Source organism: Bacillus sp. ISL-46, assembly GCF_018613205.1.
Genome location: NZ_JAGGQR010000011.1, coordinates 1 through 115343 on the forward strand (window position 1 = coordinate 1; position 115343 = coordinate 115343).

Genomic DNA, 115343 nt, shown 5'->3' on the forward strand with positions numbered 1-115343 from the left:
ATTTGTCGACAGTCTGAAACAGACCTTTAAGGTCTGTTTGCTTTTGGTTCCCATGAGAAACCCATCCTTTATTCATAATCTTCGATACGCCATTCGTCTTTCCAATCAAGATAAGCCAGTTTCCCATCAAAACGAAACGGCAGCCATACATAATCCGCTTTTGTCGTATCTACAACAAACTCAGGTCCCCTCTCTATTTCCTGATTTTGAAAGTCCGGATTAAATATTCTTTCAAAAATTTCCGCTGACTTCTCATATGGCAGTGATTGCGATAGGTATGATATCCATCGGTCTGCTATGGCAATGTACAAATCCTTCTTACCTGGATGCTTAAAGACAGAACAAATCTGCGAACGGAAAGAAGTATTTGATTCGTCTACTACATGTGGATTTCCCAATACCTCAAATGGTCCATGATATGGCTCTGAGCAAGCAACCTCAGAAGGATTTGGAAAATATCCAGTGGTTCCAGAGGTAACTTCACATGCTGTGCACCTGATTCATTAATCATTAACCCGATCACGTAAATCGGAATAAAAATGTTAGAACTAGCTTTGGATAGATCTTAAGTGATTGAAATATATTTATAATTTCCATTAAGTCACCTCTAGTTCAATGAAAGTTTTATATAAAACAAGCCAAACTCTTGGATTTAAGTTTGGCTTTTTGTGTGTTAATTTATTTTCTTGCCATTTACTTGCAATCTTGTATTTTTAGATGTTGTTATTTGTGTTTCAACTTCTTCCGGAAGAGTAATTTGCAAATCAATATACTCCCCTGCATCTTTACAATAAATATCAATCTTACCTTGTGGAATGGGTACGGATCCTTTTATCCACTTCAATCCGTTTAAATTCGGAGAAATGGCTACTTTTGTAAATCCGGGCTCTAATGGTTTTACACCCAAAAACAGATTTCCAAACACATAGGTTGGGGCTGCGGACCAAGCATGGCAATGACTGCGGCTAAAGTCTCCCTCAATTAATTCCCATCCTTCCCAACATGTTGTTGCGTCGTTTTCAAGCATATAACCATAAACATCCCTGATATTATTGAGCACCATATCAGTTTTCCCTAATCCCATTAAAGCTTGATAATAGAAAAAGAGGACAAAGGGACTCTTAATTTGGACGAAACTCTCAGGGGGGGTTACTAAATATTCTTCTATAACATCTTTACGCTGTCCATCAGCATTATTCGTTAAATAGACCATTAGGTTTGTTGGCATACTACGAATTTTAGACGGTGTTCCATCCTCATGAATACTATCAACAAAAACTTTTTCTTCTCCATCCCATAGATGTTTGTTAATCGCTAGTTTCAATTTATCTGCCAAAGATAAAAACTTCATTTCATCTTCATTTTTCCCTAGGATGGATGCTAAGTAAGCAGTTTGTCTTAATGCATCGACAAAGAGAGCATTTTGATGGGTTACAATTTTATGCTCTGTATCCATCGGTGCCCAATCTAACATATTCCAAGCAGAAATTTCTAATAGCCCATCTTTATTTATAAATTCTTGGAACCGTTGAACTGTCAGCTTTAATTCGGGATAAACTTCTTTAATAAATTCTAAGTCACCGGAATATCGATAATATTCTCTGCAGGCCATCATCCATAGAATGGACCAAGCGGTTAAAACATTCTGCCATCCACTTGGAACATGTGATTCTGGCAGCGGCGACCGGTAAACTGATTTAGAAATTAACTTTAAACATCGTTTGACTAAATCATAGTTTCCAAATGTATAGTAATTCATTAGGGAAATGTTATAAGAATCACCAGTCCAAAGTGCCTGCTCATAGGCAGGACAGTCGATGATTGTATCTTGAGCACACATTCGAACGGTATGTTTTGAGATATCCCAAATTTGGTTTAATAGATAATCCGAACTGCGAAATGATCCTACATTTCCTGTAGGGAATGTCGTTACATCTACTTTAATCTTGAATATTTTACATGGTGTTTTTAAATTTCGAATCGTAAGCAGCATATAGCGGAACCCTCTTGGAATAAACGACCGATAAACTTGCCGGCCGTCCCTTGAAACATATCTTAATGAATTGTTCAATGAAAAAGTGTGCTCGATCCTTCCATCTTGATGGATACTTTCAAATAAAAAGAAATCAAAAATTGTCCCCTTTGAAGCTTCCACTTCGAAATCGATGTGTCCCAAGTATTCCTTGCCAAAGTCAATGAGATATTCTGTATCCCCTTTTTCCTTAGGTGAGACATACGTAAAACTCTGATTTGGCAATACCATATTCTGATGTTGAAAATCGATAGGATATGTTTTCAGGTCATTTTTAAAGATAGAAAGAAGGCTTACATTATCAGTACAAATATGATCATTCGGAATAGCCTTCGCCCAATTTTTAAAGGTTTCTAACTCGCCAATAGATGATAGATGCTTCATTTTTGAATATTCATTATCTAATGGAATCTCTAATTCAACTAGGTTACCAACTTGTAATTGGGTGGTTGAATAAAAAGGTCCAAACCCTAAAAATATAGTATTATCCTGATTAAATGGTGCTTTAAGGTTTACTCTTTCAGGGAAATCTAAAGTAAGATGCATCGTTGGTTCGTGAAAAAATCCGCCCACATCAACGATTAATAAATTGGCACCTTTTCTAAGTCTTACTTTTTCATATTTTCCATTCTGCGTTTTATACTCTTCTCCATTTAGGTTAAATTCCCATTTGGCCTCTGAATGGGCATCAAAAGTAAGCGTGATTACCCCTTCAGTATTTTCATTTGAATGGAGTTCAGTAACTAAATAACCCTGCATAATTTTTCCGGAATTACAATCCATTTCACCGGGGAAAAAAGTCGGTTTTAAATCAATCGAAAAGTGTTGTGCTACAGGTTTCACTGCTTTTAACGATTTTACACTTTTCGGATAGATGGGTTCATTGGTTAAATGAGGAATATCTCTAGGATTAAGGTCCTTCCATGGACTTATCCCATAAGGACCAATGATCTCTGCGTTACCCCATTCGGAATCGTCAAAAGAAAGCTGTTCCCAATCACGATCAAATCGATTGGCATTATAAATTTCTGCCCAAGATAAACAATTGGACATTTTGACAGATTCTTTAATAAAGCCATCATGGTTGGCAGTCTTCCACCTCTCATTGGTAAGTAGCCGGCTCATCACCTGGCCATTATTATAGAAATCAATTTGCGCTAATAATCCTCCGCGCCCTTCGATATAATGCATCGTTCCCATTCCATAATGATTAACCAATACTGCAATGACATTTACCCCTTTTTTTAGCCCAATTAATTCATATTGGTCATAATACCATTCCGAGGTCCAGCCTCGGACAGGACCTGATCCAATTTGTTCCCCATTCAGGTAAATAACATATTTCGTATCTGCAGAGATTGATAATCTAGCTGATTCATATTCCGAATTAACAGTAAAAGTTCTTCTAAAACAAGTCCATTGATTCCTCGGATGTTCCCCGCTCCGATCCCAAATCCAATTTGCTTTCCATTCCATCGTTCTACCTCCCATGCGTAAGACCCGGTTCATTCAGAACTGAAATCCCCGGGCCCATACTTATATTCCCCTACTTAACCGATCCAGCTGTCATTCCGGCAACAATTTTCTTGTTAAAGATGATAAATAGGATGAGCGGAGGAATAGAGATGACTAAAATATTTGTAAATAGTAAATTCCATTTTGTAATGTACATACTCATAAAATTATAGAGTGTTAACTGTAATGTGGCGTTTTCCGCACCCGGAAAGAAGTATAATGGATTAACAAAATCATTGTATACACTTACTGCTGTTAATACGATGACTGTCGCTGAAACTGGTTTTAGCAATGGCAAAATAATATGAAAGAATAAGCGAAACCGTCCACATCCATCTATTAATGCAGCCTCATCAAGAGACTTAGGAATCGTGACCATAAACCCGCGATACAATATAATCGTAAACGGTAAGTTCAGTGCCACCTCAACAAGGACAATTCCCGGCATTGTTTTAAACAGCCCAATTTCTTGGAGCACCCATATGGTTGGGACTACTGCCGGAGGAATAATTAGCCCCGCAAGAATTAAAAAATTAATAAAAGGAGTTACTTTCGATACTTTACGCTGTAATACATAACCTGCAGCAGCTCCAAGTAAGATTAGGAGGATAATAGATAATCCTGTGATCATTACACTGTTATAAAACGCACGAAGTATCATTCCATCTCTCGCATATATAACCTCTTGCAAATTCTCTATGATATGGTAGGAACTTGGCCAATCCATATTCAACAACGATGATTCCTGTACATCTTTAAACGCATTAATAATAACAAAATAAAAAGGTATTCCAAAAATCCCTAGTGTCGCTACAACTGCGAAGCATTCGAAAAGAAGTTTCCATAGCTTTTTATATCTCTTCCCATTACTATGCTTTGTAACTATTGGTTTTGCTTCCAAATCATTTATAACAACCTTGCTCATTACAAATCCACCTCTTTACTATTCAGATAAGCATATAGAGGGAAGGCTAACGCAGAAACCAGGACGAATAAAATGACATTTCCGGCTGTGGAAAGACCGAAAAAACCTGCCTGGTATTGCTTATATATAATTGAGGCAATCAGGTCGGTACTAAAACCTGGTCCTCCTTTTGTCATTGTCCAGATCAAATCAAACGAACGTAAACCGCCGATAAAGGAAAGAATAATAACCGTGTTCATTGCGGGCCGGCTTAGAGGTAAAATGATACTCTTAAATTTATGCCATGCGTTTCCTCCATCTATCATTAGTGCCTCATAGTAATCTTCTGGGATCGACATAATTCCGGCAATAAAAATGACGGTTGCCATTCCGACGCCTTTCCAAACATCAACCAATGCAACAGATAAAAGAGCAATCTTTGTATCCCCTAACCAGTCCGGCCCAACAATCCCCATCCCATTAAGGACAATATTGATAAGTCCTTGTGAAGGATGCATCAACATGGTAAACGCAATACCAACCGCGATTGTACTTAACAATGTTGGGAAGAAGACCATTGAACGAATAAATCCGACTGTTTTCAGTTTTGAACTTAGGAAAACACCAAGTAAAAGACCAAGAATCACTTTCAATCCACATGTTACAACCGCGTAGATTAGGGTGTTTTTAAAACCAATATTTAAAGACGGTTCTGTTAAGAATGTTTTAAAGTTTTCAAAACCAATAAATTTCCAATCCGTTAACGTCCACCATGTCATACTGAAAAACAGGGACATAATTGTTGGCAACAAGAAAAAGGCGAAATATACAATACCTGCTGGTAATAGGAAGTAGTAGGTATAAGTTTTATTTGTTAGCTTATTCATCTGCTTCTCCTCCCTTCAATTCTTTATAAGTTATTGGCCCTGCTAGAAACTAGTCAGGGCCAATAACTGAATGGATTAAATAAATTTTACCAACCTTCAAGACCTAGTTGTTTTGCTTGTTTTTCAACATCTTTGTCGTATAGCTTAGCTCTCCACGGCCGAACTAATTCCACTGCCCACTTGGGTTGTAATTTGCTCTAGGCTAGGCCCCTTTACTGGGCTTAAAAATTCAAGAGCAGGAGCTGTATTTCCTGATTCAAAATATGGAAGCATATCCTTTACTGCCGGGTAAACATCGTCAGAAAGCTGAATACCCTTTATGGCAACCGGGCCAGTTGGTTTGATTTTGGATGTGTATAAATCTGTTCCTTCTTGAGATACATAAAATTCCAAAAATTCCTTAGCTGCATCAATATGCTCACTATTCTTATTGATAAAGATTCCGGCAGGCATCCACACGGTTAAACCATTCTTATCAGCACTATCGTTTGGTTGTGGGAAGAATCCAATATCCTGCATCTTGTCTGGTGAAGTTGCTGCAAGATTAGCCAATGCAAAAGTAATCATCGGGTAGTGTACACCGGTACCATCAGCTAACATTTTTAAACCTGCATCGTAACCAGTTGCAAGGAAATCTTTGTTTAAATAACCTTTTTTATGCACTTCTGCTAATTTTTCAAAACTGCGAAGAGCAGCTTTAGTAGTAGCAATCTTTGCTTTGTTTGCCGTAAAGTCTGCTGCGAAATTCGGGCTATCTGCAAGGACATTATAGTTATCTGCAAGAACGATGACTTGGGATGTCCAAGTATCTTTATACGTTCCAATAACCGCCGTTTTACCGGCTTGTTTAATTTTTTCATTATTAGCCATTAATTCATCCCATGTTTTTGGAACGGAAAGACCCAGCTCTGCATAAACCTTTTTGTTATATAACCAGCCGCCTGCATTCGTCGGTGTACCTGGAATTCCAAACACCTTTCCATTGACGGAAACTGCTTCTTTGAAACCATCCATGATATTTTCCATGAAAGGTTCTTTACTAAGGTCAACAAAATTTTGGTCCGGATTAATTGCCTGTAACTGTGAACCTGAGTTATTCCATACCAAATCCGTCATGTCACCGGTAGCTAATCGAGTTTTAATGATATTATCACCCTCTGAGCCACCAGGACGAGTCTCAATTTCTACTTTAATATTACTCTTCTTTTCAAATTCATCGATAATCGCATTAATTCCATCTAATTGTGTTTGATTGTCAATTAAAAATGTTACTTTTTCTGTTTCTTTATCATTACTCTTAGCACCGCCTGAAGTGGCTTCCTCTTTGCTGCTGCAACCACCCAAAATCCCGGCCATTAGCGCACTGCTAAGCAATAATGAGAAAAACTTCTTTCTTTTATTTTGGATCATCTTTTCTCCCCCTCTTAAAGTCACTAATTATAACCACTAAGATCTCTGTCAAACCTTAGTAATTAACTTAATTTTAAGCGCTTTCATACGAATATTTAAGTGATGCTTTTTTTGGAAATACGTCCGTTTTTTTTGGAATAGTATAATAATTAGAATTTATTTCGGAATACCATATAATTTTCGTGATAAAAAAATAGTCTTTCTCTCATTGAATGAAAGAAAGACTATTTTTTTTGAAGTTTACCAGCCTTTAAGACCCAGTTGCTTTGCTTGCTTTTCAACATCTTTATCATATAACTCCGCACCGGTTTTTGCGGAAATTTGTCCGCTGCCTACCTGGATAGTAATTTGCGGTAAGCGAGGTCCTTTTAATGGGCTGAGATATTCAAGTGCAGGCGTTGCTTTTCCCTCATCAAAATAAGGAAGCATATCCTTTATAGCGGGTATAGTATTAGTAGGAAATTTAATACCTTTTATCGCAAGCGGGCCAATGGGACTCCGGTCCGCAAGAAATGTTTCCACACCTTCGGAAGAAACAAAATAGTCTAGCCACTTTTTAACAGCATCTAAATGCTCGATATTCTTATTCACATAAACGGCAGCCGGCATAAAAACTGTCATTCCGTTTTTGCCCGGAGTATCACCAGGCTGAGGGAAGAATCCGATATCTTTAATTTTATCGGGGTAATTTGTTGCGATCGCCATTAGAACCCATGAAAGCGAAGGATAGTGCACACCAGTGCCATCTACTAGCATTTTCATTCCGTCCTCATATGTAGCTGTTTGAAAGTCCTGATTTAAAAAGCCCTTTTGGTACACTTCCGCTAATTTTTCAAAACTCTTTAAAGCCGCAGGTGTCGTAGCAAATTTGGATTTATGTACTGTAAAATCGACAGCAAATGTTGGATCCTCAGAAATTACATTGTGGTTATCCGCAACGACGATTAGCTGTGAAGTCCAATCATCCTTATACGTACCAATAACAGCTGTTTTACCGGCAGCTTTAATTTTTTCATTATTTGCTATTAATTCATCCCAAGTTCGTGGGATAGTTAGGCCCAGCTCTCTATAAACCTTTTTGTTATACAACCAGCCGCCGGCAATAGCGCCACCCATTGGGACCCCGAATACTTTGCCATTAATAGAAACCGATTCCTTAAAGGAGTCTAATATATTATCCATAAACGGCTCATTTGTTAAATCCACAAAGTATTCCTCCGGGTTAAGTGCATACAACAGAGAACCTGAATTGTACATGACTAAATCAGCCATATCACCTGTTGCTAATCGGGTTTTCATCACCTGATGACCTTCCACTCCGCTCGGACGTGTTTCAATTTCCGTTTTTATATGATATTTTTTTTCAATATTAGCTGCAACGGCCCTAATACCATCCTGGTCCGCCTGATTATCAATTAGAAGAGTTAAGGTAACCTCTTTTGAATGAGTTGATCTACTTCCATTGTTACTGCTGCATCCTGCTAAAATATAAAATAATAATAGTACACTTGATATGAATAACAATATTTTTCTATTGGTTAACATACTCATTTCCGCTCTTTCTATCATCTGTTTTGTTTATTAAATTAATGAGTATTAAAAAGAATCTCGATATTGACCAGGATTTACCCCTGCATGTTTCTTAAATAACTCAGAGAAGTGTCGATATGTATGATAACCCACCTTTTCACTTACATCCGCTACTTTATTCCCCTCCCGTAGAAGTTCCTTAGCCTGCTCCATACGCAACTTAGTCAAGTATTTAATATAAGTTAACTTCATTTCTTCTTTAAAAAGAAGGCTAAAATAGGTAGGATTCATCCCAACATACTCCGCAACATCTTGTAAAGTCAAATCCTTTGCAAAGTTTATGTCTAAATATTTACAAGCTTTTTCTACTGCATCATGCTTTTTATCCTTTCTTATCCGAAGGAACCAATCCATAATCATTTCCATTTGGTCTTTAAGCCAACTGAACATTTTTTCTTTCGTATTCAGCAATCTTATTTCTACGTGCGGCAGGTAATTTTCTTGACTTATTTGTGATACATCTTCCCCTGTTTCTTTTGCTACTTCCAACCCCAGATAAATCAGTTTTAATATTTCACGTTCGATTACATCCGGGTTTAAGCGTTGTGATTGAATTTTGCTTATAAATCCATCAAGTTGTTGGAAAAGCCCTGCTTTATCACCCGTTCGCAAATAGAAAATAATAGCTTCTTCCTGTTCTGATAAATCACCGGGTATATTCGGATTTTCTCCAATTTCCTCAAAACGTGTCCATTCTCCTTGTTCCATAAACTGTCCATATCGTAATGCTTGTAATGCTTCTTTGTAGCTTTTGGATGCATCGGTAAGATGGGTATAGGTCCGTCCGGATCCTAATGTTATGCCATATTTGCTCGGCCAAAATAAAAACTGATTCATCCATTCTGTTGAATCCTCTTCAAGATGAAAAATGACCAGCAAGTGCTCTGCTCCATTTCGAATATAGACGGGAAAGTAAGCAGAGTGACTTGATAAGTCAGGACTTTTTTCTGAAAGGGCTAATACGGTAACCGCCTCGATCTCCTTCGCTTCTTCCTCGAAACTTTTCCTCCACTTTGGCAAGGCCTCATCCCCTTGAAGAAGTAAATCCAAGGTTGCTTTTTCGATCAGATCAATTCGACTATCCTCCCATTTCTCCTCTAAAGAAAGAACTGTTTTCTGATGATGTAACTTTTCTAAAATTTTTCGAATGGTATCCTCCATGATTGGTATGGTGATGGGTTTTTCGAGATAGTCTGATACCCCTAGCTTTAAAGCTTTCTTTACATACTCAAATTCATTGAATCCGCTAAAAACCACGCAAATAATCTCGGGTGCAGCACCTAGAATTTTTTCAACAACTTCTAAGCCGTCCATTCCCGGCATGCGGATATCCGTAAAAATAATATCAGGAGAATGTGTTTCAACTAAGTCTATTGCAGCATAGCCATTATTAGCAGTACCTACCAGTTCAATCCCGTACTTTGACCAGTCAATCATCTTTTGCAACCCTTGAAGAACAATGTATTCATCATCAAATATCACTGCTTTTAACATCCATTACTCCTCCTTTGGCAACATCACGAAAACTAATCTCAATACAGGTTCCTTCATTTATTTTACTAGAGATGAAAAGTGTACTGTCTTGCCCGTAAAACAATTTAATTCTCTCGTAAACATTCTTTATACCATAACCTCTCTCTGTTCTCTCTAAGTCTTCGATTCCTACTCCATTATCGCTGATGGTAAAGGTAATCCAGCCTTTGGAGATTCTTCCAATTAACTTAATGGTACCTTCCCCAACCTTCGGCTCTAGACCGTGATAAATAGCATTTTCGATAAACGGCTGAAGCAATAGTTTAAGAATTGGTTTATCCAATAGAGCGGAATCCACATCCTCAATATATTGAAAACGGTTCTGATAACGGAAATTTTGGATGGTCATATAATGGTGAATATGCTCCAATTCCTTTGATATAGGTATCAAATCTTCTCCATTATTTAAACTTAATTTAAAAGTTTGTGATAGGGCAACGGTAATTTCAGCGATATCCTTATTGTTTTGCAAGATGGCCATCCAATAAATAGAGTCAAGCGTATTGTATAAAAAATGAGGTTTGATTTGTGCTTGCAAGGCACGAAGTTCGGCTTCTCGCTCTTTTAACTGTGAATGAACAAGCCGTTCATTTAGTTCTTTATTTTCAACTGTTATTCGTTGAAATGTTTCTCCGATTACACCAATTGTATCCGTTTCATTGTCTTCTCCTGAACCCCACAGCCCTTTAGCCCAATCCACCGTCATTTTCTTTAATTGCACCCAAGGTCGTGCAACTTTGCCTGATAGAATATATGAAATTAATAAAGCTATTAATGCGATAATAGTAGAAATAGTAATGGTTATGATTCCAATTTTATTAGATTGCTTTAGTAGTTCCTTTTCTTTTGTAATATTCGCGAATGTCCATCCGGTCGTATTATTCGTGTAACTACTAATTAGGTAACCTTTTTGTTCCAAGTTTCGAAACGTAGATAAACTATTCTTCCCTAGAGACAATTCCTTATCCAATGTAGAAGTATTACTAAAAACAGTATTTACTCCATTCTTGGAGGAATCGATGACAGCCATCACACTGTTACTATCATCATTTAAAACTCTAGAAAACATTGATTTTTTAATATTGACCACTAATAAGCCAATTTGCTTGGGGTTAAACACATTTTGTGGGTCACGTAATAGTTTAACGGAAGAAAAAGTAGTTTCATCCTCTTTCTTTACCAAGACATTATAACTAAAGAAAATGGGCCTCCCTTGTGCCTTAACACTCTTTTTATACCAATCCGAATGATAAATCTCCTTGTACATATTGTTCGTGTCATAGCTGCCAAGGCTATTATGATTCCCATAACAAACAGGTCGAAAATGAACATCAAATAAACAGACGGAATCGATATCTTCTGTATCAATAAAATAACTGGATATTAAATCCTGCATTCGTTTGGTTGTATTCTCGTCTAATACATTCTTTCCCACTTCTGAAAAAGCAGCACTGTCCACCAATTCTTGGCGAACACTATTACTCCATGAAATGACACGTTCCATATTAATGATATTTCGAAATAAAAGATCAGTAGTTTCACTTGAGGTTCGCAAATTATTTCCGGTAGTTTCTACTTGGTTTTGAACTAGTGTATTTTTTGCGATATTGAAAGAAATAAACCCTAATAATAAAAGGGGCAATATGGATAGGCAGAGCATTATAAAAAAGTATTTATATCTAATTTTGTCACTACGGATATAATTTCTGACTCTTCTGAACACTCTTTTCATAATTGTCCACCTTTTATAAGTATTACTTATCCGCTTTCTCAAAAAACTTGTCCTTTTATAAGTTGTTATTGTCATCATAAACCCAAATGATGAGTATTTCTATATCAAACAGAAAAAAAAATTTTGTTTTTATTTGTTTAATCTCTATTAAACGTGAATTTACTTCCGTTTTTTAAAAAACTTATCAAAATACCACAGCCCATGCCTACAGACAAGGGCTGTGATCCAATATTTCAAATGGGGTTCTTACGAGGATAAAGAGGTAGATTCTCCTTAACCTGTATTACTTTACCTCGAATGCCAAACTGTCAATACGAAGGTCAGGTGCTTCAAATACAACATAGATTGTATGCTGCCCTTTCGGTGCATTTTTGCCCAAGTTAACAGTTACATTGCTATAACCTAACTCGTTTACGGTCACACCAGCATTTTCAATTGTGTACGTATTTTTTTCCGTCTTTGGAACATTGATTTCAGCAAAAGGTTCGCTATTTACAGAATCAGCATGTAAAGTGATTTTACCGCCAGTACCATTCGAAGCAACCGTTGCTGATAATTCGTTAGATCCAGTCAATACCACTTTTGGAAGTGCAACCCATGAACCATTTTGTTTGGAGCTGACAGCATAATACCCGCCAACAACCTTCTTCGCTTTTAAGTTTTCAGCCGTTCTAGCTTTAGATACCTCATGATAAACAACCTTATCTGAGGCGAAAGCATGGTCGAAGACATTAAACGGCTTATTTGTAGGAAGTGCGGCAAGCGATTCGCCAGTTATCTCAATCTGTTCCTTGCCTCGGATGTCTAGTGAAGAAGCACCCACCATAAGTTCATAGTTTCCTTCCTCAACAATGAAATCACCGGCATTTACGTCCCAAATAGCGAAATCCTCTGGATTTACGGAAAGAGTCACTGTTTTTGTTTCACCGGCCGCTAAGGATACTTTATCGAAAGCTGCTAATTGCTTTTGCGGTGCATGTGTACCGTATGCAGATTTTTTGTTTTTTACATACAGTTGAACGACTTCGGAAGTGTTTACCTTTCCATCATTTTTGACTTTTACTGTTACGTTGAAAGGAGCTTTTCCGTTAGCACTTTTCGGCGCAGCGAAGTCGCTATATTTGAATTTGCTGTATGATAGGCCGTAACCAAATGGATAGGTTACCTTTGCATTTGTGTACATATATGTTAGCTTTGATTCCTCTGGATCAGCGTTTGTCATATCCACAGTATAACGCGGGTCTACCCCATCCAATGGTACAGTCGTATTTCCTTCTGGAATGGAGTACTTATTGATAGCAGGAAATGCAGACATATCTGCATACCATGTAGATGATAAACGGCCTGTTGGGGCATAGTCACCATATAGTACTTGAGTTAATGCCAAGCTATCATACTGGCCGCCATATGGCTGGTATACAATTGCAGATACATTCGGATTGTTTTGAATCTTTTCCATACCAACAGGGAAGCTGGATTTTACCACGACAACCGTCTTTTTCCCCTTTGCAGCAAAAGCGGCCGATACTCTATCAACCAATTGGTAATCTGTCTCGCCCATATTTAAGTCAGAGCGATCAGTACCTTCTCCTGCACTGTGTCGCGGAATAGCGCCTACAAACACAACAGCATAATCGTCTGTTTCTGCACGTTTGACTGCTTCAGAGCCTACTCCCTTTACTATTGTTTGTTCAAATTTCACCTCATCATTTCGGTTAGCTGCATTTACTTTGTTACCGAGGGTTGTCTCAGAAGTTTTCAATTTTCCATCTGAACCGGTTGTAATAAAGCGGCCATTGGAGTAATACCAATTTGTGAAATCCCCGGAGAAACCTGTTCTGAATCCGCTTGAGATAAGTGAAACCGATTTATCTTCATTTTCCTCTACTCGAATGGTTGGCGGGATTGCACTTGTTTGGCCAACCATCTGTGCAAGATCCCAATCGTTATTGGTCAAATTTAATGCCGTATTATTTGTATTTTCAACAGCTGCATTTGCCGTCGTAGGAGATGTCACCCAGCGCCCGTTCTTTAATGAACGTAAGCTGTAACCTTCTTGCCCCCAATTGTACACTTCGAACAAATGGGCAGGGTTATTAACATCTAAAGCTTCAGAAGTTGTCACGAGCTGGGAACCTTTTGCAACGTCTTGAGCATTACCGTCAGCTGTGACAGTCCGGCCGTTCAGTTTAGATTTTAATGCCACAACTTTAACGGCTGGGTCGTAGGAAACGTTGTTAGCACCATTGGCTTTAATAATTGCCGATAATGGAGAGATACCGGAGTTTTCAATACTTGGCGTTGTTCCTACAGAGTAGGTAGTTTTAAACCTTGAATCGGCATATACCCCGGAAACAGCAGCCTTCTTGTTCTTTGCAAGTGGCAGCACTCCATCATTCTTGAGCAATACGATGCTCTCCTCGGCGGCACGCAGTGCTACTTGTTGATGTTCAGGTGTACTGAATGTAGCTGGTTGCGACCTCACATCCTTAGCTTCTTGAGCGAATGGGTAATTTTTTGGAATTCCGTTGTCGTCTACTTCGTTAAAGATACCGACACGTACCATTTGGTTTATATGTGGACGTGCAGCCTCGATTAGGTCTGCTTTGGTAAGGCCATATTTACCTTGTTCAACTGCATTCACAATAGCGGCCACATCATCTTTTGCATTCTGAACATTCGGACCAGGACGGCCGGCGTTCGCCTTGGCCAAAATCATCAAAATAGTCGCGTTAGTACGGTCTGTTGCATACTTCGTATCGTATCCATTCCCTTGCGAGCCTTCAGTGAATACAAGTTGGTCCGCATTAAAGTCCGGAGAGCTGTATACTCCGTATTTCGAGTAATTATTGGCATGTCGTTGATATGGAGAGAGAATGTTTGGAATGCCGTTGGTACGCCCAAATGAGGTCATTACTCCTCCGACCGAGCCAGAACTAAGCGCTTTCAAAGGGCTCTTTGTCTGATATTCGAATATGGACCGAGCGCTTGCACTGTTACTGGCTGTTTGACGGAACCACTGTGCGTTATAGACGGAAAAATGCTTCGTGCCTACCACTGCTCGCGTCCAGAATCCGTCATTACTCTTTTCTTGATCAGTACCGCTCAGACCGGCTGCCATGTTATCAACCATTGAAGCAGCCATATTGGGATCTTCCGAAAAACCTTCATCAAATCTTCCACTAAGTGGATTAATGCGCATGTCGCTGACAACCGTGAAGGCAACAGTGGCAGAAGCATTGGCACCGCCATGTATGTTTGACTCCCCTTGCTTCACTTTTAACGTACTGATTTTCTCGCTCCCCATTACTTTTCCAATATCAGAAAGAAGCTCTTTATTCCAGGTTTGCCCCATACCGACTAACGCCGGGAAATCGGTAGATATACCCTGAACGTTGTCAGCCGCAGAAAGAGCACCTGGGATTACTTTTCCTGCATTTGCTCCTTGCTGTAAGGTATAATGATTTCTTGAACCGGTTGCATATACAGCCGGTCCTTCTAAACTGGTATAATCAAAATAAGCATCGACAAATGCATCAAGATGCTTAGGTACGCCATCAAACAATGGCATCCCGTCAAACACCCCACCGACTTGCTTTTTAAATACGGGAATTTCTTCAGCTTTTTTCGCAGGCGCACTGAAACCAACTAAACCTGCTACAAGAGTAGTAACAAGCATTAAGGATATTGTTCTTTTTCCCATCTTTAAGAGTTGGGATTTTTTCATCTAATTCACTACCTCCCCCAGAATTATAAAGCGCTTCCATTTTTTAAAAAATAGGGACCGGTCTCCTATATAAATATCATAGCCTGCACCATAGTAGTTCGATAGTGTCAGATTTTTCTGATTCGTGTATGCATTTTTTGGAATGAGAAAGATAAACATAAACATGTAACATGAGATTTGTCCTTCATAAGCGCTCTTAGGAAGCGTATTAGCAAACGATCTAAGTAAGAAAAAGTCTAACCTAAGTTATTACCAAGTATAAGATGTAGTGTTGGATTTTCCACAGAAGATAGTTTTTCAAAAAAACAAAGTTTACTAAACAGCAAAAACAAAAAGAACAACCAATAATAATAAATGGTTGTCCTTTCAATATAATCCTCTTATAAGCCATATTTTCTTATTAAATAAGTTGGAGTACAGCTCCACGCATGACAATAACTGTTAATTAAATGGCTTCCATAAGGAGAAAAATCTTTATTTTTCGGATCATATAATTCCCAGAACGTATCCGCTCCATCTTGAATCATGCCGCCCCAATAGTTCTTCATTTCTGCGATTGCCAGCTCTTTTTCTCCTGAAACCAGCAAGGCTTCAATCAAATGATGATACATGTATGGCGTTGCAATTCCAACAGCTGGATTTTCAGTTAAAAGACGCTTCATTAGTTTATTACTTTCTTCCTTAGTCAAAACACCCGCAAGGACCATCCAAATCTGGCTTGCCCAAGAAACTTGACAGTTCGAACCGCTGATAAAAAATTGCTGCTCATCATCCCACAAATGTGTTTTCGTAGCTTCTACAATTTCTGATAATCGGTCTTTCAAACTAACTATTTCTTCTATATTTAATTCTTCAGCCAGAAGTATGGCTTGCTTCATAGTATAGATTAACACTGCTTGTGACGGAGCTTGTTTGTTTAACCCTTCCTGCCAATCAATGAAGGACCACCAGTCGGACGAATCTCTCAAAATATTATTTTCATCCAGTCTTTCAAGGGCAAGTTCAACCTGGTGATAAGCAGTTGGCCAAAGAATTTTCAAAGTCTCTAAATCACTTGTGGCAAAGTAATAATCATGTAAAGTAGAAGCAAAGAACAATGAATAGTCAAATAGATAGGTATCATCTGCAATCAGTTGTGGAGCAACAAAAACATTTGCCGGAACCTTACCTTTATCATCTGAAACACCTGCAAAAAGGTATAGGCAACGCTTAACAAGGTCATTGTTTCCGAAAGTTTCATAGTTTGCGAGTGCTTGCAATCGTAAGTCGCCGAGCCAAAGTCGACGATCACGTTTCGGTCCGTCTTCAAATACATCTTGCATGCAATCCGCAAGTGTTTTAATACTAATTTCATCTATTTTTTGAAGTTCCACATCCTGATGTAAACTCTTTTTAACTGCACTTATATTGGCCGATGTAACAGCTCTACATTCCACATTTTCAAAGACAACCTGGTATTTAGGTGATGTATCGATAATATCAAACTTTACATACCTAAAGCTGTAACGACGAGGCAATGATATTACAGCGGGCAATACATCCACAAATATAGTTTCTTCCTGCAGCCATGAACTGCTGAGCCATCCATTATAATTTTCAAACGGTTCAGCCATTTCAACAGGCATTTCTCCAATGGTCAATTTTAGTTTGAGAGGGGCATCAGGGGGACTGCCAGCTGGATGAATCTTCATTGATAGATACCCAACCTGATGGTCTCCAAAATCTAGAATACACGAATCATTTTTTTTATTTTCGTAGTCTGCTAGAGCGGAAGCCGGGGCAATAACCTGCGACCTCCAGCCATGAATCGCCTTTGTATCCGCTTTTATTTCTACAATTGAAGTAGGCTTCACTATTGTTTCATTTAGTTCTGGCTTAAATTGTTCTGCTGTTTTGATAAATTTCTCGTTTCTTATAATTATTTGATTTTCTAGTTTCTGAATGGTCATATCCCTTTCCCCTTTTCTTTCAGGTTTCGAATTCGTAATTTAAGAATTCTCGTTATTGTTCGCCAATACAATCATGATATCCCAGCAGTAATTAGAGCGATAGTGCTCCATTTTTTTGATTTGTGTACGGACTTTTTTGGGATGTTTGGGGATTGTTGAGCAGACCAGTTTCAATGTAGAGTAAGAAACTGATTCAATGGGATAGCCTCACGGCTATCTCTTTTACTTTCAGTTCCTCCTCATCAAACCGTACGTGAGGTTTTCCCTCATACGGCTTTCCGACGTTCTTCTTTCTTTGGCTTTACGGTAACTAACTAGCTAATTTCACTAAAATATGTTCAATTTCTTTTCTTACATCCTTCATATTCCCATATTTCTTTCGATTATTCTTTTTCTTGTTGTAGAACAAGGTAAGTCGCTCTAACACATACCAATCGATGCGATTTAGCCATTTCTTTGCGTGAGTTGAGAGAAGGTAATAATTCTTGAAACCTTGTAGCTTCCTATTTAGCCCTTTAACCAAGTCACTGATGTCTAAATATAATTTATTCCTTGGTTCTGTGTATGCTTTAATCTTTGCACGCATTTTCTTCATTGCGTTTCTTTTCGGGATATGGGACATGACATATAACGTGTTTCCACCTTTTCGTCTAATTAGGAATTTCCGATTATGAAATCCTAAGAAATCAAAGCCATCTATGTCATTCCACAAATTGACTAATCTCGATTTATTTCGATTAATAGAAAGGTCTAATTTCCCCATTATTGACTGAATAACTTGTTTACTTTCCAATGCTTGTTGTTTGGTTTTACACATGATGACGTAGTCATCTGCATATCTTACCAGTTCACCGAGATGAGCAAATTTCTTCTGCCATAGCCTATCCATTGTATTCAGATAGATATTTGCAAGAAGTGGTGAAATAGCAATTAACGGCTTGCTGGGCACGCAAAAAAAATAGAGATGGACTCCTCCCATCTCTATTTTATTCAATATTAAATTTAAACACTCGATTCCTATAAAGATATTATCAAATAGTGGGGTAAGAAATGGAGATATAAGCCATATTTTTCTCTTTTCACTATCAATTCCTAATCCATAGTAGTATAATAAGTATACAGAACAAATGTTCTGTTTAGAGGTGGAAAATAAATGAAACCCCATAAAAAGAACATGAAAAAGCAGAAGAAAAAAGAATCGAAAGGTGATATTGTCATTCGGAAATTTCCGCTCCGTTTAACCGGCGAGGAGAGAAACTTAGTCGATACTCTACGTAAGGAAGCAGCAAATTTGTGGAATGACTGCTTAGATCTCCATTGGTGGCTATATGATGCCTATCAGGTTTGGACAAATGCATCTGAAAAAAAGAAATGGTACAATGCCACCACACATAAATTACATTCGCAAACGATTCAAGCGACCATCGAGTTACATGAAGAAACTTGCAAAAGAACAAGGGAGCTACGGGCAAAAGGTGAGAAACAGTGGCGGTACCCTTGGAAATACAAAAAGTTCTTTTCCGTTAAATATAAAAAAAGTGCGATTACATTGAACGGTAAAAAGCTCAAGTTTAGCAATGGAAAACAACAATCCCCCTTAGTAATCCCTCAACCGAAGCACATTGATTTCCATACGATAAAAAGTGCCGAAATCGTTTGGCACAAAAATCAATACTGGATGCATCTAGCAGTGGAAGTACAAAAACAAAAACAGGTTCAAGGTAAAAAGGAAGCCGGCTGCGATTTAGGAATCATCCATGCGGCCGTTTTAAGTAATGGGAAATTCACCTCATTGTAACAGGAAGAGAACTTCGCTCGTTACAGCGCTACAGAAACAAAAGGTTGAAAGAGTTTCAGAAGCTGATTAGCCGGAAGAAGCCAGGTTCGAATAAAAGGCATAAACTCATTTTGCGTAAACCCGTTTTTTAGAAAAACTGGAACGGAGAATGGAGTATCTATTGCATGCTATTTCGAAAATGGTCACGGATTGGTGTGTGGAAAACCAAATTAAAACACTCTATATAGGAACACCGGATGGCGTTCAAAAGAATACGAAAAAGGAAAGGAAAACCCGTAAAGAAATTCATCAACAATTGTCCAATTGGAGTTTTGGGCAATTAATCGGAAAAATAAAATACAAACTAAAACTTCGAGGAGTCAAAGTCCAACTTGTGGAAGAGTCCTATACTTCCGGCACGTGCCCGTCATGTGGAGAATTCCGCAAACAAAGGAATCGAAACTTCGACTGTCGTTGTGGCGCGGAAGGACATCGGGATGTAATAGGCGCCATGAATATTTTGGACAAGTCTATCAATAAACAGCTAACGAAAAATCGGGAACTACCGAAAAGAGAAGATACAAAGTATCGCCGAGTCCTTTTAGCTCCCATTGTCTCGCACAATGAGGCTCAAAGGGCAGTGGCGTAGTGCCTATGATTGGGCTGCGGTATTGAGTTTTTACTACATGTCGTAATGACTGGAGAAGTAGTAAGACCTGGAAGCCCCGGCCGAAAGGCGGCTTTGATGAAGGTTTAAAAAAGAATCCCCTGGATTTATCCAGGGGCGAAGTCAACCTTCTAATAATAAAGATGTAGGATCTTCCAACAATTCTTTCACTGCAACAAGGAAGCTAACAGCCTCTTTTCCGTCGACAATTCGATGGTCGTAAGAAAGGGCAATATACATCATCGGGCGGTTTTCCATTCGTTCACGATCAATCGCTACTGGTCTTATTTGGATTTTATGCATACCGAGAATCCCCACTTGCGGGCTATTCAAGATCGGCGTTGACATTAATGAACCGAAAACTCCGCCGTTTGTAATCGTGAATGTTCCACCTTGTAAATCATTTAAAGTAAGGGCATTATCACGAGCTTTTTTACCGAGATTACTGATTTCTTGTTCGATTTCGGCAAAGTTTTTCTGGTTCGCATTGCGTACAACCGGTACGACCAACCCCTCTGGTGCTGCCACGGCAATTCCGATATCATAGAACTTCTTCAAAATCAATTCATCGCCTTGAATTTCAGCATTTAAAAGCGGGAATTGCTTCAAAGCCGAAACCACGGCTTTTGTAAAGAACGACATGAACCCAAGACGAACACCATGTTTTTCGAAAAAGGCATCTTTTCGCTTCGTGCGTAAATCCATAACAGCAGACATATCCACTTCGTTAAATGTGGTTAACATCGCCGCTGTATGCTGGACTTCTACTAAGCGTTTAGCGATGGTTTGACGCCGGCGGGACATTTTCACACGTTCTACTGGTTTGTCAAACTCTTCATCTATTTGTTGTACGACAGGTTTTGGGCTGGTCTTTTCCAACTTTGGTTCTTCTTTAACCGCAGGTGTATGTGTATATGCTTTTACATCCTCTGTTCTAATTCTGCCAAGTGGATCACGGCTGCTTACTTGGTGTAAATCGATTCCCCGTTCTCTTGCCAATTTTCTTGCTGCTGGTGAAGCAATTGGACGTGCGGCTTTCGAAAGTTCTGGCTCAGGTTGGTTGCTTTGTTGATTAAAAGTTTCTTCTGCCGGTCTTTCCGAAGCTGCAGCTGGAACAGTTGGAGTGCCTGGAGTGGCTCCTGCAGCCGTATTCTCTTCGATAATCGCAATTACATCGCCTACTTCGACGATATCGCCCGTCTCTTTTAATAATTTTGAAACTATACCTGAGTATTCGGTATTTAATTCGATATTCACTTTGTCTGTTTCCAGCTCAACAACACTATCTCCTTTGGTCACTTTATCACCAATGTTAATGAGCCATTGTGAAATGGTTCCTTCTGTAATGGATTCTGCCAGTTCTGGTACTTTTATTTCTATCATGTGGTGTATCCTCCTAGGTATGATGGTAAGTCTCCTATTATGCTAGTATTTCAACTATCGTAATTTGTGAGTGATGATGGATAGTTAGAACTAAACTCTCTTTCTTGTTTCTGAGTACCTACTAGACTCTATATAGTTCAAAGCCTGTTGGATAATGCGTTCTTGTTCCTTTTTATGAACGATTGGATCGCCGCCTGCCGTACTTGAACGCTCCTGACGTCCAATGTAACCAACTGTCAGGCTCCCGGAAGCAAGATCAAAAAGAATTGGGGCGATATAGTGCCACGCGCCCATATTTTTCGGTTCTTCCTGTACCCAAATGATTTCCTTCAAGTTTGGGTAACGCTTCATGATCGCTTCTACTTTTTCCTGAGGAAATGGATACAATTGTTCGATTCGAACGATGTGTATCTCTTCTAAGTTTCGATTTTCTTTCGTTGAATCGATTTCTACAGCCAGATCGATGGCCATCTTACCAGTTGTTAATACTAAACGCTTTACCTTGTCTGTCTCTTTTCCGAGCTGAGGCTGTTCCACTACTGTTTGGAAATGGCCTTCGCTTAGCGCAGTACCTGGAGAAGCGACTAACGGGTGACGAAGCAGACTCTTTGGCGTCATAATCACCAATGGCCGAACAAACTCTGTTCCTAAGATGGTTGCTTGACGGCGTAAAATATGAAAATATTGGGCTGCACTAGTCAGGTTGGCAACTGTCCAGTTGTTTTCAGCTGCTAACTGTAAAAAGCGTTCCGGACGGGCACTTGAATGCTCCGGACCTTGGCCTTCATACCCGTGAGGCAACAGGAGAATAAGCCCTGATTTTTGCCCCCATTTCGCTCTTGCGGATGAAACAAATTGATCATAGAGGGGTTGTGCTGTGTTGGCAAAGTCGCCATATTGTGCTTCCCACATGACAAGTGTTTCAGGAGCAAATACATTATATCCATATTCAAAACCTACAACCGCTGCTTCAGACAGCGGACTATTATGAACCGCAAACGAAGCCTGTGCTTGCGGAAGCTGGTGCAGTGGTGAATAGGTATCGTTTGTTTCGGAGTCGTGGAGCACAATGTGCCGCTGCGCAAACGTTCCACGCTCAGAATCTTGGCCGGTTAGACGAATCGGCGTCCCATCTTTTAACATCGACGCAAATGCCAGCACTTCTGCTACCGCCCATTCTACTTTCCCGTTCTCTTCTAGTGCCGAATTACGGCGCTCCAGAATCCGTTTTAACTTTGGATATACATGAAAACCTTCCGGCCATTTCAGCAAATCTTGGTTTAATTCACGAAGGGTACCAAGTGGCACGCTTGTTTCTACTGGCGGAATTCCTTTAGCGATCACCCTCGGAACCTCTACTTCTGCAGGAGGTTCACTCTGCTTCTTTTCAGACACTTTTTCAAACTCAGCTTTCAACATTTCTTGTACGCTGCGATTAATTTCATCCACTTCTTCTAGTTTGAGAATGCCACTATTTTGCAACTGTTTGGAATACACCGCTCTTACCGTTGGATGGTTCGCGATTTTTTTGTAAACCTGTGGCTGGGTGACTGCTGCATCGTCCATTTCATTGTGGCCAAATCGCCGGTACCCAACTAAATCAATCAAAAAGTCCTTTTGGAACCGAGTTCGGTATTGATAAGCCAGACGAACGGCAGCCAGACATGCTTCTGGATCGTCCGCATTTACATGTACAATCGGAATCTCAAATCCTTTTGCTAAGTCACTCGAATATCTCGTTGAACGAGAATCGTGGCTATCTGTCGTAAAGCCGACCATGTTGTTGGCAATGATGTGGATGGTTCCACCTGTTCGATATCCTTTTAACCCGCTTAAATTCAAGGTCTCCGCTACAATCCCCTGGCCCGGAAAGGCTGCATCACCATGGACCAAAATCGCAAACGCCCTCTTAACATCCTGCTTAGGGTAACCAGCATGCTTTCGTTCTTCTTGGGCAGCTCTTGCAAAACCTTCGACTACCGGATCAACAAATTCAAGATGACTCGGATTATTGGCTAAAGTAATACGTGCGCGAACGTTTCCGGGGCCTTCCATGAATCGATTTCGGCCTAAATGGTATTTCACATCTCCAGTCCAGCCCTCACTTATGTCGACCAAATCTTCTGACGGACCCTGTTGTTTGGCAGACGAGTGCTGAAATTCAGAGAACATTTTTCTGTATGGTTTGTTTAACACATGCGCAAGGACACTTAGGCGGCCGCGATGCGCCATTCCAATCACGACATTACGTGCTCCATCCCCGACACCTTCGTGCACGGCTTCATTCAGCATGGGGACAAGCATGTCAACGCCTTCAATGGAAAATCTCTTTTGACCGACAAAGGTTTTATGCAAAAATTGTTCAAATCCTTCAACCTCTGTCAAACTCTGTAACAAGTTCGTTTGTTCTTCTTTAGATAAGGAGCGATGCAAGGAACCTTGCTCCACCATTTGAGTTAACCATGCTCGTTCATCCATATGTTGCACATGGTTAAATTCATAGGCTAGTGTGGAGGTATAAATACGCTTTAAATGGTTGATAGCATCCCATGCGGTTTGAATACCTGCTGGTGCCTCCTCCCAAACAAGGTTGGATGGAATCGCTTTCAGATCTTGCTCACTTACCCCATGTTTTTCTAGATTACATATCTCTGGATTTTGTGAATTCCCTTGTAATGGGTTCATGTTTGCCGCTAAATGACCGTTTGAACGAATATCTTCAAGTAGTTTTACTATTTTAAGTACTTTCTGTGTATTTATGGAATTTATGGAATTGACAGATTCATTATTGAGGGGTTCTTCAGTATGACTTGATTCAAAAGACAAAGGGGAGCCCCATTTAATAAAAAGCTCTTTTAATTTTGGATCAATGGTGTCTTCCCCGTTCGTGTACCGCTCATATTGTTCGATTACATAGCCCAGGTTTGGACCATTAAATTTCCTCCATGGATTATGTTCGTTATTTTGTACTCCCATTCCCAATTCCCCCATTGTTGTGTTACTTTATATGCTTTGTTTCGGATTATTTAGTGAAGTAATTATCAATTGCTTTAGAATAAGGATAATGTAATAATTGAAATAAATAAAATGCTAAAAAATTATATTAATCTATAAAAAATATTTATATCAGATAGATGGGTGGAAAAATGGATTATCGTGACTGGGAAATACTAAAGGTGCTTTATCATCAAAAGAATCTAACAAAAACAGCTCGCCTCTTATTTCTTACTCAACCCGCGTTAACGACTCGATTAAAGCATATGCAGGAAGAACTAGGCGTTAAAATCGTAACTCGTGAAAGCAGAGGAGTGCATTTTACCCCACAAGGAGAATATCTTGTTCATTGTGCTGAGGAAGCCCTTGCTCATTATGAAAAGATTAAAGAAAATGTCCAAAATATGAGTCATACCGAAAGTGATAAAGTGGTAGGTACGTTGAAATTGGGGGTATCCAACTTTTTTGCCAATTATGCACTTCCTTATGTTTTGAAACTATTTAAAATGCAATATCCTCATGTGGAATTCAAGGTAACTACAGGATGGAGCAGAGACGTAACGCAGCTTATACACAATAAGGATGTTCATATCAGCTTTGTTCGGGGAGATTATGGATGGCGAGGGTTATCGAAACAACAATTATTTGAGGAAAAGATTTGCATTGCTTCTATGAATGAAATTGATATTATGGATCTCCCTAGTCTTCCGAGAATTGAATATAGAGGGGATTATTTATTAAAATCAATCATTGATCATTGGTGGGGTGAAAATTATTCGCAAGCGCCCTTTATTAGTATTGAAGTTGACCAAGTTGATACTTGTAAGGAAATGGTTATAAATGGTTTAGGCTATGGCATCCTGTCCAGCAGGGTACTTACCGGTATAGAAGATTTACATAAAATCCACCTACTTGATCAAGAAGGAAATCCTATATTGCGAAGAACGTGGATGTATTATCATAAGGAATCTCTGGAATGGAATGTTGTTAAGGCATTTGTACGCTTTATTGAAAACTTTGATTGGAAGGACAATTGAATTTAACAAGCTCTGTGGAGAATTTATTGAGCAAACAGGTTCCTAAATGTCAATATCGCTGACAATGCAAAAAAGAATATATCGAACAAAAAAACCAGCCGGAGACGCTTCCTGGCTGATTTTTGTTTCGTAACTATATTAAAATATATAATATTTTCAAACTTTCAAGGGAAGATACCTGTTTAGATTAGATCCTTGACATCCTGACTGCCATGTATTGTCTGCCAAGGAGCTCGATTCGGAATTTTCCTTCATAGATTTCTTCCAATTCGTTAATTGTCATATTCCACGTATCAATTACTTCTACTTTATACTTCGTCCCTGGCTTCATCCGATATTCTCTGAAGCGAGGCTGGTTAAAGCCGTAATAGAAAAGATAATATTCGTCCGGTATTCCTGCCGCAGGTGCATCCCATGACATTTGCAAAGGATTCAATCCATCTTTTGGACCTTCTTCCATGATGCCCCTTAAGAATGCAATACGATCGGGACTGCTTCCATGTAGTTTGCCGCCTTTAGACCACCATAAAACCTCATCTGGACGCAGGTATGTTTCACCATGCCCAACATATCCTCCTCTTAAGGCACCTTCCCAGAATCGGCGTGTCATTTCTTCACCAGGAATGTTGCCCCAGCCTTGATCAATGTCTCCTTCATATGCACATTCGTCTATAACAATTGGCTTATTCCATTGTTTCCGCCACTCATCAGTGCTTTCTGCCGTCTTGTATACATCAATGCGTTGAACGCTGCAATGAGTAATCCATGGTCGGTTGTAATCATAAAATTGTAAACAGTTGTGGATAGAGATCAAATGATTATAAGGGTCATTTTCCGTAATAATTTTTGCAAAACGTTCCCAATCATCTATTTCCTTAGACCACATTAAATCGTACTCATTGGCCAAAGACCACCAAACATGTCGATAGGCGGAAAGACGGGCAACGATGTATCGCAAATACCGATCGTCAGCGCCCTTTATCATATCCGCAAATCCCCATCGATCATATGGGTGGAACAAAATCAAATCTGCTTCGATACCAAGTTTTCCGAGATCGATAATTCTTTGTTCCAAATGTTGAAAGAACAATGGATTGAATCGAGTATTATCCCAACCTTCCTCAATCGATCCCTCATACGGGTAAAAGGGAGGTTCGTTGGTATTGAAAGAATACGATTTAGGAAAAACACACATACGCATTTTGTTGAAAGGAGATGTTTCAAGCGTTTCCAGTGTTTGCTTAATCAAACTTTCCTCCTGATGGACCCATGCATAACAAGTCGTACCGACCGGAATATACCTTGTTCCGTCCTCATGAGCAAAATGAAATGTATTTTGTACACGAACCGGACCATGATTCCCTTCCAATGCTTCCTTACAGACAAATTGACCTTCAATGCTATCAAGTGATCTGGCGGAGCTTTTCGTCCGGAATGCCCAGCTTCCTTCAGTGTCAGGCATAAATCTAATCCGGTAAACGCCTTCTCCGTCATAGAAACCTAGTGTTTCCAGTGTTCTATCTTCAAAACTAAATTCAGCACTCAGAGCTACGTCGACAAACGGATTTCCGTGATCAGGGCCCTGCAATTTCAACTCGAATACGCCCCACTTGTCGACATGATCAGGCAGTGTAATCGCCGCCAATCCTCTAACCACCGATTCATCTTCATAATCAGTAGCCGGTGTAATCTCACCGCTGTCCTCCGACTCCTCCGAGACCTTTGCCAAATCCTGCTGCAGTGCTGTTACAATTTCCGACGTCAGTGTTAATTCTGGAATATACGAAGCAAGCTGTGGTAAATCAGCTAACCTAATAAATGTACCTAGACTTGGATCAAGCATTAAATCAAAAAGTTGCGGTATATGTTTTTCCAATATGCCCCTAGCTTCTTTATTAGACAAAACATTACCTAGTTTCGTTTTTTCTGTAAATTCCAAATTGATAACCTCCAGCCGGTAGAATTATTTAATATATTAAAACACCATTTACTGACTGCTTCCACCCTTGATAATACTTATCCCTTACATCACTTGTCATCAAAGGGTGATACATTTCATGTTCTTGATTAAGTTTATTTATTTCTTCTGTGGATTTCCAAATTCCGACTCCTAAACCCGCTAAATAAACAGAGCCCATTGAAGATAATTCAGCTATTTCTGAAGCAATAACATCGCTATCCAACATATCTGCTTGATATTGCATTAAGAAGCGGTTGCTTGTTGCGCCTCCATCCACTTTTACACTTTTTATTTGAATATTGGATTCTGATTGCATCAGTTCAATAATATCCTTAACCTGATAAGCGATACTTTCTAATGCTGCACGCACGATATGTTGTTTTCCGGTATTGCGGCTCATTCCCATAATTGCGGCACGAGTGTACGGTTTCCAGTAAGGAGCTCCTAAGCCTACAAAAGCTGGTACAAGATAGACACCCTGATTATCTGATATAGAACTTGCCAACTGCTCAGCCTCATCAATTTCATCAATCAATTCGAGCTGCTCCTTCAGCCATTTAATCGTATCACCGGTACTATTAATAATCCCTTCCAGTGCATAACTTACTTTCCCATTCATTCCCCATGCAATGGAAGTGACTAAACCATTGGTACCATCCACCATTCCATCAGTTTGCATCAGTACGGAAGTGCCTGTACCATATGTCGCTTTGGCCATTCCCGGCTCAAAACATTTCTGCCCAAATAAAGCACCTTGTGAATCTCCAATTACACCTGAGATTGGAAGTTGTGTGAACGGAAGAGTTGCATCCTCGGTAACACCAAATAGTTCATTGGAATCTTTTACTTCAGGAAGCATTTCTCTAGGGATACAAAAAAGTTCCAACAACTCTTCATCCCACTGAAGGGTATGAATATTAAATAAAAGAGTTCTGCTTGCATTCGTATAATCGGTTGCATGGACCTTCCCACCTGTTAATTTCCAGATGAGCCAGCTATCAATCGTTCCAAGTAGGAGCTCGCCTTCTCTTGCTCTGTCTTTGACGCCATCTACATGATCCATAATCCATTTTACCTTAGATGCAGAAAAATATGGATCTGCCTTTAACCCGGTTTTTGATTGTATAAGATGTTCATATCCCTGCTCTTTAAGCTCTTGGCAATTGTCAGAAGTTCTTCGACATTGCCAAACGATAGCATTATAAACTGGGATTCCTGTTTCTTTATCCCAAACGACTATCGTTTCTCGTTGATTTGTAATCGCTAAAACAGCTAAATTATCTTGTGAGACGGCAGATGTTTGAACCATCTCTTCCAACAGTGTTTTAACATTTTCATAGATTTCAACCGGATCATGCTCTACCCATCCTGGGTGTGGATAGTATTGTGTATGACTTACAGAACATTTATGAATTATTTGTCCTCTCGTATTAACGAGCAATACTTTTGTTCCCGATGTACTTTGATCAATCGAAAGAATATATTTCTCGTTTGTCATAGGAACACCTCATCCATTATTCACCATCTGCATGGCAATCTTGGTAACATTGCTTACACTTAATCCATAGTGTTCAAACACTTCAGCTGTTTTTCCTGCAACCGCCGGTTCGTCTGGCAGACCAAGAATCTTGAGCGGTATCGGGTGGCTTTGTGAAACAACCTCAGCTACCGCTGAACCTAAACCGCCATAAATGCTATGCTCTTCGATGGTGATAATTCTTCCTGTTTCCTGAGCAGCCCTTAGAATCGCTTCCTTATCTAATGGTTTAATCGTATGCATATTGATAACCCGGCAATCGATTCCTTCCTGTTGAAGGGCTTCTGCGGAATCTAATGCAATTCTGACCGTCTCGCCAGTTGCAATAATGGTTATATCTGTTCCTTCTTTCATCGTCACTGCTTTACCAATTTGAAACTCATAGTCTTCAGATACATATGAATCTTCAACTGGATTGCGACCAATTCGAAGATATACCGGTCTATCATATTCAACTAATGCTTTAATCATTTTTTTCGCCTCATGACGATCCGCTGGCATCATTACATCTAGACCTGGAATGGCACGGGTCACAGCGAGATCCTGCAGAGAATGGTGAGACATGCCTAGTGCACCGTAACTAACGCCGCCGCTAATGCCGATTAGTTTCACATTTGTATTGGAATACGCAACATCTACTTTGATTTGTTCAATACTTCTCATGCTTAAAAAACAAGCAGGTGATGCAACAAATGGTTTTTTACCAGAAGCCGCCAAGCCCGATGCAATCCCAACGAGATTTTGTTCTGCAATTCCGACCTCTACAATTTGATCCGGTAATTCTTTCCCAAAATTCAGAAGAGAAGCTGATCCTCTGGAATCACTGGTTAAGACTAAAATATCTCTATTTTCTTTCGCTAATTCTTCTAAAACATCACTGATAGCTTGACGATTAGCGATCTTATTTCCTTTTACACTTTTTAAAGCCGCTTTAGTCATTGTAGCACCTCCAGTTGCTTTGAAAGTTCTTGCATTGCTAATTCATATTCTTCTTTATTAGGTACGTAATGATGCCATTTTGCTACATTTTCAGCAAATGAAATTCCCTTGCCTTTGACTGTATTGGCAACAATCATCGTTGGTTTTCCGCTCACTCTAGGCGTATTGCTCAAAACTTCTACTAACTGTTCGATATCATTTCCATCAACTTGTACGACTTCCCAGCCAAACGATCTCCATTTATCCCCTAACGGTTCAAGGGACATAACATCCTCGGTACTTCCTGTTATTTGCAATCTATTGCGATCAATAATAGCGACTAAATTATCCAGCTTGTACTGAGAAGCGGCCATAGCCCCTTCCCAAACTGACCCTTCTGCCTGCTCGCCGTCCCCCATTAAGGTATAGACTCGATACGATTTTTCATCCATTTTGGCAGCCAAGGCCATACCAACTGAGATTGGCAACCCATGTCCCAACGCACCTGTATTCATTTCTACACCAGGCACTTTATTGTTTGGGTGACCTATTAATCTTGTATTAAATTGGGAGAATGTTTTTAATTCCTCTTTCGGAAAAAATCCCTTATCTGCTAATATCGCCCAGTACGATTCAACGGCATGCCCTTTACTCTGTATATATCGATCACGATCTTCCCATTTAGAATTCTTTGGATCCACATTCATAATATGATAGTAAAGAACCGTTAAGATATCGGTATTGGAAAGCGAACCACCTGTATGACCGGTACCCGACTCATAAATCATTTTTAGCAGTTCCATTCGAATTTCTGTTGCTTTACGTTTTAGAAACTCAATTTTAGTCATCCTTTTTACCCCCCAGCTTTATTTATTAAGGTCGCTCCCACGAAGCCATGCTCTAATTTCACTTTCAGTTGGATCTACCGGATCAGGAGTCAACCCAGGAATATATTCACATGCCTCAAACAGGACCGGGATTACGTTCGCATGAACACCTACTGAGTGGTGAATATATGGACCTTTCACTAACTTTTCTTCCCATAATGGCCAATCATTTACTTCCACCCAAACGTATGAACCTCTGGTGAATGGCCCTTCAATGCCCTTTGCTCTTCCAAGGAATATAGAATATTCACCATGATCTCCGTCAAAACGTGCAAGTGTCATTTCTCCACCCTTTATTTCTCCTTCATGAGTTCCAGGAGAATGATCATCAAATAAGAAATGTTTGTTTAGCTTTGGCTTTTCTTCTACACTTAACGATACAGGGAAATTTCCGCAGTGGAATAATAACTCGCCATTTGGATTTTCAGGATGACGTACGGTAATATCTGCGAAAAACGTTGGTTTCGTATTTAATGTAGCTGCTTGAACCATAATGGAAGTTATCGCACCATGTATATCTGTTTCACAGGTTACTGGAATTTGTTCGTCTGTCAAAATCGCATTTGCCAAACATGGCATAATGCCAATAATATCTTGTAAGGTTGACCAGCATTGAATCGCAATCGCTGTACTTCCTGTATCTGCAGCCATTTGTTTCATCGCTACTTTTAATGAAGCGATTCGCCGGACATCCTGTTCTGTTACTCCACTCCAATCAAGCTTTTCCTTGATATAGCCAATTGCTTCATCTAATTCTGGGCTATCAGACTTTTCTATCTTCAATGTTCCTTTTTTCAACTCTTCGAGAGTGATCGGATGAATTTGTATTCCAAACGTCTCTAACAATTCACCCTCATTGCAGATAACAGACCAAAAGTCAGAGGGCCTAGTGGATATCTGCAAGATTCGTAGATTAGTAAATTGCTTTACAACATTGGCTGCACCAATAAAATTCTTAAACCCGCGTTCAAAAACAGGGCTATCCACACTGCAATTCGTAATATATGTAAACTTAACATTAAATCTTCTTAGCACTTTACCTGTTGCAAAAATTCCGCATTGTGAATCACGAAGACGCATCCCATCTTCCAGTGGAGCCTCATCCCTTGGACCCCAAAGTAAAACAGGTTTGCCAATTGCTTTTGCTACTCGTGCAACAATATCCTCTGTTCCAAAGTTACAGTGTGGGAAGAATACAGCATCCACCTCTGCATCTCTAAATCGTTTAATAATGGCCGGTTCATCTAAACGTTCATGCAACAACCCTTCTTCATTAATCCCTTCCAAATCAACAATTTCCATTTCCAATCCAAAGCTCTCAATTTTCTCTCTAATTAATTGTTTAAACTTTAATGCATCCTCTTTACTAAATACAAATCTTCGAGTGGGTGCGAATCCAAGCTTAATCTTTTCCATTTCCTATGCCTCCTATGTAATTCCAACAACTAAATTTATTTAGTTACATATCATCTTCTTGAACCTATAATATCAACTATTAAATTATCAGTCAATTAATTTAATAAATTTATTTAGTAATTTATAGAATATAATAAACATTTTTATTTTGATGTTCTTATTTAGTTTCCTTTCTAAAGATTGATAAATAAGGATTTATATCATAAGTATTTGTTTTTTCTCCGATTTGAATGAACTAAACAATAACTAAACTAACTATTTTATGCTATAATTTAATAAAATAAGTTTATATAAATATCGAGTACTATTTATCACGTGGGTAGGTGTTATATTTTATGAAAATAGATGATATTGCTAAATTAGCCAATGTCTCAAAATCTGCTGTCTCTCTGGCGTTAAATGGGAAAAATGGGGTAAGTCAAAAAACACGCGAGAAAGTCCTAAGAATCGCTCAAGAACATGGATACATTCCGCGCCCCATTATTAAAGCTGATCAATATTTTCAGCCAAACACAAAATTATTGAGGTTTATTGCTTGCACAAATGTAGGTATAGTAACAGAGCAATATGAATCGCTCCCTTTTTTTATGGAGTTAATTCATAATCTTGACAAACATATCGGCTCAAGTGGTTATTCTCTTACGGTTTCATCTATCAGCATAGAAAGCCTTCAAGAGGAAGTATCGAGGCTCGAACAAGAACAAAAATCGGCAGGTATATTATTGTTAGGTACCAACTTAACGCCAGAGCAAATTAATATAGTCGCAAACATACAACCGAATATAGTTGTCCTGGATACTTGTTTTGAAACGTTAAACGTAAACTTTGTCGTGATGAACAACGTATATGGTGCATACCAGGCAGGACAATATTTAAATGAGTTAGGACACGAACAAATTGGTTATGTAGGATCAAATACTAGAATGTATAATTTTGACATGAGAAAAAAAGGATTTTTACAGGCACTCACTGAACACGGATTAAAAATTGCCGAAAATAATTACTTTTCATTATCCCCAACAGTGATTTCATCCCAGGATGCTTTTAAAGAAAAAATCAAAAAACGGATGGATCAATTACCGACGGCCTTATTTTGTGAAGCGGATTATATGGCCATTAGCGTAATAAAATCGCTGACTGAATTAGGAATAAAAGTTCCAGAAGACATTTCTGTTATCGGCTTTGATAACATCTTTGAATCACAAGTAATTACTCCTGAATTAACGACAATACATGTGAAAAAGGACAAGATTGCATTATTATCAGTTGAAAAACTAATTAGACAAATTGAAAATAATGACTCTGATAAAATAAAATTGTTTGTTGATACAGAACTCATTGAAAGGAATTCATGTACAGTAAACAAAGAGACAACCTAGGAAGGAATAAATCAAAATTTGGTTTTAATACATCCGCTATTCGGAACTTTACAGACTACGATTGGTGAATTTTGAACCCCGGTTGGTTACCATAGCAAAATAAAACCCACGGTAAGTCATATTCCGTGGGTTTTTTATTTTTAAATAAGCTTGTGAGACAGCTTTAATTTGTTTTTATAAATTCGGTTATTGTAATCTTTTCCCTTATGATCGATTTCTTTGGGTTAAGAAACAATTTTCCCTGCTACTAAACACGCTAAACAAATTTTAGTTTATATAATGATTTCTTTTCCTTACAGAAACCTTAACCAGAGTAATTTGAACTAAAATATATCTTACTTATTTGCCCCCACACTCTATGAGAAGGGGGGCAAAAAAGGTGTAATCTACTTATTTCTTAACAAGATTAGTTTCATTACTACCCGAGAATCGATTTAATTCGTCCATCAGATTTGTTAACATTTCTTCTGTAAACGCACCCATGCTGAAGTTCACTAATGCACGGAGCGGCATATATTTCATCATGGCTTCCATCATTTCTGCAGCATCCCCTTCATTTGCACCTAAATCCGGGAATGGATTGTGTTTATTTATTAATTCTGTTGCCAACGGCCCTAAAACCGGGTCAGCAAGCAAATCACCAACAAGGGTATTGCGATGAACCTGCTTTCTTATCGAAACTGTTGATTGAACAACGATGCTTTCTTTAAGGTAAATCTCTTGCGACGATTCTCCTACTTGAATTTCAAACTCTCCTGTTTCCACATGCCAGTCTTTCAATTCCACATTATAGTAAGCAAATGAACGCTTATTTAACAAGAACGTAACCGTTTTTTCCTCACCTGGCTGCAAGTCGACTTTTTCAAAGCCTTTCAGCTCTTTTTCAGGTCTGTTGACACTGCTTTTTACATCTTTTACGTAAAGCTGCACAATCTCTTTTCCAGCTCGAACACCTGTGTTTTTAACAGTTACACTGACTGCGACCGTTTCGGTATCTTGAATCTCTTTTTGACTGATTGAAAGATTGCTATATTCAAAAGTAGTGTAGCTTAATCCAAATCCGAACGGGAATAGCGGTTCAACTTTTTTCGTATCATAGTAACGATAACCAACAAAAATACCTTCCTTGTATTCCACTTTGTCGCCTTCTCCCGGGAAGTTCAGGAAAGAAGGGTTATCGCTTAGTTGTTTAGGAAAGGATTCCGCCAATTTTCCACTCGGATTTGCATCGCCAAATAATAAATCTGCGATGGCACCTCCAAGTGCTTGACCACCTAAATATGCTTCGAGTAACCCTTTTACATTGCCAATCCATGGCATTTCAATCGGTGAGCCGTTGCTTAACACGACAACGATATTGCGGTTCACTTCCGCTACAGCTTCGACTAATTGACGGTGGTTTTCCGGCATGCGCAAATGTTCGCGGTCATAGCCTTCAGATTCATAACGGTCAGGAAGCCCGGCAAAAAGAATAACCGTATCAGCTTGAGCCGCCACGTCTTTTGCTTCTGCAATAAGCGTTCCATCGATCTCGTCAGAGTCAAGACTGTAACCTTGAGCATATAACACATTCGTGTGCTTCCCAGCTGTTTTCTCGATTTCTTCCACAATGTTTTCAAGCTTTGTCGGTTTTACATGAGAACTTCCCCCACCTTGATACCTTGGCTTCTTGGCAAATTCTCCAATAACCGCAATCGTTCCTTCTTTTTTCAGCGGCAGAATAGCTTCTTCATTTTTTAAAAGCACCATGCTTTCCCTTGCCATGTTTCTGGCCAGCTGGTGATGGGCATCTGCGTCATAAACTGCATTTTCCTTTTTATGGTCAACTGCCATAAAAATAATGCGCAATAATCGTTCTACTGCTTTATCTAATTTTTCTTCAGATAGTTCACCGCTTTTTACTGCATTGACAATTTTTTGGTCGCCGATACCGTTACTAGACGGCATTTCTAGTTCCAATCCAGCTGCAAGCCCGTCTGCACGTTCATTTACCGCACCCCAGTCGGAAACAACGAAACCTTCAAAGCCCCACTCTTCTTTTAAAATATCAGTTAACAGATATTCATTCTCAGAAGCGTATTCTCCGTTTACTTTATTGTAGGAACACATAACGGTCCATGGCTGGGACTGTTTGACCACACCTTCAAAGCTGGCCAAATAAATTTCGCGCAATGTTCTTTCATCTACAACAGCATCGGTTGACATTCTGCGGTGCTCCTGATTATTTGCCGCAAAGTGTTTCAAAGACGTTCCGACTCCTTGGCTTTGAACACCTTTAACATGGTTGGCCGCCATTTCAGAAGCCAAATAAGGGTCTTCAGAGAAATACTCAAAGTTTCTTCCACAAAGCGGTGAACGCTTAATATTCACTCCAGGTCCAAGCAAAACTGCTACATCCTCTGCCTGGCATTCTTCTCCTAGAGCTATCCCCACTTTTTCAATGAGTTCGCGATTCCAGGAGCTAGCCATTCCGGCCGCTGACGGAAAACAAGTGGCAGGAACACTGTTATAAATTCCTAAATGATCTGCACCCTCTGCCTGCTTACGCAAACCGTGGGGTCCGTCTGTTACCATTAGAGATGGAATTCCTAATCGTTCAATTCCTTTTAAATGCCAGAAATCTAATCCTGAGCATAGGCTCGCTTTTTCTTCTAATGTCATTTGTGAAATTAATTGTTTGATATCTCGCATTGTGAACCTCCTAGTATGGTTAATAGAAAACGCTTTCTATTTTTATATTGTATTAATTTCTCGCTGTTAGTTATGGTAATATTTATCGAAAAATAGTATTATCTTATTAACTAAATTAAATAATATTGAATTCGTTTACTTTAAAAGGGGAACTAACTAAGCATGCCATATCTTAATAGAGACCACTTAGAGTATATTTGCAGGCATATGAATGAGACTTTGAAAATTCCTTTTTACCTATTTGATTCAAAAGGTGAATTACTTTTTGAATCATCATCAGGTTACAGACAAAACCCACTATACCTTGCAAAATTAGACTATTTAAGACAGCTAATGAGAAACGATGATTCATCAGAATACCCGATAATCAAATCGACTAAATTACTTGAAAATTACTTGACTGTTAATTTACAGGGTGGAGATACATTCCAAGGGAGTATTATTGGCGGTCCATCCGTTTTTACTAATTACTCTAAAGATATGATAAGAAGGATGAATCATGACCTTGGATTTTTTATCGATCAAGAATTCATTATTCTTTACTATCAATCACTTCCAGTTATGAAGCTTCATGACTTGACACGTGCCGGTATCCTTGTCCACTATATGATCTATCATCAATTACTTGATACAGACTATGTTATCAAACAGAATCAAATAATGGAGGATCAGGAGGTTCTTACTGAAAGTCCCGATTTGGAAATATCTTTAAGACGTCAAAATACTAAATTCCATCATGATTATTTAATTGAAAAGAAACTTTTTGGAGCAATAACAAAAGGAAAAAAAGAGGAACTGTTAAACTATTTGAACATCGCAAATGAGGAATTTGAATATGGAGTCCTATCAAAGAATAGCCAATTAAGAAGTGAAAAGAATTTAACCATTTCAGGCATTACCTTAGCCACTAGAGCTGCAATGGAAGGCGGTTTATATCCAGAAATCGCCTATTCCTTAAGTGATTTATATATTCAAAGACTCGAAGAATTACAGGATATTCATGAGGTAAAGAAATTAATGGAAAAAGCATTTGGTGACTTTGCTGAAAGAGTTCACATCAGCCAAATTGAACAGTATTCTAAACCTATCTCACTCTGTCAGAATTTTATTTTTAACCATGTATATGAAAACATTACATTGTCTCAATTATCAGAGCTGGTACAATTGACTCCAAATTATTTATCCTCGCTTTTTAAAAAAGAAACAGGAATTTCTTTGAGCGAATATATTCAAAAAGTGAAAATAGAAGAAGCAAAAAATTTATTAGCTTTATCATCCTATTCCTTATCTGAAATTTGTACTCTATTAAATTTTACGGATCAAAGCTATTTTATAAAAGTATTTAAGAAATTTACAGGTGTTACACCAAAGCATTTTAAAGATCATCCTATAAAATGAAGAGACCGGGTATGTATACCCCGGTCTCTTTTCATAGGTTTATAAATTAATATATCTATTGATTAACGTTGTGCTCTTCTTGCTTCTAGTTCAGCAATAATTTCATGATGGGGCTTTTCCCATTTATAGACAAAAGCCATAATAAGGATGGATACTATACTAAAGAAAATTGGCAGCCACAAGTAGCTAAGAGAAATCATTCGCAGTGCAGTCTCTGTTTGTTGTTGATTTGCAACGTACCCGCCGGCAGCTAGTAACCAAGCCGGGATTGCACCACCAAGACCCGAACCTAATTTAATTCCAATACCAGCAGCAGATACAAGGATTCCCTGTGCACGAACTCCTGATTTCCACTCACCATAGTCAACCGTATCAGCCATTAAGGTAAACAATAATCCCCCTGGCAATCCCATACCGATTGAACCTATAATTGTACCGGTAATAATCATTGGTACATTATCTCCACCCATAAAGATGATTAATTGACCAATGATATTGATAGCAATACCTGTATTAATTAATAGTACTTTACTAAATTTCTTTGTTAAGAATGGTGTTGCCAAAATGCCTACAAGTGAAAACATTGCAAGGGTATTGACGGTTGAAATGAGTTCAGGCTTACCGATGTTATAAGAAATGTAATAAATACCTGCAGACAATTTCATGATATACAACATGAAGAATACGATTCCTAATAAGGAAACAGCTATCCATGGGCGATTCCCTTTAATCGCTTTTAGACTTTCTTTTACAGGAATAGATTCGTTACCAGAGATATTTTGAACACGTTCTCTTGTGTTAAGGAAGGTAACAAAGAACAAGATTAATCCAACAACAGAAAATAGTGTCATCGCATAGAAGAAACCTTTTTGCTGATTGCCAGCGCCAAAATAAGCAACAAGTGGTAATAAAGTTAAGTTAACAATTAATCCGCCCACTTGTCCGCCAAACATACGAAACACATTGGCAACGGTTCTTTCCTGAACATCGCTTGACATACTTGGAAGCATTGTTGTTAATGGGTTATTAACGGCTGCATATAACACATTGGCTGTAATATAAAATATGTAAGCGTAGGCCAATTTACCGGAAGCGCTTAATTCCGGTCCCATAAAGAGGAGAATGGAAACAATCGTAAATGGAATACTTGACCATAAAATCCAAGGTCTTGATTTCCCCCATTTAGTATTTGTCCTATCGATCAAGACCCCAAAAATCGGACTATCAATCATATCTACAAATCTTGCAACCAACATTAAGGTACCCACTGCAGCGGCCCCAAGTCCATATACGTCCGTAAAGTAAAACGTTAAATAAGTGGTTATAACCGTATAAATTAAGTTTGAACCCGTATCTCCCAAACCGTAACTAACTTTTTCTAATAAGGACAGCTTCTGATTTGTACTTGGAGCATGGTTCACTTTTATTAAATCTTGTTCTCTTAATGCCATGGTTTTCCCTCCCTAGATAGTTAAAACGTTTTCATTTTTGTTAATTTTTAATTAGTCATACTCTTTTCAACATGAGGTAAAATAATAAATTAATTTATTTTGTTTTTTTAAAGCGCTTTATTTATTTATAGTATAGATTGATAGTGAGCTAGTTTATGGTATTATTTTATGATAAATTGTATTTTTTTATCTTTTATGAAAAATAAATAAAAATTCTGTGATTAACCTAAGAAGTAGTGAAATCCCTTATAAATTGGTATTTAACATAACAAAAAAGGCCAGGATATCACCTGGACCTTAGAAGAAATAATTATAACTCGATTCTTAAAATGACTACACCATAAGCAGGGATATCATACAAATTACTATCCAACTGCAATGCAGTTTCAAAAGGAATTACCTTGTTAGGTTCTTCCATAGTATTTGTATTGTTTGGATCGTCTGAGGTTAAAATGATCTGCTTACCCACAAGTTTCTCTTTCCCCTCAATATCAATCGATGTTCGTAGATTAAATTCAGAAGCATTAACCAATTTGACTATTACCTGATTATTCTTTTCATCAAGCGTGGTTACTGTAGTGAGATATGGAATGGTTGCTATTTTATACTCATGTACCAACTGACCATCAAGATAGCAATAAATAGAATCCTTTGTAGCCTTGGCACATAAATGATGACCACCATCTGAATTTACATTCACAGCTTGATTAGGGGTCAGCTTCACACGAGACCAACCATTGATATGCAGTAACCGGCTCTCACCGTTTGCGTCTAGCTCCCAAAGAATATAGTTTTGCTGCCATTCTTTCGTACTGTCTAGGAACCGAACCTTTAACCCCTGTTCCCCCAGTGTCGCATTCATAGTCATGGTATATTCTTTCCAAGTAGGCTCGCCAATCCTTAGCACATTCCATTCAAGGTGAGTTAATGGGTTATCTTCTGTTAAGTTTTCACTCTTAAATAGCAGTTGGTCACCACTCGTAATGCTTATATCATTAATATTCTGAAGGTCATTTTGTCGGATTGCTACTTCACCTTTAAAAGACGGATAGCGACTTTCTGTTTCTACTTTACTTTCTAAGACGATATCTCCCCTGTTTTCCGCAAACAGTTTTTGAACATGGTAAGATGGTGAAACATAAGAATTCGTTCCATTAAAATAAATAAGGTTAGGTGTCCAGTTGATATGATTCAAATTAGCAAATAAAGGAGCGTAGGAAGACATCACGACAATATCCTGATTTCGTTCCATTCCCGTCATAAAAGCAGCTTCACTAATGGCGCCTTTAAGCGCGCCCGCTCCTTGCCCAAGGATCATGGCATATTCCCCTACGTAGATCTTTGGACCATTCCGATCATAAGTATCATACATATCGTGATACATGACATAATAATCAAAATCAGCATAAAAATGCTCATCCACGATTTCCACCGGCAATCCTTTAGTTTCTGTTCCTACCTCCCAATGCGTATTCCAAATAGTGATAATTTCAGGGTATTTTGCTTTTACTGCATCATAAAACAATTTGTACCGGATATTGTATTCAGGTCCAAAATTTTCATTCCCTATTTCGATATACTTCAAATGAAATGGAGCCGGATGGCCATTTTCAGCACGAAGTGAACCCCACTTGCTTGTAACTGGTCCGTTCGCATACTCTATCGCATCGAGCATGTCCTGGATCCAATCATCGAGGTCTTCTAATGGGATATGCTCTCCTGGTCTTCCTTGACAAGTGAGGCCGCAGTTTACTACGTACATCAGCTCTAAGCCCAGATCCTCTGCCATTTGTAAATACTCATGGTAACCTAATCCATTGGTTGTCATGTAATTCCACAGCGTCCAGTGAGAACTTCTTTCGGTTACATCCCCTATCGTTTTCTTCCAGCGATAGGCTGTTTCCACTGAAAATCCTTCTACAAAGCACCCGCCGGGAAATCTCAAAAATTTGGGCTTTAGGTCTGCAACCCTGGCCACTAAATCTGGTCGTAACCCGTTTTTCCTTTCCAAAAACGTTTTTTGGGGGAATAAGGATACAAACTCAAGCCAAAATGTTCCTCTTTCATTCGTTGAAAATGCTAAGATGCCCTCAGGCTCCTCGCCCCCACTTTCTAATACCAGCTCATATTTCTGCCAATTTTCAGATGTTATTTCACAGGGGCTTGAGGACAATTTTTCACCTATTTTATTTTCAAGTGTTATTTCCAGATTTCCAGAAAACGTCCCTTCCTTTTTTGCATAGAAAGATAGATTGTATCTTTCATTTTTTTTCAAAGGGATTCCCCAAAATCCTTCATTGTATACTGAAATCCGTTTATCAAATGAATCTTCAATCTCTACCCTGAGAGAAAGGGGATTTTCCTTATTAATAGGGACATTTCCATCTAGGTAAATGCCTGCTTTACTATTCGAATTATCCTTGCGCAGCTGCCAGCCTGGGATTGATCCCGGTGCTTCTTCAAAAGGAGAAACCCACCCTGCAGGTGAATGCAATTCACATCCCTCTACTTGGCAGCGGTCAGGAATGATGGTATCCTCGAAAGACCTATTTCGAATTAACTCCCCATAGATTCCTCCATCACCCGCACGGTTGATTTCCTCGAAAAAAAGACCATACAATGAAGGACTAACAGGAAATTTTTTAGCTTTAGTATCAATGATTACTTTTGCTGACTTATTCAACAAAAATCCCTCCCAACTGAAGAATTTCTTCATAATTTTTTAACGATATTTACTATTATTGTTGATAGAAAAAGGTGACTCCGGCATTTATACCGGAGTCATTGGTTTACTTCAAAACAACCGTGTTAAAGGATTCAGGTTTTAAATCAAATTGATAGGATTTGCCTTGATATTCAAATACTAATTCCCGTTGTTTTTTTAGTGGATTGTTGACAATTAATACAATAGAATCGTCAGGATTTTGGAAAGCTAGCGCATGAGCGGTTAGATGACCTTTTGTTTCAAGTCTTACTGCTCCATTTTTCACAAAATGAGAATGGTGTTTTACCACGTAGAATTCAGGATTATATTGGAAGCTTTTTGTTTCTGGATCGACGGTAATCATAGAATTTTGTTCCCAGCCCCATGTACTGCGGCCTTTAGGCTCTAGAACGGCATTCCAGTAAACATATCCATTTGCCCCATTGACAAAATAATGGCGGTACAGGTTGCTTACATATTGAGCATATTCCCAAGTATTTTTACCGTTTCCGCATTCATTTTCCGTTTGTAGAAAACGCATCTCAGGGTAACTCTCAGCTGTTCGCTGGATTGCATGTTTTCCAGCCCATTGATAGCCAACACCACTGATATACTTATATGCTTCAGGATCACTGAGAACAAGGCCTGCGTATACATCGAAATCAGATGTGGTATCCGTCATTAATTCTTGCCAAGGTTCTGGTGCATTGATGGTCCCCAGCCAGATTTCTGTAGCTAGATTGTGCTTTTCAAAAGCTGGTCCAAGATAGTCTCGGATAAATTCCTGCAATTGTTCACCTGTCCACTTACAAGAAGGGAATTTTTGGTCAGCTATTACTTCATTTTGCACATGAATTTGGTTGATTTTTATTCCTTCTTTTTCATACGCTTGGACAAACTTAACGAAATAAAGCGCGTAAGCCTCAAGTACTTTTTTCTCCCAGCGTAGTGTTCCATAATTATAAGCCTTCGGAAATTTCAGCCAAGTAGGAGGACTCCAAGGTGAAGCGAAAAATTTCATATCCGGGTTTCTTTTCTGGGCCTCACGAATGTATGGGATAAGATACTTTTGATCCCTTTCAATCGAGAAATGCTCCATTTCATAGTCGTCATCGGTTTCATTATGACTATACCATTCCAGGGCATAATCACTTGCACCAATTGGCAGGCGGCAAAGTGTAAACTGGCAGTCTCCATCCGTTGCAAATAAAGAATCTAGTACTTTTTGACGGTCCTCTTCAGATAAAGATTTAAGCGCATACATTCCAAGTTCATTAAAACAGCTGCCAAAACCCTCAACGACACGGCCTTTATTGTCTGTAATGATTAAATTACGTTGTGTATCAGCTGTTTCAACAGGTTCCTTCGTTTGCCAATAATTACCTTGTGTGGATTCAATCCATAAAACACTGTTTTCGGTCATAAATTCCATTCCTTTCAATTGTTAGTTTCAATTATGTAAACGGTTTATTACTTGTCAGTTTATATCGTTTTTTTAAAGATTTATGGTATATTTTACGGAAAAATAGTAATTATCTTAAATAGTTTATTCTAATTTTCCTCTATGAAAAAAATCCCCTCATAATAGACAGTACAACCCTTTCTTTTTACTGCCTACTATAAGGGAATAAGTTCCATGGACCACTACATTTTTAAACTTATTACTAGAATTTCAAAGTCCTTCTCTTTAAAGATTTAATAGTCTATTGTCGAACAAGAACTAGTTTTTTATTTAACTCATCTAATTTTTCTGATGAAGCCAACGAAGTGAATAAGGGGAAATTTATTAATTCTTGCAATGATTTTTCAACAAATTGATCGTTTTTTACAATCGGGTTATTTACGATTTCTGGTAGATCATTTTTAATAATTTCTTTTGTTTCTTCATTGTTTAGAAGCTCTTTTAAACTACTGTTTGTGCTATAAGTTAAGATATAAGATTTTGTCGGTAGATATTGAAATACATATGTGCCTGCAGTAAGCTCACATAGAACTTCCTTACTTTCCTGCTTAGCTTCCAAACCTCGATTAACGAGCAAGTCGCCATTTACCTTAATAGTTTCCAAAGCAGCATCAGGCAGGATAACTTTAGCTGAAGTATTGAATGGTACAACAAAGCTAAAAGTTAACAACCCATCCTCTTTTAATTCCCAGCCGCTCTCAATATATCCGGACGGAGAAGAAAATTTTGCCTTGGCGTAGGATAATTTTCCATATGGTTTAGGACATAGTTTAATCTTTCTAAACCCTGGTGCATCTTCAACCGGATTGATTCCGCACATATAACGATACATCCACTCAGCAATCGAACCATAAGCGTAGTGATTTAATGAGTTCATTCCTGTTCCGCTTATGCTTCCGTCCGAAAGCACTGAGTTCCATCGCTCCCAAATCGTTGTAGCACCAAGTTTGACCGCATATAACCAACTTGGAAAATCATCATTTAACAATAAAGTATACGCATAATCATTAGCTTCATTTTCAGATAATACGTTACAGAAATAAGGCGTACCGACAAAACCTGTTTGTAAGTGCATTTTATCCTCACGAAGCTTTGCTTTTAAATCTTCTATTAATCTTGGCCGAAAACTTTCTGGTACCAGATCCATATATAAGGCAACAATCATGGCGGTTTGTGTATTAATCGCACTTCTGCCATTTGGTGTAAAATATTCCTTCATCATTGCTTCTTTAATTTCATTTGCCAGAATGTCATATTGTTCCGCCATGCCAGTGTTACCCAGGACCTTTGCTGCTTTTGCCACTAGCTGTGCCGAATAACAATAATAAGCGGAAGCAATATAATAAGAATCGGTTCCACCCATTGGGCTTTGAGGATCCTTTCCATCTAATGCCAGCCAATCACCAAAATGGAAACCAACCTGCCACAGTCTCTTTGCACCTGATTCATCATCTACTTTTTTAATATATTCGACCCAGTCCTTCATTGCATCGAACTGCTGACGAAGAAGCTCTTTATCTCCATAGTACGTATATAATGTCCACGGAATAACAGTAGCAGCGTCACCCCATGCAGCTGACCCACTACCTGAAATAAAACCGTTTCCATCTTTTGGTTTTACGACAGGTACTGTGAATGGTACGGAACCGTTTAACCTTTTCTGTTCTTCATGTAAATCAAACATGTATTTTTGGTAAAATGCAGGCGAATACATATTGTAGCAGGCTGTAGGGGCAAACACCTGTGCATCACCTGTCCAGCCCATCCGTTCATCGCGCTGCGGACAATCTGTAGGTACATCGAGAAAATTCCCTTTTTGTCCCCATAAGGCATTAAGGAATAATCGGTTCACCAAAGGATTGGAGGTTTCAATTGTTCCAGTTTGTTCAATTTCGCTGTAGATGACACAGCCAGTAAAATCATCCAGATTAATGTCCCCGTCAAAACCAGTCAGCTTTACATACCGAAAGCCATAGAAGGTGAAGTGAGGCTGTACTTCTCTTCCACTTCCGTCAGAAATATAAACAAATTCAGCTTTTGCCTCTCGCAAATTTTCGCGATAAAAGTTTCCATTTTGAAGAACTTCACCGTATTGAAGCTGTACTGTTGCTCCTTTTGGTGCGTTGATTTTAAACCGCACCCAACCGGTCATTACTTGACCAAAATCAAGGACCGTTTCTCCAGCAGGTGTATGAATAATCTCAATTGGTTTTCTTTCTTCCATGATTTTGACAGGCAAATTTCGTCTGGCTGTAAAACTGTCTGTTTTGATTTCCGTTTTCCTAACGCTTGTCCATTCGCTATCATCAAAATTAGGCAGTGTCCAGTCTTTATTCTCTAGATTTGCATCATAAACCTCACCATCATAAATGCCGCTAAAAGTAATCGGTGCTGGCGCACTCTTCCAGTCTTCATCCGTAGTGATTCTTAAGGTGGATCCATCCTTAAGCGTTACAACGATTTCACCAATGCAAGCAAATTCACTTCCATATAATTCATGATAACCGCCTTCAAACCCAAAACGGCCTTTGTACCAACCGTTGCCAAGCATAAAACCAATCGTATTTTCTCCGCGCCTCAATACGTCCGTCACATCATAGGTTTGATACTGCAGCCAGAAATCATAAGCATTATAACCCGGAGCAAAATATTCCTGTCCAATTCTCTCTCCGTTTATTTCCACATCATATAGACCCACCCCGCAGAGATATGCTCTAGCTGACACAATTTCAGCTGGCAGGTTAAAGTTTGTTCTAATTAATGGATGGATTTCCTTACCCAAGTCAGGAGTAATCCACTTTCCTTGCCATGGCTCATTCATTTTTGCTGTCTCAAACCAGGCAGTTTCACTTGTTACCTCGTCACGAGCATCCCCCCATATAGTTACCCGCCAATAATAACGAGAACGTGGTTTCAGCTGTAGGTCCGGAGTGTACCCTAAACTATCAATCTCTTGACTTTTCCCGCAATCAAATAGAATCATTTCGAAGTCAGGATCAGCCGCTATTTCCACTCTGGTGGCCGTTTGATAAATAGATGGGCCCCCCCCTGACTCGGTCACCCATGAAAGACTTAAGCGATCGAATTCAAATCCGAGCGGATTCACAACGTGATTTGTTCTTAAATTACTAATCTCCATTTTTTACCTCCTATTAAATCGTTTTAATTTCTTCGCATTGACTTCTGCCTCTAATATTAATTTACTTTAGTACTGCTTCTCGCGACGGAAAAATTAGTAGCTTTATTCATTTTTATAAATACATAGTTACTAATCCACATAAGTAAAAAAGCAATAATACTCCCGCTGAAAAATGGAAGAAGTCCTGGTAATTTTATAAATATAAAACAAAGGAATCCAGTCAGAATTCCCATACAAAACGTCGCCATAGGGTTAACAGTCATTAAAATAAACGCATTTTTAATTCCTTCTGCCAGGCGGACATCAAAATGGACAAACACTGGAAAAATATATAAAAGAGTGAGTAAAAATATGAAAATAACAATGACATTTGGTATATAAAGTAGTTTAAGTGCATGTACCGTAGTTGCTTCCACGATTCTAATGTTAGAATACATAAAAAAACCAACTAGAATGATGACAAGTCCTAATAGATTACTTTTTACAAATTCTTTTTTATAGGTGAACCAAAAGGTTTTCAAGACCGGACTATCAGACTGCTTCAATACCCATTTACGAACTACTGTAAACATTGCTGTAGTGGCAGGAAAAAAGCCAAAAACTATAAATCCAAGCATGGAAAATGCAATCCAAAGAATATTCACATAAGCAAACTTCATGATCCACTCCGAGATACTATAAAATCCCCGCATAAAACCTTCCATCAGTCGTTCCCCCTTTGCTTTTACTGTTATCCTGAAATATATCATAGGAGGGCCATTGCTTTGCAATCAGCCCTCCATGGTAATTAATTTAAATCAATCAACCTTTAACTGAACCTAAAGCAATCCCTTTTACCAAGTATTTTTGGAAGAATGGATAAGCAATCAGTATCGGCAGGACACCGATAACAGCAATCGCCATCCGTACACCTGTGGTAGGAACTTGCGAAGCAGCCTGGCTCGCATTTGTGCCTAGATTGCTGCTTGCTAAAAACTGAATGTCTGACAGCATCCTGTTTAAGATGTTTTGGATACTAAATAATGACGGTTCAGTGATATAGATCAGTCCATTAAACCAATCATTCCAATAAATGATGGTTTGAAGCAATCCAATCGTAGCCAGAATTGGCAATGAGAGCGGTAGAATGATAGAGAAGAAGGTTCTAAATTCACCTGCACCATCCATGCGTGCTGATTCAATAACTGGCTCTGGAATAGAAGTCATAAAGAATGTCCTCATCAGCAATACGTTAAATCCGTTCATGAGTAATCCTGGGACTATTAGTGCCCAAATCGTGTTTTTAATATCAAATACTTGCGTATAAACGAGATAGGTCGGAACAAGTCCACCATTGAACAATAGAGTAAAGAATACTAGAAAAGCAAAAACGTTTTTATAAGGTAAATCGCGGCGAGAGAGCGCATATGCCAAAAACGAAGTCATCGCCAAGCTTACAAAGGTTCCAAATACAGTAACAAGGATGGTAATTCCGTAAGCCCTTAGTATGCTAGATGAATTATTTAGCAGGTAATTATAAGCATCAAAGCTCATCTCCTTTGGAATAAAGGAATATCCCTCTTTCATGATGGCTGCTTCATCGGTCAGGGAAGAAGATAAAAGAATGATAAACGGTATGATGCTTCCTGCCGCAAGTATGATTAAAAAGATATGAGAAACCCATTGTGTTATTCGATCAGATTTATACATCGCTTTCGACCTCCAGCTTAAAATAATGCATTATCTTTACTTTTTTTACGTACGAGATAATTTGATAATAATACAAGGACAAATCCGACGATCGATTGATATAAACCTGCTGCAGCTGACATCCCGATATCCCCAAGCTGCATTAATCCACGGTAAACATAGGTATCAATAACATTCGTTGTGTCATAAATAGCACCCGAATTCATTGGCACTTGATAGAACAAGCCGAAATCGGAGTAGAAAATGCGTCCTATTCCCAATAAAGTCATCATGATAATTACAGGCATAATCGAAGGAAGCGTTATGTGAATGATTTGCTGCCATTTATTTGCCCCATCTAAAGTGGCTGCTTCATAGTACTCTTGGTCAATCCCGATAATTGCGGCTAAGTAAATAACACACAAGAAACCGACACCCTTCCACATATTAATGAAGGTTAAAATATATGGCCAAAATTTTGCTTCGTTATACCATGAAATACCATCAAGCCCAAGTAACGGTAAAATCGTTTTGTTCAGGTAACCAACATCTTCGCTAAGGAAGGCAAAGCCCAAATAACTGACAATAACCATCGAGATTAAGAATGGCAAAAGAATCACACTTTGGTAAAAGCTTTTCGCCAGCTTATTTTTAATTTCATTTAGCATTATCGCTACACCGATAGCTAATATGGTATTTAAGATAATAAATCCTCCATTGTAGAGAATGGTATTCCGGGTAATAACAAAGGCATCTCTTGTACTAAACAAGTATTCAAAGTTTTTAAATCCAATCCAATCACTTCCCAATATTCCTTTAGCATAGTTAATATCTTTAAAAGCAATCATAAGGCCAAACATAGGTAAGTAATTATTGATCAGTAAGTAAATTAAACCAGGCATCATCATAATAAATAATGGCAGATACCTTTTAAATCTCATCATCCTAACATTCGCTTTTTTCCCAATTGCAGCATGGACGTCCTTACTTAACGGTTTTACTGTAACTTCTGACATCACTATTCCCCCTTGTCCAATAAAATGGTTCCGCTTACAAAAACTATCATTTCTACTTATATTTATTTTATTAGACTAGTAAATTTGTTACTATCCATAATACGACTTCTTATTTTTGTTTATCCGACTTTTCAGAATACATTAAATTTAAATTATAAGCCATTTCAAACTTGTGGAATTTATGAAAAAAGAGAACTAGACGCACTAGCTCTCTTCTCTTGGTCCTTATTTCTTTTCTTTCCACTTATCATACTGTTTTTGTTTTTCTGCAATAATTTTAGCAATGCCGGATGCTTTAAGTTTCTTATTAAATTCCTTTAAACTTTTCTCCGGATCTAAAGTACCAGATTCAATACCTAATTTATACTGATTTAATACGTTCGTCGATGCCGCAATTTCTGTTTTCACAGGATCTGGATTAAATGTAAAACCAAATGCCGGAGAAAATATCGCTGAATCATTATGTTTTTTCATAACTTCCCAATAATTCGCTGGATTTCCTTCCCAAGGGTATGTCAGGAAATTATTACCGATTTGCCATTGGCCAAATACATATTTGGACTCTTTTACACCTTCTGGCAATGTAATGACACCATCAGATTTAACTGCATAATGTTTCCCTTCAATACCGTTATCCAGTAAATTCATAATCTCTTTATCTGTGTAAAGTAAATTGATAAATTCCATTGCTTTTTCTGGATTCTGACTGTTTCTGGCAATTGACATATTAAAGCCTGTTGCCGCATCGGTATACGAATATACATCCGTCAATTTTACAGATACCATTTCATGTCCAGTAATTCCTTTTTCTTGTACATCAAAACCTGGCTTCATATGAGAAAAATAGCCAAACCCTTTATTGGCTTTCACAATATTAGCAGCAGCTTCTTGTGACGTTGCTGAATCCTTCATGATATAGCCGGCTTTGAACCATTTTCTGGCTAATTTAACCGCTTCTACATATTCAGGTTCTTCAAACATATTGACCATTTTCTTATCTTTAAAAGATATTGCCCCAAGGCTGTCCCCAAGTATATCAAATTTTCCACCTGCAAGAACAGAAGCAACGGATGTGATTTGTGTGTTAACCACTGGGGTTAAAGTCGGCTCTTTTTCTTTGACAATTTTAAACACACTCTCTAAATCAGCAAATGTTTTGACTTGAGAAAGGTCAATCTTATATTTATCAACAATATCTTTTCTCATGATATACCCATAATAGGAACCCCAGTCCCGCATACTTGGAATGCCATATATTTTGCCGTTCACCTTATTGCCTTCTAAAAGACGTTCAGGCACGACTTTTAAAATCCCTTGACCATTTGATTTAAGCAAATCATCTAAAGGAACATACTGTCCTTTAGCGGCTTGGGTATTGTAGCCAAAAAATGATGAAGAAACGATAAGATCCAGTTTTTCATTGCCTGTCAACATTAAATTAGTTTGCTGTGACCAAGCTGCACCACTAATCGGTACTAATTTTACGGTAGCATTAATCTTCTTTCTAGCAATTTTATTAATTTCTTCCTGAACTAAAGGAAGATCATCTATTTTTGTAAAGTTTAGATACGCCAGATTAAGCTCATATGGCTGACCCTTTGAGTTCGTATCGTCCTTTTTACTTGAACTGCTTTCCTTTGAACTACAGCCAGCCAAAACTAAAACAGCTGACATTACTATCAGTAAAAACCTTGTAAATGCCTTAAAACATTTCATCTTTTCTTTCCCCCTTATTATCTAGTTGATTCCATGATAACTCTCATGAAAGCGTTACCACTGATCTAGTTTTAGTATAGAGGTTGGCTGAAAAAACACTTACTAAAAATACGACCTTTTATTTTTGTTATTCCGACTTTTCTGAAAAAAACGACTTTTTTCGATATTCCATCGGATTTAATTGGGTTGATTTCTTGAATATAGTAGAAAAATAGGAAAAATTAGAATAACCTGCAGATAATGCCACTTCACTTACAGGCAGATTGGTTTCTATTAACAGTTTTTTGGCGTATTCAATACGCTTCTGCTGCAAATAGTCCGATATGGATAAACCTGTTTGTTTTTTAAATAATCTTGTTAAATAATCTGGATTTAAATAGACATAATTGGCAATTTCATCACGAGTTAACCGCTGTTCTCCTAGATGATGATTAATATAATTTTTTACTATGTCCACCACTGATCCTTTTTCTTGAGGTTGATGGAGCTGGTTCATGGCAACATCGGCAATATATATGACCCATTCTTGGAGCGAGTTCAATGATTTCAATACTCTTTTTGGTTTTTCAGTCAGCAGATTTTGTGAATAAACCTGATTGGCTTGAATTCCTTTTACCTGAAGAACATAAAAGATTAATTGCAAAAAATCTTGATAAAACAAATGAAGGGATTGAGCTGTTATATTTCCATCCGATTTTTTCCAATCAGTAAAATACTGATTGACTGCATCTAAAAACTTATCTTTTGGACCATTTTTCATTTGACTCGTCCATTCCGCGGAAGGAAGCAGCGGGGAAGTGCATAAACATTTTTTCTTATTGTTACATTTAATCGTCTGGTTACTTACAGTTACATTATTGCGATCAAATTCCTGCAAAGTATGGACCATCCCTACTAATTCTTCAATCGGAACTTGATTTCCAATGTAGCCACAAAGTTCACAAGAAAAAAACTGAGCGAATTGTGAAATAAAGTGATTACAATTTTCATTAAACTCCTTCAAGTTGATTGGCTCTACTAGTGCAATAATCACTAAGACATAGCCAATTTCTATATTAAGCACATAACCATCCATGCTATTCTTTTCGATTACTTCACCCAATGCTTTTTGAAGAGCATATTCGCTCACCTTTTCTTCATGGACCGATAGTTCCTCTTTCCAATGCTGAACATGAAATAAAATGGGTAGAAAAGTAGTTAATTCTGAATAGGATAAATGATAATTCTTCATTTGTTTTTCAATTTGATCTTTGGTTGTTGGGATAACTTGATTAATAAGATCTAACCAGAAACGTTCTTGCATGACTGAATGGTGGGATTTTTTCAATTGAAGGTAAGATTCCTCTACCATTCTTGTTTCTTGATCCTTTTTGATTTTCCCCAATGCGCTATGAATAACATCTTCAAGTTCTTGATAATCGACGGGTTTTAATAAATAATTAAAGCTTTTCAATTGCAGGGCTTGCTTTGCATAGGAGAAGTCTGAATGACAGGTTAAAAAAATCGCTTCAGTCATCGGGAAGTGTTCACGCACCCACTTTAGCAAATCAATTCCAGAGCCTCTAGGCATTTCAATGTCACATAATAACAAATCAACTTTGTTATTTAAAAACACTTCTTGAGCTTGTCTTAAGTTATTAGCTGTAAAAACAGATGAGATATCATGCTTTTCCCAATTCACACCAGCTTGGACACCCCTAATGGAATGAATTTCATCATCAACTATTAGAACCTGAAATTGATTCATAAACCATACCCACCCTCTTGACTTAGATTATATCGTTCGGAATTCGTATCCAAACAGACGCCCCTTTGCCTGGTTCATTCGAAAATTGTATGTTTGATTTTTCTCCATATAACAAACTTAGTCGTTGTTTAACGTTCCATATTCCAATACGCTCTCCTTCCTCATTAGTTAAAGATTCGTCTTCTTTCAAACTGCGTAAAACATCCTCAGGGAATCCATCACCTGTATCCTGAATTTTTATACTTATAAACCCAGGGTCCTCAAATTTCTTTACAACTATCAGAATATCAAGAGCGTCATCTAAATTAAGCGCATGTTTAATTGAATTTTCGACAATTGTTTGAATGACGAGCGGAGGAATATTACTTTTTAATAGCTCAGGTGGTGATTCAACAGAATAGTTAAATGTATCGGGAAAGCGGAGCTGTTGAATTTTCAAGTAATTTTCCGTATGCTTTAGTTCATCTTCTAAGCTAACAAAATATGAATTACTGCGAAACATAAACCGAAAGTAATTGGCCAGACATTTAGCCATCTCTTGGATGACAGCAAAGTCCTTAACCGTAGCTAGATTATAGATAATATTTAATGAATTAAGGAAAAAGTGCGGGTTGATTTGCAGCTGTAAATGTTTTAATTCCGCTCTTTGAAGATTTAGCTTTTCCTCATATACATTTATTTTTAGATCCTTAATCTCAGAAATCATATGATTGAAGGTTCCATTCATCATTTCAAACTCAGTAGAATTTCGATGGATGGGAAGGCGAATATCCAAATCACCTTTTCGCAGTTTTTTCATAGCGGCGACAATTCGATTAATTGGCTGAAGAAAAACCTTTCTCATGATAAAGATAAAAAATAATAAGAACAACACGGCTAACAAAGTAATTAACGACGATATTCTTTGTAGAAATGGAAGTTTCTCCAGGATTTCTCTCTCAGGTATCAATGCAGCAAGATAGAAATCACCTTGTGATGATTTTTTTTTCATTACAACAAAACGGTTATCTTTCCCAGTAATGACATACTTTTTCTTCTTAATCGTTAAATCTATTTTTTCCTTTTCAATAAATTTCTTATTTGTAATCGGTTTTAGGTCGGAAGTTGCCAACAAGGCTCTTCCTGTATCTCCAAAATCAATATATTTAAACGGCGTAATGAGTTTGTCCATATTCACCCAGGCGCCTACATATACTCCATCTACTTTATAGTATTGCAGCAAGTAATAATTTTTTGCTCCCTTCCATATATTCCATTTCCCCTCTCTAAGCTGCTCCGGGTTTTTCTCGAACATCTGGTAAATTTCGTCTCTTGCTTCATACCGTTCAAAATAATTGTCAGCGGATTTTTGTGTAAAAAGGAAATCCTTATACGCATCCGAATAAATAAAAATGGAATCGATGGCAGTGTAGAAATAAGACTGATTGGTAATAGAATTAAATAAACGTATTTTTGCTTCTTCATAATCATTGGGATCAATCGTTTCATTATATTGAAGAAAATATAAATCTGTATTGTTTTGTGTAATTTGGAAAATATAGTTTCCAACACCTTCCAAATTCCGGTCGATTTGGTCCATATAAATATTCAGCATATTTTTGTTTGACTGGGCCACCTGGCTCCTGATAACTTCGACCGCATAGTAGTTATTTACAATGTGAACGACAATTAATGGTCCAATAATTAAAAACACACTCAAAAAGAGTTTAAACAGTAACGAATTGAAAACTAGTTTCATTTTTCCCATAGTGATCCTCCAGTTGTAAACTCTCTAAAATGTAATTCCCATTATACAATATAAATTAAAAATATTCTGAAGAGTTCATTTAAAAAAAAGGCTTACTAAGGGAATCCTTCTAAAATAAGAGATAGTCAATAATAAAAGGCCGAGAGCTATTTTTTACTCACGGCTATTAGTTACGATCTAATTAATAGAAAGCGTTTTCAGTTTTACAATCTAATTATATTAATTTCTAACTAGATGTATGGTAATATTCATCGAAAAATAGAAATATTCTATTATATAAATAAAAAAAGAAAAAGAATTTCATAAAAGAATCATACTCTTATTATTATAGGAATTTAATGAAAAACAAAAAGCCTTGAGCAATTTTCACCCAAGACTTATTTTTTAGGCTCATAGTGCTCCATAAATAACAGATCGTAGTCTTGGCTGCTGATAATCCTCAAAGTTTGGGAGCATTTGCTGCATATAAACGGCCGAAAGCCTTTCTTTTGGACAGATTGTTACCCAAGCTCCCGACATTCCGTTCCAGCCAAATTCACCAACAGGGCTGTTACTGCCTGATAATGGTGGATTCATCATTACCTGTACTCCAAGTCCATAGCCATATCCGGCCAGACGATCCCAATTAAAATCCAAGGAATTCTGGGAGTTTAGATGGTTCGTTGACATCAGCTCGATGGTTTTTCTTCCTATAATTCGATTGCCATTCATTTCTCCTCCACTGGCTAACATATGGGCAAATTGACTATAATCATTTAGAGTAGAGAAAAGCCCTCCACCTCCACTTTCAAAGTGAGTATTTACTTTAGGAAACATATCTGAGCTTTTAATTAGATTGCCTTCTTCATTCCGGATGTAAAAGCTAGAGAGAGACTCTTTTTTCTCATCGGGTAGATTGAAGAATGTGTTATGCATTGATAAAGGTTGAAAAATTTCCTCATTCAAGAATTGGCCAAGTGTCTTTCCAGAAACCACTTCTATTAGTGCCCCTAAAACATCATGGCTGTATCCATACTTCCAGCCAGTTCCGGGATCAAAGGCTAGCGGAATCGTACTTAGTGCTTTAGAAAGTGCGCGAATATAGGTTTCTTCGGTAAAATCATCTTGACTATTTAAACGTTCCTCTACTCTCCTTACCTCGCTTTCCTGTTCTGTTGTTCCCCAGCTATAACTTAAACCGGATGTCATACTGAACAGATCTTTGACTCTGATAGACCTTGAAGCTGGCGATATTACCTGTCCACCTTCTTTACCAGTTCGATAGACTTGTGGATTTTTAAATTCAGGCAAATATTCTTCCAGTGGATCATTTAGCAAAAACTTCCCTCGTTCATATAAGATTAGGGCTGCTGTACATGTAACAATTTTCGTCATAGAGTGGATCCGGAAAATCGTATCAGAGGAAACTGATTTTTGCGTTTCTACATCCGCATAGCCAATGTACTCTTCAAATACCTTTTCCCCATCGTGCATTACAGAACATGCACAGCCAACAGGACCCCTTTCCACAAAACTTTTTAATAATGGGCTTACGTTATGAAACGACTTCATGTGGCTTTCATCTCCTCTATATTCATTTTTTATTTTGATTCGAACGTAAAGACATATTGGAAAAAGAGAAGTTGAAAACATTCCAGCTCTCTTTTCGTCCTTATTACTTATTTTTTTTCCACTTGTCATATTGCTTCTGTTTTTCAGCCATGATTTTATCCAGGCCTGCTTGTTTTAACTTCTTATTAAATACCGGTAAACTCTTCACCGGGTCTAACGTACCTGATTCAATCCCCACTTTATATTGGTTCAACACGTTCGTAGAGGCTGCAATCTCTGTCTTAACCGGATCCGGATTAAATGTAAAACCAAATGCCGGAGAAAATATAGCTGAATCATTATGCTTCTTAAAAATCTCCCAATAATTCGACGGGTTTCCTTCCCATGGATAAGTTAAGAAGTTGTTACCAATTTCCCACTGGCCAAACACATATTTTGATTCTGTTACTCCTTGAGGTAAACTAATCGTTCCATCTGATTTAACTTCATAATGCTTGCCTTCAATACCATTAGCAATTAAATTCATAATATCTTTATCTGTGTACAATAAGTTCATGAACTCCATTGCTTTTTCTGGATTTTGACTATTTCTGGCGATTGACATCCCAAAGGATGTAGCTGAATCTGTATAAGAATAAACATCTGTAAACCTCACAGCTACCATTTCATGCCCTGTAATTCCTTTTTCCTGTACTTCAAAGCCTGGCTTCATATGAGAAAAATAACCAAATCCTTTTCCAGCCTTTACAATATTAGCAGCTGCCTCTTGAGATGTAGCTGCATCCTTCATGATATAACCATCTTTGAACCACTTTCTTGTTAATTTAACTGAATCAATATATTCCGGGTCTTCAAACAAATTGATGAATTTTTTATCCCTAAAGGACATAACCCCCAAACTATCCCCAAGTACATCATATTTCCCGCCATTAAGGACGCTTGCCGTTGTTAATAACCCAGCATTAACAATTGGAGCTAAAGTTGGTTCTTTTTCTTTAACAACCTTAAACACCTTTTCTAAATCAGCAAATGATTTTACTTGAGACAGATCAATGTTGTATTTATCAACAATATCCTTTCTCATAATAAAACCATAATTTACTCCCCAGTCTCTCGCACTAGGTACTGCATATATTTTTCCGTTAACTCTGTCTCCTTCCAGAAGAGTTTTAGGAACTGCTTGCAAAATTCCATTACCATATTTTTCAAGTAGATCATCTAAAGGAATATACTGTCCCTTGACTGCAGATGTATTATAGCCATAGAATGATGAAGATACGATTAGGTCAAGTTTTTCATTGCCTGTCAGCAGGAGATTGGATTGCTGTGACCAAGCTGAACCATTAATTGGCATAAGTTTAACTTTCGCATTAATCTTTTTCTTCACAATTTTATTGATTTCATCTTGGACCAATGGCAAATCGTCGATCTTCGTAAAAGTCATGAACGCCATTGTCAGCTCATATGGTTGATCCTTTGAATCAGATTTACTATTGTTACTTGTCCCACTTTGCTTCGTAGAACAACCAGCCAAAATTAATACAGCTGATAGAATGACCACTAGAAATCTGGCAAAAAATTTACCCTTGTTCATCGTTTTCCCCCTTATTTTTGGTTGTGATAGCACACCAATGGAAACGCTATCAAAATACATTTTAAGAACTTAATAAAAATCTTGTTCTTAGTTTCATTTTAATATAGGGTATAAAGGCACACTTACCAATAAAACGACATATTATTTTAAATCTTCCGACTTTTCCGCCTCCCCTTCTATTTTCTTTTTTTAATAAGTACACTCAAATCTAATCCAGGATCTCCAATTCCAGCAGCGCCGAGCTTAAACTTTTTCCGTGCATATCCATAGCCAGTGATCTTGTAACCCCACCGCCCAAAGCATTTTCCAACACGAAATTCAGTGCTCCTAAACTTGGAATCTCGTATCTTTTCACTTCGCCCTGAACAATCTCCTGGAACCAATCCTTCACTCTTTGCGAGGTTACCTGCTCTTTTATCTTTTCATATTTATCCATGTCATAAGCAATTACGGATATCACTGAAATATTCCCCTTATCTCCGGTCCTTGAATGAGCAATTTCCCTTAATTTCATGCTTCCACCTCTTCATAGACTACTTCAAGGTTGATATCATCTTCCGAAATCAAAATGGAACCAATCGCAATTATTTCTCTACAAAACTTTCTGGCTCCTCCGCCTCCTGAAGGGCCATTCGTATAGAGTGCTTCCACTTCGTTTCCAATTTGATCCGCAGCCTCTTTTGTTTGCGTCTTAGCTGCAACTCTCAACCGTACCTCTTTAAAATCTTTTTTGTTTTCATTCAAAATTTCACTTAACGTATCTTGATAAAGTGAATTGACCCCGATAAAATCAATTCTTAATTCATCAATTGGCAGGCGGCTATTTTCCAAACGTTTTTTAATAATCTCTCCAGCCAATTTTGCTCTATCCAAAGCACGAGGACCACCATAGCTTATTTCCCCTTCGCCAATATAACCGTCCTTATACCCGATACTGGTTTTTAGAAGACCTGTCTTTTCCTTACCATTGGCAGATTGGATTAGTACTCTATCTTTTTCAAGCTGCTGTACTACCACCTTTGAAAAATCTGCGACTACATCAGGTGTAAAATAATTTTCAGGATCTTGAATTTCATATAGAATTTGTTCCTTACAGGTTTCCGAGGTAACCAATCCTCCAGCATCAGCCAGCTTGGTAATGAGAATGCCGCCCTTCTCATCCATTTCTCCGATTGGGAAACCAATGTTCCATAAATCAGGTACATCCTTATAACCGGGATCAGCAAAGTATCCTCCCATCACCTGTGAACCACATTCTAGTAGATGGCCAGCCAACGTACCTTTCCCCAATAGACTATAATCTTGAAAATCCCAACCAAATTCATATATTAATAGACCAAGTACAAGAGATGGATCCGCAACCCTGCCCGTAATGACGATGTCAGCCCCCTCTATTAGAGCTTGTACGATGCCTTTGGCTCCTATATAGGAATTAGCCGAAATTATTTGTGAATGAATGGACCGAAGCTTTTCACCCGTTTCCATAATTTTATAATCCATATATTTCTCAATCTTTTGAAACACATCATCACCGAGAACAGCTGCTATCTTGAGCTGTTTTATTCCTAGTCTTTCTGCCAGATGTTTGGTTGCATTTACGGCTGCGAGCGGGTTGGCTGCACCCATGTTGGTAATAATCTTTACTTTCCTTTCTACGCATTCAGTTAGAATCTTTTCCATTCGATATTCTAATAGTTCATTATAGCCTTTATTTGGATTGATCTGCTTTTGCTGCTGAGCAAGAGCTATCGTCCTTTCTGCCATACATTCGAAAATAATATAGTCCAAGTTTCCATTTTTAATAATGTTTATGGCTGGTTCAATCCGATCTCCTGCATATCCAGCTCCCGATCCTATCCTTATCTTTTTCAATTTTGTTGCCTCCCAAAAACAGGATAACCCGAAAAATCACACATATTCCTAGTGTCCATCTTTCGGGTTTTATTCATTATATAGTTCTTTGTTGAGTACGCAGATCGCGCCATTGAATTAACTTTATATCTTCTGAATGCAGCAATTCCTGAATTTCCTTATCCCGAAATACATCAAATTCAAACCGCCTCATTGGCCAAGTATCCGTAATCGATTTTAATTCGCTAGTATCTAAGGAAGGATGGAAAACTAATTCCGTTACTCCAGGTTTTAATGAGCGGATACAGTTTATGGCCGCCTCTTTGGTTATCTGATAAGCCTGTTCCTCTCCTTGTGGAGCAAAGAAAGGTAACATTTCTATATAGTCGGGTAATTGAATCCCCTTTTTTTCTGCAAGAGCGACAATTTCTTCATGATTCGCCTGCGTTCTGAGCGAGTGACCTTGTTTAGCATATCTTAATGGCAATTGATATCGTTCGCAAAGGTCTAACAGTATGTCCATGACATGATGCATACTTCCCATATGGTTATCAATATTGGTGGGGTCCAGACCTAATTTAATTGCGAATTCCATCTGGGCTATCGCTTCTTCACGAAGCTGTTCAGGATTTGCATAATTTACAACAGTATGGGTATCTGCAGGAAAATACCCATTTTCATCCACCAGCGTATTCATATTTGAATTAAGCGGCCCCCATTTATAAACATTCCATTCGGATGTATGGGTAAAATGTATTCCCACGTCCATCGAAGGATTTTGTTTAACCAACCGGACGGCTTCCAATGTCCAAGGACATGTCATCATTAGGCTTGCGGACGTAATCGACCGTTCCTTTAGTAGTGTGGAGATTGCTTCATTTGTTGAATGGCACATTCCAAAATCATCAGCATTAAGAATTAAAAAACGTTCATTTGACATGTTCTCCCTCCTATTCTTAATGATTACGATTCGTTTTTTATTTGGCTTTTTGATATTTTTTTGTTCTATCATCCTGAATCCTGCCAGTCCAATTAAGACCAAATGCGAAGTCATAAACATGACCTTCAGCGTCTATATGACATTCCATGTCGTGAGCAACATCTTCCAATTGCTCTTCGATTGTTTTCATATTTGCTGGCATTTGCATTGGCAGAAGACCTGAAGGCTCAGTTTTCCCTGTTAAAATATCAAAAATTGCTTGATCCTGTACTCCAAAATTCACAATGATAGAATCTACATTTCTTTCAAATTCTTCCACGACCGTTGGGTTTGATAGCAGGAGCGAAACAATAACCGGTTTTCCTTTCATAATTTCAACTGTTTCTACTACCATATCCAAATCTGTGGTATTACTTGGTGTTACCGTTTTTCCTTTGTACGATCGGTTTAAAACATCACCCACTCGGGCATCACCGGCAAGACTTTTTTCACGAGCGGAAATCGCCGTATAAGGTTTGTATTGAAGGCTGATTGGTACATATCCATTTCCACCTTCCTTTACATCTTCATGACTATAACCTGTTCCGGCCTTAGGAGTGCTAATAAAGACTAATCCAAAATCGGCTTCTGCAGGGTTCTCCGTCACCTTAAAATATTTCCTTGCTACATCAATATTAATTGGATATTCGAATTTTTCAGGTGTTGGTTTACCAAACCAATCTTTGCCGGCAGGTGTATATTTTTTAGGGATATACACGATTCCTTCCTTACTTAGTGGTAAGATGTTATTCCTGTTTTTCAACATAACGATAGACTTGAGCTGCGCTTCATATCCTTCCTGCATATAATCTGGTTTCCCAACCTCATGAACAGTTTCTTCCACTTTTAGATAAGGATTTTCAAAGAGACCTAGTCGAAAGACATTTTTTAATAAACGTACGGCTGATTCCTCAAAGCGCTTTCGCATCAGTGCCTCACCATGTTCAGCAACACCCATTTGGAACGCTTCTAGAATCGGACCAACTTCATTATTTCCTCCAAATTGATCGACTCCCGCCATGATTAGTTTATAATGTCGTTCAGCAACCGACAGATTTTCGACACCCCAAGGCTTCCCGCCGACAAATGTATCAATATTCTCTGGTTCATCGGCAGTAATGATCCAATCCGTGCAAACAACACCATCATATCCATATCTTTTTCGAAGTAAATCATTGATTAAATAAGAGTTGTAAGAATTACCGACATTTTCTCCATTTACAGGATCTTGATCAACTGAAATGGTGTAATATGGCATTACGGCTGATGCCATCTTTGTTTTACCAGGCAAGTTAAAGGCACCTTTTATGAAAGGAATTAAATGTTCTTCAAAGTTTCCACCTGGATAGACTGCAAACTTACCATATCCATAGTGTGCATCCCTTCCACCTTCGCCAGAGCCTCCTCCCGGCCAATGTTTTACCATTGCGTTTACGCTGTCATAACCCCAGCCTTCGGCAATTTCTTTAACACCTGCTGAATTCTGAAATCCTTCCACATAAGCTTGAGCCATATCAGTGGAAAGCTGTGAATCTTCCCCAAACGTTCCATTAAAACGGAACCAACGCGGATCTGTTGCAATATCGATTTGCGGGGATAGTGCAGTTGTAATGCCTAATGCCCGGTACTCCTTTGAGGCAATTTCTCCAAATTTTGCTGCCATTTCTGGTTTAAATGTTGCTGCAAGACCAAGCGGCTCAGGCCACATAGAAATATTACCTCCCGCTCCTGCATTAAATTCGGTACTAGAATCTGAACCATGACGTGGATCCGAGCTGTTGTTTGCTGGGATACCCAGCCCTGTTCCTTCGGCAAAAGCCTGAATATTGTTATTCCAGTGCACAGCAGTTTCAGGACTTTCGATCGTGGTAACGAGGATATGCCTTAAGTTATCTTTAGAAAGAAACTCGATTTGTTCATCGGTTAAGTCCCATGGATTTGCACCGCTTTCTTCGTAGGACTTCCCCCCGTACGTACCAGCAAACCAACCCTTACTCCCTGCAGGAACCGCTTGATGCCTACTATATAACATGAGTCCCGCGATTTGCTCAATTGTCATCTTTGAAGCCAAGTCCTTTGCTCTCTCCTCTGGAGTTAGCCTCCAGTCTTCATACTTATCTATTTTTCCATCTTTGTTTAAATCCTTAAAAAAGTGGCCATCTTTTTGGATGATGGTAACTCCGGAAGTTTCGGAATAACCCAACGTTGGGCCACCGCTATTTTCTACAAATTTGATTTGGTCTTCAGTATCGATTTTTGTTTTAATATCTTTCATTTAAAATCCTCCAATGAAAACAGTGTAGTAGTGACGATCTTCATTTCTAAAGTGGCTCACTATATTCAATTTGCTCTTTTCTGAATTCTCACCATGTTTTGTTTGTTTAAAAATAATACGGAACAATAGACAAGGAGAAAAAATACCATTACGAAGGCTGAAAACAAATAAATAGAACCATAATTTGTTTTTGCCGCAATCAAACCAAGAACGGCAGACCCTCCTCCAATTCCTAAGTCAAATGAATTTAAAACATGGCGGTTACTTTCGTATACCGTTCAGGCTTCGTATTATTCAGTGCCCAGGCTTGGAGAGAAGGGAATAATGATCCTGTACCCATCCCATATAGGATTGCAGCAATGATTAAATCACTTAAAGTAGTAGTTTGATATATTAATACAAAACCAATGATGACTGAGATCGAACTTGGAACTAACACCCAAGCATGTCCTTTACGGTCAAATACTTTTCCTGAAATGAAACGGATTAAGAATCCACTAACCGTATTTACAAAATAAAACCATTCCACTCCTTCTATCTCTAACTCTTTTGCATAAAGTGCCATAAAACTAATGACTCCACCCATGCATATGCCAAATAAAAGCATCAAGAAGCTAGGAAAAATAGCAGAAGGTTCAATCAATGATTTTAGGAATGATGTTTCTTTTTGATTGGAATTGATCACACTTTCGGGGAAAGAAATGAAACTAATACAAAACAGGAAGATTAGTAAACTAACTCCTGCGGTACCGAATAATATGATTGGATTATAGGAATTAAACAGCCATATCCCAACAAATGGCGATAATGCTAAAGCAATCGTTGTACCATTCCCAAGCATACCCATCCCTTCGCCCCTTCTTTGTTTTGGAATAATCTCCGCTGCTAAAGTGGAAAGAATCGTGACAGCAAGACCAAACCCGAAACCATGCAGAATACGAATGGAAAGTGCAAGGATGAAGTTTGTCCCAAAGTAATAACCTAGAGAGGCGATTAAACAAATAAGGATAGAGACTACTAATGTTTTCTTTTTTCCAAATTTATTGGTAAAAAATTCAGTAAAAGGACGAATGATAATGGCCGAAAAAGTAAAACTGCCAATGATTAATCCTATTTGAGATATATCGAGTCCCCCATGTTTTGCCAAAAAGAGCGGGAGAGTTGGCAGCAATAGATCAAATGCGAAAAAAGCAAATGCATTTGCAAACATAATAATAAAAAAGGTTTTGGTCCATAAAGATGGTGTATTCGACACGAATTTTTTACTCCTTTAATTAGAGGATCACCTTTTTGCTCAGAAACAGGTAGGAAAAAGGAGGATCTAAAATCCCCCTTTTTCTTATTCTTGTTTGCCTGTTTGTTAAAAGTCTATTGTTTTTCCTGTCTTTGCTGAGGTATATATCGCCTCTAAAATTTGTGTGACAACTAATGCTTGTTCCGGTTTAACAAGTGGTTCTGTATCATTAATAATGCATTCCAGCCACTGTCTCGCCTCTTTTACTCCAGGCTCCTCTGCTCCTGCATCAAAATAAGCAATTCCTCCGCCTGTGGCAGGTTTCGTTTCAACCAACTTCCCGTATTTTGTGCCATTGAAAACTAACTCACTTGTAGGTGAATTTGGTAATGCTTTCATTTCAGCACCACCTTCTGTGCCACATAAGGTTGCCATTGCTTCTCGAACATCCGTTGTATTTAATGCCCAAGAACATTCTAAAATGATCGTGGCCCCATTTTCCATTTTAATAAATCCAAACGCTGAATCTTCTACCCTATATGTTTCTGGGTCCCATGGTCCGAACAAATTTCCTTCATGTTTATCTGCAAGCTTATGGAAAACGGAACCTGTTACAGATTGAGGTTTGTAATTGTCCATACACCAAAGCGTCAAATCCAATGCATGTGTACCGATGTCGATTAATGGTCCGCCACCTTGTTGTTCTACATCAAGAAACACCCCCCATGTAGGAACCGCTCTTCTTCTAATGGCATGCGCCTTAGCAAAATAAATATCGCCGAATTCACCTTCTCTTGAAGCTTTGTACAATACTTCCGAGTCATCACGAAAACGGTTTTGGTAACCTATTGTAAGCTTCTTTCCTGTTCGATTGGCTACATCAATCATTTCTTCGGCTTCTTTAGAATTGATGGCCATTGGCTTTTCGCACATGACATGCTTTCCTGCTTCTAGTGCATCAACAGTGATAAAGGAGTGTTGCAGATTAGGAGTAAGTACATGAACAACATCAATCGAGTCATCCTGTAATAACTCCTTATAATTGGTATAAACTTTTGCCTCTTCTGTGCCAAATTGCTGTGCTGCTTTAACGGCTCTATCCTCTACCACATCGCAAAATGCAGTCATTTCTCCTAAATGACCAAGCTTTGCCAATGAAGGCATGTGCTTTTGATTGGCAATTCCGCCACAGCCGATGATTCCAATATTTAACTTTTTAGACATTAGGAACACTCCTCTTAATTAATATTTGATAAGACCTTTTACAGATTTCTCCATTACTGTTAAATCCCCCGAAATGCTTGTAAATTTATCGCCTAGCTGTCCTTCGTTTTCCACAATTGCATAACGGATGTATCCCAATTCATTAAGTTTTTGATAGGTTTCTTGAAAATTAACGATACCAGTTCCGAGATTGACAAAATCATTTGGCTTCACATACTCTGTATATATTTTCATCAGGTCATTGCTTTCTTCTTGGCTCGATGCGGTAAATATACTAACTGGATTTACATGTTTGCCTAAGTCCTTCTGATGGATCATGTCGCAGCGATTCCCCAATTTCTCAAGCAATGCAAGAGGATCATATCCTCCTCTCATAACCCAAACGAGGTCCAGCTCAAATTTCACGTTCGCTGGATCGGTATTTTCAACTAAAAGTTCAAATAAGGATGTTTCTCCTATTCTCTTAAACTCATGCGCATGGTTATGATAGTAAAAGTTCATCCCCGCTTCTTTGCACTTTTTTCCTATTTGATTTAGATGTTCGGCTGTTTGAAGGGTATCCTCACGGCCTGATATAAAAGCCATCGGGAAAACAATAGACTGACATCCAAGTGTTGCATTTTCTTGAATAATCTTATCCCAATCAACATCTAGTAACGCTTTACCAGGGGCAACACCTTCATGTGCTGCAAACGCTTTTAATCCTAGCTCGTCAAACTTCTGTTTGATGACTGGTAGGGAAAAGGTATCCGTAAAGCGCTCGCCTGTAGAAAAATTAGCAGAAATCAACTCTATATTTTTGTACCCTATTTGAGCTACCTTTTCTAACGTACGGAAATAATCCTCGTTTAACTCTCTAAATACTGAAAATAAATTTAATCCAATTTCCATTGTCATTTTTACTTCCCCTTTTTTTTTAGATTCGTCGTTTAAAACATTCATTGGCTGATAACTTTATTAGTTATTAATCTACTGATGCACCTATTAATGCTGTTAGTAAATCAGTTTTTGAATCTTCACCTCGTACATAGTTAAAATAATCAAAATGGGCAGGTGCAGTAGAAATCTTGCCATTTCCAGTCGCATACATTCCAAAAAATAAGCCCGTAAAACCCCCAGCAACTTCAGTCGCAAGTATAGAACTTTCCCCTTTACCCAAAGTGATTTTTTCTCCACTCGAGGATGTAAAAGAAAAGGTAAAACTAAAGTCATCTGCTTGAATTCCAAAGACAACGGTCGGCTCGTCATACTCTACTTCTGCTTCTACCTTCCACAGGCTGCCAATTCGGCGGCGGAATAATATAATAGACTTTCCTTCCTTAAGTGCTCTAGCAATTTCATAATGATAATTCTCGTTCATAAATACGGTAAGGCCTGCTTCCTCTCCATCTTCATTTGGGATAAATTCCATAAGGGCCGAAATCTCACAGTTAAAATGCTGCTGCCTGCGGCCAACAAATGTGGGAGATCCTGAATCATTCAATGTGGAAGATTGACCATGTAGTGTTAACCAACCAGATCGTTCCGTTACTGACCAAGAGCCTGCAATCGGATTACGGTAAAAATTCCAAACTGGCGAAAGGAAAGCGTTATCAAAATTTTCTTTTTCCTGCCATGGATGAGATTGATCTAATGGAAGTAATCTGGCTTCATTCACCAATTCTGCTCGTCCTGCTGCTCCAATAATGGGCCACCCTTCCTCTGTCCAATGGACTGAAGCAAGATTGGTTTCACGCCCAAGGTGATGACGTTTTGGATAGCCCACAGGTCTGATCCCTAAAAACACAGACCACCAAGTACCGTCCCCTGCTTGGACAAAATCTGCATGACCGGTGGCTTGAATTGGTTCATCAGTACTCCGATTCGACAGGATTGGGTTATTGGGATTGCTCTCAAAAGGCCCGTAAGAACTTCTGCTTCTTGCAATCGTTACCATATGGCCATATTCTGTACCGCCCTCCGAAATCATTAAATAATACCATCCATTTATTTTAAATAGATGCGGCCCTTCCGGAGAGCTGCCCCCTGTTCCTTTCCAAATTAACTGACGCTCTGTTAACAGCTGTCCAGAATCAATATCAAGCTCAGCCTGATAGATTCCTACAGGTTCACTGGAACCAAAAGAGCTTGTTCCACTCAAATAAACTTTCCCATCTTCATCGAAATATAAGGACGGATCAATTCCACCCCAGCCCTCAACGACTATTGGCTCGGACCAAGGACCTTCTGGCTGTTCGGCATGAACATAAAAATTCTTATTTGTTGTGATATTGGTTGTAATCACATAAAAGTGTCCATTATGATAACGGATTGTTGGAGCGAATATTCCTTGTGAAGGTCCCATTCTATGAATGCGGGTGAGCGGAAGCTGACTTTCGCGCGTCAATACATGGCCAATCTGTTTCCAATTGACTAAATCGGTACTATGAAAAATCGGAATGCCTGGAAAAAATTCAAACGAACTGGTAACCAAATAATAATCTTCGCCAACTCTGCAAACACTTGGATCAGGGTGAAATCCGCTAATAACTGGATTTGAATATTTCATTTCATTGTCACATCCTCTTTTCATTACGAATCTTATTTTGTAATGATTTATTTGCAGGAGAAATTTTAGATATTCTGTTCTATATTAAAGATAAAACAAATGAAAACCCTTTCCTACTGTAAATCCGACTAATTCCTTTCAAAATTCCGACTTTTTAAAAAAATCAAAATAACTCACAGAGACAAATCAAACAAGCCATACACGTTTTAATGTTTGGCTTGTTCTAGCCCTGTTTCAGCTTACATTTCATGCTCTTTCACGTAGGAAGTGATTCTAAGTAACCGTTCGATATGTTTCTGACTGGAGAGTTTATTTTCCTTTTCTGTCTCTTCTTTAAAATTTTTGAAATAAGTGTATAAAAAAACAGACCTGACTTGGCCTGCTAGTTTATAATTACTAACTTTATCTTTTTTTCTTCCAACTCGATTCTAGTTTCTTCATTTATATTTGAATCGGTAATAATGCAATCGATGTTAGAAACTGGTGAAATATGCGAAAAAGCACGAGTCCCAAATTTGCTGGAATCAACCATTAGAATGGTTTCATCGGCTATTTCCATCATCTGCTTTTTTAATAACGCTTGCAATTCATTAAAGTCACTTAGCCCTTTATCAAGATGTACCCCTTTACAGGAAAGGAAGGCTTTGTTAACGTGATACATCGCAAGGGAGCGCTCAGCAAGTGGCCCAACATATGAAAGGGATTGTGACAATAACGTTCCTCCAGTGGAAATCACTTTTATTTGTTCCTTTTTACTAAGCTCGATGGCCACCTTTATTGAATTTGTAAGGACGGTTAAAGGCATATCTGGCAGTTCCTTTGCGACATACCATGCGGTAGTACTTGCATCCAGAACAATTTGGTCCCCAGACTCAATAGATTGAACGGCTGCTCTTGCTATCGCTTTCTTTTCAGCAGCATTCGTAATCTCTCTTTCCAAATAGGAGGTCTCCGATTGATCTTTCTCAATACTAACCGCACCGCCATGGGAGCGCATTAATAAATTTTCCTTTTCAAGCTTTTCAAGATCACGACGAATCGTTTCCTCTGTAACAGAGAAAATCTTGCTAAGCTCAGTCACCCGAATACTTAATCGTTCATTAACCAATTCGACAATCTTTTTTTGTCTTTCTGCAACAAGCACTTATTCTGCCCCTTCCTGCCCCGAAATTTTTATTTATGTTGTTTTGTATTTGTTTTTTATTCATTCTCACTATAACTATAACATATATTTTTGAAAAACAAACATATAAAAGTTGGAATGAAAGATTCAACAAGGAGAAATTTTTGTTTTTGCAAAAAACAAGCCAATCGTCAAGAAGATTGGCTTGTTAGATTTATTATGAATTTACTAAAACTGCTTCCAATTCAAGTTATTTAACTCGTCAATAATGTCTTTTACTTTATCAACAGTCAGATTTACCTCTGTAATTCTACCAATTCTTTCAAACTTCTTGCTCTCGTTGCAAAAATACCAGGTGGTTTTGTGATACCAGTCGCAGCTTTCTCTAAAATAGCAACTTAAACCTCCTATTTGAGTCCTCCCCTAATAAATCCACTTATCTTTTTAATAAAACCTCTTGCTCATACGCTTTTACTTCTTCTAACCAAGATTCTTTTACTGGAACGCCCATTTTTTCACAGTAAAAGTCCCAAACTGCACCAAATGGATAGGTCTTGAATTCTTCCATTAACGCTAATCTTTCTGTGAAGTTTCCTTCTTCTTGAAGTTGTTTTAAGTGTTCATTTGGTACTAACATTGCAGAGAGTAATGCCTTGATCATGTTGCGTGTACCAATTGTCCAAGCAGCAACACGGTTAATGCTTGCATCAAAGAAGTCAAGACCGATGATGACACGGTCTAACGCGTCATTACGTACAATTTCTAATGCGATTTCTTTTAATTCATCATCAAGGATAACAACATGGTCACTGTCCCAACGTACGGGTCTTGAAACGTGAAGGGCAAGCTTTTCGCTAAACAAAAGCATTGATGAAATTTTATTGGATACTGTTTCGGTTGGATGATAGTGTCCTGTATCCAGTAAGCATAATTTATCATTTTTCATTGCATAATTTAGATAAAATTCATGAGAACCCACTACGTAAGATTCTGAGCCAAGTCCAAATACTTTACTCTCTACTGCATCCAGATTATATCTTTCATCAACTTCAACTGCAAAAATCTTATCTAATGATTCTTTTAGTCTTTTTCTTGGAGTCAGGCGGTCACTAGGAATATCCTTATAGCCATCCGGAATCCAAATATTTGTTAAGGCAGGTGTACCAAGTTCTTTACCGAAGTACTCACCAATTTTACGGCTGCCAATGCAGTGATTGATCCAGAATTCACGGATTTCTTCGTTTGGATGAGAAAGCGTCAAGCCATCATTTGCATTGGGATGTGAAAACAGCGTTGGGTTGTAGTCCAAACCTAAACCATTTTCCTTTGCCCATTTCACCCAGTTTTCGAAGTGCTTTGGCTTTAATTGATCTCTTTCCACAACTTCTCCATTAGTTTCCGCATAAATGGCATGTAAATTGACGCGATGTTTACCTGGAATCAAGGAAAGTGCTTTTTCTAAGTCTGCTCTTAATTCTTCAGGTGTCGATGCCTTACCTGGATAATTTCCCGTAACGGAAATTCCACCAGATAATTCGTTAGGATTTACTTCAAATCCACCGATATCGTCACCTTGCCAGCAATGAATCGAAATCGGAACATTTTTTAAAGTTTCGATTACTTCATCAACATTAATTCCCCATTTTTCATAAGCCTTCTTAGCAAGTTCAAAGTTTTCTTGAATAGACATGTATTTTCTTCCTCTCCATGGTTAGTTTGTAATCGGTGCAGTTGGCAAATATTTCTTTACCTCAAATGATTTTTTAACAATCGTGCGTGCTTCTTTAATATCTTGAATTTCATCGAGGGCCATTAACTGAGCTACGATATTACCGATCGCAGTCGCTTCAATAGGTCCTGCATATACTTCTTTCTTCGTTACATCAGCGACAAGTTGATTTAACATTTCATTTTGACAGCCGCCGCCGATGACATTGATTTTTTCAAATCTCTTTTCAAAAATTTCTTCAATTTCGTGAACGGCATCCTGATAGCTAACTGCTAAACTATCATATACGCACTTTGCGACTTCTCCAGGTGTGCTAGGAATCGACTGACCTGTTTCCACACAATAATTCATGATTTCCTGGACCATGTTCTCTGGTTTTAAGAAACGGTCATCATTGACGTTAACTACTGCCTTAAAATCCTTTGCTTCTCTAGCCATATCAACAAGCTCAGCAAAAGAATATTCATTATTGTAGTTGCGTTTTACCTCTTGAATCATCCAAAGACCCATGATATTTTTTAAAAACCGGTATTGATAATCAATTCCGCCCTCGTTTGTGAAATTATAATCCAGAGCTTTAGTTACACAGATCGGGAAGTAGTTTTCTACCCCAATTAAAGACCATGTACCAGAGCTGATGTAAATCGATGCATCCTCTTCTGGGACAGCAATAACGGCGGAGCCTGTATCGTGTGTTGCCGGAAGTATCACTTGGAGATCAAAGCCTAACTCTGAAACTAGTTCTTCTTTTAATGTTCCAAGGACGGTCTTAGGTGTCTTAATTTCATGGAACATTTCTTTATTAATTCCCAATATATCTAATAAATCATGATCCCATTTTTTCGTAAAAGCATTGACCAGTTGCGTAGATGTAGCGTTTGTATATTCGTTTGCTTTTTTTCCTGTCAGTAAATAATTGAAGTAATCTGGAATCATTAAGAATGATTTTGCTTTATCTAGGATTTCTGGAGAACTTTGTTTAATCGAATACAATTGATAGATTGTATTAAACTTTTGGAACTGGATGCCTGTTTCTAGATAAAGGCGTTCCTTTATGATTTTTTCAAAAACTTGCTCCATCATTCCGTCTGTTCTTGGGTCACGATAAGATACTGCTTCAGTTAATGGTTGATTCTTTTCATCCAATAACACAAAATCGACGGCCCACGTATCAATTCCGATACTGTCGGGTTTTATGCCAAGCTCATTGCACTTTTTTAAGCCATTTTTGATTTCTTGAAAAAGCTTATCGGCTTCCCAGCAATAGGAGCCACCTTTTTTGACAATTTGGTTTTCAAAACGATGAATTTCATCTAGTCTTAATAACCCATTTTCTAAATATCCTAGTATAAGCCGGCCGCTTGATGCACCAATATCTACAGCAATACTGTATTTTGTCATTAACATCACCTCTCGGTTGGAAACGCTTTCTGATATCTCTATCTTACTAGAAAAATACGATTTTCCTATAACGTAATTCGACCAATTTATTGTCCTTATTTGCACTTTATGATAAAAAAAGCCTACAGACGGTTGACCATCTGCAAGCTTTCCTGCTAATTATTCTTTCTATTCTGGTTTAGAACCTGCAATAATTGAACGGAATTCATAACTTCCGGATTTAAGTTCATAAACTGCCTTGCCATTTTTAAACTCGATAAACTTAACCCCGTTTGCCTTAGCCATTGGCTGTCCGCTTTCCTTAATGGTATTAACATTGTTTGTCGGAATATAGACAGTAGCTGTAGTATTTGCAGGGACAGTCGCTTTATATGTTAAAGTACCATTTTTAACTTCCCAGCCACTTTCGATCTTACCGTACAATGACTCAAATGAACCTTTTGAAGTTGTGATCCGCTTATCATTGTCAATAGTAGGCTTAAGAATGATATGCTTGAAACCAGGACTTGCTGGATCATTGGAAATACCAAGCATGTCACTATACATCCATTCACCAATGGCACCGTATGAAAAGTGATTAAAGGAATTCATACTAGCTGGACCAAAACCATCTTCTTTGGAGTACGAGTTCCACCGTTCCCAAATTGTTGTAGCACCATTTTTAACTGAATAGAGCCAAGACGGCATTTTATCTTGTAAAAGCAGTGTATAAGCAAGATCGGATTGTCCGACGTCACTTAACACAGGTGCTAACACATTGATTCCTAAAAACCCAACGGATAATGTATTTTCTGCATAGTTTACCCTTGCACTTGTAGGGTTTGCTGCCTTGTACTCAGCATCATTTCGAATATTTTTCACCAACAAATCGATCATTTGTTGTTTCTGATTGTCATTATCATACAGACCAAGCTTTAAAGCCCATAACAATGAAGTTTGTGCATTATTCTCCCCATCTGTCGGCGTTCTACTACCGGATAACAATGTAAGACTTCCATCGTTGCTATCCATTACAATATAGTTTTTGATAAAGGCTTTCTTAATATTGGTAAACAGTGTTTCATATTTTTCCGCATCTACTGAATTGCCTAAGGCCCGTGCCATTTGTGCCATTAGCTTGGCGTCATAGGCGTAATATGCATCGCTTATTAGGATTTGATTTGCTCCTGAAATACCATTGACATTAGCCCTTTGGAACGATAACCAATCCCCGTAAAAACTGCCCGGGCCGCGATAAGTGTCGCCTGTCTTTTGGTATATCAAATTCATGTATTTCTCCATGCTTGGATATACCTTTTTTATTACCGTGGTATCTCCGGTCATTTGCCAATGAGTCCAAGGGATAATTACCCCAGCGTCTGACCACCCTGAGTCTGGATTTTGAGATCTGCTATACCGTGTACGTGGTATGGTTACCGGAACTGAACCGTTATCATATTGATTAGCAACAATATTATCCGCAAAGTTTTCCATGAAGTTATAAGTATCCATATTGAAGAAGCCTGTTTTCGCAAATAATTGGGCATCTCCCAGCCAGCCAGAACGCTCATCTCTTTGAGGGCAGTCTGTAGGTATCCATAAATAGTTACCGCGTTGCCCCCATTGAATGTTACTTATCAGCTGGTTAACATCTTTATCGGATGTCTCAATTTTACCTGTTACATCAACTGCGGATGTTGCTACCTTACCAGTTACTTTTTGAACTTCCACAGAAGCGCTAGGCGTCACTACGCTTACCTCCACATATCTAAAGCCAAAGAATGTCAAGGAAGGCTGATAGGTTTCACCTTCTTCATTTCCTTTCAACGTATAGAAGGCAGAGGCCTTTGCTGAACGGAGATTCGCCTGATAGATTGAACCTTTCGGGCCGTCTGCTCCTTTGCTGTCATCATTCAACATCTCAGCAAAACGCAATTTTATTTGTGTACCTGCTTTTCCCTTTATCGTAATACGGGGAACACCCACCATGTTTTGACCAAGATCATAGAGTGCCGTATCACCGGAGGAAATATTCAGCTTAGAATTCTTTGCCGTATCACTATCATTAATGGTTCTGGAAAGATCTACTTGAACTTCTCCTTTACCATTTTTGCTCGATTCTTGATTAATTACTCCTGTTGTTGTTGTAATGGAAATCGGTTTTTGATCCAGGCTGTCTACAATTTGCGCAGTCTTACCGTTATAAGAGGTTACTGTTGCAGTTGGGTATTTTTGTTTATAAATGTGTTCTTTTACGCCACTCCAATTTGAGTCATCGAAACCATTTTTATTCCAGTTGGAAATTTCTTTTGTTGCATCATAGTTTTCACCGTCATAGATGTCGTTAGCTACATAAGGGCTATTATTAGAAGCTTTCCAGCCTGAAGTAGTATCTGTGACAATTGTCTGGGTGGAACCATCTTTGTAAGTAATAAGCATTTTGGCTAGCAGTGCCAAATCATTCCCTGTTGAACTATAATATTCTGCACTACTTGATATGCGGCTGTTGTACCATCCGTTACCGAGCACAGCTGCTAAAGTGACATGGTCCTTGCCTTGTAGATAACTTGATACATCATAAGTCATGTAATTAATATTTTTATGATAAGCAGTCCAACCGGGTGCCAGTAACTCGTAACTTTTGCTGCCGTCCGGATTAACAATCCCTAATTTTTCCCCGTTAAGATAGGCATCAAACACACCTAATGACGAGATATATAAACGAGCGCTCTTAACCTCACCTTTTAATGGCGTTTCTTTACGTAACATTGGAGCGCCCTTCTTTTCCGAGCTATCTATGGAAATCCATTTAGCTTCGTCCCATCCTGCGACACCGTTCGTACTTAAAAGGCCGGTTTCAAAATAGGTGGAATTCGTCTCGATTTGCTTGCCATCTTTGTCCCAGACAACAACTGTCCAGTAATAACGAGTGGAAGCTTTAAAAGGGCTGCCTCCATATTCTACCGCAACAGATTTATCAGATACGACTTTGCCGCTATTCCATACATCTGCTGCATTTGGTGTAAGCTTTTCCGGGCTGGTCGCAACTATCAATTGATAGGCCGTTTGTTTTTGACCACGAAGACTTGAAACCATCTCCCAGCTGAAGCGAGGTTTTTCAGAATCAATTCCAAGTGGATTACTTCTATATTCTACTTTTAAATCTGCTAACCTTGTTTCGATTTCTTGCGATGCTGATACACCAGACTCTTTTGCTCGAACCGGAAGACCTGTACTAATGACACTAGGAATTAATAGAGTCATAGCCATGGTAATATTAATAGCAATTCGCTTTGAAACTGTAACTTTACTTTTTTTCATAGTCTCCTCCTTATTTTACGATTCCCTTTTGGCATACCCTTTTCCCTATACAATAATGAATTTGCTTTTTAGCCCCCTTCTTTTAAGGTTATATACAAAACAGTTTTTGTAACTGAGCTGCATCATTTTATAAAAAACTAGAAAAGAATATGTTAAATTAATTCCAAATTTTATAACTCAAAGGAAAAGCCTGCAGTATTCAATCAATCTCCAGGCTTTTCTTAAGTTCATAGTTTATTGAAATTTTAGTAAACTTCCTTCCACTCAGCGATGTTGCTTGAATCAAATTTGAATGGATCGCCAAGCATGATTTGTGTGCCGTCTCCATCTTGAACTACTTCTTTGTCACCAATATCTCCTGCAGAGAATTTATCTCCGACCTTACCTGTGATTTTGCCGCTTACAAGTGCATCCGCCGTGTAGCCTGCAAGATACCCTACATCAATTGGATTCCATAGGTACATCCAATCACAGACACCGCTTTCAATATACTCAGCCATTTCACTTGGCAACCCAAGTCCTGTTAGTTTTACTTTGCCTTTCAATCCCTTATCTGTTAATACTTTACCTGCGGCAGCAATTCCAACCGTAGTAGGGGCAATAATGCCTTTAAGGTTTGGATAAGATTTTAATAGTGCCTCTGTTTCAGACACACTCTTGTCTCTTAAATCATCACCATAAGCTACTTTGACAAGTTCAATGTCTTTGTATTTAGGGTCTTCTAATTCTTTTTTCATCCATTCAATCCATGTATTTTGATTTGTAGCCTGTGAAGTAGCACTTAATACAGCAATTTGTCCTTTGCCGCCAATCATTTCAGAGATTGCCTGAATTTGTACGCGGCCGATTCTTTCTGGATCAGCCTGGTTTACGTGCACCATTCGGCTCTTTGCATTAACAGCGGAATCTAGTGACAGCACCTTAATCCCTTGGTCCATTGCCTTTTTCAATGCAGGCTGGAGTGCATCCGGATCATTACCCACAATGGCAATACTGTCTACTTTTTGTGAAATAAGTTCCTCAATCATTTGAATTTGTGCTTCAGCGGTAGGCTGGTCTGGTGCTTTTAAGATGGCTTCATGGCCAAGCTCTTCAATCGCATTTTTAAACCCTTCCATCTGCTTTTCACCATATGGATTCCCCGTGTTTTTAAAAACAATTGCAAATCTCTTCTTACCATCTTTAGAACCTTCCGCTTTTCCCCCGCTGCTGCTTGGAGCAGATTGGCTACAGGCTGCTAATACTGAAAATACAATGAAAATCGAAAGAAATATCATAGCGTACTTTTTCATAGAGTTGATCCCCTTTTTCGTTTATTTTTTTACATAAACAGTCAAAGACTGATTTGTAACAATGAAAGATTATCCAGCTATTTGTTTTGATTGACTCTTAACTGCTTTGGTTTTTAGCTTGACTTTGGGCTTAAGGTTAGGAACCATAACAGCAATAATTAGGAGAAGGCCAATAATAATCATCAGTACCTGTGCAGGCATATTGATTAGTCCAAGACCATTACGAAGGAAACCTATTAAGAATACTGCGATAACCGCACCAATCATTCTTCCTTTACCACCCGCCGTACTGATTCCGCCTAAAACTACCATAGCAATCACATCAAGTTCATACCCTGTAGCGATATTAGGTCTAGTGCTCCCCATTCTTGAAGTTAAAAACAGTGCTGTAATTGCAGCCATTAATCCTGCTAGTGTAAACACAATAATTTTAATTTTATCAACCTGTACTCCAGAAAATCGGGCAGCAGTCGGGTTGTTCCCGATCGCGTAAACCCTCCTACCAAAGGTTGTTTTGTGTAACAAAAGGCCAAATATTACGGCTAGGACAAGGAAAGCAATCAGGATAAATGGAATTCCAAAAACATATCCCCATCCAAGAAAACCAAACCATTCTGGGAATGATCCCGCCGATTGATCCTCAAGGATGATATAAGCAATCCCCCGGTAAATAATCATGGTAGACAGGGTAACAATAACCGCAGATAATTCCTTAAATTTCACAATAAGCAGACCATTGATTAAGCCGCAGATGGCACCTACGGCAAGACAAATGACTACAGCAAGTTCCATAGGAACCCCTAATGTATACAGGTGCGCCATAATGACGGAGGCAAGGGCTACAATGGAAGCAACAGAAATATCAATATCGCGAAGAATGATAATTAATACCATTGGAAATACCATGAATGCCTTATCAAGGAATGTCATCGTTGCATCTCGTAAACTATTAAAGTCAAGATAGTATGGTGATAAACTGGTATTTATTATGTTCACTAGTATGAATAGCAAGACGAGCAGCCATTCCCATTGAAGGAAAAATGACTTCAACGAGAAACTCTTTTTGTTTAGATTTTTCATAGTTAGATTTTCCTCCTCATGAGGGCATTTAAATCTACTCCTCTTTTTACAAGAGCATTTAATACCACCGCAATCAGGATAATGGAACCTTGAATCCCCATTTGCCAGAATGGTGAAACATTTATGAGTGGAAGAGCATTGTTCAAGATACCAATGAGTACGGATCCTAAAATAAGTCCAGAGATCTTTCCAGAGCCTCCCGCAATATTCACGCCTCCAAGTACACATGCTGCAATAACGGTTAATTCATAGCCTGAGGCGGTATCGCCTTGAGCGGAAGCGAATTTCGAAACCCATAAAACACCAGCAAGACCTGATAATCCACCCATCAACGTGTATACAAGCCAAATGATCCGATCATGATTAATACCGCTAATCTTTGCGGAATCAGGATTACTTCCGACTGCGTAAATTTGTCTTCCTGTTCTCGTATGATTAATAAAATAAAAGAAGATCAGATACGTAATGACTGCGATTAAGATTAAATTATTAATCCCTAGGAAAGATCCTGTTGCAATTCCTTTGAAGCTTGCTGGCATTTGATGGGCACTCACCCATTTACCACCGCTCACCATAAAGGTTAAGCCTCTAAAAATGTACATCATCCCTAAGGTTGCAATTATAGGTAATACTCCCCCTTTGGAAATAATCACTCCGAGAATCCCCCCGCTTACAACACCTACGAGAATTCCTAATAGAATGGCCAAAAAGGGGTTTAGGTTTGGATACGCGCCTACTGTCAGCGCTGCGATCATTCCTGACAATGCCAGCGTGGCCCCAATCGAGAGGTCAATTCCCCCTGTAATGATAACAAGCATCATACCAATCGCAAGAATACTTAAGATTGCCGTATTGGTAATCATATCGTTAAGATTTTCAAGTGTTAAAAAACTTGAATTCCTTAATTGAACAACGATTGACAAAAGGATAATAAATCCTAGTAATCCAACTTCCCGAAAACGAGCAATACTCGCACTAAGTGACACCTTTTCTGTTACTTTTTCCGCCATTTCTCATCTCCCCCCTCCTTTATAGACCTGATGCTTCTCGCGAGTCACTGATAACGTTGTTCTCTTTATTCATCATCGCGGCTTCTAAAATTGCTTCTTGTGTTGCTTTCTTCCCTTCGATTTCAGCTGTAATTCTTCCCTCTCGCATCACAAGTATTCTGTCACTCATACTAAGTACTTCCGGCATTTCGGAGGAAACCATAATCACTCCATATCCCTGACATGCAAGGTCACTGATAATTTCATAGATAGCTGATTTTGCCCCAACATCAACCCCTTTGGTTGGTTCATCAAGGATGATAATATCCAAATCAGAAGTTAATAGTTTTGCTACAGCTACCTTTTGTTGATTTCCACCCGATAGCGAACTGACAAGGTTATAGATACTTGGTGTCTTTACACTTACTTTTTTAGAAAGACTGCTGGCAATCGCTTCTTCTTTCTTCTTATTTAACCAGCCTTTACTTGATAAACGGTCTAATGAAGGCAGTGTAATATTCTTATCGATGCCCCAAGAAAGAATGAGTCCCTGTTGTTGCCGGTCTTCCGGCAAATAGCCAATTCCTTGTTTCATTGCCTGCAATGGATTCGTAATCTTTGTTTCTTTTCCTTTTATCAGGATCTTTCCTTTATCTGCGGGTTCTATTCCAAATAAAGCCTGACATACCTCACTTCTACCGGCACCTACTAGACCGGTAAGACCTAAAATTTCCCCTTTTTGAAGTTTAAAAGAAACCCCTGCAAAAAATCCTGTTTTCCCCAGATTCTCTACACTTAAAACTTCTTCCCCAATTACGGCTTCGGTTTTAGGAAATAGCTGCTTGATCTCCCGCCCAACCATAGCCACAATAAGATCTTCATTAGATATATCATGGACTCCCCAAGACCCAATGTATTTCGAATCTCGGAAAACCGTCACTTTGCTAGCTAACCGGTACATATCTTCAAATCGGTGTGAGATAAAAATCACGGAAGTCCCACTATCTCTAAGCTTTTCTGTAATCCGATACAGTTCTTCACTTTCATTCCTGGTTAAGGCGGCAGTGGGTTCATCCATGATGATGATTTTTGCGTTTGTTGAAAGTGCCTTGGCAATCTCTACAATTTGCTGTTCGGCCACACTAAGAGTCCCCATTAGCGCTTTTGCATCAAAGTTTGCTCCAAGTTCCTTTAATAGCTTATTTGCCTCCGCATGCATTTCTTTCCACAGGATTCTTCTAGTTTCTTTTTGGAGTTTCTCATGTCCCATAAAAATATTCTCCGTAACATTTAAATCTGGAAAACAAGTAACATGCTGATAGATGGCAGCAATCCCCATGCTTTTGGATTCCTTTGGATTTCGAAACTCTACCTTTTGACCGTTTAGGTACATTTCCCCTTCATCCGGTTGATGAACACCAGTGATTACCTTAATAAAGGTAGATTTTCCCGCCCCGTTTTCTCCCATAAGAGCATGGATTTCTCCTGGTTTAAGTTGAAAATGAACATTGTCGAGAGCCTTGACCCCTGGAAAGGTTTTGGTAATCCCTCTTAATTCGAGTACAAATTCGGACATTTTTTCACCCCTAACAATTGCTTTTATCCATTAAGATTATTCATCCTAATACTTTTGATCTTTTAGCATTTGATATTATTATTTGAATCCGCTTACATATAGATTACTCATTCTCCTTTCCTTCGAAAAGGAGATAACTTTCGGGTTAGGGGGTCAATCCTCGGTAATATACTGAAAATTAAAAAAACCTCCAGATAGGAGGTTAGAAGTTATATTTTGCTTTTTCCTTAAATTTTGAAGGTACATCTCCAAAATACTTTTTAAATAGTTTACTAAAATATTTGGTATCGGAATAACCTACTAACTGTGATATGTCATAAATTTTTAGTTCGGTTGAGATAAGCAGTTCTTTAGCTTTTTCGATTCTGGTTTTTGTAACATAATCCAGAATTGTTTCCCCTGTTTGATTTTTGAAGTACTCACAAAAATAGGTGGGATTCATATGGATCGCTTTAGCAATTTTATCGATGGTAATACTCTCACCTAAATTGTCTAGTATCCATTTCTTTGCTGTTGCAACAGGGTCAGGTACATCACGTTGGTTCACTTTTTCCAGTATTTTAAAAACTTTTTGCATCCAGTCTTTAATATTAACCTTTAATTCTTGAAAACTCGGTGATTTTTTTGTTAGTTGGAGTCCATCTTGGATTAAGGGAATATCATCCTTTGCCTGTGCATTCTTCAGTAGAAAATTTACTGTCTGGATAGACATCGATTGGATATTCCTTTCAATTTCTTGCGGCGAAGCTAGCTTTTCTAACTCCTTTAGAAACTGATGTAAAAGCCCAAATGCCTCCTCCTTTTGAAAACGTTCAAGAGCTTGTAATAGCCTGTTGATCGTAATATCTAACTCTTTTGACTCCTTTATCATATCCTTATTAGGTAAGTTCTTCTCCATGAATGAAAAGGTATAGATTTGATTTCCTCCAAAAACTAAACGGAATTGAAGTAAGGATAAAAGTTCATCCCGCATATTGGGAAGTAATGCCACATCATGAAACACTCTGCTAATGGCAATGGTTGCGGATTGCTGATAGTCGTATTTTATTTTTGACCTCAGCTTCTCAGCAATTAAGTTTTCGTGCAATTCTTCGGCCCGGTCATTCTGAATTAACACCCAAGAAGATAATTCTTCACCCTTCCAGTTCCAAAAACGAGTTGTAGTTCCTTTATAATATTTTGATAAAATGGAGTTTATCTCAGTTTCAACAATTTTAGTCCAATTTTCAAGTAAAGCATCTTGTTTTACAGTTACTACATGATCTTTTGAGATACATAAAAGATAGTAGGAACCAAACGGAAATTCCTTCGTCCACTCCATTTCTGAGAGGTCAATATCTTGTCCTCTAGTTAATTCACTCAACCTTTGAACTTGCTTTACAAAGTTGAGTTGGGTATCCATCTCTTCCAACTTCTCTTCGTCTTCCCACTTTAGATTAATTTTCTCTTTAATCTTGTTTAACTGCACCCGGAATTCATCTCGCATTAGTGGTTTTACCATATAATCAATTGCACCTTCACGAATTGCCGTTTGCAAGTACTTGAAATCATTAAATCCACTAATCACAACTGCTTCGAATGAAGACCAATTTCTTAATTCTTTTATTAATTCTAGCCCATCCATGCCTGGCATTTTTATATCGGTAAACAGTAAATCAAAACCTATGCTTTCTTTTTGAAAACTTTTGATTAATTCGATGGCGCTTTTAAAACTACCCACAACTTCATATTCCTCACCACATGATAATATTAATCTCTCAATTCCTCGCCTAATTCGATTTTCATCATCGACCACGATCGTCTTTATTTTCCTAGTTTCCAATCTCCCCATCTCCGTCCATATCTACTGCAAGCATTTCGTTTTTCAATAAAGGAATTGAAATAGTAACCTCTGTTCCCTTATGTATCTCACTTTTTACCTGTAGCCCATATTGATCCCCAAACATCATAATTAATCTTCCATGAACATTGATTAAACCAAATTTGGAATCCCTTTTCCCCATTGGATCTGACTGAAGATATTGATTGAGTTCGGATAAGATGTCTTCAGGAATCCCAGGACCATTATCCCTAATTTTAAAGAGTGCTTTTTGTTTTGCTTTTAGCGAGTCACCACTACCAGTAATAAAAATTTCAATCTTAAATTCTCCTTGATGATCTAAGCCATGCTTAATAGCATTTTCTACAATAGGCTGCAGAATAAATTTAGGGGTTATATATTCTTTGATATCGATCTCTTCGTGAATGGAAAATTCGATACGATCTTCAAATCTAATTTTTTGAATCGTTAAGTAATCCCGTGTGTGCTGAATCTCTTGTTCAATTGTTACCATTTTTTCTTTATTACTAATCGAGTATCTTAACATTCGACCAAGCAGTGAGACCATTTCCACAACTGTGTCGTCTTCATCTTCTTCTACTGCCATTCCGATTGTTTCCAGAGTGTTGTACATAAAATGCGGATTGATCTGCGACTGAAGAGCATATAATTCTGCTTCTTTTTGCTGTAATTTTATTTGATAATTCTGCTTGATTAAATCTTTGATTTCCAGAACCATTGAATTAAAGCTTTTTGCAAGGATGCCAACTTCATCCGAACTCTCAATAGGAAAATCTACATCAAAGTTTCCTTTTTCCACCTTTTTCATTAATTTCGATAACCGATGGATGGGTCTGGATACACTCCATGCTAGAAATAATGAAAATAATAGACTTAATAACACAACCACGATAAACACTGCAATTGTTGCATTTCGTACTAAATCAGTTCTTCCGGTAAGATTTTTCAACAGCACACTGTGGACTAGGATCCATTGGTCAGGGCCCGACCTGCTAATACTGAAAAGTTTACTCTCTTTTTCCGAAGTAGTACGAAAACTGCCATTGATTTGGGGATACTTTAACAAATCTTTATTAACCTTGCCTATGTATTGTGGCTTTGAATGGTAAATAATTTGCCCATTCTTATCCATTAACCAAATATCTGATTTGTTAACGGTTTCAAGATTTTCGACAATATTTTTTATAAACTTTAAATCAACAGCAATAAACATGGTGCCTAAATTCATCCGGTTTTCTGTATCTGTAATTTGACTCATCAACAAAATAAAAGGTCGATTGTTTTTAAACTTCAATGTTGTTTGACTTGGAAAAATAATTTCCTGTTTACCTTTTAAATCTAAATCCTGTCCTAACGGTAATGTCTTTTTTTCGAAGCCCGTATAGGAATCTTTTGAACTCTCAAAAAATCTGTTTTTCGATAAAATAAAAACTCCAAGGATATCTGAATTTCCCCCATTTATATAGGTGTTCGTTAAATAGCTGTTAACATAAAATTTATCATGTAAAAGGGAGGAATTGTTTTGGTAAGAGTCTTTACGAAGCACCTCAATAACCTGGCTAGAATTATAAAGAAGGTCTGGGAGCTGTTTTATTTCATTTAATTGATCTGCAATCCGCTCATTTGCTTGGTCTAATACCTTAGGGATATATTCACCGACCTGCTCTTCGATGGATCTCGTATATTGCGTATAGGCAAAGTAACCTAGGAGTGATACAGGAATCACGGTAATTAATGTATAGGTTATAATGAGCTTTGTCATTAAACGGGAATTTTTGAACCTTTTCCATTTAAAAATCATACTGATCCACATTTTCCTTAGTAAAGTCAATCGGTTCTCCCATAATTACCATGTCATCAATTACTTTTATTTTCCCTACTTGTGGAATCTGCTGCCGGTCATATGGGCGGGTTCCTTCTAGAAGGTTGTCAGCTAGTACAACAGTAAGATATCCTAACTTCTTTGGACTCCATAATGTCACAACTTGTGCATAATCCTCTTTCAAATATTTATTCATTGGATTAGGAGGTGATAAACCTACAACTGCTACCTTTCCTATTTTCCCTAAGTCTTTAACAGCCTGTGATGCTGCTGGAGGGCCAACCGAGGAGTTTCCAATAATGCCTTTTAAATTTGGGTAGGTGGATAATAATTTTTTAGCTAATAGGTAGGCTTTATGAGGATCGTCATCTGATGCAACGACTTCTACAAGTTTCATTTTTGGATAATATTCGCTTTGTTGGATTTTGATCCAATTTAACCACATATTTAAATTTGCAGCTGAATTCGCACCTGTGATAATTGCAAAGTCACCTTCTTCGTTAACATTCCATGCAAGTGTATCCATTAGATGTCTTCCAAGTGTTTCAGGGTTCACCATATTAATGAAAAATTCCCTTGAACTTGAGTGAGTATCTGCATCCCATGAAATCACTTTTATATTATGACTTCTCGCCTTTTTTAACACGGGCACTAGTTTGACTGGGTCATTTGCAGAGACAGCAATGACATCTACTTTTTGGCTAATTAAATCGTTAATAATATTGATTTGCTGCGTGGCATCTGCCATAGTGGGACCTTTATAGATTACATGAACTCCAAGCTCTTCTCCGGCTTCAACGGCTCCTTCTTCCACTGCGTTAAAATAAGGAATATTAATTAACTTGGGGACAAGGGCAATGGTTACCTGGCGTTTTTCACTCTTTTCCTGAGGACTTTTTACGTCACCCTTTGAATAAACAATTTCATATTCCGTCCGTTGATTGCAACCGCTTGCAATAATAAAAAAAATTAGAGGAAATATAATATAGCCCCGTTTAATCATTTTTTCCCCCCTAGTGCTATAAAATTAGTAGTTTAGTATTAATTATATCAAAAAACAGGCTTTAGATGTGAGATCTATTGTAATATTTCGAATTATTAATTATCACTATTCACTTAGTGTATAGAGGGATTTGTAGGTTTACAATAGCAAAATCAAACAATAATTCGATCCATATAACACAAATTAAAAGGATGACTCCGAACATTATAGAGTCATCCCTTACCCAAAATTTTATAGTGTAACAAACTTACAGCTTAATAGTTCTCCTACTTTATTAAATAGTGAAGCATTATTGCCGATGGACATGGCACAATGATGTGTCGGTGCTTCATTGAACCATCTTTCCATATAAATATCAGGATGATCCTTAAACTTCACAGGAGTTTGAGTGTTGCCAATTCGCATGATTGGTCTATTAGTTGAAATACCTTCGCTTACGATAAACTTAAGCTTTCCATCTCCTGTCTGGGTAACATTCAGGGTTGTTACAGGTCCAGTTTTGACCTTTGCTTCAACCGAAACACCAGTCCCCTGCTTGCCATGATATAAGCCCATCCCCCTAAGGATTGGTTTTCCATCAGAATTAGCTAAATGAAACGGCCCATCGTGTCCGAGGAGAATCGTTTCATCAATATAATCCACAACCACTATTTCTGAAAAACTACCACCAGTTCCAAGGATATCGCAGATTTTCATTGCAATTGCTGTCTTTAGATCGCCTTCCCCTGAGCAAGGAATCCCTCTAGCAGTTAGTAAGGAATGGCCAACAATGAAGCCTGATTGCAGCTTCTCAAATTCACTATTTGGTGCCCCATGATAATAGTAGGAAAGGGCGTCAAGATCAAATTCCCTCACCAACTTTTCTTGAGCAACTGCGACTTTGCAAGCCCACTCCAATTGATCAGGAGTCGGTATCTTTGCAATTGGATCAGATGGAGAGTCACCGCTTATTTCAAAAAATTGGTAGACTTCCTCCATTTTACTTTGAACCTCACTAGATGTTACTCCCTTTAACAACCTGTCTAGGTCACACATTTCCAGTACCTCAACATGAACCCCCGTTTGCGCTTGGACCATCGTAAAATCACTATACATATCAAGCATTCCGCTGTAGGTATTACCCAAGAATCCAAATCGGCTATGCCTTAATGTTCGTGGCACAGAAGCAGCCCGGACCCATTCATTGATTTGGTTCCAAGCGGCAATTGCTTCTTTTCTGTCATCAGTCTTTTCATTAGTAATTGAAATAGCAGGAGTATTATCTAAGCCCAGCAGTCCATTGACCACTCTGAATTTAATTCCGCTGCGATTAAAGGCGTTGGCAATTTCCGGAGTCGGGCAGGCCCCACAATGGGCAAGCCATTCCCCAGTTGTTGTTTGCTCGTAATTAATCCGCTCGGTTGGCTGGAGGTTAAGTATAACCGCTGGGGCTTTACAAATTTGATGGACTGGTAAAATAGCAGAACTGGTAGAATAAGTACCTGAGTGGCAAAAAACGATATCTACATTTTTTTCATTAAACCACTCTCCTGCCTTCCTCGCCGTATTTTCCGAATCTACTAAACCAAAATTGAACACTTCACCGTGCTCTGACATCTTTTTCCCAATAAAACTGCCATACTCAATTAATCTTTCTTTTAACCCAGGGAATTGATTCCAGTATGCCTGGAGTCCTATCGTATATAAGCCAACTCTCCCCTTTTTTATAGGTTTAATAGGTGCGAGTGTCTGCAATTGGTCCCCTCCCAAAAATAATACTTTATTATTAGATTGTAGTCGCTTACACTCTAAATAACATCAAACTATCTTGTTCATTTATAACAGTATCTTGCTTAAAGGAGGATGTTGCATGGTTACTTTTAAAGAACGTGCGTCCTATGACTGGTCAGAAGATTCCGTTAGGATTATGGCCACCCCCAGCTCGATTGCCAGGAATACATTTTTTTATGTACAAGAAATAGGCAGCTTCCAAACAAAGCCTAACTATTTTACAGAGAGAGAACATCTTCCTTCCTATTTAATTGTTTTCACCCGAGGCGGTAAGGGTTACTTAACCTATGACAATAAAAAATATACCCTGCTTCCCAATCAGATTTTTTTTATAGATTGCATGAACTATCATTACTATGAGACGGATAAAAAGGAGCTTTGGGATATTATTTGGGTGCATTTCAATGGTCCAGCGAGTCAGGGGCATTATCATTATTTTCAGCGACACGAATCTCCAGTAGTATCAGTGCCTGAAAATTCTCACATTACTCAAATCATGAGCAACCTTTTAGATGTCCAGCAAACCCATGATTTTCATAAAGAACCGATCTCTTCAAAATTAATAACTGATTTATTAACGGAGCTTATTTTTGCGGCAAATACAACTATCCCCTCTGGGGCGCTCATCCCTGATTCAATAAGTAGTATCATGAAGGAGTTGGAAAAGAGGTTTAACGCGAGGATTTCACTTGATCAGTTAGCTTCAGCACATGCGATTAGTAAATTTCATTTAGTAAGAGAATTTAAGAAATATACAGGAATTACTCCAAATGAGTATCTTATCAATTGTCGAATCTCCTATGCTAAGAAGTTATTAAAATACTCAGACCTCTCTGTATCTGAGATTGCTTATTCGGTAGGAATTGATAATGTCAGCCATTTTATTAATTTATTTAAATCTAGGGAACAAATCACGCCCCTTACTTATCGGAAACAATGGCAAAAACAAAATTAATCCTATTATTTCTCCGGATGTAGTCATTTAGACCAAAAAAAAATCCTCCAGTGTGGGAGGACTCTTTACATTACCGCTTTATTTGACCCAGTAGAAACCACGGTTTTAGCCGATGGCATATTTGCAATAAATACGCCTAGTAATACCAAAATACCGCCAATGATTTGATTCAGCAAGATATGATTCCCTAAAATAAAATGAGAGGCTAGGATGGCGACAAACGGCTGGATATTCATGAACATTGAAGCTGTACCTGCACCAACTTTAGCTACGCCTTTATTCCACCAAAACCCAGCAATACCTTGAGCCATGATCCCAGCAAAAATTAACAAAATCCACATAAAAAGAGAGTGGCTGATGACAGAGCCGCTCACAAAGTTTTCGACACCGGCAGCAGGAATCATTAGTACACTTCCTAGTACGGTTGAGTATATCGTAATAATAAATGTGTTCATAGTTTTTGATAAACCTCGGATAAATAATATACTAATCGAGAGGCAAAGCATGGCGATTAGTATGTTAAAATCTCCCCATGAGATTCCCAACCCGCCATTTGCAACACCAATAATTGAAAAAACACCAATTAAACTAATAATGGCTCCTGCCGATTTTTTAATGGTAAACTTGACCTTAAAGATGATTCGTTCCAATAAAATTGTCGCTATCGGTGCCAAGGAAATTATTAATGAGGCGTTAGCTGGTGTTGTATGATGGAGACCCGTAAAGTAGAAGGTTTGATTTAACAGGGTTCCAAAGATTCCAACACCAATGAGGTATTTCCACTCTGAAATGGTGGGACGCTTCATTCCTTTATGAATCATGGCTACGATTATCAAAAAAAGTGAGGTAAAGCAAATTCGAACGGTTGATAAAAAAACAGGTGAAAATCCTTGCAGTAAATAGGAACTGACCGGATAATTACACCCCCATAAAACAGAAACCAAAAAGAGACTAATAAAAGCTTTTATCATACTACTCGACATTTACCAAAGACAACCCTTCTCAAAATGTTTTTGTTGGTGACTTTTATTAGTATAGCATGGTATTTCGCTTATCGAAAGAATTATCAAAGGGAATTTTCATTCCTCTTTCCTAAGTTAAATGGATTAGAATTTCCTTGTTTGCTGCTGGCACTTGATCGGGAATTAATGCTGTTAAGGCAGTTCTCATAAAACTTAGCGTGATTTTCGCTAATGCCCAAAACAATAGAACCATCGTAAAGGATTTAGCAGCTCCGACCCCGTAAAGTGCCACGGCTCCTCCAATGGAACCCAACAAAATCCAAGGGCGCCGGCGTCCTAATTTCCATGTAGTCCTATCGCTTATCACACCTGCCATATATTGACTTAAAATACCAATTACGCCAGTCATCAAACCAAGGATACTAAAGTTTTTAGTAACGCTTGCAGGATCAAGCATAGCTAGCTTTACTGTATGCAGGAATGCTAAAGGAGTTATGAGAGCAAGATTATAACCAAAGCTTCCAATAGAAATACCTGCAATTAAACGAGGAAAAGGTGTTTTAATTATATTAGAATTCATTTTCTAACCTTCTTTCCTTTTTTATTTTTTTACAAATTGAAAGCGCTTCTATAATTTAGTGTATTGGAGACTCTAATCGATAACTATAGCCATATGTGACTTAATTCCTATCCATTTCAAACATGGTTGTTAGAATAGTAGAAATTTATCTATCAATAATTGCCTGCTTATTTAATGTTCATGGTTAAAAGTTACTATGTAGTCTTATAAGAATTTAATAAATCCTCACAATTAAGAGCGTGGATGTAGTGAGTAGAGGTGCTATACTGTGGTGTCCACTTGTGATTCGCTAATTAGTAGTATGATTAATAACAAAAAACAGGGTCCCAAAGAATGATCAGTTCTTTGGAACCCAGTTTTATTTTTATTTCATCAATGATTCAGCATACTGTTTTAATATTTGCGCTTGTTTTTCTGTGAAGTCTTTATTCGTTTTTGCTTTAACTTCGTTGATATAAGCATTTAGTTGACCATCTCTTGCACCCTTGTTCCCTTTTTCCTCAGAAGCTTTTGCCGAATTAAGTTTTGCAGTTAAAGAGCCTAAGATATTACGATCTCCGCTCGTTTCTGTTAAGAAGAACCCGGTAAGTCTTCCTAGACTATCAAAATCAACAACGACATGAATCGTTACTGATTTAGTCAATCTGTTGCCAGCAACGTCTTGAGCATCTGCCTTAAATGTATGGCTTCCTAAACCAAGCTCATAGGCAGGTATAGAAACATCCTCACATGTTGAGGAGGCAACTCCTGATAACTCGTCTGCTGCTTTACAAGTAATACTCATAACTGTGTCCACTTTGAATTCTGTACCGTCCTCCACTGTGAAGGTAATATCTGGAGCCGATTTGTCTATGTTAATTTCAACGGTTTTCTTGGGTTCGATGTTACCGGCCTTATCAACACTCCAATATTCAAGAACCTGTCGGCCATCCTCTGTTATGCTTACGGTATTGCCTTCCTGTTCTGCAGAGCCATTTAATGAAAAATAAGTTGCTTTAATACCAGATTGATAGTCATATCCAGTCAAATTCACTGTGACCGGATTATGATACCAGCCTTCCTGTACTTCCCCTCTTACCTCATGTTCGGTTTCAGGTGCATTCACATCTGGTATTTCTACTACATCAATGCTTGGTACAGGAGGCTTCGACATGCCTGTTCCAAGGAAGAAGCTAGTATGCGGCGGCTGGTTATAGCCGACGTTTTGCCAAGCAATTGATAATCGATACTGAGGGTCATTCATTAAGGTGTAAATTCTATTTTCTGTTTCCTCTGTTGTCATGTACACCTTTAAGGCACTGCTATCATCCGTTCTCCAAATGATTTCTTCTCTCCAGTCACCAAACAAATCAGCCTGTAAGACCGGATTTCCTTTTGTACCGTTATTAGATTGCGTTCCTTCGGCGGTAAGAATATTTACTAGCTTATTATTTTCATAATCCCATTTGTCTATGGTTCCAACACCTTTTGACGTGGTATCATTCCATTTGTGGTCTACTAGCTCACGAGATAAGTCTCCATCCCACCAAATTGCAAAGTTACTAGAAGGAATGTTTTCGGAAATTTTTTGTCCTTGTGCACTATAGAGTCCCCCAACCTGGCTGTTCCAGGCACCTGAAATTGCCCATGCTTCTGCACCCTCATACCTTGGGTCAATATCTGCCGCAACTCCGCGACCTGTATCCTGGCCTGTTTTCACACCCCATAAAATTTCGCCAGTTTCTGCATCGCGCATGTCATATCCATACGGACTATCTGTATGCTCCTGCACAGCAAAAACTTCAAGCCCTGGTCTTGTTGGATCAAGATCACTCACATGCTGTGCATCCCCATGTCCTAAACCGGTTGTATATATGCCCTTACCATCATCATCGATTACTGCCTGACCGTAAACGATTTCATCTTTACCATCCTTATCGATATCAGCAACACTTAAGTTATGGTAACCTTGTCCTGCATAGTCTCTATGCTCTTCATCGTTGGAATCGAAAAGCCACTGCTTTGTCAATTTTCCTTTTTTAAATTGATAAGCAGTAAGTACGGTTCTTGTATAATATCCACGTGCCATGATTATACTTGGAGTTTCGCCATCTAAATAAGCAACCGCAGCAAGGAAACGATCAACACGATTACCATAGCTGTCACCCCAAGCACCAACGTCACCTCGTGGTGGTTCGTAATCAGTTGTAGTAAGTGCTTTTCCAGTCTCACCCTCAAATACAGTTAAGTATTCTGCACCCTGCAGAACGTAACCTGAGCTGTTACGGTGGTCTGCATCCGCTTTGCCGATTACTGTTCCCTGCCCGTCCGTGGTGCCATCTGCCGTTTTAAAAACAATCTCTGCTTTTCCATCCCCATCAAAATCATAAACGAGGAACGGTGAATAGTGAGCACCTGCACGAATATTTTTACCCAAATCAATCCGCCATTTTAAAGTACCATCCATTTCATAGGCATCTACATATACATTGCCGGTATAGCCTGCTTGAGAGTTATCCTTGGAATTGGTTGGATCCCACTTTAACACCAATTCATACTTTCCATCAGCATCTAAATCACCGATACTTGCATCATTCGCACGGTATGAATATGGATCGCCAAGTGGTGTCACACCATCCGCTGGTTTTTGAAGCGGAATATCCATGTAATTTTGATTTAATACATTCGTAGTGTCCTTTGATTTTCTTTCTTTTCCGTCAATTACCGCACGAACTTCATAAGTTGATTTAGATTTTCCTTCTTTATCAACGTAGTTGGTGCTGGTAGTAATGGGTTTAGAATTAACCTTTTCACCGTCACGGTAGACGTTAAAGCTAACACCCTCAGGATCGGTTCCGAGCATTCTCCAGCTGACAAAAACGCCTTCTTCCGTTTTCATGGCAACGGGAGCACGGTCAATGTCTTCCATTTGTCTTTTTAATTTAGTTACAGCTGGTGTTTTTAGGCTATCGGATAGCTCTGAAATTCCACCTGCATTAACAGCTGAAACCTTATAAAAATAAGGAATCGTTGTTAAAACAGTTTCATCTTTGTAAGATATAGTTTTCGTTTTACCAATAAATTCAAATGTTCCATTCGCCTTTTTCGAACGGTACACATTATACGTAATAGCTCCTTCTACCTGATCCCAGCTAATCGTAAGGTCATTCTTATTTACTTCACCAACCTGTAGGTTACCTGGTTTAGCTGGAACTGGCTTTGATGGATCCACCATTACCACTTTTAACGGAAGTGAAGGATCTGTTTCCACATCTGTATTATCTACCGTTGTAGCAACATACTGATATTCCATCCCAACATCCACCGTACTATCTGTATAGGATGTTGTTTTGGAGCTGCCAACCAATATAAAATCACTTGTCCCGGCAACTTTTCGGTAAACATTATATTTGACTGCATCCTCAACTGGTTTCCATGATAGAGTAACATATGGATTTTCAGCATTTAATGATTTGTCATCCACTTTAAGATTTGACGGAGCAATCAATATTGGGGTTATTTCAACAGCGTTAACAATCCCTGTTTGCCCCCCGAAACTAAAATTCATTTGTTCATCTTTAACGGAAACCTGAGAAACGACTTTAGTTGTATAGTTATTTTTAGATGAAGAAATTGTGCCATAATCCTGACCTTCAACGGCAAGAGTGGTTCTTGCACTTCCTGTTAAATCGCCAACATAGACTTTTAAAGCATAAAGTCCGTTTGGCACATCAACGTTAAATTTCCATCCGATGTTAAAATAGCCTAGCCAATCTCGAACAAGATTGTCACCTGTTTTGCGGTCGCGTCCAATCATACCTGTTGCATCTACAATCCCATAGCCTCTTTGAGGTGTATATAAAGTTGATAGATTAACCTCAGTAAATCCTTCGGCAACAGGACTTCCTGCGATTCCAAAGTCAAATTTTAAGGTTGCTTTTTTCGTTGTAAATTGTTTCACATCCGATATTTCGGATTCACCTTTTCCATTAACCGCAGTAACATAAACGTCGTAGGTTTTCCCTTCTTCCATTCCTGTTATATTAAGTTGAGGAATGGTAGAGGTACCCACCGATTTATATTCGCTGTCAGTGGAGAGTTTTCGGTAAATCCTGTAAATGTCAGCTCCATCTATAGATTTCCAAGTTACAAGCGCACCAGCATTACTAATGCTGCTTACTTCCACGTCAGTTGGTTTGCCTGGAACATTTGCAGGAGGTTCTATACCGGTAACATACTGAGAAAGTGGAATATTCAGATTTTTAATTTCATCTGATACTAGACGTGCGAGCTGAATGGCCCCGTATTCCTGAAAGTGTGTATTATCCTGGGATCCATTTGGGAATGCAGTATAAACACCTGGGTCTGTATGTAAAAATACGGAAAGACTTCCTTCAGGTCCAATGGTGTCGTAATAGGCAACACTTCGTGCACTTAAATCGACTACGTCGACATTCATTTCTGCTGCTACTTCTTGCATTCCCTGAACATATTCTGGAAAGCTGACATTAAATTTGCCAGTTGTTGTGTTAAAGTCACGTCTCCCAACAGGAGTAACAAGAATTGGTGTTGCACCTCGTTGGCGGGCGCCATTAATATAGGTTTTTAGATAATTTTTATAATCTGGTACCGATGCATAACGGTCCGGTAAACTGACGGTTGCATCGTTATGGCCAAATTGAATGAGAAAATAGTCTTTTGGTTTAATTTCTCTAAGAATATTATCTAAACGGCCTTCATTTATAAACGACTTAGTACTTCTACCGCCAATCGCTTGGTTCTTAAAGGTTACATCTGAACTGAAATAGCGAGGAATCATCTGGCCCCAGCCAGCTTCTGGTCTCCAATATTCATCATAAGTCTGAACAGTTGAGTCACCTGCAATATAAACGGTTGGTAGTTCTCCTGCCGTTCTTTCTGAAACTTTCTCAATGATGATTCCGTTTATTTTTGGGGTAGCTCCTGTAAATTCAAAGTTGAATTGTCCATCAATGAGTGCAATCTCAAACTTCCGTTCAATGTGTTGACCAGTTGGAATTGTCGTGTTTTGAATTTTCTGAATATTTTCCACCTTAACACCCACTTCGGTTACTTCTGTGTCATCACCAGCAATAACTGTGACCGAATAGTCACCATTTGGTAGATCTACGTTAAAGGGAGTCTCAGTTGTTAATATAAAATCTGAATTCAAATGGTCTGATGTTGATCGATCTGTAGAGGTTACCTTGGAGATATCAGCAAAACCGTAACCGGTTTCTGCCGAATAGGCTGTGTCTGAAGAAACTTTTAAATAGCCATCTTTCACGGCGCTTGTTGGTGTTCCAAAATCAAATTTTTTTAAAATGGATGGTGCCTCCGCGGAAACTTGATTTGGTGCAGCCGGAACAGAGGTTATTAATAACAAAATACTAAGAATAACAACAAATAACTTCCTCGAATTGCTTTTTTTCATATTCGCTTGCTTTCCTCCCCTATTGAACATTATTTTCCTATTTTTATCACTTAATTACTTACTATAAATTCAGCTCCTTCCCCGCTGTTTTGGCAGCGTTTTCAACTGTATATTAGCTTCCTAATGGACTTTTTAATAGTAAAAATACAGTTATGAATGTTTAATAAACAGTGATTGTAAAAAACAGGATTTTACTCCTATTATTAATTAGGTAGTTTTCCTTATGAATTTACTACATCCCTAAAGACTAAGTTCCTACTAAACAAATAAAAAAGCTTGCAGAATATGACTTAATCATTCTGCAAGCTATCTATTTATTATGTCAATCGTCAACTTGCTTTCACAGTATTTGGAACCGGAAACCTTAAAATGTTTGTAAATGACCCACCACTCTTTTGCTTCTCGGTTCCTAACATTACAGGAGCAGCAGCACCTTCATAATTTGGGATCCCTAAATAACGGGAGTATCGGAACATTTGATTCAACTTGTTAAAACCCCCTTTTCCTTAACCAAGCTTCACACAGACTTGGCCAAACTTTTGCTTCTGGATGCTCCTGAGCTAAACCTAATCCATGCCGACCGCTTTCAAATACATGAAGATCATATGGTATTTTATGCTTGCTTAAACCGGAAGCAAAAAGCAAGCAGTTTTCCACGTCTACCGCATTATCATCGGCCGTGTGCCAAAGAAATGCTGGCGGAGTTTCTTTTGTAATTTGAGTTTCATTAGATAAAATACTCTTGATTTCTTCGTTTGGATTCTCCCCTAATAAATTTTGCCTACTTCCCTCATGGGTTTGTTCTCCCATTGTAATAACGGGGTAGCATAAGACCATTAAATCAGGGCGGCTGCTATAACATTCAATTGGGTCATCGGCCAGTTTATTTCCATAGTCAAAGTGCGTTCCTGCAGTGGAGGCTAAATGACCTCCTGCAGAAAACCCAAGAATTCCAACACGATTTGGATCTAATCTCCACTCTGGCGCATGATATCTTGTTAGTCTAATAGCCCTCTTTACATCCTCTAACGGTATGGGATGTTTGTATGGAGCAACTCGATAATTTAGAACAATAGCAGAGATTCCAATGTCGTTCAGCCAATAGGCTATAGGGTATGCCTCATGTGGAGCGCGGAAAGCGTAAGCTCCTCCGGGTGCTATGATGATGACGGGATGCGGCCCACCCCCTTCAAGCAAAGACAGCTGGATACTTGGCGCGTTTTCACTAGGACCGTTTTCTTCAAAATTTACAGACTCCCATAATCGTATTTTTTTACTTTTCATCGGCCATCCACCTTGGGAATGGGGTCCTGTAGTAAGCTGGACAAGCTTTCAGACATCCCAATCTGAAGTATACTTTCTAAATGGCCGAAGATAATTTCAGTCAACCCAGCAATATTAGCCAAATTAAAACCCCATAACGCTTCGTTTTCAAGTACTTTTCCTACAAGCTGTTCAAGCCCTAACCGGTTCTCATCATAGGCCTCCCAGGCTTCTGAAAAAGCTGAAACCGCCTCTTTTGAATCACGGATTTTGTATTCCCCGCCAGCTCGATTCCCTATCATATGCTCATCATCGGTAACTCTTGTGGGACGGTAATAATGAAACAAAGCTGCCATTGAAAAAGATAAGAGGCTTGGAATCCGGTTGTCCCTTTCTATCCAATCTAATAGAATTGGCAATACCCTTGTCTTAAATTTACTAATTGCATTTAAGCCAATATCACCAAGAAAATGTTCAACGAATCGGTTGCTGAAGTGTTCGATTACGGAATGGGCAAAATCAGTCTTTTCCTTGGCATCAAATGATAAGACTGGAAGAATTTCTTCGAAAATGACCTTCTTTACAAATTCACTAACATTTTTATCCTCCATTACTTCAAATACCGTATTTAATCCCGATAGAAAACCAATCGAAAATAACAACGTATGAGGTGCATTTAATAAGCTGACCTTTAACTGACGATATGGGGTAACATCACCCCATTTAACGTTTAACCCTGCCTTGTGAAATGGTATATTTTCCATTATCGTTTCATTTCCTTCGATCGCAAAAAGAATACGGCTCACCTACTCCAATTAAATTATCTTCATACCCAAGTACATCTTGAAAATGATCGATATTTTTCTTCTGATATCCAGGTACAATTCGGTCGACTAATGTATTACAGAATTTAATATGTTGGTTTACCCAAACCATAAAGTCTTCCCCTAAATTCCAAGCATTTGAATACTTTATTACTAAGCTCTTTAACAAATCACCATTATTCTCAACCAATTCACATGGTATAATTGTTAACCCGGTATAAGGGTCACCGTTCATTTTTATAAATCTATGGTAAAGAAAAGCGGCAAGTTTTCCGGGATATGACTTAGGTGATTGATTAATATTATAGGATTCGTTTATATAGGTTAAGCCAGCTTCTGTCGTATTTGAAAAAACAAATTCAAGATCCTCAGATTCTGCAAGTTTCAAAACTTCATGCCAATTCTCATAGGGGTTTATTCCTCTGGAAATGGAAGAAATAATTTCGTACTTTTCAACTTCACTTCCCTCTTCAATCCCTTGTAGAACAAATGTGTACAGACCATTCTGAGCATTTAATTTTGGGACAACTTTTCCGTGCGGGGTTGGCTGGATAGCGACTACTTTACCATTAAACAAACCCAGAAACGAGGTCATTACCTGGTCCCTCAATAGATTTAGTCAGTTTAGACACTACGCCGCCATAAACGTTCTCATGGTTACTAAAACATTATCATTTTTATGAATGATGACATGTTCTACTTTCATTGTTCATCCTCCTTGACCAGCTTAACTGGTTTTCCAGTTCTTGCAGACTGAGTAGCTGCAGCCGTAACACGATGTGTTTTTACCGCATCTTTATAGGATGATAAGATTTGAGTTGGATCCCCTGTTCTGACGGCATCAAGAAAGATTTTATTTTCTACTTTGTATGGGTCCATTTGACTTGTATATTCGATAATCTCCTTACCACGAGTTACTCTTAATTGATCGGAATTGATTTCTATTACTCCTCTATCCGTATAAACTTCAAGCCCAACCTTGTTTGAATCAGGGAGAATACAGGTATTTTAAATATTCGCAACGATGCCATTGTTTAGCTTTAAGATTACACTTCCTACATCAGAAACCGTTGTCCCCTCAACTTTTTCCGCCATCGTCCTGCTGCTATAAGCAGCATAGACTTCCTTTATCTCACCACAGAGAAAACGTAAAAGATCGACAATATGTGTAGTCTGTTCCATAAATTGTCCGCCTGACTTTTTCACGTCTCTCCACCAAGGGACCATCGGCATATTCCCCATCCAATAACCAAGAGCCATGCCCACTTGACGCTCCTGAAGAAGGGATAATGCCTTGTTAGTGATGTCTTTATAACGCCAGTGGTAGCCTACAGAAGTAATAAGACCCTGCTCTTCTATCTTTCTGGTAATTTCATATGGCTCATCATGTATTCCAAGCGGCTTCCCCACAAAAAAGGGATCCTTCTTTCTAGCACCCATGTTCAATGGAACCATGGCCCATTGGCGGTACACATATATAGACGGCATCTAGTTTTTGTTTATCTAACATTTGCTCTACGTTTGCATAGCCAGGGCATTGGACCATTTTCTTGCTTCGGCTTCTGCTTTTTCAATACTTGTTCCACAAAATGCCGTAACCTCTATTCCGTTCATTTCGCCTAAAATATTTGAATGCATATTTGTGAACCAACCCGTACCAATAAATCCAATTTTCACCTTAAATCTCCCCTTATTGTGTATGATCTATAAGAGCCTCTTTGATTGTATTCCTGTTTCCGACTTTTGATATCATTTCACCTTTCATTCCCTTTGAAAAAATGATCGATACTTCATCTAACGTAGTTTCTTCAAATGGCAGTGTTTTGAAGGCATGATCAGATATACGACTTCCGGCCTCATGAAATACATTTATCCTCATATCGAGTGATTTTAGTAAGTCTTCATATGTAGTAATGCTGGTATTTGTAACTTCGGACAGCTTATCAATATACTCTTTGAAGGTTGGCAGATTGATATTTAACGCTTTGTCTGGACGAAAAGAAAGTAAAACCTTTGTGTGTATGTCTGCATTCTCTTTAATTACTTCAATAAAAAATCTTCATGGATAAACGAGTTCATGTTTGTTTCCTCCTCAAGAATTGTAAAATGTTGAAAGGGAGAGATAGTAAATTCCCTCCACTATCTCTCCCAAATATTTATTATTTAATTGAGTACTAACTTAGATTTTTGATTAATTTTTTCGAAGGCATTAGTTGCGGGTTTCATAATAAATAGGGCTAATAGATTTCCGCTATATAGGATACATATTGGCGGCGCATAGGAAAGTGCAAAACATATACCAAAGCTGCCTATCAGCATATAAAAGGTAGAGAGTGGATTCATAATCATTACAAAAAAGGAGTTTTTAATTACCTGACTAATATTCATATCATAATGCACAAAAATTGGAATGATATAAAACAGCATTGAAATAAAAATGAACGTGATGATAAAAAATGGGACATAAAGAATAGATACGAAACTATTGGCAGCATTTTGGATGAACTGAAAATCTATGTACAAAACAATTCCAATGGCAAAAATCATTAAGCCGAGAAGATTACTCTTTAAAAACTCCCGTTTATATGCAGTCCAAAATGTCTTAAAGATAGAAACATCCTCTTTTCCCAGCATCCATTTTCGGACAACCGAGAACATTGCCACCGTTGCAGGAAAAAAACCGAAGATGACCAGACCTAGAAGTGAAAAAGAAATCCATAGTATGTTTAAGAACGCTAGTCTTGATATCCATTCAAGCAACTTATAAAAACCGCCCATAAAAGTAGAAGTTTCCATTCATAATCCCCCTTACTCCATTGAAAACCTTAATTCCAATATGATATAGTCTTTGCCACTTCTGATTAAGATCTAAATCATGTACGAAGTGGCAAAGGTTTAAGATAGTCTGGTATTTTAATTATCATACCTTTGAACAACATATTACCCTTTCAATCCGCTGGTACTTATACCTTCTACAACATGACGTTGGAAGAGGAAGAAAATAACGAATACAGGAATCAAGGTAACCACAGACATGGCAAACATTGCGCCCCAGTTAGATACCGTTTCATTACTTAGGAACATATTTAAAGCCATGGAAACTGTATACTTTGATGGGCTATTTAAATATAGTACAGGTCCTAATAGGGATTCCCAAGTCCAATAGAATGAGAAAATCGCAGATGTTGCTAAAGCTGGTCGTATCAACGGCAAAATAATCTTCGAGAAGATCTTGAAGGTACCACAGCCATCAATAATTGCTGCTTCATCTAGTTCTCTTGGAATGGTTCGTATAAATTGAACTAATAAGAAGATAAAGAACGGATGTCCAAAATATGCTGGTATCGCAAGTGGTTTAATGGAGTTAAGCCATCCAAGCTTTGAGAAAATGATATATTGCGGTACCATTACCACATCATGTGGAAGCATTAAGGTAACCATCATGATTCCAAACCAAATTGCTTTTCCTTTAAACTCTAATCGTGCAAATCCAAAGGCAATAACAGCAGATGAGATTACCTGACCAATTAAGGTAATTACTACCAGGATTGCTGTATTTTTAATGAACACCCCAAATGAATTGCCGCCAATCCCTTTCCAACCTTCTGCAAAGTTTGTCCAAATCCAAGTTTCAGGAATTAGTGACTTTGCCGTAATAAAAATCGTGTCACTTGGTTTAAATGAGCTCATTAGGAGCCAAATAACAGGATAAAGCATTAATAATGCAAAACCGCCCACTAGTATGTGATATATCCACCATCTTGGTGATCTTAACTTCGATGCCATTGTTATTTGCCCCCTTCCGATTCATAGTGAACCCAGTATTTTGATGTTGTAAAAATAATAACTGTTAATATTCCTACGATAATAAGCATGATCCATGCCATTGCTGAAGCATAACCCATATTAAAGAACTCAAAACCTTGGATGAATAAATATAATGAATAAAGAAGGGTTCCGTCTAACGGGCCTCCTGTACCTTTAGAGATAATAAACGCTGGTACAAATGTCATAAATGCAGCAATAGTTTGCATTACCGTATTGAATAGAATAACTGGGCTTAGCATTGGAAGAGTGATTTTGAAGAATTGCTGTATTCCATTTGCTCCGTCAACGCTAGCTGCTTCATAATAACTTTTTGGAATACCTTTTAATCCAGCTAAGAAGATCAGCATCGAAGAACCAAATTGCCATACTGACAAGAAGATGAGCATCCATAACGCTGCAGTCGGGTTACCAAACCATTTAACGATTGGGATCCCAAGTGTATCTAGTAATATATTGACAATACCTAAATCACCAAAAACATTACGCCACATAATCGCAACGGCAACGCTGCCGCCGATAAGTGAAGGTAAATAGAACAATGAGCGATACAGTCCAACAGCTTTCGATGCTGTATTTAACATCAAGGCAATTAATAATGCGAAGGCGAGTCTTAAAGGAACCCCAGCAGCCACATAGATGAGTGTAACTTTTAATGATTGCCAATAGCGAGGGTCCGCTGTAAACATTTTTAAGTAGTTATCAAATCCTATCCATGTCGGTGGTGCAAATAGATTATAGTTTGTAAATGATAAATATAAAGATGCTAGTATAGGAATTAACGTAAATGCAAGGAATCCAATAATAAACGGACTGATAAACGCATATCCGGTCAAGTTTTCCTTGATGGCACGGCTTCGTTTGGTAACAGGGCGGATCGTAATATCTGCTCTTATATTTTCCTTTATCACACGTGTACTCATTCATTCATCTCCTTATGCTTTGGATTCATTTCCTAAGATGAAGGACGATAGCTGATCTAAAAAAGTGATCAGCTATCGAAGTGGAAATTATTTTTTGTTTTGTGCTAAGACACTTTCAGCTTGTTGTCTAAACTGTTTTGCAGCATCTTTCACTGATATATTTCCATAAGCCATTTGTTCAGCTAAACTGTCAAGCGTTTCAATCACTTGTCCGGCACCAACTGGGTCTGGACCATCGAATGCTGAGCTGTTTCCTTCTGTCCAATCCACATAATCAAATACCTGAACTTGTGCTGGTGAAAGCAACGGCTTTAATGCTTCTTTTACAGTTGAAGAACCAGGAACACCACGATCGCCTAGATTTAATTTGTTAGCTTCGATATCATTGATCATGAAGTCAATAAATTTTGCAGCTTCTTCTTTATTTTTCGAATTATTTCCAACTGACCAGAACATACTAGGTTTTAAATATAAACCAGCTTTGCTGTCAGGACCAGGCATTGGAGCGATAGCTAGTTCTCTATTTGCAACTTGTTGTAATCCAACAAACTGGTTTGACCATTGCCAGATACCAATTGCCTTTTGTGTAACAACAGGATCATCTTCAATTCCTTTAAGTTGTGCTAAATAATCAGGAGTTGGAACTGCTTTGTCCTTAATCAAATCAGAACGCATATTAAAGAAATCGATGAACAACTTGTCATCCTTATATCCTAGAGATGCTCCATCTTTGCTATATAATGACTTACCTTCTGTTCTTAAATAGTAGTTGAAAAATACATCAGCCTTCATACTAGTATCCATAAATAGGCCAGCGTCTTTTGCTTTTGCTGCGATTTCTTTGTAATCGTCCCAAGTCCAATTTTCAGGTATAGAATCTACACCAGCTTTTTTAAGTATTGCTGGATCATGATGGAAACCAACAACGTTTACACCAGCGTTAATACCATATAGCTTGTCGCCAAGTTTACCGCCATCAATGATGTTTTCACTAATATCTTTTGTATTGATTTGTTTATCCAAATATGGAGTTAAATCAGCAATTTGATTATTTTGGGCATACTGTGAAAAGTATGATAAGTCCATTTGAATAATATCTGGAAGCTCATTTGCTGCTGCTTGTGGAGCTAGCTTCTTCCAGTAGTCATCCCAGGCTGCATATTCTGCTTCAATCTTTACATTAGGATTTTTTTCTTCATACATTTTAATAATTTCAAGAGTATAATCATGTCGCGGTTGAGAGCCCCACCATGCTATGCGAAGAGTTACTTGTTCATCTTTTTTGTCTTCTTTAGGTTTAGATTCTTCACCGCTTGATGTACTACTGCTGTTACATGCTGCTAATGAAAAAACCATAACAAAAGTAAACAATAACACTAAAAATTTCTTCATTTATTACTTCCCCCTTCTTTTTTCACACTTTTATGTAAGTGTTTACATTTCTAATTATGCAATGAAATCAAAATAGTCTGAATCCAATTTTCCGCTTTGTTTGTTTAAAAATCAGACATTTAATTAGAAATAGAAAAGCTCCCTTGAACCATGCTGATCAGTGCATGGTTCAAGGGAGCTTTCATCTTGGTGGATAGGTTAGTTTTTGTTTGAAAGGATTTTGTTAGCTTCTGTTCTAAATATTTGCGCCCCTTCTTCAGGTGAAATTTTTTTAAACAATATTCGTTCCGAAACATCTTGTAATATTTTCACTACCTCTATACTGCCAAGGGGATCTGCTTTTTCAACATTTTGGTTTGTATTTCTTACATTATTTACATAGTCGAATACCTTTTTCTGGATATCTGTTAAATCATTTTCTATTTTTTCTATTACATGCGTAGAAATGGGAACTCCTCTTTCACCTTTTATTAGTCTATTTGCTTGAATATCATTTATAAAGAAATTAATAAATTTAGCAGCCGCCTCTTTATGCTTTGAACTATCTGACATTGAAAAAAGCATACTAGGCTTCACGGTAAGCCCCAACTCTTGTCCTGGACCTGGAGGAGGAATAAGATCTAGCTGACGGTTTGTTGCTTCCAAAAAGCCAAAATATTGGTTGGAATATACCCATTGCATCGGTGATTGTTGCTTTACTAATAACTCATCCTCTATTGCTTTTATCTGTTCTGTAACATCCGTTCTTGGAAACGCACCATTTTCCAGTAGTCTTAATTGCATCTTGAAATAATCAATAAACAATTGATCATTCTCATAACCTAATCCAGTTCCAGAATTATTATATAAATTCATTCCTTTAGTACGTAAGTAATACGAGAAGAACACATCAGGGGATTTCATACCGTTTGTACCATAAATTTGCTTTTCTTTGTGAACTTGTAAAACAATTTCTTCAAAATCGCTCCATGTCCAATTAGCTTTCGGATAATTAGCCACATCTGAAGAAAGTAAATTTGGATCCACGACGATTGCTGGTGCATTTAATCCTAATGGAAAACCATACAAATTTCCGCCGATTTTCCCGCCAGTGAGAATTCCCTCACTGATTGTTTCTGTTTTAATCGTTTCTTGATTAATATATGGGGTTAAATCTTCAAGCAAGTGATTTTCACTGTATGTCCTAAGATATAGCAAATCCATTTGAATAATGTCAGGTAGTTGATTACCCGCTGCCATCGGGGCTAATCGTTTCCAATAATCGTCCCAATTTGCATATAAAGGCTCAACATTAATATTTGGATATTTTTTCTCAAACAATTCTATTACTTCCAAGGTATAATCATGTCGTGGATGTTCGCCCCACCAGGCAATTCTTATAGTGATTTCCTCTTTACCTTTACTTTCTGCAGAATCTGCTAGATTGAATTTTCCACAACCACCAGCGAAAAATACCATTACTAGGGATAAAGTTGAAAACAATAGTTTTTTCATCGTTTTTTTCCCCTTTTACTATTTTTTACAACCCTTGTAAGGACTCTCTCTTGTATTCTGATGGAGTATATCCTGTATGTTTTTTAAATACTTGACTAAAATATTGAGGGTTTTCACCATAACCAATTTTTTCAGCAATTTCAAATACCTTTACATCATTTTCCTTTTCTATCAAATTAATCGCTAACTCAATTCTTAATCTCGTTATATAATTTGAAAACTTTTCACCTGTTTCTTTCTTAAAAAGTTTCCCAAGATAATCTGCGTTCATATATAACATTTCATTTGCAACCCAATGCAAAGATAAATTTTGATTACTAATATACTTTTCAATTGTCTCGATGACTTTCTTGATAATCGTTGAATGTTTATTATTGTTTTGATTAAAGAATGATAGAGTAATTTCTTGGGCAACGCTTTCAAAAAAGGTTTTCAAATTTTGAATCGTGTCTATATCTAAGAGAAGCGTTAATTTTGTTAAATATGTATTCATTTTTTTAGATTCGCATAAACGTATCATGGCATTAAATAATTGGATGACATAAGACTTCGTGATATTGATATCAAGCCTTAAATCTATTAAATGATTAAAAAACGATTGTATATCTTTGTTAACATCCTCCCAGGAGCCAGATTTTACTAATCGACAGAAGGTTTGGTCATCATAATAGAATTCTATTTCATCAGCAGAGGTTTGATAGGCAATGTCTTTCTCTGTAATGATGCCGCCTTCTCCTAAATAAAAGCGATAAGTTAAACAGTCAAGTGCTTCATTATATAGCTTATTCGCATTACTAATTTTGCCTGTACCACTAATGGCGACTGTAGAATCAATTTGGTAATATTGAAAGAATGTTTTTTTTATTTTTTCGATTTGAGAGTGAAGTTTAGGATATTCACAATAATCCTCAATTAGAAATAAGATTGTTTCCCCTACTGTACAACTAATAATATATGAATCAAAAATATGTTCAGCAATATTTTTGAGTGCAAACATGTGTTCAAATTCAAAATTCCCCTCTAGCTGGAATAACACAAGCCTGACGCTTGGAGTATTTAAATCGAAATTAAAAAGCTTTTGATAATGCTCTAGATCTTTATTTTCATAATGATTGGTAATAAATTCTTTCAGCAGCTGTTCTTTGGCATAGGGAAGAACACTTTCTAGCGTTCCTTTCATTTTCTGAATAAATTGTTCTCGATTTTGTTTTTGTATAAAATCCTCACAAATTTCGGATACTGCATCCATAATCGTATTTTCATTACAAGGTTTTAATAGATAATGCTTCACTCCGTATTGCATCGCTTGTTTTGCGAAATCAAATTCACTGAAGCCTGATAACAAAATAAATCGTATTTCGGGAAATACGCTATGAACCTTTGCCACTAACTCGAGACCATTCATACCAGGCATTTTAATATCACTAATCACGATATCTGGCTGTTGTTGCTCAATGATACTGTAGGCCTCAATCCCATTTCTTGCTGTACCAATTAAATTAGTGCCAATTGACTCCCAATTAATGACCTTTGACATTCCTTCAGTAATGATTCTTTCATCATCTACTAACAATACCTTATACATGCTCTTCCCCCTTATTAAAAGGTAAAACAATGATAACTTTCGTTCCTTTATTGGGTTCGCTTTCAATACTTACTTCATATTTATCCCCATAAGACAGCTTAATTCTGTCATTAATATTTGATAAGCCCACCCCTTGTCCACGGGTTTCCACTTCGCCTCTTTTTAATTTTTCTATAAAGGCAGACTCCATTCCGGGCCCATCATCTTCTACAATTAGTTTGATCGTTTCTTGATTTATTACCGAATAAATACTAATTTTACAAGGATCAATCTTTGGCTCTAGTGCATAATGAATGGCGTTTTCGATAATAGGCTGCAACGTTAGCTTCGGAATATAGAACCCATAAATATCTGAATCGACCATCATGTGAAAATCCAATCTTTCTTCAAATCTATATTTCTGAATAATCACATAATTTTTTACGATATTAAGCTCTTCCTCAATGGTGATCAGTGGTTGTTTTAAGCTAATTGAATTACGCAGCAAAAACCCCAGTGATTCTACCATCTTGGAAATTTGTGTCTGGCCATTGCCTTTTGCTAACCAATTGATGGATTCTAACGTATTGTATAAAAAATGAGGATTAATTTGGGCTTGCAGTGCCTTAAACTCTGTTTCTTTAATCGTAAGTTGTTTTGAGTAATTTTCATTAATTAATTCATCGATTTGTTGGATCATTGTCTGGAAATTTTGTTGAAGTTTACCAACCTCGTCCTCTTGCGATATAGCTGTTTTAAGTACTCTCTTTCTTGCTTCCTTAAAATCACCGACTTTTACATATTGCATTCCATCTACAAGATTCTCCAAAGGAATTGTAATGTTCCTGGCAAAGCGTATACCTAAAATTGTTACGCCAACGAACATTAGGATAAATATCATGATTAAGAATGTTTTAACCATATTTATATTCTCAAAGATTTGATTAAAGGGGATAACATTCAAGTAGCCCCAATCAAAGTAGGTGGACTTAATGTGGACAAGGAAATAGTTTTTATTATCAATTTTTTTTATTTGATAGCCTGATTCTATTTTGTGAGAATCTAAGGATGTCGCTGCTTCTTTTAACGGAGGATTTGTTTCTTTCGGGAAAATAGGATTGTTATCTCTAACAATTAAGAATTCACCATCAATTTTTCTTGATCCCTCTAAAATATGCGCGACAAGTTTATCCATATTGATATAAATAATGATTGTTCCTAGATTGTCAAAGCTTAAGTTTCGAAACTGTCTTATTTCTCTTGCTGTAGCAAATATATAATCATTTTTCTCTGGATTTAACCAAACATTACTGCCATTAGCCTTTATTGTCATCTTGGTAATATTTGCTTTTTGATGTTGAGTTAGTTTAACTGTCCTTGGTCCTACGACGTACTCTTCTCCTTTTACATCAACTAAATTAATAGATTGAATATATTCTTCCTTGTTCGCATAGCTTAGCAGTTTATCCAACATGTTCGTACGCAGACGAAATTTATCATATTCGGTACTATCTTCACTAATCGAAGATAAATATTGTTGAATTTGGGAATCGGTCAAAATATTATAGGTCAGTTCCTCTAAATTTTTCAATTCACTCTCAATACTATTAGAGGATGTACTTAAAACTTGTGACGACTTACTATAAATCTGTTCATCGTAAATATGAAAAGCATACGTTAATCCGAAAAAAGTAAAAGAAAATGAAATAACCATAATCCATGACACTAGTAAGAAAAGTTTGTATTTAATTTTTAAATTGTGGTACTGTTTCTTTAGTCTATGAAGTATCTTCTTCATTTAGGGTTATTCTCCAATTGGTTAATTTTAATAATTAAGTACCGATTTTCAGATGTAAGCGTAGTCAATTAAGTAAATTAAAAAAATAATTTTTACTAAACTTGTCCGTATAAAATTAATTAAATTTTAACATTTAACTAATGTTTTTCATAGGAATATTTTATTTGGTACGTACAAGTAAACTATTAATCTCTTGGCAGAACTAAAAAAGCCCTCGAAATTTGAGGACTCATTAGCGTTTATCCATCATCAAGTTTTTGCGGCTTATAACCTATTACTCTAAATAAAATACTTGCTTCAGTTCTAATGAAACAGGGCTATTATCTGGGTTTGTTTCCATAATATCCTTCATATAAGCCCACCATTTTTGACAAATTTCTGTTTGAGCCATCTTATTCCACTTTTCCTCGCTCTCAATCTCAACATATGCAAACAGGTTATTCGTATTATCATCTAGATAAATGGAATAATGATGGGCTCCATGATTTTTTAACTCGGTAACCATTTTTGGCCATAGCTCGTCATGGCGCTTTTTATATTCCTCCTGAAATCCAGGAAACAATTTCATAATAGAAGCTTTTCGAATCATTCATAATTCCTCCTTCATTAATTAAATCTAATCATTTTATAGTCAAATCTGCCTATTTCAAGTTTTCCTGGTTCAATTGCAGTATTAGTCTGCAAGTTTAAAGCATTTTGAGGTATTGTTACTGAACCACCATTACCGTCCATGTTAATAATAAACCAAACTGTGTAACCATCACCCTGCCTGGGAGCAACGATTGTACCCATAGATACATCTGTTCTCAATGTAAGCCTTGCTTCTTGTGAATAGTATTCTACTAGTTGCTGAAGCAGTAAATCTCCTGCGTCTCCTAATGGCAATGACCCAAGCATGACAATTTTTCCTGCTCCAAGCGGATGCTCTGTGATAAAGGCTTTGCCTTTAGAAAGTCCCTCTTCAATTATTCCAACTGCACTTTTGGAATCTGCTTCAAAGACGGAGCTCCATAGTCCTAATGGGGCAGAAATATCAAAAGCACGACCAATGGTTCCTGTATCATCCATCGGGTAGGTGTATAACACTTCTACACCAGCAAGTTTCTCTAGTTCTCCTAATGCTCGGTCCGTATGCACCGTATGATTTTCTGTCCGTCCGCCTGTTAATGGTCCGGCAATCCAAATTCCACCATTTTTTACAAACTGTTTTGCGCGTGCAATGTAGTCAGAAGATAAATATTGAATAAACGGGGTGAACAATAGTTTATAACCGTCTAAACTTGCTCCTTCAGGTATTACATCACGATGAATCCCCATCGATAAAATACGTTTATAAAAATCTGTTATTAATGCACGATGATTTAAATCTCGATGCGGCTCGGTTTTTAAGAATGCCTTGCCCCGATCAGAATAAGTAATCGCCAATTCTGCTTGTGTAGGTTCAGTCGATAATATAATCTGTTCAATTTCTTTTCTTATATCTTCTACTTCTAACACATTCGCATAGCCCACTGTAGGTTTTCCCCATGCACTTAAGACTGATCCATGCGGCAGTTCGCAGCCTGCACGCTGCTGTCTCCACAACCAATAACAAAACGCTTCGGCACCTAATGCATATGCAGCTACTGCTTCCGCTTTTAAATAACCATTTGGATGAGGACTGGCGTAGCTTTCTAATGACGCGGCATAGGATGGACTGGTCTCCATTACCCAGAAATTTTTACCTTTTTTAAAGTTTCTCCACAAATCATTGTTAATTAAATAATTGGCAAAATTATCAATCGTTGCATACGTATCGAACGATGCAAAATCTAAGTTATTGTAAAGTCTTTCATTGTCAACACTAAAAAAGACAGAGCTGTTATGAGTAATAGGTGCACCAGAAAATTTTCTAATGATTTCTGCCTGTTCATCGGAAAACTCAGCAATTTTCTCCATTGAAAAGATTTGGTACATCGTACTTAACGATGAGTTGTGTAAAAAAGGGACAGGGCCCGGCTGCGGTACCTGTTCAAAGCTATGATAATATTCACTCCAAATCTTAGTACCCCATGCATCATTTAGGTTTTCTATGGTTTCATAACGATTCTTTAACCAAAGATGCCATTGTTCTTTACAGGTATTACACATACATTCGCTAACGTGACATTTAAACTCATTATCGATCTGCCATCCTATTACACCAGGCAGGGATCCTACTGCTTTTGCTAGATTTTCAGTTATGAGCCCTGCTCTTTCTCGAAAATATGGATGATTCGTACAAGCATGCTGCCGGGACCCATGTCCCATCACCTTGCCATCACGATCAACATACATACGATCTGGATGCCCATAGGTGAACCAAATCGGAGGGGTGGGCGTCGGTGTACACATCATTGTTTCAATGCCATTTTCATAAAGTCTTTCGATGATGTTAACAAAAAAGCTCAGCTCAAACTTCCCTTCTTCTAGCTCCATTGTTGACCAAGCAAATTCTCCCATTCTGACAACATTAATGCCTGTTTGTTTCATTAGCCTGATATCTTCTTCAATTACCTTTTCATCCCAAAGCTCTGGATAATAGGCTGCTCCATGATATAATTTTTTGCCCACATTTATCACCTCGTCTTAGTTTTAAGGGTATATATCTACTCTTTAATAAAAGTAACAATCGGTAGCTGTAATTCTTTTATTCCTTCTATTACGAGTTTGCCGACTTCCTCTGCTCCGTGCTCACAAAAGTGAGTGTTATCCTGAATCCCCTCAAGATAATTTGGATATTCATTAGGAGCAAACCACGTGAACAATTGCTTTGACGCTTCGGGACCTAATGTTTGATAAAGCTTATCTGTTTTTTCCCATAAATTGATAAGTTGTACGTCAAGTGTTTCCGCTAACTGAATCATTGCGCTTGGATAGTCTCCGAGAGTATTTACTAATCGGCCCTGCTCATCGAAATTTCTGCGGTGAACAGAAGTAACTAAGATTGGAATTGCACCCTTCTCGCGTGCACCAATTACATATTCAGTCAAGTATGACTGATAGGTTGTAAATGGCTGGGTACCAAATGATTTTTGGTCGTTATGGCCAAATTGAATAAACAGGTAATCGTTTGGCTGGATGAAATCAAGTATGATATCTAAATACCCTTGTTCAATAAAGGTATTGGTACTTGCTCCACCTTTTGCAAAGTTATGAACTTTAATTTTGTCCGTAAAAAAAAGTTGAAATACTTGCCCCCAGCCGGCCATTGGCGCCTCATTCCGCGGACAACTCGCCACAGTGGAGTCTCCCGCCAAAAAAATATGAATAGGTTTGGAAGTTGAATTACTTATCACGTCTATTCCACCTTATCGAAAAATTTTCCTTCAAGCCTTTTTGCTAATTCATCATCCGATAATGGATTTCGATGGGTATTTTCTAGATAAATGTGTTTTTCTGTTTCTGGCATTAAATATTCCTTGTACCATAAAAAGAATTCCGGGCTATCGCCATGCATTCGGACAAATTTTCGAGCTGTGTCTAGAGAATAAATAGTACTTTCTATGTTGGTTAACCAATCAGCACGATAAAAGTTCTCCCACTTCCCATGCCCAGCACGCTTTAATGCAAGCTGACCGTTCTTATAAGCGCTAATTGACTGGTATAACTGAACAAATGCAAGTGGATATTCCTCTTTACTATAAGAAAGATAGGCGTTGCATAACGCTATAAATCCCTTACAACCTGAAACATGTAATTCGACGTGTATAATAAACTGGTCATAGAAACGAATCCGATCTTGTTCTAACAACTGATTCGATAATTCATAACATTGTTCTAACAACTGCTCCCAACCATGGACTGCTGTTTCACACTTTTCTTTAAACCAACAAACTTGTTCTGAAAAAGGAACCTCACCTGTGGCCCAGAACAGCTTTGGTTCATGCGTATTTGTTTTTCCTTGCAGCCAGTGCCCAATGATTCGTCTGACCGGATGGTGATAAAATTCTTCACCTGCTCTGTCATCAGCATGGGGACCATACTTAATCGTCTTTTCGAAATAGCTTTTGTAAAGCTGCGAAATATCTTTCGTTTTCGATGTATATAGGCGGCTAATAAACACCTGTAAATGTTCTTCTACCTCTACCTTACCATTACTCCATAATTCCCTGACCATATCTAATGGATAAAGATGGGGACGAATATTACCGCTGTTTAGCAGTAAATATGAAAAAGTACCGGCTTCAAATGCCTTTTCTACTTCCTCCTTTAACAGTTCTGGAGGACATGGAGACATGGTCAAGTGATTAGACGCCTGCAGGTCATGGAACGTAATATGATAGTAAATTCCATGCTCTCCGGAATCATCAGGAGTTGGCAAAGCAGGGATTCGGTAGTTTTCATTCCCTTGTCTCCGGGACACCATTCTACCATAGCCATTATCTGCCCAAATCTTAATGATTCCATCAGGTACATCGATATGACCCGCTTTGTATAATTCAGCAATTTCTCCATATAGAGCCATGGAACAAACAGGCTGTTCTACTGATTGGCATCCCATTTCATATTGCCGTCTGACCACTTGAGAAATCATCCTGCCTCGTTTTTTAGGAGTATCAAATTCTGGATCATACAACCAAAAAGGCGCATCCCCTTGCCCCCTGAATGATAACACCCAGACAATTTTGCCATTTTTCTGCTTCTTAATGGCTTCTTCCCATAGTGACTCAAATAACTCTGGATGTTCCTTATAGCTTGGTTTTTTACCAGGAAATGCCCTTAAGAACATTTCAGCACCAAGAGGTTCAGCGTGATGATGGGTCACCCACAAACCCATTTCAGAGGCTAAATCTGCATGAATCCCATGTCTTGGGAGATCCGTGCCTGGGATGACCATATTACCCCCGCATCGTAATAATGCTTCAAAGACGGGATGCCATACCTCTTTCGTTGGAGGGTATTCTTCCTTCCACCCGATGAGACAAACTTCATCATTCACAAACCAGCCACGGTATTTTACTTTCTTTTCCCAGGAATCAAATTTAACCGTTGGAATATGTATGTTCGTTTTTGGTTTAACAGGAATATCCGCCCAAAACCAAAAAGGGTCTACTTCTAAATATTGGTGACTGTAATGCAGCAAACCATAGATGATTCCTAAATCGTCATAACCGATAATATGCAATGACCATTTTCCGTCATTTTCCTCAAAACGAAAGCTAAAAGCTTCTGGTTTAGCAGGACATTCTTCTGCCGTTACCGCATATCTAATCACAATATCGGTTTTTCCAAGGGTTTTAACTATTGGGGGTCTTCCAAATACCTTATGATGATCTCTGCTAATCATATCTACTGCATGCTTGACTGGAGTTGATATTTTTTCTGGTACTGAAAAGATTGAATGAGCATCTATCACCACATATGAAGGCTTCACTTTTACTCCTCCTTTTTAAAACCTTACCCTAGCAGACAAAGAATCTATTGATTCAAAAGAACCTGTGGAAGCTTACAACATTCCACAGGTTTATAGATTTACAATTTTTTATTTTCTCTTTTTAAAAGTAGTGATAAGAAGGCTAGAACTAGCCCTTGTCCCCATCCTTGTACTCGTTTATAAGGAACTTCTTTGTAACCGTTGGCATCATACATGACAGCCGTACCTGCAGATACACCCATCACGGAACCATCTTCTCTTATTTGACCAAGGATTCCTTCAATCGATCGCTGGATATATTTGTTATACAATTTCCCACTTGTTAACAAGGCAGCGGCGATTCCGGCTGAACCTGAGGTTTCAAGATAAGAAGTAGGGTCGTCAACAATCGTATGCCAAAGACCAGTGTCTGATTGTAAGCGAATTAAAGCACTTAACTGATCACGTAACGAACCTTGAATAATCATAAAAGACGGATGCTGAACCTCAATCAGTTCAAGTGCCCGCGCCATGGTGTACGCTGCCCAGCTGTTTCCTCTAGCCCAAAAAATTCCTGACATATGGTTTTGTCCGAGATTATCCCAGCCATGGTAATAAAGGTTTGTCATGTCATCCTGGAGAAACTCTTCATGACCATGGTATTGCTTCAATCCAAAGTTGAAATAATCTTCTCTCTCCAACATATTGCCTATTCTCAACAGAAAATATCCAGCCATAAACATGGTGTCGACCCATGCTTGTTCCGGAAATTGATATTTGCTTCCATTGACAGTATGCTGCAGGACACCATCTGCAAAGCGCTCGGCATCGTTAAGTAAGTAGTCTGCCATTTGAATCGCAAATTCAATATACTTTTCTTCATTTGTTGCTTTGTACAAAGTTAAAAGGGTATGACCAATGGAAGAAGCATTTACGGTTAACCTTGGAAGCCCATCTTCTAATTCTGCGTCTACCCAATCTTTAATATATTGAAGATACCTTATTTCACCGGTTGCTTCATATGCTTCGGCTACACCAAAAAAGGCCACTCCTCCTGGCCAATCCCAATTGAAATCCATATTGAAGGTCCTTTCGACAACACGGTCAATTGCCTGACAAACCTTGTTTTCTTCAAGTACTAATTGTGGCATCCTTATCCTCCTTTGTATGGTCAATGCTATCTTGTTAAAGAAAGGTCTACGCTACTTTCCAATAAATCACTGATCTTAATTGGTTTATTTTCTTTAACGGAACGCCAAACACCTTCACCAACAGCGATTGAGTATGCGCCTGCTTCTGCACCTGCTAAAATTGGGTAAGGGCGAGCCTGATCTACCCCTAAGAAGAGATCTTCCAACAATACAGGATCTCCCCCACCGTGTCCGCCTCCTGTTTGGAGAACATGAATTGTCTCTTTTGCCCCGCCAAATAGCGGATAGAACTCAATCGTTTGTTCCGGAATGGAAAATGGAATCCGGCTTGGTTCATGGAATTCAGTTGTTTCAATTCTTCCTTTGGTACCGTTAATCGCTAAACGGTAACCTTCATAAGGAAGCGAGAAATTTACGGAATAGCTTAAGAATGAACCTTTATCATACTTAACAGTGGCAACATACGTATCTTCGATTTCAATTTCATGGTCAAAGATACAGGAATCGGGACGATAATCGGTATAGTTATGTGCCGATTTTTCGATGCTATCAGCTTTAATATGGTCATCTTTAATTTTTATATTGTTTCGGCGATTGGACCAGCGCATATAGTATTGACACAAGTGTTTTTCTTCGCATGTACTACAGTAACGGTTGTCCGTTTTGCTTGGATTAAATTCTCCATCTTTCCCAAAGTAATTTAATGCACCATATGCAAACACTTCTTCTGGTTTCTGATCTAGCCACCAATTCACTAAGTCAAAATGGTGGGTCGATTTATGAATCGATAACCCGCCTGAAAAATTCCGATTACGGTTCCATCTTTTGAAGTAGCTGGCGCCATGATAGGTATCAATATACCAATTTAAGTCAACAGAAGTTACTCTGCCTATTTTTCCTTCTAGAATTAGTTCTTTTATTTTTCGGTGAAACGGGTTGTAACGATAGTTAAACGCAACGATTACTTTTCCATTACTCATCTTTTCCGCTTCTACTACTCTTCTTGCATCCTCTGCTTTCGTGACCATTGGCTTTTCTGTAATAACAGTCAAGTTATTCTCTAAGCCTTGTAATATATAATGAATATGGGTATCATCTCTGCTCGTTACAATCACGGTGTCTGGATTTGTTTCTTCTATCATTTGTTGGAATTGATCTGGATGATAAGAGGGAACCGTTTTTAATTCTGCAAAACTATTCTTGCAAATCTCGATTCTTCGTGGATCACTGTCTAGTACTCCTACAATTTGGTTATTTGAACCAAACTGATGAAGGATTGAATTAATAAACATTCCTAATGCTCTATTACTTAATCCACAAACGACAACTTTATTCATTGTTCTTCCCCCTATTAATTAAGAAGATAATGTAAAAAAAACCCCATTACAGTTCAACATCACTTTAATGGGCAGCTTTTTATCTATTCATTTCGTTCTTAGGAACTTAACCATCCACCATCAACTGCTAGAATATGTCCATTTACATAGTTAGCAGCATCTGAAGATAAGAAAATAACAGCTCCCTTTAAATCCTCTGGAGTTCCCCAGCGTCCTTGAGGAATTCTTGCTGTAATAGAGGCATTTCGGTCTGCATTTTCTCTGATAGGTGCAGTATTATCTGTTGCAAAATACCCTGGTGCGATGGCGTTAATAT

The 115343-nt window shown here is 38.1% G+C and carries 82 protein-coding genes and 1 pseudogene (1 of these 83 running past the window's edge); 6 read left to right on the forward strand and 77 right to left on the reverse strand.

Annotated features, from left to right (window positions below; translation table 11 throughout):
- Nucleotides 1–68 precede the first annotated feature (68 nt).
- The 11 genes from J7E67_RS05210 to J7E67_RS05260 all read right to left on the reverse strand — a co-directional run bounded on the left by J7E67_RS05210 (nt 69) and on the right by J7E67_RS05260 (nt 18273).
- Nucleotides 69–398, reverse strand: coding sequence for a hypothetical protein (locus J7E67_RS05210; protein WP_214718405.1), 330 nt, complete (start codon nt 396–398; stop codon nt 69–71).
- 275 nt (nt 399–673) lie between these two features.
- Nucleotides 674–3508: a family 78 glycoside hydrolase catalytic domain gene (locus J7E67_RS05215; protein WP_214731125.1), complete on the reverse strand. Its 2835-nt coding sequence runs from the start codon at nt 3506–3508 to the stop codon at nt 674–676.
- A gap of 70 nt (nt 3509–3578) precedes the next feature.
- Nucleotides 3579–4472, reverse strand: coding sequence for a carbohydrate ABC transporter permease (locus J7E67_RS05220; protein WP_214718401.1), 894 nt, complete (start codon nt 4470–4472; stop codon nt 3579–3581).
- Nucleotides 4472–5338, reverse strand: a complete 867-nt coding sequence (locus tag J7E67_RS05225) for a carbohydrate ABC transporter permease (protein ID WP_214718399.1) — start codon at nt 5336–5338, stop codon at nt 4472–4474. The genes J7E67_RS05220 and J7E67_RS05225 overlap by 1 nt, the downstream gene beginning before the upstream one ends.
- A 144-nt stretch (nt 5339–5482) precedes the next feature.
- The gene (locus J7E67_RS05230) at nt 5483–6748 is read right to left on the reverse strand and encodes an ABC transporter substrate-binding protein (protein WP_308161351.1); all 1266 of its coding nucleotides are present in this window, start codon (nt 6746–6748) and stop codon (nt 5483–5485) included.
- A gap of 240 nt (nt 6749–6988) precedes the next feature.
- Nucleotides 6989–8293, reverse strand: a complete 1305-nt coding sequence (locus J7E67_RS05235) for an ABC transporter substrate-binding protein (protein WP_214718395.1) — start codon at nt 8291–8293, stop codon at nt 6989–6991.
- A 51-nt stretch (nt 8294–8344) separates the two neighbouring features.
- Nucleotides 8345–9832, reverse strand: a complete 1488-nt coding sequence (locus J7E67_RS05240; protein WP_214731126.1) for a response regulator transcription factor — start codon at nt 9830–9832, stop codon at nt 8345–8347.
- Nucleotides 9810–11603 (reverse strand): sensor histidine kinase, encoded by a 1794-nt coding sequence (locus J7E67_RS05245; RefSeq protein ID WP_214718393.1) that lies wholly within the window; start codon nt 11601–11603, stop codon nt 9810–9812. The genes J7E67_RS05240 and J7E67_RS05245 overlap by 23 nt, the downstream gene beginning before the upstream one ends.
- Nucleotides 11604–11886: 283 nt before the next feature.
- The gene (locus tag J7E67_RS05250; protein WP_214718392.1) at nt 11887–15330 is read right to left on the reverse strand and encodes a glycoside hydrolase family 3 C-terminal domain-containing protein; all 3444 of its coding nucleotides are present in this window, start codon (nt 15328–15330) and stop codon (nt 11887–11889) included.
- Between the two features lie 380 nt (nt 15331–15710).
- The gene (locus J7E67_RS05255; RefSeq protein WP_214718391.1) at nt 15711–17279 is read right to left on the reverse strand and encodes an alpha-L-rhamnosidase-related protein; all 1569 of its coding nucleotides are present in this window, start codon (nt 17277–17279) and stop codon (nt 15711–15713) included.
- A 310-nt stretch (nt 17280–17589) separates the two neighbouring features.
- Nucleotides 17590–18273 carry a reverse transcriptase domain-containing protein gene (locus J7E67_RS05260; RefSeq protein WP_251026579.1) on the reverse strand — a complete coding sequence of 228 codons (684 nt, stop codon included), beginning with the start codon at nt 18271–18273 and terminating at the stop codon, nt 17590–17592.
- A 159-nt stretch (nt 18274–18432) separates the two neighbouring features.
- Between J7E67_RS05260 and J7E67_RS05265 the strand changes: the two genes are divergently transcribed.
- Nucleotides 18433–19077, forward strand: coding sequence for a hypothetical protein (locus tag J7E67_RS05265; protein ID WP_214718388.1), 645 nt, complete (start codon nt 18433–18435; stop codon nt 19075–19077).
- Between the two features lie 133 nt (nt 19078–19210).
- Nucleotides 19211–19705: pseudogene (locus tag J7E67_RS05270) on the forward strand (RNA-guided endonuclease TnpB family protein); the annotation flags it as partial.
- 141 nt (nt 19706–19846) lie between these two features.
- Here J7E67_RS05270 and odhB read toward each other — a convergent pair.
- Both odhB and J7E67_RS05280 read right to left on the reverse strand, forming a co-directional pair.
- A complete protein-coding gene (gene odhB, locus J7E67_RS05275) occupies nt 19847–21106 on the reverse strand; it encodes a 2-oxoglutarate dehydrogenase complex dihydrolipoyllysine-residue succinyltransferase (protein WP_214718386.1) in 1260 nt (419 codons plus the stop codon).
- 90 nt (nt 21107–21196) lie between these two features.
- On the reverse strand, nt 21197–24082 hold the full coding sequence (locus J7E67_RS05280; RefSeq protein ID WP_214731128.1) for a 2-oxoglutarate dehydrogenase E1 component: 2886 nt from the start codon (nt 24080–24082) through the stop codon (nt 21197–21199).
- A gap of 170 nt (nt 24083–24252) precedes the next feature.
- Between J7E67_RS05280 and J7E67_RS05285 the strand changes: the two genes are divergently transcribed.
- Nucleotides 24253–25137: a LysR family transcriptional regulator gene (locus J7E67_RS05285; protein ID WP_214718383.1), complete on the forward strand. Its 885-nt coding sequence runs from the start codon at nt 24253–24255 to the stop codon at nt 25135–25137.
- A 187-nt stretch (nt 25138–25324) separates the two neighbouring features.
- Here the strand turns inward: J7E67_RS05285 and J7E67_RS05290 are convergent, their stop codons facing one another.
- From J7E67_RS05290 to J7E67_RS05310, 5 genes are read right to left on the reverse strand one after another with little or no spacing between them, the layout of a single operon-like run.
- Nucleotides 25325–27076, reverse strand: coding sequence for a DUF5605 domain-containing protein (locus J7E67_RS05290; protein ID WP_214731130.1), 1752 nt, complete (start codon nt 27074–27076; stop codon nt 25325–25327).
- 28 nt (nt 27077–27104) lie between these two features.
- A complete protein-coding gene (gene glpK / locus J7E67_RS05295; protein WP_214731132.1) occupies nt 27105–28595 on the reverse strand; it encodes a glycerol kinase GlpK in 1491 nt (496 codons plus the stop codon).
- A gap of 9 nt (nt 28596–28604) precedes the next feature.
- Nucleotides 28605–29573 carry a transketolase family protein gene (locus J7E67_RS05300; protein ID WP_214718379.1) on the reverse strand — a complete coding sequence of 323 codons (969 nt, stop codon included), beginning with the start codon at nt 29571–29573 and terminating at the stop codon, nt 28605–28607.
- Nucleotides 29570–30400 carry a transketolase gene (locus J7E67_RS05305; RefSeq protein WP_214731133.1) on the reverse strand — a complete coding sequence of 277 codons (831 nt, stop codon included), beginning with the start codon at nt 30398–30400 and terminating at the stop codon, nt 29570–29572. Before J7E67_RS05305 ends, J7E67_RS05300 begins: the two co-directional genes overlap by 4 nt.
- An 18-nt stretch (nt 30401–30418) precedes the next feature.
- Complete coding sequence (locus tag J7E67_RS05310; protein WP_214718375.1) at nt 30419–31855, reverse strand: L-fucose/L-arabinose isomerase family protein; 1437 nt, start codon at nt 31853–31855, stop codon at nt 30419–30421.
- 335 nt (nt 31856–32190) lie between these two features.
- Here J7E67_RS05310 and J7E67_RS05315 point away from each other — a divergent pair, with 335 nt between their 5' ends.
- Nucleotides 32191–33234 (forward strand): LacI family DNA-binding transcriptional regulator, encoded by a 1044-nt coding sequence (locus tag J7E67_RS05315; RefSeq protein WP_214718373.1) that lies wholly within the window; start codon nt 32191–32193, stop codon nt 33232–33234.
- 390 nt (nt 33235–33624) lie between these two features.
- Here the strand turns inward: J7E67_RS05315 and J7E67_RS05320 are convergent, their stop codons facing one another.
- Nucleotides 33625–35925 (reverse strand): glycoside hydrolase family 3 C-terminal domain-containing protein, encoded by a 2301-nt coding sequence (locus tag J7E67_RS05320; protein ID WP_214731135.1) that lies wholly within the window; start codon nt 35923–35925, stop codon nt 33625–33627.
- A gap of 162 nt (nt 35926–36087) precedes the next feature.
- On the opposite strand from J7E67_RS05320, the gene J7E67_RS05325 reads away from it, so the two are divergent.
- Nucleotides 36088–37323: a helix-turn-helix domain-containing protein gene (locus J7E67_RS05325; protein WP_214731136.1), complete on the forward strand. Its 1236-nt coding sequence runs from the start codon at nt 36088–36090 to the stop codon at nt 37321–37323.
- Nucleotides 37324–37385: 62 nt separating this feature from the next.
- Here J7E67_RS05325 and J7E67_RS05330 read toward each other — a convergent pair whose 3' ends face one another.
- The 32 genes from J7E67_RS05330 to J7E67_RS05485 form a co-directional block, all read right to left on the reverse strand.
- Entirely contained in the window at nt 37386–38774 is a 1389-nt protein-coding gene (locus tag J7E67_RS05330; protein WP_214716697.1) for a glycoside-pentoside-hexuronide (GPH):cation symporter, read from the reverse strand.
- Nucleotides 38775–39084: 310 nt separating this feature from the next.
- Nucleotides 39085–41457 (reverse strand): alpha-L-arabinofuranosidase C-terminal domain-containing protein, encoded by a 2373-nt coding sequence (locus tag J7E67_RS05335; protein ID WP_214716698.1) that lies wholly within the window; start codon nt 41455–41457, stop codon nt 39085–39087.
- 106 nt (nt 41458–41563) lie between these two features.
- Entirely contained in the window at nt 41564–42901 is a 1338-nt protein-coding gene (locus tag J7E67_RS05340; protein ID WP_214731137.1) for a glycoside hydrolase family 30 protein, read from the reverse strand.
- Nucleotides 42902–43181: 280 nt separating this feature from the next.
- A complete protein-coding gene (locus J7E67_RS05345; RefSeq protein ID WP_214731139.1) occupies nt 43182–46079 on the reverse strand; it encodes an alpha-L-rhamnosidase in 2898 nt (965 codons plus the stop codon).
- A 56-nt stretch (nt 46080–46135) separates the two neighbouring features.
- On the reverse strand, nt 46136–46783 hold the full coding sequence (locus tag J7E67_RS05350; RefSeq protein ID WP_214731141.1) for a YesL family protein: 648 nt from the start codon (nt 46781–46783) through the stop codon (nt 46136–46138).
- A 97-nt stretch (nt 46784–46880) separates the two neighbouring features.
- Complete coding sequence (locus J7E67_RS05355) at nt 46881–47768, reverse strand: carbohydrate ABC transporter permease (protein WP_214716701.1); 888 nt, start codon at nt 47766–47768, stop codon at nt 46881–46883.
- A 17-nt stretch (nt 47769–47785) separates the two neighbouring features.
- Nucleotides 47786–48691: an ABC transporter permease gene (locus J7E67_RS05360; RefSeq protein WP_251026588.1), complete on the reverse strand. Its 906-nt coding sequence runs from the start codon at nt 48689–48691 to the stop codon at nt 47786–47788.
- A gap of 297 nt (nt 48692–48988) precedes the next feature.
- Nucleotides 48989–50479 carry an ABC transporter substrate-binding protein gene (locus J7E67_RS05365; protein WP_214731143.1) on the reverse strand — a complete coding sequence of 497 codons (1491 nt, stop codon included), beginning with the start codon at nt 50477–50479 and terminating at the stop codon, nt 48989–48991.
- Nucleotides 50480–50606: 127 nt separating this feature from the next.
- Nucleotides 50607–52226 (reverse strand): response regulator transcription factor, encoded by a 1620-nt coding sequence (locus J7E67_RS05370; RefSeq protein ID WP_214731145.1) that lies wholly within the window; start codon nt 52224–52226, stop codon nt 50607–50609.
- Between the two features lie 22 nt (nt 52227–52248).
- On the reverse strand, nt 52249–53973 hold the full coding sequence (locus tag J7E67_RS05375) for a sensor histidine kinase (protein ID WP_214716704.1): 1725 nt from the start codon (nt 53971–53973) through the stop codon (nt 52249–52251).
- Nucleotides 53974–54363: 390 nt separating this feature from the next.
- Nucleotides 54364–55524 (reverse strand): serine hydrolase domain-containing protein, encoded by a 1161-nt coding sequence (locus tag J7E67_RS05380; RefSeq protein WP_214716705.1) that lies wholly within the window; start codon nt 55522–55524, stop codon nt 54364–54366.
- Between the two features lie 103 nt (nt 55525–55627).
- A complete protein-coding gene (locus tag J7E67_RS05385) occupies nt 55628–57118 on the reverse strand; it encodes an ABC transporter substrate-binding protein (RefSeq protein WP_214731147.1) in 1491 nt (496 codons plus the stop codon).
- A gap of 208 nt (nt 57119–57326) precedes the next feature.
- On the reverse strand, nt 57327–57632 hold the full coding sequence (locus J7E67_RS05390; RefSeq protein ID WP_214716707.1) for an AtuA-related protein: 306 nt from the start codon (nt 57630–57632) through the stop codon (nt 57327–57329).
- A complete protein-coding gene (locus tag J7E67_RS05395; protein WP_251026580.1) occupies nt 57629–58990 on the reverse strand; it encodes an acyclic terpene utilization AtuA family protein in 1362 nt (453 codons plus the stop codon). Before J7E67_RS05395 ends, J7E67_RS05390 begins: the two co-directional genes overlap by 4 nt.
- 76 nt (nt 58991–59066) lie before the next feature.
- Complete coding sequence (locus J7E67_RS05400) at nt 59067–59909, reverse strand: polysaccharide deacetylase family protein (protein WP_214716708.1); 843 nt, start codon at nt 59907–59909, stop codon at nt 59067–59069.
- A 37-nt stretch (nt 59910–59946) separates the two neighbouring features.
- Entirely contained in the window at nt 59947–62223 is a 2277-nt protein-coding gene (locus J7E67_RS05405; RefSeq protein WP_214731149.1) for a glycoside hydrolase family 3 protein, read from the reverse strand.
- 247 nt (nt 62224–62470) lie between these two features.
- Nucleotides 62471–63478, reverse strand: a complete 1008-nt coding sequence (locus J7E67_RS05410; RefSeq protein WP_214731151.1) for an MFS transporter — start codon at nt 63476–63478, stop codon at nt 62471–62473.
- Nucleotides 63479–63583: 105 nt separating this feature from the next.
- The gene (locus J7E67_RS05415) at nt 63584–64681 is read right to left on the reverse strand and encodes a Gfo/Idh/MocA family protein (protein WP_214731153.1); all 1098 of its coding nucleotides are present in this window, start codon (nt 64679–64681) and stop codon (nt 63584–63586) included.
- 18 nt (nt 64682–64699) lie between these two features.
- On the reverse strand, nt 64700–65578 hold the full coding sequence (locus J7E67_RS05420; RefSeq protein WP_214731156.1) for a sugar phosphate isomerase/epimerase family protein: 879 nt from the start codon (nt 65576–65578) through the stop codon (nt 64700–64702).
- 67 nt (nt 65579–65645) lie between these two features.
- Entirely contained in the window at nt 65646–67229 is a 1584-nt protein-coding gene (locus J7E67_RS05425) for a glycoside hydrolase family 43 protein (RefSeq protein ID WP_214731158.1), read from the reverse strand.
- Nucleotides 67230–67611: 382 nt separating this feature from the next.
- Nucleotides 67612–68373 carry a DeoR/GlpR family DNA-binding transcription regulator gene (locus J7E67_RS05430; RefSeq protein WP_214716714.1) on the reverse strand — a complete coding sequence of 254 codons (762 nt, stop codon included), beginning with the start codon at nt 68371–68373 and terminating at the stop codon, nt 67612–67614.
- A gap of 415 nt (nt 68374–68788) precedes the next feature.
- A complete protein-coding gene (gene rhaA, locus J7E67_RS05435) occupies nt 68789–70042 on the reverse strand; it encodes an L-rhamnose isomerase (protein WP_214716715.1) in 1254 nt (417 codons plus the stop codon).
- Between the two features lie 21 nt (nt 70043–70063).
- Nucleotides 70064–71482 carry a rhamnulokinase gene (gene rhaB, locus J7E67_RS05440; RefSeq protein ID WP_214716716.1) on the reverse strand — a complete coding sequence of 473 codons (1419 nt, stop codon included), beginning with the start codon at nt 71480–71482 and terminating at the stop codon, nt 70064–70066.
- A gap of 168 nt (nt 71483–71650) precedes the next feature.
- A complete protein-coding gene (locus J7E67_RS05445; RefSeq protein WP_251026581.1) occupies nt 71651–74782 on the reverse strand; it encodes a family 78 glycoside hydrolase catalytic domain in 3132 nt (1043 codons plus the stop codon).
- Nucleotides 74783–75027: 245 nt separating this feature from the next.
- Nucleotides 75028–76074, reverse strand: coding sequence for a rhamnose ABC transporter substrate-binding protein (gene rhaS, locus J7E67_RS05450; RefSeq protein ID WP_214731160.1), 1047 nt, complete (start codon nt 76072–76074; stop codon nt 75028–75030).
- 69 nt (nt 76075–76143) lie between these two features.
- Complete coding sequence (locus tag J7E67_RS05455) at nt 76144–77154, reverse strand: ABC transporter permease (protein WP_214731163.1); 1011 nt, start codon at nt 77152–77154, stop codon at nt 76144–76146.
- A 2-nt stretch (nt 77155–77156) separates the two neighbouring features.
- Nucleotides 77157–78164, reverse strand: a complete 1008-nt coding sequence (locus J7E67_RS05460) for an ABC transporter permease (protein WP_214731165.1) — start codon at nt 78162–78164, stop codon at nt 77157–77159.
- A 19-nt stretch (nt 78165–78183) separates the two neighbouring features.
- Nucleotides 78184–79719: a sugar ABC transporter ATP-binding protein gene (locus J7E67_RS05465; protein WP_214731166.1), complete on the reverse strand. Its 1536-nt coding sequence runs from the start codon at nt 79717–79719 to the stop codon at nt 78184–78186.
- A 202-nt stretch (nt 79720–79921) separates the two neighbouring features.
- Nucleotides 79922–81541: a response regulator transcription factor gene (locus J7E67_RS05470; protein ID WP_214731167.1), complete on the reverse strand. Its 1620-nt coding sequence runs from the start codon at nt 81539–81541 to the stop codon at nt 79922–79924.
- Nucleotides 81531–83360: a cache domain-containing sensor histidine kinase gene (locus tag J7E67_RS05475; protein WP_214731168.1), complete on the reverse strand. Its 1830-nt coding sequence runs from the start codon at nt 83358–83360 to the stop codon at nt 81531–81533. Before J7E67_RS05475 ends, J7E67_RS05470 begins: the two co-directional genes overlap by 11 nt.
- Complete coding sequence (locus tag J7E67_RS05480) at nt 83350–84384, reverse strand: autoinducer 2 ABC transporter substrate-binding protein (protein ID WP_214731169.1); 1035 nt, start codon at nt 84382–84384, stop codon at nt 83350–83352. The genes J7E67_RS05475 and J7E67_RS05480 overlap by 11 nt, the downstream gene beginning before the upstream one ends.
- A gap of 231 nt (nt 84385–84615) precedes the next feature.
- Entirely contained in the window at nt 84616–86118 is a 1503-nt protein-coding gene (locus J7E67_RS05485; protein WP_251026582.1) for an L-fucose/L-arabinose isomerase family protein, read from the reverse strand.
- 115 nt (nt 86119–86233) lie between these two features.
- Between J7E67_RS05485 and J7E67_RS05490 the strand changes: the two genes are divergently transcribed.
- Entirely contained in the window at nt 86234–87109 is an 876-nt protein-coding gene (locus J7E67_RS05490; protein WP_214731170.1) for a helix-turn-helix transcriptional regulator, read from the forward strand.
- Nucleotides 87110–87174: 65 nt separating this feature from the next.
- Here J7E67_RS05490 and J7E67_RS05495 read toward each other — a convergent pair whose 3' ends face one another.
- From J7E67_RS05495 to kduD, 26 genes are all read right to left on the reverse strand, one after another.
- Nucleotides 87175–88092 carry a DMT family transporter gene (locus tag J7E67_RS05495; protein ID WP_214731171.1) on the reverse strand — a complete coding sequence of 306 codons (918 nt, stop codon included), beginning with the start codon at nt 88090–88092 and terminating at the stop codon, nt 87175–87177.
- A 109-nt stretch (nt 88093–88201) separates the two neighbouring features.
- Nucleotides 88202–88651 carry an MFS transporter gene (locus J7E67_RS05500; protein ID WP_214731172.1) on the reverse strand — a complete coding sequence of 150 codons (450 nt, stop codon included), beginning with the start codon at nt 88649–88651 and terminating at the stop codon, nt 88202–88204.
- 364 nt (nt 88652–89015) lie between these two features.
- Nucleotides 89016–94082, reverse strand: a complete 5067-nt coding sequence (locus J7E67_RS31770; protein ID WP_214731175.1) for a rhamnogalacturonan lyase family protein — start codon at nt 94080–94082, stop codon at nt 89016–89018.
- A 329-nt stretch (nt 94083–94411) separates the two neighbouring features.
- A complete protein-coding gene (locus J7E67_RS05510) occupies nt 94412–94567 on the reverse strand; it encodes a hypothetical protein (RefSeq protein WP_214731177.1) in 156 nt (51 codons plus the stop codon).
- A 4-nt stretch (nt 94568–94571) separates the two neighbouring features.
- On the reverse strand, nt 94572–95366 hold the full coding sequence (locus J7E67_RS05515; RefSeq protein ID WP_214731179.1) for an alpha/beta hydrolase: 795 nt from the start codon (nt 95364–95366) through the stop codon (nt 94572–94574).
- A complete protein-coding gene (locus tag J7E67_RS05520) occupies nt 95363–96151 on the reverse strand; it encodes a mannitol dehydrogenase family protein (RefSeq protein WP_214731181.1) in 789 nt (262 codons plus the stop codon). The genes J7E67_RS05515 and J7E67_RS05520 overlap by 4 nt, the downstream gene beginning before the upstream one ends.
- The gene (locus J7E67_RS05525) at nt 96117–96764 is read right to left on the reverse strand and encodes a mannitol dehydrogenase family protein (RefSeq protein WP_214731183.1); all 648 of its coding nucleotides are present in this window, start codon (nt 96762–96764) and stop codon (nt 96117–96119) included. Before J7E67_RS05525 ends, J7E67_RS05520 begins: the two co-directional genes overlap by 35 nt.
- 107 nt (nt 96765–96871) lie before the next feature.
- Nucleotides 96872–97048, reverse strand: coding sequence for a hypothetical protein (locus J7E67_RS31075; protein WP_251026583.1), 177 nt, complete (start codon nt 97046–97048; stop codon nt 96872–96874).
- A 129-nt stretch (nt 97049–97177) separates the two neighbouring features.
- A complete protein-coding gene (locus J7E67_RS32045; protein WP_308161353.1) occupies nt 97178–97579 on the reverse strand; it encodes a Gfo/Idh/MocA family protein in 402 nt (133 codons plus the stop codon).
- A 19-nt stretch (nt 97580–97598) separates the two neighbouring features.
- Nucleotides 97599–97715 carry a hypothetical protein gene (locus J7E67_RS31775; protein ID WP_308161354.1) on the reverse strand — a complete coding sequence of 39 codons (117 nt, stop codon included), beginning with the start codon at nt 97713–97715 and terminating at the stop codon, nt 97599–97601.
- On the reverse strand, nt 97685–97846 hold the full coding sequence (locus J7E67_RS31085; protein WP_251026584.1) for a Gfo/Idh/MocA family oxidoreductase: 162 nt from the start codon (nt 97844–97846) through the stop codon (nt 97685–97687). The genes J7E67_RS31775 and J7E67_RS31085 overlap by 31 nt, the downstream gene beginning before the upstream one ends.
- 13 nt (nt 97847–97859) lie before the next feature.
- Nucleotides 97860–98219 carry a glucuronate isomerase gene (locus J7E67_RS32255; RefSeq protein WP_214731255.1) on the reverse strand — a complete coding sequence of 120 codons (360 nt, stop codon included), beginning with the start codon at nt 98217–98219 and terminating at the stop codon, nt 97860–97862.
- A 113-nt stretch (nt 98220–98332) separates the two neighbouring features.
- Nucleotides 98333–98965: a YesL family protein gene (locus tag J7E67_RS05540; RefSeq protein WP_214731185.1), complete on the reverse strand. Its 633-nt coding sequence runs from the start codon at nt 98963–98965 to the stop codon at nt 98333–98335.
- Between the two features lie 144 nt (nt 98966–99109).
- Complete coding sequence (locus tag J7E67_RS05545) at nt 99110–99955, reverse strand: carbohydrate ABC transporter permease (protein WP_214716723.1); 846 nt, start codon at nt 99953–99955, stop codon at nt 99110–99112.
- Between the two features lie 2 nt (nt 99956–99957).
- Nucleotides 99958–100917, reverse strand: coding sequence for a carbohydrate ABC transporter permease (locus J7E67_RS05550; RefSeq protein ID WP_214716724.1), 960 nt, complete (start codon nt 100915–100917; stop codon nt 99958–99960).
- 87 nt (nt 100918–101004) lie between these two features.
- On the reverse strand, nt 101005–102309 hold the full coding sequence (locus tag J7E67_RS05555) for an ABC transporter substrate-binding protein (RefSeq protein ID WP_214716725.1): 1305 nt from the start codon (nt 102307–102309) through the stop codon (nt 101005–101007).
- A 198-nt stretch (nt 102310–102507) separates the two neighbouring features.
- A complete protein-coding gene (locus J7E67_RS05560; protein ID WP_214731187.1) occupies nt 102508–103803 on the reverse strand; it encodes an ABC transporter substrate-binding protein in 1296 nt (431 codons plus the stop codon).
- Nucleotides 103804–103828: 25 nt separating this feature from the next.
- On the reverse strand, nt 103829–105388 hold the full coding sequence (locus J7E67_RS05565; RefSeq protein ID WP_214716727.1) for a response regulator transcription factor: 1560 nt from the start codon (nt 105386–105388) through the stop codon (nt 103829–103831).
- Nucleotides 105381–107165 (reverse strand): cache domain-containing sensor histidine kinase, encoded by a 1785-nt coding sequence (locus J7E67_RS05570; protein WP_214731189.1) that lies wholly within the window; start codon nt 107163–107165, stop codon nt 105381–105383. Before J7E67_RS05570 ends, J7E67_RS05565 begins: the two co-directional genes overlap by 8 nt.
- Before the next feature lie 274 nt (nt 107166–107439).
- On the reverse strand, nt 107440–107754 hold the full coding sequence (rhaM, locus tag J7E67_RS05575; RefSeq protein ID WP_214714376.1) for an L-rhamnose mutarotase: 315 nt from the start codon (nt 107752–107754) through the stop codon (nt 107440–107442).
- A gap of 17 nt (nt 107755–107771) precedes the next feature.
- Nucleotides 107772–109757 (reverse strand): beta-galactosidase, encoded by a 1986-nt coding sequence (locus tag J7E67_RS05580; protein ID WP_214731191.1) that lies wholly within the window; start codon nt 109755–109757, stop codon nt 107772–107774.
- A 35-nt stretch (nt 109758–109792) separates the two neighbouring features.
- Nucleotides 109793–110479, reverse strand: a complete 687-nt coding sequence (locus tag J7E67_RS05585; RefSeq protein WP_308161358.1) for a rhamnogalacturonan acetylesterase — start codon at nt 110477–110479, stop codon at nt 109793–109795.
- Nucleotides 110480–110484: 5 nt separating this feature from the next.
- Nucleotides 110485–112560, reverse strand: a complete 2076-nt coding sequence (locus tag J7E67_RS05590; protein WP_308161356.1) for a glycosyl hydrolase 115 family protein — start codon at nt 112558–112560, stop codon at nt 110485–110487.
- Between the two features lie 98 nt (nt 112561–112658).
- Nucleotides 112659–113690 carry a glycoside hydrolase family 88/105 protein gene (locus J7E67_RS05595; protein ID WP_214714378.1) on the reverse strand — a complete coding sequence of 344 codons (1032 nt, stop codon included), beginning with the start codon at nt 113688–113690 and terminating at the stop codon, nt 112659–112661.
- 26 nt (nt 113691–113716) lie between these two features.
- Nucleotides 113717–115027: a Gfo/Idh/MocA family protein gene (locus tag J7E67_RS05600; protein ID WP_214714380.1), complete on the reverse strand. Its 1311-nt coding sequence runs from the start codon at nt 115025–115027 to the stop codon at nt 113717–113719.
- Between the two features lie 98 nt (nt 115028–115125).
- Nucleotides 115126–115343: the 3' end of a 2-dehydro-3-deoxy-D-gluconate 5-dehydrogenase KduD gene (kduD, locus tag J7E67_RS05605; RefSeq protein ID WP_214731193.1), read on the reverse strand. It continues 538 nt past the right edge of the window; only the last 218 of its 756 coding nucleotides appear in the window; the start codon falls outside the window, past its right edge; its stop codon occupies nt 115126–115128.

Bases quoted from the DNA above. Each gene is read 5' to 3' on its own strand.
- J7E67_RS05515 (WP_214731179.1), bottom strand. From the start codon at position 95,366: ATGAAAAGTAAAAAAATACGATTATGGGAGTCTGTAAATTTTGAAGAA.
- J7E67_RS05240 (WP_214731126.1), bottom strand. From the start codon at position 9,832: ATGTTAAAAGCAGTGATATTTGATGATGAATACATTGTTCTTCAAGGG.
- J7E67_RS05350 (WP_214731141.1), bottom strand. From the start codon at position 46,783: ATGGAAGGTTTTATGCGGGGATTTTATAGTATCTCGGAGTGGATCATG.
- J7E67_RS05500 (WP_214731172.1), bottom strand. From the start codon at position 88,651: ATGAATTCTAATATAATTAAAACACCTTTTCCTCGTTTAATTGCAGGT.
- J7E67_RS05360 (WP_251026588.1), bottom strand. From the start codon at position 48,691: ATGATGAGATTTAAAAGGTATCTGCCATTATTTATTATGATGATGCCT.
- odhB (WP_214718386.1), bottom strand. From the start codon at position 21,106: ATGATAGAAATAAAAGTACCAGAACTGGCAGAATCCATTACAGAAGGA.
- J7E67_RS05365 (WP_214731143.1), bottom strand. From the start codon at position 50,479: ATGAAATGTTTTAAGGCATTTACAAGGTTTTTACTGATAGTAATGTCA.
- J7E67_RS05400 (WP_214716708.1), bottom strand. From the start codon at position 59,909: ATGTCAAATGAACGTTTTTTAATTCTTAATGCTGATGATTTTGGAATG.
- J7E67_RS31775 (WP_308161354.1), bottom strand. From the start codon at position 97,715: ATGGTCCAATGCCCTGGCTATGCAAACGTAGAGCAAATGTTAGATAAA.
- J7E67_RS05475 (WP_214731168.1), bottom strand. From the start codon at position 83,360: ATGATTTTTAAATGGAAAAGGTTCAAAAATTCCCGTTTAATGACAAAG.
- J7E67_RS31770 (WP_214731175.1), bottom strand. From the start codon at position 94,082: ATGAAAAAAAGCAATTCGAGGAAGTTATTTGTTGTTATTCTTAGTATT.
- J7E67_RS05380 (WP_214716705.1), bottom strand. From the start codon at position 55,524: ATGAAGTCGTTTCATAACGTAAGCCCATTATTAAAAAGTTTTGTGGAA.
- J7E67_RS05250 (WP_214718392.1), bottom strand. From the start codon at position 15,330: ATGAAAAAATCCCAACTCTTAAAGATGGGAAAAAGAACAATATCCTTA.
- J7E67_RS05325 (WP_214731136.1), top strand. From the start codon at position 36,088: ATGCCATATCTTAATAGAGACCACTTAGAGTATATTTGCAGGCATATG.
- J7E67_RS31075 (WP_251026583.1), bottom strand. From the start codon at position 97,048: ATGGACCCATACAAAGTAGAAAATAAAATCTTTCTTGATGCCGTCAGA.
- J7E67_RS05490 (WP_214731170.1), top strand. From the start codon at position 86,234: ATGGTTACTTTTAAAGAACGTGCGTCCTATGACTGGTCAGAAGATTCC.
- J7E67_RS05375 (WP_214716704.1), bottom strand. From the start codon at position 53,973: ATGGGAAAAATGAAACTAGTTTTCAATTCGTTACTGTTTAAACTCTTT.
- J7E67_RS05390 (WP_214716707.1), bottom strand. From the start codon at position 57,632: ATGAAATTAAGGGAAATTGCTCATTCAAGGACCGGAGATAAGGGGAAT.
- J7E67_RS05385 (WP_214731147.1), bottom strand. From the start codon at position 57,118: ATGAACAAGGGTAAATTTTTTGCCAGATTTCTAGTGGTCATTCTATCA.
- J7E67_RS05280 (WP_214731128.1), bottom strand. From the start codon at position 24,082: ATGGGAGTACAAAATAACGAACATAATCCATGGAGGAAATTTAATGGT.
- rhaS (WP_214731160.1), bottom strand. From the start codon at position 76,074: ATGAAAAAGTACGCTATGATATTTCTTTCGATTTTCATTGTATTTTCA.
- J7E67_RS05305 (WP_214731133.1), bottom strand. From the start codon at position 30,400: ATGACTAAAATTGAGTTTCTAAAACGTAAAGCAACAGAAATTCGAATG.
- J7E67_RS05540 (WP_214731185.1), bottom strand. From the start codon at position 98,965: ATGGAAACTTCTACTTTTATGGGCGGTTTTTATAAGTTGCTTGAATGG.
- J7E67_RS05345 (WP_214731139.1), bottom strand. From the start codon at position 46,079: ATGGAGATTAGTAATTTAAGAACAAATCACGTTGTGAATCCGCTCGGA.
- J7E67_RS05285 (WP_214718383.1), top strand. From the start codon at position 24,253: ATGGATTATCGTGACTGGGAAATACTAAAGGTGCTTTATCATCAAAAG.
- J7E67_RS05425 (WP_214731158.1), bottom strand. From the start codon at position 67,229: ATGAAATATTCAAATCCAGTTATTAGCGGATTTCACCCTGATCCAAGT.
- J7E67_RS05545 (WP_214716723.1), bottom strand. From the start codon at position 99,955: ATGGCATCGAAGTTAAGATCACCAAGATGGTGGATATATCACATACTA.
- J7E67_RS05230 (WP_308161351.1), bottom strand. From the start codon at position 6,748: ATGATCCAAAATAAAAGAAAGAAGTTTTTCTCATTATTGCTTAGCAGT.
- J7E67_RS05235 (WP_214718395.1), bottom strand. From the start codon at position 8,293: ATGTTAACCAATAGAAAAATATTGTTATTCATATCAAGTGTACTATTA.
- J7E67_RS05465 (WP_214731166.1), bottom strand. From the start codon at position 79,719: ATGTCCGAATTTGTACTCGAATTAAGAGGGATTACCAAAACCTTTCCA.
- J7E67_RS05320 (WP_214731135.1), bottom strand. From the start codon at position 35,925: ATGCGAGATATCAAACAATTAATTTCACAAATGACATTAGAAGAAAAA.
- rhaA (WP_214716715.1), bottom strand. From the start codon at position 70,042: ATGTCTATTCAAGAAAACTTTGAACTTGCTAAGAAGGCTTATGAAAAA.
- J7E67_RS05370 (WP_214731145.1), bottom strand. From the start codon at position 52,226: ATGAATCAATTTCAGGTTCTAATAGTTGATGATGAAATTCATTCCATT.
- J7E67_RS05245 (WP_214718393.1), bottom strand. From the start codon at position 11,603: ATGAAAAGAGTGTTCAGAAGAGTCAGAAATTATATCCGTAGTGACAAA.
- J7E67_RS05420 (WP_214731156.1), bottom strand. From the start codon at position 65,578: ATGACAATGGAAATTGGATTAAATTTATTTTCAGTATTTAGAGAGTTA.
- J7E67_RS05595 (WP_214714378.1), bottom strand. From the start codon at position 113,690: ATGCCACAATTAGTACTTGAAGAAAACAAGGTTTGTCAGGCAATTGAC.
- J7E67_RS05480 (WP_214731169.1), bottom strand. From the start codon at position 84,384: ATGATTAAACGGGGCTATATTATATTTCCTCTAATTTTTTTTATTATT.
- J7E67_RS05455 (WP_214731163.1), bottom strand. From the start codon at position 77,154: ATGAAAAATCTAAACAAAAAGAGTTTCTCGTTGAAGTCATTTTTCCTT.
- J7E67_RS05225 (WP_214718399.1), bottom strand. From the start codon at position 5,338: ATGAATAAGCTAACAAATAAAACTTATACCTACTACTTCCTATTACCA.
- rhaB (WP_214716716.1), bottom strand. From the start codon at position 71,482: ATGACAAAATACAGTATTGCTGTAGATATTGGTGCATCAAGCGGCCGG.
- J7E67_RS05300 (WP_214718379.1), bottom strand. From the start codon at position 29,573: ATGACTAAAGCGGCTTTAAAAAGTGTAAAAGGAAATAAGATCGCTAAT.
- J7E67_RS05560 (WP_214731187.1), bottom strand. From the start codon at position 103,803: ATGAAAAAACTATTGTTTTCAACTTTATCCCTAGTAATGGTATTTTTC.
- J7E67_RS05565 (WP_214716727.1), bottom strand. From the start codon at position 105,388: ATGTATAAGGTATTGTTAGTAGATGATGAAAGAATCATTACTGAAGGA.
- J7E67_RS05340 (WP_214731137.1), bottom strand. From the start codon at position 42,901: ATGACCGAAAACAGTGTTTTATGGATTGAATCCACACAAGGTAATTAT.
- J7E67_RS05255 (WP_214718391.1), bottom strand. From the start codon at position 17,279: ATGACCATTCAGAAACTAGAAAATCAAATAATTATAAGAAACGAGAAA.
- J7E67_RS05215 (WP_214731125.1), bottom strand. From the start codon at position 3,508: ATGGAATGGAAAGCAAATTGGATTTGGGATCGGAGCGGGGAACATCCG.
- J7E67_RS05265 (WP_214718388.1), top strand. From the start codon at position 18,433: ATGAAACCCCATAAAAAGAACATGAAAAAGCAGAAGAAAAAAGAATCG.
- J7E67_RS05495 (WP_214731171.1), bottom strand. From the start codon at position 88,092: ATGTCGAGTAGTATGATAAAAGCTTTTATTAGTCTCTTTTTGGTTTCT.
- J7E67_RS05220 (WP_214718401.1), bottom strand. From the start codon at position 4,472: ATGAGCAAGGTTGTTATAAATGATTTGGAAGCAAAACCAATAGTTACA.
- J7E67_RS05550 (WP_214716724.1), bottom strand. From the start codon at position 100,917: ATGAGTACACGTGTGATAAAGGAAAATATAAGAGCAGATATTACGATC.
- J7E67_RS05600 (WP_214714380.1), bottom strand. From the start codon at position 115,027: ATGAATAAAGTTGTCGTTTGTGGATTAAGTAATAGAGCATTAGGAATG.
- J7E67_RS05310 (WP_214718375.1), bottom strand. From the start codon at position 31,855: ATGGAAAAGATTAAGCTTGGATTCGCACCCACTCGAAGATTTGTATTT.
- J7E67_RS05405 (WP_214731149.1), bottom strand. From the start codon at position 62,223: ATGAAAGATATTAAAACAAAAATCGATACTGAAGACCAAATCAAATTT.
- J7E67_RS05460 (WP_214731165.1), bottom strand. From the start codon at position 78,164: ATGGCGGAAAAAGTAACAGAAAAGGTGTCACTTAGTGCGAGTATTGCT.
- J7E67_RS05445 (WP_251026581.1), bottom strand. From the start codon at position 74,782: ATGAAAAAAAGTAAAGTTACAGTTTCAAAGCGAATTGCTATTAATATT.
- J7E67_RS05555 (WP_214716725.1), bottom strand. From the start codon at position 102,309: ATGAAGAAATTTTTAGTGTTATTGTTTACTTTTGTTATGGTTTTTTCA.
- J7E67_RS05525 (WP_214731183.1), bottom strand. From the start codon at position 96,764: ATGACCTCGTTTCTGGGTTTGTTTAATGGTAAAGTAGTCGCTATCCAG.
- J7E67_RS05355 (WP_214716701.1), bottom strand. From the start codon at position 47,768: ATGTATAAATCTGATCGAATAACACAATGGGTTTCTCATATCTTTTTA.
- J7E67_RS05570 (WP_214731189.1), bottom strand. From the start codon at position 107,165: ATGAAGAAGATACTTCATAGACTAAAGAAACAGTACCACAATTTAAAA.
- J7E67_RS05315 (WP_214718373.1), top strand. From the start codon at position 32,191: ATGAAAATAGATGATATTGCTAAATTAGCCAATGTCTCAAAATCTGCT.
- J7E67_RS05415 (WP_214731153.1), bottom strand. From the start codon at position 64,681: ATGTCTAAAAAGTTAAATATTGGAATCATCGGCTGTGGCGGAATTGCC.
- glpK (WP_214731132.1), bottom strand. From the start codon at position 28,595: ATGACAAACGAGAAATATATTCTTTCGATTGATCAAAGTACATCGGGA.
- rhaM (WP_214714376.1), bottom strand. From the start codon at position 107,754: ATGATTCGAAAAGCTTCTATTATGAAATTGTTTCCTGGATTTCAGGAG.
- J7E67_RS05330 (WP_214716697.1), bottom strand. From the start codon at position 38,774: ATGGCATTAAGAGAACAAGATTTAATAAAAGTGAACCATGCTCCAAGT.